This is a genomic window from Clostridium neonatale (assembly GCF_900465025.1).
Classification (GTDB): Bacteria; Bacillota; Clostridia; order Clostridiales; family Clostridiaceae; genus Clostridium; species Clostridium neonatale.
Genome location: NZ_UICR01000002.1, coordinates 865071 through 980413 on the forward strand (window position 1 = coordinate 865071; position 115343 = coordinate 980413).

89 protein-coding genes, 5 pseudogenes, 2 CRISPR repeat arrays and 1 riboswitch (2 of these 97 cut by a window edge) are annotated in these 115343 nt (G+C 27.8%); of the genes and pseudogenes, 18 read left to right on the plus strand and 76 right to left on the minus strand.

The window, feature by feature from the left end:
* Both CNEONATNEC86_RS15565 and CNEONATNEC86_RS15570 read right to left on the minus strand, forming a co-directional pair.
* Window positions 1–98: the 5' portion of a hypothetical protein gene (locus CNEONATNEC86_RS15565; RefSeq protein WP_058296097.1), read on the minus strand. The gene continues 940 nt to the left of window position 1, outside the view; only the first 98 of its 1038 coding nucleotides appear in the window; the start codon lies at window positions 96–98; the stop codon falls past the left edge of the window.
* Between the two features lie 19 nt (window positions 99–117).
* On the minus strand, window positions 118–1155 hold the full coding sequence (locus CNEONATNEC86_RS15570; RefSeq protein WP_058296098.1) for a phosphodiester glycosidase family protein: 1038 nt from the start codon (window positions 1153–1155) through the stop codon (window positions 118–120).
* A 140-nt stretch (window positions 1156–1295) separates the two neighbouring features.
* On the opposite strand from CNEONATNEC86_RS15570, the gene CNEONATNEC86_RS15575 reads away from it, so the two are divergent.
* Window positions 1296–2273, plus strand: a complete 978-nt coding sequence (locus tag CNEONATNEC86_RS15575; RefSeq protein WP_058296099.1) for a biotin--[acetyl-CoA-carboxylase] ligase — start codon at window positions 1296–1298, stop codon at window positions 2271–2273.
* A gap of 64 nt (window positions 2274–2337) precedes the next feature.
* Here CNEONATNEC86_RS15575 and asnA read toward each other — a convergent pair whose 3' ends face one another.
* Both asnA and CNEONATNEC86_RS15585 read right to left on the minus strand, forming a co-directional pair.
* A complete protein-coding gene (gene asnA, locus CNEONATNEC86_RS15580) occupies window positions 2338–3345 on the minus strand; it encodes an aspartate--ammonia ligase (protein WP_276325930.1) in 1008 nt (335 codons plus the stop codon).
* A 232-nt stretch (window positions 3346–3577) separates the two neighbouring features.
* Complete coding sequence (locus CNEONATNEC86_RS15585) at window positions 3578–4534, minus strand: L-lactate dehydrogenase (RefSeq protein ID WP_058296101.1); 957 nt, start codon at window positions 4532–4534, stop codon at window positions 3578–3580.
* Window positions 4535–4780: 246 nt separating this feature from the next.
* Here CNEONATNEC86_RS15585 and CNEONATNEC86_RS15590 point away from each other — a divergent pair, with 246 nt between their 5' ends.
* Window positions 4781–5401, plus strand: coding sequence for a 3'-5' exonuclease (locus CNEONATNEC86_RS15590; RefSeq protein WP_058296102.1), 621 nt, complete (start codon window positions 4781–4783; stop codon window positions 5399–5401).
* Window positions 5402–5601: 200 nt separating this feature from the next.
* Window positions 5602–5763 (plus strand): rubredoxin, encoded by a 162-nt coding sequence (rd, locus tag CNEONATNEC86_RS15595; protein ID WP_058296103.1) that lies wholly within the window; start codon window positions 5602–5604, stop codon window positions 5761–5763.
* A gap of 87 nt (window positions 5764–5850) precedes the next feature.
* Here the strand turns inward: rd and pflA are convergent, their stop codons facing one another.
* Window positions 5851–6570: a pyruvate formate-lyase-activating protein gene (gene pflA, locus CNEONATNEC86_RS15600; protein WP_058296104.1), complete on the minus strand. Its 720-nt coding sequence runs from the start codon at window positions 6568–6570 to the stop codon at window positions 5851–5853.
* 266 nt (window positions 6571–6836) lie between these two features.
* Complete coding sequence (gene pflB / locus CNEONATNEC86_RS15605; protein ID WP_058296105.1) at window positions 6837–9071, minus strand: formate C-acetyltransferase; 2235 nt, start codon at window positions 9069–9071, stop codon at window positions 6837–6839.
* 383 nt (window positions 9072–9454) lie between these two features.
* A riboswitch (ZMP/ZTP riboswitch) is annotated at window positions 9455–9532 on the minus strand.
* A 188-nt stretch (window positions 9533–9720) separates the two neighbouring features.
* Between pflB and CNEONATNEC86_RS15610 the strand changes: the two genes are divergently transcribed.
* On the plus strand, window positions 9721–11094 hold the full coding sequence (locus tag CNEONATNEC86_RS15610; protein WP_058296106.1) for a DUF2334 domain-containing protein: 1374 nt from the start codon (window positions 9721–9723) through the stop codon (window positions 11092–11094).
* A 104-nt stretch (window positions 11095–11198) separates the two neighbouring features.
* Here CNEONATNEC86_RS15610 and pyrE read toward each other — a convergent pair whose 3' ends face one another.
* The 13 genes from pyrE to ychF all read right to left on the minus strand — a co-directional run bounded on the left by pyrE (window position 11199) and on the right by ychF (window position 25775).
* The gene (pyrE, locus tag CNEONATNEC86_RS15615; protein ID WP_125148195.1) at window positions 11199–11873 is read right to left on the minus strand and encodes an orotate phosphoribosyltransferase; all 675 of its coding nucleotides are present in this window, start codon (window positions 11871–11873) and stop codon (window positions 11199–11201) included.
* A 123-nt stretch (window positions 11874–11996) separates the two neighbouring features.
* Window positions 11997–12893, minus strand: a complete 897-nt coding sequence (locus CNEONATNEC86_RS15620) for a dihydroorotate dehydrogenase (protein ID WP_159136346.1) — start codon at window positions 12891–12893, stop codon at window positions 11997–11999.
* Between the two features lie 181 nt (window positions 12894–13074).
* Entirely contained in the window at window positions 13075–13818 is a 744-nt protein-coding gene (locus tag CNEONATNEC86_RS15625; RefSeq protein WP_159136347.1) for a dihydroorotate dehydrogenase electron transfer subunit, read from the minus strand.
* A gap of 144 nt (window positions 13819–13962) precedes the next feature.
* Entirely contained in the window at window positions 13963–14826 is an 864-nt protein-coding gene (gene pyrF / locus CNEONATNEC86_RS15630) for an orotidine-5'-phosphate decarboxylase (RefSeq protein WP_058296110.1), read from the minus strand.
* A gap of 186 nt (window positions 14827–15012) precedes the next feature.
* Window positions 15013–16209 carry a dihydroorotase gene (locus CNEONATNEC86_RS15635; RefSeq protein ID WP_058296111.1) on the minus strand — a complete coding sequence of 399 codons (1197 nt, stop codon included), beginning with the start codon at window positions 16207–16209 and terminating at the stop codon, window positions 15013–15015.
* A 26-nt stretch (window positions 16210–16235) separates the two neighbouring features.
* On the minus strand, window positions 16236–16667 hold the full coding sequence (locus tag CNEONATNEC86_RS15640; protein ID WP_058296112.1) for an aspartate carbamoyltransferase regulatory subunit: 432 nt from the start codon (window positions 16665–16667) through the stop codon (window positions 16236–16238).
* Window positions 16668–17594 carry an aspartate carbamoyltransferase gene (gene pyrB, locus CNEONATNEC86_RS15645; protein ID WP_058296113.1) on the minus strand — a complete coding sequence of 309 codons (927 nt, stop codon included), beginning with the start codon at window positions 17592–17594 and terminating at the stop codon, window positions 16668–16670.
* A gap of 482 nt (window positions 17595–18076) precedes the next feature.
* Window positions 18077–18853 (minus strand): serine hydrolase, encoded by a 777-nt coding sequence (locus CNEONATNEC86_RS15650; RefSeq protein WP_058296114.1) that lies wholly within the window; start codon window positions 18851–18853, stop codon window positions 18077–18079.
* A 53-nt stretch (window positions 18854–18906) separates the two neighbouring features.
* Window positions 18907–20004 carry a 6-phosphofructokinase gene (locus CNEONATNEC86_RS15655; protein WP_058296115.1) on the minus strand — a complete coding sequence of 366 codons (1098 nt, stop codon included), beginning with the start codon at window positions 20002–20004 and terminating at the stop codon, window positions 18907–18909.
* A gap of 367 nt (window positions 20005–20371) precedes the next feature.
* On the minus strand, window positions 20372–21232 hold the full coding sequence (locus CNEONATNEC86_RS15660; RefSeq protein WP_058296116.1) for an undecaprenyl-diphosphate phosphatase: 861 nt from the start codon (window positions 21230–21232) through the stop codon (window positions 20372–20374).
* 45 nt (window positions 21233–21277) lie between these two features.
* Window positions 21278–22384, minus strand: coding sequence for a transglutaminase domain-containing protein (locus CNEONATNEC86_RS15665; protein WP_159136348.1), 1107 nt, complete (start codon window positions 22382–22384; stop codon window positions 21278–21280).
* Between the two features lie 293 nt (window positions 22385–22677).
* The gene (locus tag CNEONATNEC86_RS15670) at window positions 22678–24405 is read right to left on the minus strand and encodes a tetratricopeptide repeat protein (RefSeq protein WP_058296118.1); all 1728 of its coding nucleotides are present in this window, start codon (window positions 24403–24405) and stop codon (window positions 22678–22680) included.
* Window positions 24406–24677: 272 nt separating this feature from the next.
* Complete coding sequence (ychF, locus tag CNEONATNEC86_RS15675; protein WP_058296119.1) at window positions 24678–25775, minus strand: redox-regulated ATPase YchF; 1098 nt, start codon at window positions 25773–25775, stop codon at window positions 24678–24680.
* A 419-nt stretch (window positions 25776–26194) separates the two neighbouring features.
* On the opposite strand from ychF, the gene pdaA reads away from it, so the two are divergent.
* Window positions 26195–27028: a delta-lactam-biosynthetic de-N-acetylase gene (gene pdaA / locus CNEONATNEC86_RS15680; protein WP_230132226.1), complete on the plus strand. Its 834-nt coding sequence runs from the start codon at window positions 26195–26197 to the stop codon at window positions 27026–27028.
* 113 nt (window positions 27029–27141) lie between these two features.
* Here pdaA and CNEONATNEC86_RS15685 read toward each other — a convergent pair whose 3' ends face one another.
* Window positions 27142–27636, minus strand: coding sequence for a hypothetical protein (locus tag CNEONATNEC86_RS15685; RefSeq protein WP_159136350.1), 495 nt, complete (start codon window positions 27634–27636; stop codon window positions 27142–27144).
* Window positions 27637–27800: 164 nt separating this feature from the next.
* Here CNEONATNEC86_RS15685 and CNEONATNEC86_RS21845 point away from each other — a divergent pair, with 164 nt between their 5' ends.
* A complete protein-coding gene (locus CNEONATNEC86_RS21845; protein WP_230143753.1) occupies window positions 27801–27938 on the plus strand; it encodes a clostri-philic family protein in 138 nt (45 codons plus the stop codon).
* A 51-nt stretch (window positions 27939–27989) separates the two neighbouring features.
* On the opposite strand, the gene CNEONATNEC86_RS15690 is transcribed toward CNEONATNEC86_RS21845, so the two are convergent.
* From CNEONATNEC86_RS15690 to CNEONATNEC86_RS15775, 18 genes are all read right to left on the minus strand, one after another.
* Complete coding sequence (locus CNEONATNEC86_RS15690; protein ID WP_125148189.1) at window positions 27990–28637, minus strand: cyclodeaminase/cyclohydrolase family protein; 648 nt, start codon at window positions 28635–28637, stop codon at window positions 27990–27992.
* A 15-nt stretch (window positions 28638–28652) separates the two neighbouring features.
* A complete protein-coding gene (locus CNEONATNEC86_RS15695; RefSeq protein ID WP_159136351.1) occupies window positions 28653–29900 on the minus strand; it encodes an O-antigen ligase family protein in 1248 nt (415 codons plus the stop codon).
* Window positions 29884–31029 carry a glycosyltransferase gene (locus CNEONATNEC86_RS15700; protein ID WP_159136352.1) on the minus strand — a complete coding sequence of 382 codons (1146 nt, stop codon included), beginning with the start codon at window positions 31027–31029 and terminating at the stop codon, window positions 29884–29886. Before CNEONATNEC86_RS15700 ends, CNEONATNEC86_RS15695 begins: the two co-directional genes overlap by 17 nt.
* Window positions 31030–32319, minus strand: coding sequence for a glycosyltransferase family protein (locus CNEONATNEC86_RS15705; RefSeq protein ID WP_125148186.1), 1290 nt, complete (start codon window positions 32317–32319; stop codon window positions 31030–31032). It lies immediately after the preceding gene.
* A 21-nt stretch (window positions 32320–32340) separates the two neighbouring features.
* Window positions 32341–33912 (minus strand): murein biosynthesis integral membrane protein MurJ, encoded by a 1572-nt coding sequence (gene murJ, locus CNEONATNEC86_RS15710; protein ID WP_125148185.1) that lies wholly within the window; start codon window positions 33910–33912, stop codon window positions 32341–32343.
* 148 nt (window positions 33913–34060) lie between these two features.
* Window positions 34061–34780, minus strand: coding sequence for a WecB/TagA/CpsF family glycosyltransferase (locus tag CNEONATNEC86_RS15715; protein ID WP_125148184.1), 720 nt, complete (start codon window positions 34778–34780; stop codon window positions 34061–34063).
* Window positions 34781–35147: 367 nt separating this feature from the next.
* Window positions 35148–36245, minus strand: a complete 1098-nt coding sequence (locus tag CNEONATNEC86_RS15720; protein ID WP_159136353.1) for a tetratricopeptide repeat protein — start codon at window positions 36243–36245, stop codon at window positions 35148–35150.
* A 483-nt stretch (window positions 36246–36728) separates the two neighbouring features.
* Window positions 36729–38453, minus strand: coding sequence for a phospho-sugar mutase (locus tag CNEONATNEC86_RS15725; protein ID WP_159136354.1), 1725 nt, complete (start codon window positions 38451–38453; stop codon window positions 36729–36731).
* A gap of 237 nt (window positions 38454–38690) precedes the next feature.
* Window positions 38691–39272: a 50S ribosomal protein L25 gene (locus tag CNEONATNEC86_RS15730; RefSeq protein WP_159116655.1), complete on the minus strand. Its 582-nt coding sequence runs from the start codon at window positions 39270–39272 to the stop codon at window positions 38691–38693.
* Window positions 39273–39669: 397 nt separating this feature from the next.
* A complete protein-coding gene (locus tag CNEONATNEC86_RS15735; protein ID WP_159136355.1) occupies window positions 39670–42330 on the minus strand; it encodes a sigma 54-interacting transcriptional regulator in 2661 nt (886 codons plus the stop codon).
* A 54-nt stretch (window positions 42331–42384) separates the two neighbouring features.
* Window positions 42385–44064, minus strand: a complete 1680-nt coding sequence (locus CNEONATNEC86_RS15740; protein WP_159136356.1) for a glycoside hydrolase family 13 protein — start codon at window positions 44062–44064, stop codon at window positions 42385–42387.
* A gap of 27 nt (window positions 44065–44091) precedes the next feature.
* Entirely contained in the window at window positions 44092–44919 is an 828-nt protein-coding gene (locus CNEONATNEC86_RS15745; protein WP_125148178.1) for a PTS system mannose/fructose/sorbose family transporter subunit IID, read from the minus strand.
* Complete coding sequence (locus CNEONATNEC86_RS15750) at window positions 44912–45745, minus strand: PTS mannose/fructose/sorbose/N-acetylgalactosamine transporter subunit IIC (protein ID WP_159136357.1); 834 nt, start codon at window positions 45743–45745, stop codon at window positions 44912–44914. The genes CNEONATNEC86_RS15745 and CNEONATNEC86_RS15750 overlap by 8 nt, the downstream gene beginning before the upstream one ends.
* A 145-nt stretch (window positions 45746–45890) precedes the next feature.
* A complete protein-coding gene (locus tag CNEONATNEC86_RS15755) occupies window positions 45891–46379 on the minus strand; it encodes a PTS sugar transporter subunit IIB (protein ID WP_125148176.1) in 489 nt (162 codons plus the stop codon).
* Between the two features lie 62 nt (window positions 46380–46441).
* Window positions 46442–46858 (minus strand): PTS sugar transporter subunit IIA, encoded by a 417-nt coding sequence (locus CNEONATNEC86_RS15760; protein WP_159116659.1) that lies wholly within the window; start codon window positions 46856–46858, stop codon window positions 46442–46444.
* Between the two features lie 40 nt (window positions 46859–46898).
* Entirely contained in the window at window positions 46899–48947 is a 2049-nt protein-coding gene (locus tag CNEONATNEC86_RS15765) for a glycoside hydrolase family 31 protein (protein ID WP_159136358.1), read from the minus strand.
* A gap of 649 nt (window positions 48948–49596) precedes the next feature.
* The gene (locus CNEONATNEC86_RS15770) at window positions 49597–53082 is read right to left on the minus strand and encodes an SbcC/MukB-like Walker B domain-containing protein (protein ID WP_159136359.1); all 3486 of its coding nucleotides are present in this window, start codon (window positions 53080–53082) and stop codon (window positions 49597–49599) included.
* Window positions 53069–54292: an exonuclease SbcCD subunit D gene (locus CNEONATNEC86_RS15775; protein ID WP_058296131.1), complete on the minus strand. Its 1224-nt coding sequence runs from the start codon at window positions 54290–54292 to the stop codon at window positions 53069–53071. Before CNEONATNEC86_RS15775 ends, CNEONATNEC86_RS15770 begins: the two co-directional genes overlap by 14 nt.
* 368 nt (window positions 54293–54660) lie before the next feature.
* Here CNEONATNEC86_RS15775 and CNEONATNEC86_RS15780 point away from each other — a divergent pair, with 368 nt between their 5' ends.
* Complete coding sequence (locus tag CNEONATNEC86_RS15780; protein ID WP_159136360.1) at window positions 54661–56670, plus strand: ArnT family glycosyltransferase; 2010 nt, start codon at window positions 54661–54663, stop codon at window positions 56668–56670.
* An 85-nt stretch (window positions 56671–56755) separates the two neighbouring features.
* Here CNEONATNEC86_RS15780 and CNEONATNEC86_RS15785 read toward each other — a convergent pair whose 3' ends face one another.
* The 18 genes and pseudogenes from CNEONATNEC86_RS15785 to CNEONATNEC86_RS15870 all read right to left on the minus strand — a co-directional run bounded on the left by CNEONATNEC86_RS15785 (window position 56756) and on the right by CNEONATNEC86_RS15870 (window position 77068).
* Window positions 56756–57514, minus strand: coding sequence for a phage replisome organizer N-terminal domain-containing protein (locus CNEONATNEC86_RS15785; protein WP_159136361.1), 759 nt, complete (start codon window positions 57512–57514; stop codon window positions 56756–56758).
* Window positions 57515–57691: 177 nt separating this feature from the next.
* Entirely contained in the window at window positions 57692–58099 is a 408-nt protein-coding gene (locus CNEONATNEC86_RS15790; RefSeq protein WP_159136362.1) for a PTS sugar transporter subunit IIB, read from the minus strand.
* A 194-nt stretch (window positions 58100–58293) separates the two neighbouring features.
* Entirely contained in the window at window positions 58294–59355 is a 1062-nt protein-coding gene (locus CNEONATNEC86_RS15795; RefSeq protein WP_159136363.1) for an iron-containing alcohol dehydrogenase family protein, read from the minus strand.
* A 70-nt stretch (window positions 59356–59425) separates the two neighbouring features.
* Window positions 59426–60316, minus strand: a complete 891-nt coding sequence (locus CNEONATNEC86_RS15800; RefSeq protein WP_159136364.1) for a phage replisome organizer N-terminal domain-containing protein — start codon at window positions 60314–60316, stop codon at window positions 59426–59428.
* 212 nt (window positions 60317–60528) lie between these two features.
* Window positions 60529–61656 (minus strand): DUF6985 domain-containing protein, encoded by a 1128-nt coding sequence (locus tag CNEONATNEC86_RS21630; protein WP_243123007.1) that lies wholly within the window; start codon window positions 61654–61656, stop codon window positions 60529–60531.
* A gap of 70 nt (window positions 61657–61726) precedes the next feature.
* Entirely contained in the window at window positions 61727–62206 is a 480-nt protein-coding gene (locus CNEONATNEC86_RS15810) for a cysteine hydrolase family protein (RefSeq protein WP_159116666.1), read from the minus strand.
* Window positions 62207–62422: 216 nt separating this feature from the next.
* Window positions 62423–62717: a CRISPR direct-repeat array (repeat unit 30 nt; unit sequence ATTTAAATACATCTCATGTTAATCTTAATC).
* Between the two features lie 174 nt (window positions 62718–62891).
* Window positions 62892–63182, minus strand: a complete 291-nt coding sequence (gene cas2, locus CNEONATNEC86_RS15815) for a CRISPR-associated endonuclease Cas2 (RefSeq protein ID WP_058296137.1) — start codon at window positions 63180–63182, stop codon at window positions 62892–62894.
* A pseudogene (gene cas1b, locus CNEONATNEC86_RS15820) lies at window positions 63182–64179 on the minus strand (type I-B CRISPR-associated endonuclease Cas1b). The gene cas2 and the pseudogene cas1b overlap by 1 nt, the downstream one beginning before the upstream one ends.
* 17 nt (window positions 64180–64196) lie before the next feature.
* Window positions 64197–64690: pseudogene (gene cas4, locus CNEONATNEC86_RS15825) on the minus strand (CRISPR-associated protein Cas4).
* Window positions 64691–64788: 98 nt separating this feature from the next.
* Window positions 64789–67410 (minus strand): CRISPR-associated helicase Cas3', encoded by a 2622-nt coding sequence (gene cas3, locus CNEONATNEC86_RS15830; protein ID WP_159136365.1) that lies wholly within the window; start codon window positions 67408–67410, stop codon window positions 64789–64791.
* Between the two features lie 107 nt (window positions 67411–67517).
* Window positions 67518–68309, minus strand: a complete 792-nt coding sequence (cas5b, locus tag CNEONATNEC86_RS15835; protein WP_058296141.1) for a type I-B CRISPR-associated protein Cas5b — start codon at window positions 68307–68309, stop codon at window positions 67518–67520.
* A gap of 3 nt (window positions 68310–68312) precedes the next feature.
* Window positions 68313–69263 carry a type I CRISPR-associated protein Cas7 gene (locus CNEONATNEC86_RS15840; protein WP_159116672.1) on the minus strand — a complete coding sequence of 317 codons (951 nt, stop codon included), beginning with the start codon at window positions 69261–69263 and terminating at the stop codon, window positions 68313–68315.
* A gap of 1 nt (window position 69264) precedes the next feature.
* Window positions 69265–71013, minus strand: coding sequence for a type I-B CRISPR-associated protein Cas8b/Csh1 (locus CNEONATNEC86_RS15845; protein ID WP_159136366.1), 1749 nt, complete (start codon window positions 71011–71013; stop codon window positions 69265–69267).
* Between the two features lie 14 nt (window positions 71014–71027).
* The gene (cas6, locus tag CNEONATNEC86_RS15850) at window positions 71028–71720 is read right to left on the minus strand and encodes a CRISPR-associated endoribonuclease Cas6 (RefSeq protein WP_159136367.1); all 693 of its coding nucleotides are present in this window, start codon (window positions 71718–71720) and stop codon (window positions 71028–71030) included.
* 480 nt (window positions 71721–72200) lie between these two features.
* Window positions 72201–73331: an MBL fold metallo-hydrolase gene (locus CNEONATNEC86_RS15855; RefSeq protein WP_159136368.1), complete on the minus strand. Its 1131-nt coding sequence runs from the start codon at window positions 73329–73331 to the stop codon at window positions 72201–72203.
* Between the two features lie 21 nt (window positions 73332–73352).
* Window positions 73353–75026 (minus strand): ABC transporter permease, encoded by a 1674-nt coding sequence (locus tag CNEONATNEC86_RS15860; protein ID WP_159136369.1) that lies wholly within the window; start codon window positions 75024–75026, stop codon window positions 73353–73355.
* Between the two features lie 32 nt (window positions 75027–75058).
* A complete protein-coding gene (locus CNEONATNEC86_RS15865) occupies window positions 75059–76090 on the minus strand; it encodes an ABC transporter substrate-binding protein (protein WP_058296147.1) in 1032 nt (343 codons plus the stop codon).
* An 18-nt stretch (window positions 76091–76108) separates the two neighbouring features.
* Window positions 76109–77068 carry an ABC transporter ATP-binding protein gene (locus CNEONATNEC86_RS15870; protein ID WP_058296148.1) on the minus strand — a complete coding sequence of 320 codons (960 nt, stop codon included), beginning with the start codon at window positions 77066–77068 and terminating at the stop codon, window positions 76109–76111.
* Window positions 77069–77220: 152 nt separating this feature from the next.
* On the opposite strand from CNEONATNEC86_RS15870, the gene CNEONATNEC86_RS15875 reads away from it, so the two are divergent.
* Window positions 77221–78120: a LysR family transcriptional regulator gene (locus CNEONATNEC86_RS15875; protein ID WP_058296149.1), complete on the plus strand. Its 900-nt coding sequence runs from the start codon at window positions 77221–77223 to the stop codon at window positions 78118–78120.
* Window positions 78121–78214: 94 nt separating this feature from the next.
* On the opposite strand, the gene CNEONATNEC86_RS15880 is transcribed toward CNEONATNEC86_RS15875, so the two are convergent.
* Window positions 78215–81301 carry an efflux RND transporter permease subunit gene (locus CNEONATNEC86_RS15880; protein WP_159136370.1) on the minus strand — a complete coding sequence of 1029 codons (3087 nt, stop codon included), beginning with the start codon at window positions 81299–81301 and terminating at the stop codon, window positions 78215–78217.
* Window positions 81302–81312: 11 nt separating this feature from the next.
* Window positions 81313–82587, minus strand: coding sequence for an efflux RND transporter periplasmic adaptor subunit (locus CNEONATNEC86_RS15885; RefSeq protein WP_125148469.1), 1275 nt, complete (start codon window positions 82585–82587; stop codon window positions 81313–81315).
* 508 nt (window positions 82588–83095) lie between these two features.
* On the opposite strand from CNEONATNEC86_RS15885, the gene CNEONATNEC86_RS15890 reads away from it, so the two are divergent.
* Window positions 83096–84148: a sensor histidine kinase gene (locus tag CNEONATNEC86_RS15890; protein ID WP_230132225.1), complete on the plus strand. Its 1053-nt coding sequence runs from the start codon at window positions 83096–83098 to the stop codon at window positions 84146–84148.
* Between the two features lie 22 nt (window positions 84149–84170).
* A complete protein-coding gene (locus tag CNEONATNEC86_RS15895) occupies window positions 84171–84833 on the plus strand; it encodes a response regulator transcription factor (protein WP_058296153.1) in 663 nt (220 codons plus the stop codon).
* A gap of 385 nt (window positions 84834–85218) precedes the next feature.
* On the opposite strand, the gene CNEONATNEC86_RS15900 is transcribed toward CNEONATNEC86_RS15895, so the two are convergent.
* Window positions 85219–86640: an MFS transporter gene (locus tag CNEONATNEC86_RS15900; RefSeq protein WP_125148511.1), complete on the minus strand. Its 1422-nt coding sequence runs from the start codon at window positions 86638–86640 to the stop codon at window positions 85219–85221.
* Window positions 86641–86678: 38 nt separating this feature from the next.
* Window positions 86679–87098, minus strand: coding sequence for a MarR family winged helix-turn-helix transcriptional regulator (locus CNEONATNEC86_RS15905; RefSeq protein ID WP_058296155.1), 420 nt, complete (start codon window positions 87096–87098; stop codon window positions 86679–86681).
* 364 nt (window positions 87099–87462) lie between these two features.
* Here CNEONATNEC86_RS15905 and CNEONATNEC86_RS15910 point away from each other — a divergent pair.
* Window positions 87463–88666, plus strand: a pseudogene (locus tag CNEONATNEC86_RS15910) (IS701 family transposase).
* A gap of 68 nt (window positions 88667–88734) precedes the next feature.
* Window positions 88735–89177, plus strand: a pseudogene (locus tag CNEONATNEC86_RS15915) (GNAT family N-acetyltransferase).
* 111 nt (window positions 89178–89288) lie between these two features.
* Here CNEONATNEC86_RS15915 and CNEONATNEC86_RS15920 read toward each other — a convergent pair.
* From CNEONATNEC86_RS15920 to CNEONATNEC86_RS15960, 9 genes are all read right to left on the minus strand, one after another.
* Complete coding sequence (locus tag CNEONATNEC86_RS15920) at window positions 89289–90068, minus strand: HD domain-containing protein (protein ID WP_125148472.1); 780 nt, start codon at window positions 90066–90068, stop codon at window positions 89289–89291.
* Window positions 90069–90171: 103 nt separating this feature from the next.
* A CRISPR array of direct repeats spans window positions 90172–90523; the repeat unit is 30 nt; unit sequence ATTTAAATACATCTCATGTTAATCTTAATC.
* A 227-nt stretch (window positions 90524–90750) separates the two neighbouring features.
* Entirely contained in the window at window positions 90751–91230 is a 480-nt protein-coding gene (locus tag CNEONATNEC86_RS15925) for a cell wall-binding protein (RefSeq protein ID WP_125148473.1), read from the minus strand.
* Window positions 91231–91402: 172 nt separating this feature from the next.
* Entirely contained in the window at window positions 91403–92203 is an 801-nt protein-coding gene (locus tag CNEONATNEC86_RS15930; RefSeq protein WP_125148474.1) for a RelA/SpoT domain-containing protein, read from the minus strand.
* Between the two features lie 176 nt (window positions 92204–92379).
* Complete coding sequence (locus tag CNEONATNEC86_RS15935; RefSeq protein ID WP_058296160.1) at window positions 92380–92919, minus strand: GNAT family N-acetyltransferase; 540 nt, start codon at window positions 92917–92919, stop codon at window positions 92380–92382.
* Window positions 92920–93124: 205 nt separating this feature from the next.
* Window positions 93125–94444: an APC family permease gene (locus CNEONATNEC86_RS15940; RefSeq protein ID WP_125148475.1), complete on the minus strand. Its 1320-nt coding sequence runs from the start codon at window positions 94442–94444 to the stop codon at window positions 93125–93127.
* A gap of 81 nt (window positions 94445–94525) precedes the next feature.
* Window positions 94526–94780, minus strand: a complete 255-nt coding sequence (locus CNEONATNEC86_RS15945; RefSeq protein ID WP_125148476.1) for a hypothetical protein — start codon at window positions 94778–94780, stop codon at window positions 94526–94528.
* 19 nt (window positions 94781–94799) lie between these two features.
* On the minus strand, window positions 94800–95546 hold the full coding sequence (locus tag CNEONATNEC86_RS15950; protein ID WP_058296163.1) for a 2-thiouracil desulfurase family protein: 747 nt from the start codon (window positions 95544–95546) through the stop codon (window positions 94800–94802).
* A 167-nt stretch (window positions 95547–95713) separates the two neighbouring features.
* Window positions 95714–96991 carry a DUF4026 domain-containing protein gene (locus CNEONATNEC86_RS15955; protein WP_058296164.1) on the minus strand — a complete coding sequence of 426 codons (1278 nt, stop codon included), beginning with the start codon at window positions 96989–96991 and terminating at the stop codon, window positions 95714–95716.
* A gap of 228 nt (window positions 96992–97219) precedes the next feature.
* A complete protein-coding gene (locus tag CNEONATNEC86_RS15960) occupies window positions 97220–99580 on the minus strand; it encodes an endonuclease MutS2 (protein ID WP_058296165.1) in 2361 nt (786 codons plus the stop codon).
* Between the two features lie 1019 nt (window positions 99581–100599).
* Here CNEONATNEC86_RS15960 and CNEONATNEC86_RS15965 point away from each other — a divergent pair.
* Window positions 100600–101190, plus strand: coding sequence for a maltose acetyltransferase domain-containing protein (locus tag CNEONATNEC86_RS15965; RefSeq protein ID WP_058296166.1), 591 nt, complete (start codon window positions 100600–100602; stop codon window positions 101188–101190).
* Window positions 101191–101518: 328 nt separating this feature from the next.
* Complete coding sequence (locus tag CNEONATNEC86_RS15970) at window positions 101519–102109, plus strand: DUF1062 domain-containing protein (RefSeq protein WP_159136371.1); 591 nt, start codon at window positions 101519–101521, stop codon at window positions 102107–102109.
* 123 nt (window positions 102110–102232) lie between these two features.
* On the opposite strand, the pseudogene CNEONATNEC86_RS15975 reads toward CNEONATNEC86_RS15970, so the two are convergent.
* The 3 genes and pseudogenes from CNEONATNEC86_RS15975 to zapA all read right to left on the minus strand — a co-directional run.
* Window positions 102233–102494, minus strand: a pseudogene (locus CNEONATNEC86_RS15975) (ABC transporter permease); the annotation flags it as partial.
* Between the two features lie 3 nt (window positions 102495–102497).
* On the minus strand, window positions 102498–104846 hold the full coding sequence (locus CNEONATNEC86_RS15980) for a U32 family peptidase (protein ID WP_159136372.1): 2349 nt from the start codon (window positions 104844–104846) through the stop codon (window positions 102498–102500).
* Window positions 104847–105029: 183 nt separating this feature from the next.
* Window positions 105030–107033, minus strand: a complete 2004-nt coding sequence (gene zapA / locus CNEONATNEC86_RS15985; protein ID WP_159116684.1) for a cell division protein ZapA — start codon at window positions 107031–107033, stop codon at window positions 105030–105032.
* 361 nt (window positions 107034–107394) lie between these two features.
* On the opposite strand from zapA, the gene CNEONATNEC86_RS15990 reads away from it, so the two are divergent.
* The 4 genes from CNEONATNEC86_RS15990 (at window position 107395) to CNEONATNEC86_RS16005 (ending at window position 111683) form a co-directional block, all read left to right on the plus strand.
* A complete protein-coding gene (locus tag CNEONATNEC86_RS15990) occupies window positions 107395–108753 on the plus strand; it encodes a Mur ligase family protein (protein ID WP_058296171.1) in 1359 nt (452 codons plus the stop codon).
* 18 nt (window positions 108754–108771) lie between these two features.
* A complete protein-coding gene (locus tag CNEONATNEC86_RS15995; protein WP_058296172.1) occupies window positions 108772–109503 on the plus strand; it encodes a type 1 glutamine amidotransferase in 732 nt (243 codons plus the stop codon).
* 216 nt (window positions 109504–109719) lie between these two features.
* Window positions 109720–111012 carry a D-alanyl-D-alanine carboxypeptidase family protein gene (locus CNEONATNEC86_RS16000; protein WP_125148482.1) on the plus strand — a complete coding sequence of 431 codons (1293 nt, stop codon included), beginning with the start codon at window positions 109720–109722 and terminating at the stop codon, window positions 111010–111012.
* Window positions 111013–111014: 2 nt separating this feature from the next.
* Window positions 111015–111683: a flavin reductase family protein gene (locus tag CNEONATNEC86_RS16005; RefSeq protein WP_125148483.1), complete on the plus strand. Its 669-nt coding sequence runs from the start codon at window positions 111015–111017 to the stop codon at window positions 111681–111683.
* Between the two features lie 70 nt (window positions 111684–111753).
* On the opposite strand, the gene CNEONATNEC86_RS16010 is transcribed toward CNEONATNEC86_RS16005, so the two are convergent.
* The 4 genes from CNEONATNEC86_RS16010 to CNEONATNEC86_RS16025 form a co-directional block, all read right to left on the minus strand.
* On the minus strand, window positions 111754–112596 hold the full coding sequence (locus CNEONATNEC86_RS16010; RefSeq protein ID WP_058296175.1) for a YitT family protein: 843 nt from the start codon (window positions 112594–112596) through the stop codon (window positions 111754–111756).
* Between the two features lie 476 nt (window positions 112597–113072).
* Entirely contained in the window at window positions 113073–113462 is a 390-nt protein-coding gene (locus CNEONATNEC86_RS16015; RefSeq protein ID WP_125148484.1) for a CidA/LrgA family protein, read from the minus strand.
* A gap of 438 nt (window positions 113463–113900) precedes the next feature.
* Complete coding sequence (locus tag CNEONATNEC86_RS16020; RefSeq protein ID WP_185738698.1) at window positions 113901–114728, minus strand: ABC transporter permease; 828 nt, start codon at window positions 114726–114728, stop codon at window positions 113901–113903.
* A protein-coding gene (locus tag CNEONATNEC86_RS16025) for an ABC transporter ATP-binding protein (RefSeq protein ID WP_125148485.1) crosses the window boundary here: on the minus strand, window positions 114712–115343 show its 3' portion. 136 nt of this gene lie beyond the right edge of the window; only the last 632 of its 768 coding nucleotides appear in the window; its start codon lies beyond the right edge, outside the window; the stop codon is at window positions 114712–114714. The genes CNEONATNEC86_RS16020 and CNEONATNEC86_RS16025 overlap by 17 nt, the downstream gene beginning before the upstream one ends.

The window sequence follows — 115343 nt, forward strand, 5'->3', positions numbered from 1 at the left end:
GTGTGTTTAAATATAGTATTCTCTAATACATACAGTCCAGAAAATTGTAACATTACTGATAATATTCCCCAAACAATGAACTTTTTAAACATCTTCATTATCTTCTCTCCTTAAAGTTTACTTAACAATAATCGCTGATGGAATAGGTCTTTCTCCCATACTATTTGACGGATTATTTATTATTTCACCATCATAGTACATTGTAGTTGATTTTCCACCATCTAAATTTATTGCATTATATGCACCTAATTTGTACATAACTTCTTGAAGTTCTGTTAATGAAGCACCCTTACTTCCAACAAGTGATCTTCCATCTATAACCAAAAGAATTACTGCACCATCTAGTCTTTGACCTATGGCAGTTCTTGGTGCTATTCCCCATTCTACTCCAATCTTCGTCATTTTTCCATTAGATATTAAAACCGGGCCAAAACTTAAAGCTTCTTGCGCTCCAAATTCTCTTAATTCTTTTATAGAATAGTTTCCAACTATCATTTTTCCTTCTTTGGTGAAAGCTAGTAAATCAGTTTTACCCGTTTCTCCACCTATATCACTAAATACAATTCCTCCACCACTCATAATAAGTCCACTAGGTAACCCACCATTTCCTGTCCATTGTGCTGATGAAGATGAGTCTGTAAATGCGCCTCCATTAATAGCAGCAACTGCATCATTATTTTGTGCAATTTGTGAAGTGGTTTCTCCTTCTGTTTTAAGTTTAGAACTATAGCCTACTTTTATTCTAGTTGGATCTTTTACTATAAGATAGTATCCAGTATACTTCCCGTTATCACTATTAAATACCTTTGCTTCAATTGTATCATCTTTAATCGTTGGTATTTGTATATCCGAAACATTTGTAACTTCATTTACTTCAGTAGTAGTACCTTGTATTTCTGATATCTTTTCATCTGATAAAAAAGCTGTAGCCAGCCATTGATGACTCATGCTTGTCATAGCTGCACCTACCCATACTCTTTTTGCCTCTTCAAAGGGACCATAAAGTAGTATGAACGGAAATGTACAAGCAGTAAACACTGCTTCAAATATAAGAAAAGAAACAATTATCGAAAATAAATTCTTCTTATTTTTCTTTTTAACTTTTTTTATCTTCTTTTTTCCTTTTCTATTTACATTCTTTCCATTTGTATTCATATTAATATCCTCTCTAAATTGTCTAATAAAAATATATTTCCGTATTTATTTATAACAAAATTAATTATATAATACTTCATTATAAAACGCTAGAGTATATTTTTTATTATGATATAATTCCATATAGGAGGATATTTATTATGGAATATGAAATTTTAACTTTACTAAAAAATGCTGAAGATTATATATCAGGTGAATATATAAGTACTAATTTGAATGTCTCACGAACTGCTATATGGAAACATATTAATAATCTAAAGAAAAAAGGCTATATAATAGAAGGAATTTCAAATAAAGGGTATAAATTAATTTCAGAGCCAGATTTATTAACATCAAATTCTATTATTCCAAATTTAAAAACTAAAACAATAGGTAGAAATATAATTCACTTTGATTCTATAAATTCTACAAATATAAAAGCAAAAGAACTAGCTTCTAATGATCTTACTGATGGGAGCCTTATAATATCTGAGGAGCAGAATGGAGGAAGTGGACGTTTAGGCCGTAAATGGATTTCTCCTAAAGGTGGAATATGGTGCAGCTTAGTATTAAGACCTAATATTCCTCCAATTGAAGCACCAAAAGTGACTCAAATTGCAGCTGCTGCTGTATTTAAATCCTTAGAAGACTTAGGAATAAAATCCACTATAAAATGGCCTAATGATATACATATAGATGGAAAAAAACTTTGTGGAATTCTTGTTGAAATGAAAGGTGACATGGATGCCGTAGATTATTTAGTAGTTGGTACAGGCATAAATGTAAATATAGATTCTGATTTCTTTGATGATAATATTAGGAATATTGCTACTTCTTTAAAATCAAAATTTAATAGAGATTTTGATAGGAGTAAAATTATAGCTGGATATTTAAATCATTTTGAAGAATTATATTTAGATTTTTTGAATAATTTAGATTTGAAGAAAACTATAGATATTTGTAGAGCTAATTCTATCATATTCGGTAAAAAAGCTAAATTGATAACTTATAATAGTGAAGAAATTGTTACTTGCTTGTCTTTATCTGACAGTGGCAATCTTATTGTTAAAGATAGTAATGGTAATGAAAAAACTGTTTTATCTGGTGAAATAACTTTTAACGGATTAAACAACAATTAAATTAAAAGGAATTGAATGTTCATAAGAACTCAATTCCTTTTAATCTCAAAAAATCAAATATGATTTACAATAAAGTTATTCCATGCTCTTCACATATATGCATATTCTTATCATCCCAAACAGAAGCTTGAACTTCTCCTATATGAGCTTTTCTTAAGAAATACATACATATTCTTGACTGACCAATTCCGCCACCAATTGTATAAGGAAGTTCTCCATTTAGAAGCATCTTATGGAATGGAAGTTCACGTCTATCGTTACAGCCTGAAATATTTAACTGTCTATCTAGCGATTCTTCATCAACTCTTATACCCATAGAAGAAACTTCAAAAGCTCTTTCTAGTAAAGGATAATAGAATATTATATCTCCATTTAAATTCCAGTCATCATAGTCTGGTGAACGTCCATCATGTTTTTTACCAGACTTCAATACTCCACCTATTTGCATTATAAATACAGCACCTTTTTCTTTTGCAATAAGATCTTCTCTTTCTTTTGGTGTCTTATCTGGATACATATCCTCAAGTTCTTGAGTTGTAATAAAGAAAATTTCTTCTGGTAAGAATTTATCTTCATTAATTAAATTTTTGCATACAAAATCTTCAGTAGACTTAAATACTTCATAAATTTTTTTCACAGTTTCTTTTAAAGTGTTAATATTTCTATCACTTTTATTTATTATCTTTTCCCAGTCCCATTGATCTACATAAATTGAATGTAAATTATCTAACTCTTCGTCTCTTCTTATTGCATTCATATCTGTATAAAGACCTTGGCCACATTCAAAGTTATATCTATGAAGACTGTATCTTTTCCACTTTGCTAGTGAATGCACTATTTGAACATCTTTTTTAGCTTCTAATAAATCAAAGCTTACCGGTCTTTCTACACCATTTAAATTATCATTGATTCCTGTATTAGGTTCAACAAATAATGGTGCTGATACTCTAGTTAAGCATAATTTTTCCGCCAAAGCTTGTTCAAAAAAATCTTTTATTTTTTTTATGTGCACTTCTGTTTCTATTAAAGAATTTTTAGATTTATAATGTTTAGGTATTATTACTCCTTCAATATTCATTTTAGCCTCCTAAAATATTTATTAGCTTAATGCTAAATTTCTTTATCTTTATAAGTAGTAATTTATATACTCTTATACTCTAAATCTTAAATATTTATTATTTATAAAATTATATATGTTTAAATTTATATATTAAAAGGTTAAGAATGTACACATTCTTAACCTTTTAAATGCTATATTTATTATATTAAATTTTTTTCTTTACGTCAAATGAAATTAAAATTTATTATTTATTGTCAATAACTTTATGAATATTTTCTTTTAATACTGCTGCTGAATCTCTTAATTTCTTTAATTCTTCTTCATCAGTTATTTCAGGATTTACTATTCTTACCGCACCATCTGCATTAACAACTGTTGGTACTGCTAAGTAAACATCATCAATTCCATATTCACCTTGCATTAATGTTGAAACTGTTAAGATTGTATTTTCATCTCTTAATATAGCTTCTACTATTCTAGTTGTTGCAAGACCTATTGCAAAGTAAGTTGCACCTTTTCTATTTATTATTTCATAAGCCGCTCTCTTAACGTCATTTTCAAGAACTGCCTCTACTTCTTTGTTCCATTCTAAGTTAAATTTCTTAGCATATTGAGCAAAAGTTTCACCAGCTATGCTTCCTGTACTAAAACTTGCTACTTCGCTATCACCATGTTCTCCTAATATATATGCGTGAACGTTGTTGTTATTAACATTAAAGTACTTACCGATAACGTGCTTTAATCTTGATGTATCAAGAACTGTACCTGATGCTATAACTCTTTCCTTAGGGAATCCTGATAATTTGTAAGTGATGTAAGCTAATACGTCACATGGATTTGAAACTACTAATAAAATTGCATTTGGACTTGCTGCTGCAATTTGTGGTATAAAGCTTTTAAATATATTATAATTCTTTTCAATTAGGTCTAATCTAGTTTCGCCTGGCTTTTGAGCCGCTCCTGCTGTAATTATTACTATATCAGAATCTTTAGTTTCACTAATGTCACCTGCATATATTCTTACTGGCTTAACAAAAGATGTTCCATGAACTAAGTCCATAGCTTCTCCCATTGCTTTGTCTGCATTGATATCAGATATACAGATTTCAGTAGCTACACCACTGTTCATTAAAGCATATGCAGTTGTTGCTCCAACAAAACCTGCTCCGATTATTGATACTTTACGTACTGTTTTTGCCATATTAAAGCCTCCTAATACTTGATAATCATATTATTAGCACTAATATAATTATTTATTAATTGTTATTTTTTCCTTAATAGGTAACAATATATTTCAATAGTTAATCATTCCCTATTAATAATAATTATTATTATAAAATCCGTATACATTATATATCATTTGAAATTTCTCGTAAATACTATATAATTAAATTTAACAAGTTGATAATAAATATACAAACTTATGTACAAATTGGAGGTACAAATAATGAAATTATTATTTTTTGATACTGAAACTACAAGCGTAAAGCCCGGTAGTATATGTCAATTAAGTTATATAACTGTAGATGCAAGTGCAAAACCTCAAATTACAACTGGTAAGAACTTCTTTTTTACCGTTGATGAGATGGAGCCATCTGCAGAAGAAATACATGGATTTTCTCTTGAAAAACTTTATGAACTATCAAATGGTCAATATTTTGAAGATTTAGTTCCAGAATTTATAGATGATTTTAAAGAATCTGACTTCTTAATTGGACATAATGTAAACTTTGATGTTAGATTTTTGAAACATGAACTACTTACTCTTGGAGAATTCTTTGAGCCAAAAAATATTTTCTGCACAATGGCATACTATAGAGATATCTGTAAAATTCCAAAGGCTAATGGAGAAATTAAAAATCCAAAATTATCTGAAGTAATTGATTGGCTTAATATTTCAGAAAAACAAATTTCAGATACATCTGAAAAATTATTTGAAGGCAGTGGAAATTATCATGATGCTAGGTTTGATACTGCCGCAACATATCTGACAGTTATAGAAGGTTTAAAAAAGGGTCACTTTCCAAAAGGATACTTTTCAAATATATTAAATAACCAAATGAAATAACAAGTTTATAAATAAAATACTCTCTCCACATATTTTTTTATTATAAAATTTATATGTGGAGTATTTTTATGGATTTTTAATAAATTATTAAGTATTAACCAATTATAATATAAATCATATATTATAATATATTTACCTAAGAATTTTTAATTTCTAAATTCTTAGCTTTAGTTTTTAAGAATTCTAAGTGAGGTGATAATATGCAAAAATACGTTTGTGAAGTGTGTGGATATATTTATGATCCTAAAATCGGAGATCCTAATAATGGAATTAAACCCGGTGTAGAATTTTCTGATTTGCCTGATTATTGGGTATGCCCGATTTGCTTATTTAATAAAGATAATTTTTCTCCAATTAAATAACCATTACTAATTCACTTTCAAAGACTATATGATATCTATTTAGTTGCCTTAATTTGAATGCTCATATAGTCTCTTTTTATTCTTTAGTTAATTATTTTTTAATTGGTTAAATATTTCTTCCTGATACTTTTTAGTAAGATCCTTATCCATGGCCTTTACCCCTTCAAGAGGATATTTAACCTTCATTACTTCATATTTATTTGCTCCTAATAAGTGATAAGGTAATAATTCTACCTTTTCTACATTAGGTATATTATCAATGAACTTTTTTACATTTTTCAAGTGTTCTATATCGTCTGTTATTCCTGGTATTACCACATGTCTTATCCACATTTTAGTGTTATTTCTTTTCATAGCTTCTAAAAAATTTAGCGATTCATCTATTTCCATCAAAGTAACATCTTTATAACCATCTCTACTTATATGTTTTACATCAAATAAAACTAAATCTGTATACTTTAATATTTCATCGTAACCTCCAAGACCATATCCAGCTGTATCAATGCATGTATGTATGCCTTTGGCTTTACAGAGCTTTAATACTTCTAGTAAAAATTCTGGTTGTCTTAATGGCTCTCCACCCGAAAAAGTTACACCACCGCCACTGCTTACAAAATAAGTCTTGAACCTTTCAATTTTTTTCACCAATTCGTCTGGAGTATACTCATTTCCTCCATTATACGCCCAAGTATCTGGATTATGACAAAATTTACATCTTAAGCTGCACCCTTGAAAAAAAATCACTGTTCTTATTCCTGGTCCATCCACTAGTCCCATTGATTCAATTGAATGAATCTTTCCTTTCATATTCTTCACCTCTTTTCACTGCTTTAAAGATATAATATTTTACATTGATTAACTTTCATTTTTCAATACTAAAATATCATTTTTATTAAATTTCCCAAAAACTTCTTAAAATTCATATTCAAAATTTTTATATAAATATCTTTTAGTAATAATTAATAATCTAACATCAAGAATTATCAAGTTTCTTAATTTAAAAAGGGAAAGGAATTTATATCCCCCTCCCCCTTATAAAATATATGATATATTTTAATGTAACGTAGCTATATTTAAATACTTTCGTGGAATGTTCTCTTTATAACTTCTTCTTGTTGTTCTCTTGATAATCTGCTGAAGTTAACAGCATATCCAGATACCCTAATTGTTAGTGTTGGATATTGTTCTGGATTATTCATTGCATCAATTAATGTTTGTCTGTTAAGAACATTAACATTTAAGTGGAATGCACCTTGAGTGAAATATCCATCTAAGATGTTAACTAAGTTTACACTTCTTTGTTCTAAATCTTTTCCAAGTGCGTCTGGTACAATTGAGAATGTATTTGATACACCATCTTGACATACATTCATCCATGGAATTTTTGCAACTGAGTTAAGTGATGCTAAAGCTCCATTTTCATCTCTTCCATGCATTGGGTTAGCACCTGGTGCTAAAGCTTCTCCTGCTTTTCTTCCATCCGGAGTTGTTCCTGTTTTCTTACCATACATAACATTAGAAGTTATTGTTAACGCTGATAATGTATGCTTAGCATTTCTGTATAATGGATGTTTCTTAAGTTCACTTGAGAATTTATTAACTAATTCTACTCCTAAATCATCTGCTCTATCATCATCGTTACCGTATTTAGGGAAATCTCCTTCAACTTCGAAATCAACAGCAATTCCGTTTTCATTTCTTATCGGTTTAACTTTTGCATATTTAATAGCTGATAATGAGTCAATTGCAACTGAAAGACCAGCTATACCAAATGCCATTAATCTGCCTACTTCAGTATCATGCAATGCCATTTGTACTGCTTCATAAGCATATTTATCATGCATATTGTGAATTATATTCATTGTATCAACGTAGATCTTAGCAACATATTCTAAAACTTTGAAGTAGTTTTCTTTTACTTTAGCAAAGTCAAGTACCTCATCAGTAATTGGTTCAATTCCTGGTACTACTTTGATTCCCTTTAATTCATCCACTCCACCATTAATAGCATATAATAATGATTTAGCAATGTTACATCTTGCTCCGAAGAATTGCATTTGCTTACCAACAGTCATTGAAGATACACAACAAGCTATTGCATAATCATCTCCATGAACTGGTCTCATTAATTCATCATTTTCATATTGAATAGCATCTGTCTTTATTGATATTTCAGCACAGAACTTTTTGAAGTTTTCTGGTAATTTATCTGACCATAAAACTGTTAAGTTTGGTTCAGCTGAAGTTCCAAGGTTTATTAATGTATGAAGATATCTAAATGAGTTCTTTGTTACAAGCGGTCTTCCGTTTATACCCATACCACCTATTGATTCAGTTACCCAAGTTGGATCTCCACCGAATAATTCGTTATATTCTGGAGTTCTTAAGTGTCTAACTAATCTTAACTTGATGATAAGTTGATCTATAATTTCTTGAGCACCTTTTTCATCTATTAATCCTGCTTCTAAATCTCTTTCTATATAAATGTCAAGGAATGTTGAAGTTCTACCAAATGAAGTAGCAGCTCCATTGTTTTCCTTAATTCCTGCTAAATATCCAAAGTATAGGCTTTGAGCAGCTTCTACTGCATTACTAGCTGGCTTAGAAATATCTATTCCATATTTAGCAGCCATAGATTTAAGTTCACCTAAAGCTCTAATTTGCATAGAAACTTCTTCTCTTTTTCTTACTAATTCATCGAGCATATCCCCGTGTAAGCTTTCGCTATCTAAATCTGCCTTCTTTTGTTCAATTAAATAATCTACTCCATATAATGCAACTCTTCTGTAGTCACCAATGATTCTTCCTCTACCATAAGCATCTGGAAGTCCAGTTAAAAGTCCTGCTGTTCTAGCAGTTCTTATTTCTTTTGTATAAGCATCGAAAACTCCTTCATTATGAGTCTTTCTATATTTAGAGAAATGTTCTGTAATAGCTGGGTCAAGTTCATATCCATATTCTTTTAATGAACTTTGAACCATTCTCATTCCACCAAAAGGATTAACAATTCTCTTAAGTGGAGCATCTGTTTGAAGTCCTACTATAACTTCATTATCTTTATCTATATATCCAGCATCGTAATTATCAACACCTGATACTCTATCAGTTGCAACATCGATAATTCCTTTTTTAACTTCTTCTACTATTAATGCGTATGCCTTATCCCATACTTTCTTTGTCTTTTCACTTGGTCCTTCTAAAAAGCTGCCATCACCTTCATATAATTTATAATTCTTTTGTATAAAGTTTCTTACGTCAATTCCTTCTTGCCAAGTACCTTCTTTAAAGCCTTCCCATTGTTTAAACATAGTCACCCTCCTCCAAATTTTATAACTTCAAAATTAAAGTTTATAATTATTTTATATACAATCCCAAGAGTTTGTTAAATTTTTCTCAAACTCTACACTTATATTGTAACCAATTGCATTAAGCTTGTCAATGAAAATTTTTCTCAATTAAAATCCATTTTCGTTAATTTATTCTTTAAATACACTAATAATGAATTAATTGATTATTATTCATCTACTTGATTATTAAGTATTATCAATAAATATATTGGTTCTAATGATGTTTTTATATTTTTAGTAATAATGTTCATGTAATTACATATAATTCTATAAAAATATTTTTTATATTTATGCAATATTGTAGTGGGATTTTTATATAAATAAAAAAATAGCCTACTATCTGTGCTTATTGCCCAGACGGTCGGCTATTTTTTGTCATACTCCACGTGGTTATCCCACTTCCGTCAGTCATATGACTAATATAATATAAAAATACTATATTATTATATTATTGTCAATATTTTTATTATATTTCTTTATTATATAAAATACGTTTTTATTAATATGTTTTTTGAATTTTAACACACTTTTGACACATTTTACATTTATAATTGATTTTATTTACAAATATTGTCCATAGAAATAAACATTAAAGGAATGTGATGCATTTATGAAAAAGAAATTAAAGGTATATACTTTGGTACTTATATCTTTCAGTATACTAGCTCTCTTTTTTTATTTTAACTGTATAAATGATATCCCAATATTAATTAATAATAATTTATATTCTTCAAAACTACCAAGTAATACTTTTAAAAGTTCATATAATCCCAAAATATTATTCGAAAATATGCCTACAACAAAAGTACGTGGAGTTTCATTAGATATTTTAAGCGAAAAAAATATCACGAATATTCCAATGATACTTAAAGCCCAACGATATTATATTCCTTTACCTTATATTTGCAAAAAGCTAGATTATTCTATTACACCATATAAAAATTCTTTTAAGTTAATTAAGAATAATAGTAACGATGTAATAATTCTAAGTAGAAATTCTTTTACTACAAATTCAAAAGAGAAAAAACTTCGCGGCAATTTATTGAAATATAATAATGAAAACTATATTTCTATATCTGACATAGAAGAAATTTTTAATTTAGAAGCAATTTTTAATTTTGAGAATCAAAATATACAATTGCTAAATTCAACAATAAAAAAAATACAACCTAATCCAATCTATAATAAATTTAACCGCCCCATTGCAATGATACGTTTTGAAGATTTTACTTGTGGAGATTCAAATTTCTCTGATAAAAATCAAGCCAAAGTAAAATTTATGGCTGATTATTTATATGAAAATAATATCAAATTCCATGTTGGATGGATACCTAGATTTAAAGCACCTTCTGATAATATAGATAATGATTTACTATCTAAAAATAATATGGTTAATGTTGGATTTGTAAATTTACTAGATTATTTAATAAATAAAAATGCCGAAATAGGTTTGCATGGCTATACTCATCAGCATGGTAATTCAAGAAGTGCTGTAGGTGAAGAATTATCAAAAGACATAAATAATAACGTTTCTGATACTAAAAAAGTTGTTGAAAACGGAATCGATACCGCTTCTGCATTAAATATTCCTATCACTTTTTTTGAATCACCTCATTATAGTGCCACAGAATTACAAGAAAATGTTATAAATAATTATTTTCAATTGCTTTACGAGCCATATAATGATTCTATAAATCATTTATATAAAACAAAGACTAATAATTTATACGTTCCAACACCTCTTGGATACATTGATAAACCTAAAGATACAAAAAAATTAATTAATGCATTGAATAATACTAATCCAGAAATTTTTCATAGTTTCTTTTATCATCCATCAATTGAAATTCGATATATAGATTTTGATACAAATAACAATTCCATAAACATTCGATATGATGAAAACTCACCATTAAAACAAATTGTACAATCATTAAAAGAAAACAACTATGCAACAATACACATTAGCCAATTAACAAAATAGTAATTATAAAAAACATAGAGCAACTTGTTATTCACAAATTATCTCTATGTTTTTATAATAATATTATTTAATATACTATTAAAATTTATTTATTTCTAAAATAATTATTTAGCTCCATATTGTGCATAATATTCATCAATTCTAGCTTTTATTTCATCATCTATAAGTATTTTACCATCAATTTCTTTATTATATAAATATTCTATAACTTCTGACATAGTAACAATTGCACAAGTTTTGAAGCCAAACTTTTCCCTTATTTCACATAAAGCTGATTGTTCTCCTTGACCTTTTTCCATTCTGTCAACTGAGATTATAAGGCCTTTAACATCAACATCTGCTTGACTTTTTAAAATTGGCATTGTTTCATAAATTGAAGTTCCTGCTGTTGTAACATCTTCAACTATTAAAACCTTGTCACCATCTTTTAATTTACTTCCAAGAAGTATTCCTGTATCACCATGATCTTTAACTTCTTTTCTGTTAGAGCAGTATTTAACTTCTATATCATAATTATTAGATAAAGCTATAGCTGTTGTAACACCTAGCGGAATTCCCTTATAAGCTGGTCCAAATAATATATCATAATTGTCGCCGAAGTTTTCTTTTATAGCTTCTGCATAAAATTCTCCTAGTCTAGCTAGCTGGCTTCCTGTTTGATAATTCCCAGTATTAACAAAGAACGGAGTCTTTCTTCCACTCTTAGTAACAAAATCCCCAAATGTTAACACCCCACATTCTATCATAAAATCAATAAACTCTTTTTTATAAGCTTTCATATTTTCATCCTCCATTTTTTAATTCACAGTTTTCACTTAATAATTGCCAGGTATTATACACAATCTATTTAGAAAAACCAAAAGTTTTTTCTCTTAAACTGTTAACTTTCAATTTCCTGCTTATTAAATTATTCCTACTATTTCATTTATATCTTTAATCCCTTGTGATTTTAAGAAATTTTCCATTTCTTCGATTATTTCTTTACCTGCCATTGGATTAAAGAAGTTAACTGTTCCTATTTGTATTGCACTTGCACCAGCCATCATGAACTCAATTGCATCTAATCCATTTGATATACCACCAAGACCTATCACTGGAATATCAACTGCTTTTGAAACTTCATAAACCATTCTAAGTGCTATAGGTTTTACAGCTGGTCCTGAAAGTCCTGCACTTACATTATTAAATACTGGCTTTCTCTTATATGGATCTATTGCCATACCTTTTAGTGTATTTATTAACGATATAGAATCAGCTCCTGCTTCTTGACATTTTACAGCCATGTCAACTATATCTTCTGCATTAGGAGATAATTTAACCATAAGAGGTTTAGTAGTAAGGCTTCTTACTTCCTTTACAACATCATACGCCACATCCGACTTAATTCCAAATGCCATACCTCCATGCTTTACGTTTGGACAAGATATGTTAAGTTCAATTATATCCACATCAGTTTTATCTATTTTACTTATAGCAGCTCCATACTCTTCTAAACAGCCACCACCAACATTAGCTAATATATTTGTACCTAATTTCTTCATTTTAGGTAATTCTTTTTCTATAAATGCATCTATTCCTGGATTATTTAATCCTACTGAATTCATCATTCCAGATGGTGTTTCAAAAACTCTTAATCCATCATTTCCTTCTTTAGGGTTTATAGTAAGTCCCTTAGATGATATCCCACCTAGAATTCCTACGTCATAAAAATTATTATATTCTGCACCAAAACCAAATGTTCCTGATGCAGCAATTACAGGGTTTTTAAATTCTACTCCATTTATATTAACCTTTAACATATATCCACCGCCTTTTGCAATTCATAATTCACAATTCCCGATTCACAATTATTAGATCGCAATTTATATATTTTTTGCTAAAAATACATACTATCAAATCTTTTTTGATTTTTTCTTAATTTCACTCTATACATTCTAAAGATCATAAATTGTACATTGTGCTTTATAAATTTTTAATTGATTAAAGTTCTACATAATATCCATCAAATACTGGACCGTCTTTACATGTTCTTTTATTTCCGTCTTTAGTCTTACATGTACATACTAAACATGCTCCTACTCCACATGCCATATGTTTTTCCATAGAAACATATACTTTTATATTCTTTTCTTTACACATTTCAACTACAGCTTTCATCATTACTTCCGGTCCACAACATAATACAGTATCATATTCTTCTACATTTAGAATTTCTGTAACAAATCCCTTATGACCATGCTTACCACTGTTAGTAGATATTTTTATATCATTTACATATTCTTTAAAATCATCCACTAAGTAAATTTCATCTCTAAAGCCTGCATATAAATCTATCTTTTCATCTCTATTTTTAGATCTTAATTGCTTTGATAATTCAAGCAGTGGTGCAATTCCTATTCCCCCACCAACTAAGGCTACTTTTCCATACTCTTTATTTAAATCAAATCCATTTCCAAGTGGACCTGTTAAAGATATAGTATCACCTTCTTTAAGATCTACATATTCTTTAGTTCCTGTTCCAACTACTGCATATAGAAATGTTAATTTATCATCATTTTTTTCACATATACTTATAGGCCTTGGAAGAAGTGTTTGCCCCTTATGCTTTAGCATATAAAATTGTCCTGCATTTATTTCATTTGTATCTTCTACACTCATCTTAAATATTCCTGTAGCAATTTCTTCATTTGATATTATTTTCGCATCTTTGTATGTAATTGACATAATAACCTCCATATCAATTGTCAATTATCAATTGTCAATTATCAATTAAACTTAGAAATGCTATCTGCATTCCTTTAAATTTTATGTACTACATATTATTGTTTCATCATTAATTGATAATTGAGCATTGATTATTGATCATTATTATCTTTTTACTGCTTCTCTTATAGCATCTCTCATTTTTATTGCTTCTTCTCTTGCACAAGCTGCAAACTCTTCTGGCTTACCAACTTTTTTATACGCAAGTAATATTCCTCTTGAAGAATTTACAACTCCACCATTTCCATCTTTAAGGTATAAGGCAACATCTTCTGCTGTTCCACCTTGTGCTCCATATCCAGGTATTAAGAAGAACATATTATTATAGCTTTCTCTTATTTTCTTACCTTCTTCAACATGTGTACATCCTATTACTCCGCCTACTGGTGCATATCCACATTCACCTATACACTCTTTTGACATTTCTGATAACTTATCTGCTACCACTTCAAATACTTTCTTTCCTGTAGTCACATCTAAACATTCAATATCATCTGCTCCAGGATTTGAAGTTCTAACTAAAACAAATGCTCCTTTTTTACCATTTTCAAAGTATGGCATATATGGTTCTATACTATCCATTCCCATATAAGGGCTTAATGTAACAAAGTCTGCTTCAAAATCCCCTTCTAAATGTGCCTTTGCATACATTTTAGCAGTTGCTGCTATATCTCCTCTTTTAATATCAGCAATTATTATTTCATCCTTGCTTCTTAGGTAATCCAATGTCTTCTTATATGCATTCAACCCTTCTAATCCTAATGCTTCATAATAAGCAATTTGAACCTTAAAGCATGCAGAAACATCATATGTAGCATCTATTATTTGTTTATTAAATTCAAATATAGCTTCACTTATACTTCTACCTTCTTTTATGTGATCCGGTACATAATCTATTGCTGTATCTAGTCCTACACAAACAACGCCTCTTTTTTCAACTCTATCATATAATTTATCAATTATGTTCATTAATTAACCCCTCCATTTTCAGTTGACAGTTGACAATTGACAGTTGACAGTTTTATTATTCTTCTTTTCTATCAAATGTAAAATATCGGTTATCAATCTACTTTTCATTTTTTAACATTTCTTAATTATCAGCTAAAACTACAAGCCTTTACCATAAATTCAAACTTGATTACTATAGTTTAATAATTATTTTTTATACTTAATTACTCCACCTTTTACAGTTGCAAGTATATCTCCATAGAATTCCATTCCCTCAAATGGAGTATTTTTACCCTTTGATGCAAATTCACTGCTACTTACTTTAATTTTAGTATCTGTATCTACTAGTACTAAGTCACCTTCTACTCCAACACTTATTTTACCTTTATTCATTCCAAGAAGGTTAGCTGGATTGTATGACATAAGTTTACTTAATGTATTTAAGCTTATATTATTTTTCTTAACTAAATTTGTGTAGCAAATTGCAAATGCAGTTTCAAGTCCTACCATTCCTGGTGATCCTTTTTTCTTTTCTTCTAGCGTATGAGGTGCATGATCTGTTCCTATTGTATCTACCATCCCAAGCTTTATTGCATTTATAATTGCTTCCACATCTTCTTTTTCTCTTATTGGTGGATTAACTCTATAGTCATTTACATCTCTTGTTAAACCTATATGATGAGGTGTAACTTCAAGTGTAACATTTGCACCACTCATTTTTGCATCTATTATATACTTAATAGCTTCCTTTGTACTTACATGACACATATGTAATCTTGCACCACTTAATTTGGCAAGTTCCACATCTCTCATTGTCATCATGTTTTCTGCTATTCTCATATCTACTTTTGAAAATTCCGGACTTTCTGCATGAGACATTATTATCCAGTTATTTTCCTTAGCTATCTTCATAGCTTCAAGCATTGTATTTGAATTTGATACTCCAACTCCATCATCTGATAGGGCTTTAACTCCTTTATCATCTTTTAATTCTTCTAAATGACTTAATGTTACTCCATCAAAGTTCTTTGTAACTGATGGACATTGATGTATATCTATTAAATCTAATTCTTTAGATTTATTTCTAACATAATCTAATGTTTCTTTTGTAGAACATATTGGGTTAGTATTTGCCATAGTACATACGCCAGTATACCCACCTCTTAATGCTGCTCTAGAACCTGTTTCAATGTCTTCCTTCCATGTAAGCCCTGGGTCTCTAAAATGTGTATGTGTATCAATAAATGATGGCATTATTGTTTTGCCATGACAATCCAATATTTCTACTCCATCCTTTTCTATTTTAGAAGCAATTTCTTTTATTAATCCGTTCTCAATATATATATCACCATGAAAATCTTGAGTTACATCTATTATTCTTGCATTTTTAATTAATAATCCCATAACATCTAGCTCCTATTAATTTATTATTAGTTTTCGCTTAACTTTGTTATTACATCACAGTATTCACATCTATATCTTCCATTTTCCTCATCCACTAATATAAATGAATGTGGAACATATTCTTCTACCTTAGTTATACAGCTTGGATTTTTACATTTTATTATATTGTGTACTTTATTAGGAAGACTTGGTTTTACTTTTCTAACAATCTGTTCATTTTTTACTTCACATATTGTTATTTTAGGTGAAAGTAATGCTAACGTTGTATAATCTATTTCACCACAGTTTTCTATTTTGATTATGTCTTTCTTACCTAATTTTTTACTATCTGCATTTATTATTAATGCTACACTATAATCACTTTTATCTAACTCTAAATAGTTAAATATCTTTATTCCAAGACCTGCTTCAATATGATCTATTACTATACCATTTTTTATACTAGTTATTTCTAACATCTACATCACCCCTAATAGTTTAATCATAAGCGCCATTCTTACATACATTCCATATTCAGCTTGCTTAAAATAAGAAGCTCTTTCATCTTCATCTACTTCATATGCAATTTCATTAACTCTTGGAAGTGGGTGCATAACTATCATCTCTTTTTTAGCTAAATCCATTTTTGCTTTATCTAATATATAACTGTCTTTTAATCTTAAATATTCTTCTTCATTAAAGAATCTTTCTTTTTGAACTCTTGTCATATATAAAATATCTAAATCTTGTATAACATCTTCAAGTTTTTCAACTTCAACATATTCTATATTATTTTTTTCTAATACTTCTTCTCTTATATATTGTGGGATTGCAAGTTCTTTAGGTGATATTAAGACAAACTTGTTTCCTGAATATCTTGACATTGCTTTTATTAAGGAATGAACAGTTCTACCAAACTTTAAGTCTCCACAAATTCCTATAGTATGATTCTTAAGGCCTTGCTTTAAGCTTGTTATTGTTAGTAAATCTGCTAATGTTTGAGTTGGATGCTGATGTCCACCATCTCCTGCATTTATAATAGGTACACTAGAATAAAGGCTTGCAACTTTTGCTGATCCTTCTTTTGGATGCCTCATTGCAATTATATCTGAATATATTGATACCATTTTTATAGTATCAGCTAATGTTTCTCCTTTAGATATTGACGTAGAACTTGGTTCTGAAAATCCTAAAATCTTTCCTCCAAGTCTCATCATAGCTGCTTCAAAACTTAATCTTGTTCTTGTACTTGGTTCATAAAATAATGTTCCTAAGATTTTTCCATCACATATATGTGCAAAATCTTCTGGACTTTTCATTATTTTGTTTGCTAAACTAAATAATTCGTCTAGCTCTTCAACAGTAAAATCTCTTGGCTCTATTAAATGTCTAATTTCTCTTGTCATTTTAATCACTCCTTCGTAACCTCTCTGTGTTAATTTAAAGGGAATATTTCAATTATCATTTATCAATTGTCAATGATCAATTTAAGCTGAAATTCCAATAGAATTTCTTAAATTATATTTTTTATTTTGCTTAGGCAAAATCATCTTCAATTGATAATTGAGTATTTAAAATTGATTATAAATATGTAAAAAACCTTCCTTATTAATAAAGGAAGGCATAATAATCCTGTGTTTTTGGCATTACATTACTTCCTTATTGATCTCTCAGTATCAAATTAAAGGTTTTTCTTTGTGTAAGGATACCACTTCTTTTATTGCCTGTCAATATGCAATTAGATTAATATATTAATAATTTATAATATTTACATATTATAAAAAAACAACAGATAAACTAATTAAATTTATCTGTTGTTTTTTGGGCAAAATCAATAAATATCTTTTTAAATAAATATCTATTTAATATTTTAATTCAAATATATTACCTAAAAATTATTAGTTACGTTATCCCACATCATCTTTCCACATTTAGCAAGTGTAACTGTACCGTAAACACTATTTGGTATTCCCATTGATAAAACAGTGAAAGTATATGTTCCCTTTTGGAGATGAATTAAAGCTGTATCATTTTCAACTCCAGATTTATCACCAGTTTTGCTTGATATGTCATATTTCAAATCATCTGGAATATAAAGAGCTAATTTATTTTTCATTTGTTGTCTTTGTAAAATATCTGCAAGCATTATGCTATCTTTTTCATTCAAAAAAGTAGAATTATATAGATGCTTCCATACTTTAGATAAATCTAACGCACTTGTGATATTTTCAATTCCACTACTTGCGGCTCTTTCATCTGAAGTCTTCCTATTTAATTTTGTATTTTTTAATCCCATGGCATCTATATCTTCATTAATATTATCTATTCCAACTATATCGATTAATTTATTAGCTGCTGTATTATCACTTTGTATAAGCATTGCGACTAATAATTCAAATATTGTATATTCTCTATTATCAAATTCATGTAGTATTCCTGTACCATAAACTTTATCTTCTTCTTCTATCTTTATTTTATCTAAAAAGGATGCTTTTCCTTTTTCAACATATTTAATAACTGACATTGCTATTGGGAGCTTCATACATCCAGCACTTGTCATTTGCACATTTTCATTATATCCAAAACTATATCCACTTTCTAAATCCTCAAAAAAGAATGCATATGTTCCAATTCTAGTTTCTAAATATCTTTTTATTTCTTTCATAAAAGTCACCACTTTCTAAATAGTCTTAATTATCACTTGGCTTATTATTTCAATTAATCTGCAAAGCAAATGCCTATCTTTTTAGCAACTGTAACAAGTTCTCCATTTGGATCTACCTTTTTATTGTTTCCTATTACATTTTCTAAGCTATCATAAGTTACTTCATTACCTTTTAAACATACCATACTGCCAAACTTGCCTTGTTCTATAAGTTCTACAGCTGCCACACCATATCTTGTTGATAATATTCTATCAAATGTACATGTAGTTCCACCTCTTTGAATATGCCCAAGAACTGTACATCTAACTTCTCTTCCATTAACTAATTTCTCCAAATCTTCTGCTAGTTTATTTCCAATTCCACCAAGTCTAATTGGATCAGGACTATCTTCTACAATTTTAGCTACTATAACATCTCCATCTTTTGATTTAGCACCTTCAGCAACTACTATTATTGTAAATAACTTTCCTTGACTTTTTCTCTCCTCTACCTTCTCTACAATTTTGTTAATATCATATGGAATTTCAGGTAATAAAATCACATCTGCTGAACCAGCTATTCCTGATTCTAAAGCTATAAATCCTGCATTTCTTCCCATTACTTCAAGTATCATTATTCTATGATGCGATTCTGCTGTTGTATGGAGTCTGTCTAAAGCTTCAGTCGCAATATCTATTGATGTATTAAATCCAAATGTAATATCAGTTGAACCCAAGTCATTATCTATAGTTTTGGGAACTCCTATGACTTTAATACCTTTTCTTGCAAAATCTCTTGCAGATGTTAATGTTCCATCTCCGCCAATAACTATTAAGACGTCAACACCTTCTTTTTTCATATTATCAACTGCTACATCCGATACATCTTTTTTTACCATATTGCCATCTTCTTCTACAAGGTAGTCAAATAAATTATCTTTATTTGAGCTATATAGTATAGTTCCTCCCCTAGGAAGAAGGCCTGATACTGTTTTCAAATCTAGTTTTATGAAATCATTATTATATAATCCTCTATACCCAAATTTATATCCTATAACTTCATATCCATAATTTAAAATTGCTGACCTTGTAACTGCTCTTATAACTGCATTTAATCCGGGGCAATCTCCACCACCAGTGAGTAATGCTATTTTTTTAATACCATTTGCCATATAAACTTCCCCCTATACCACATTTTTTGCTGCAAGAAAATAAAATTTTTATAATATTATTTATTTTCTGACTATTTTTTAAACTTCTTTACCATATCAATAAAACTAACCATACAAATTCTTCCTGGTATACGATTACTTCCATTTATTTTATGATATCACAAACTTTATTATATGAAAAGCATTAATTTACATAATATTCTTTATTTTATTAAAATCTAATTTTCATCCAATATATCCCTTTAAAGATTCTACCTTTTATAATATAATCCTTTAATTCTTTTTAGAACTAAATAAAAAAATAACTGTAAATTCTTATTTTAATAATTTTACAGTTATTTTTTTATTTTTTTATTTTTTTATTAATTTAAACTGAAATAGCTCCAAATGCTAAAAGTATAGTAAATACAATTGCAGCACCTATTCTATAAACAGCAAATACTCTCATAGGTCTCTTCTGTAAGTAAGCTATGAACTTTCTCATAACTACTAATGCAACTATAAATGCAACAATGAAACCAATTATAAGTGCAATAACATTTGTCATATTCATAAGACTATAATCAAACTTTACAAGTTTTAAAGTTGATGATCCAACCATTGCAGGAATAGCTAAGAAAAATGAAAACTCAGCAGCTATAGTAGTTGAAAAACCTGTAATCCACCCACCCATTATAGTTGATGCACTTCTTGACATTCCTGGCCACATAGCTAGGCATTGGAATAACCCTACAATAAATGATTGAGTAGGATTTATTCTATCTATATCCTTAACAGCATGCTTTTTTCTTCTATATTTATTTTCAATAACTATTAATAATATACCTCCAACTAAGAATCCAACAACAACAGCCCATGGAGAAAATAGTTTTTCTTCAATATAATCATCGAAGAGTAAACCAAAAAACATAGCTGGAATAGAACCAACTATAATGTTAATTCCAAATCTAAATCCAACTTTTCCTTCTTGACCTTTAGTAAATATATATTTAAAAAATTCAATAACACTATTCTTTATCTTCTCCCAATATATAACGACAACTGCCAATATAGCTCCTAATTGAATAACTACATTAAACATGTCTACAAACTTCTTAGGTTCTGAAAAACCTATAATACTTGATGTCAAAATCAAATGTCCTGTAGATGATACAGGAATAAATTCAGTTAAACCTTCCACTATTGCTACAATTATAGCTTTAATTATAAATAAAATATCTAATCCCACTATCTAGTTCACTCTCTTTCTCTGCCATATTAAAATTTTACATTATTATTTTTCTCTATTAATTTCAACACTGCTTATTGGTGTTTGACCATCTAAAGATAACTCTATTGAAGTTTTTCCCTTTTTAAGTTCAGTATTTGTATAACTATTTATTTTTTCATATCCTTTTCCATCTATATTTACATAGAATTCTTTAATTACACCACTATCCTTAAATCCAGCAATTATTACTTCTGTCATACTTTCATTACTTTCTTCATTTTTAGAATTTATTAAAGATAAAATTAAATAAGCCTTTTCATCTCTACCTATTCTTCCCTCATACGGACTTTTTTCGAATAATTTAGTTTCTTCAGTAAATATTGTTGGAGGCGCAAATCCATTAATGTATTTAAGTTCTAATGCATCTTTATCTTTTAAATAAGTAACATAACTATTACTCTTATCATAAAGAATAGTATTATCAATTTGTAAAGAATATGAATCTAAATACTTCTTTAATTTATTTTTATAATCCTTTTGGCTTGACTTACCTAAATATGAAACGTCTTTAAAATCATTTGTAAGTACCTCAATTGCAGATAGTTTAGTATCTCCATTTACAAAGTATCCTTGATCTATACAATCCACAGCAATCCACTTACCATACTCTCTACTCCAAAACTCCACAATATAATATTGTGACTTCTCTTTAAATTGAGCATTTTTACTTCTATAAATTCCAACACGACTGTTAATTCCAATAGAGCTTAACATATCTCTTGTTATTATTGCCAGGTCTTTATTAGATACTTTCTTTCCGTCCCCCTTTTCGACTAGTATATCATAAGCACTATTCAAATTTTTACTTTCTATATCATCATATTCTACTATTTTGTTTACTATATTAGTAATCTTTATTGCTTTGTCTAAATCAGTTTTTTCATCTTTTGTAGCTTCTTTTAAATGATATGTATCTTCTAAAAATTTTATCTTATCACTTGAAAAATCTTCATAAAAAAATACTATATTACTTTCATTATAATAATTATCCCATTTTTCAACTTTAATACCTTTATAGCTCATTTGATTAACAATACCAAGTAATGCTCCACCAAAGACCACTACTGTTCCAAGGATAATTTTAAATATATTTGCTTTCATTGTACTCATATAAATTCCATCCCCTAAATATTAATATGTAATAATATCCCCCCTGAAGAACACTATTTAGACAATTAAATAAAATAACAAGCCAAAAATGCACTGTTTTTATTATATAACATAAAGTTATGTGTATTTATAACAAATTTATTAAATAATATAATAAAAATCAAAAATGCATTAATGACATGTTATTTGTATATAGTAATTATTCCAATTACTATTTTTCACCTGTTAATAAAATTTCATTTTCTTCTTTTGAATATTTGCTTAACTCATCAACTATTAATTAACCATGTATTTTAATAAAATAATTTAAAATCTGTTAATGTCAAAGCACTATTACTATTTCCTTCAATAGCTTTTACCCTATTATAATTATCAGTTATTATTTTTCTTTGCTCATCTGTTGTATTTTCATCCATTCCATCATATGCGGCCTTAAGATTTGTTAGAGCTCTAGATACATTTTTTTCAACAATAATATAGTAACATCCTGCATTATTTAAATTTAAAACATCATCTTTATCTTTTGCATATCCTTCCCTTATAGCCTTTATAGCTGAATCATTCTTCTCTTCTGTTAAATATATTGATCCTAATGCTCTGTAATATTGTGATTTTGTACTATCAATTTTTATGGCTTTATTTAATAGTTCTACTGCTTCATCTATTCTTTGTGTATTAACTTTTATAATAGCCATATCATAAAGTATATCGGCATCTTTTGGATTAATTTTTGATGCAAATTCATAATAATACAATGCTTTATTGCTGTCTTTAAGTACACTTGAATAGTAATCTGCCATTTTTAATATTAATCCATAATTATATGGCTCTTTTTCTAATGCTATCCTTAAATATGGTTCTTCAAGCTCATTTTGTTTAAGTGCATCCATTATTTTTGGAAGCATAACACTATAATTGGCTGCATAATCTCTATTCAATAATATACTTTCTTTACATGAATTTAATGCTGATTCATATTCTGACAAGTTATATTCATTTATTGCTTTTGCATAAGAGCCAACATAAGATTCTTTATATTCTTCATATATTCCATTTAATATTGATTTTGATTCCTTTGTTTTACCCAATTCATTATATACATCAGCTTTTATAAAACTAATATTTAAATTTTCAATATTTTTTTCTTCTAATTCTGATATTAATTTATCTGCTTCATTTAAAGTCTTAGAATCTAAAGAATATAACTTTGCTAGCCATACTTTATAAATTGTTTCATCTTTATTTTCTTCAGATAATTTTTTTACTTCGGTTAATATATATTCTTTGTTATTTGAATATATTTGCTCTAGCACATTTAGAATTTCTAAATTATCATTATCCATATTCCATGCTTCTTTTAATAATTCTAATGATTTCTCATAATTATTAGTTAATGCATTCATATCCGCTAATTTAGTTAAGTCACTACTAGTTATTTCATTAGTCGGATATGTACTTAAAATCATTTTAGCATTATTAACTTTATTGTTAAGCATATAAACCATAAACATTGTGTTCATTATATTTTTATCATCTGGATATTCTTCTAAAAATACTTCTCCGTATTCTAAAGCTTTTTCACTGTCTCCATTTATCATTGAGGTAAATAATATATCATTTAATAATTTTTTATCTTCTTCTATATGTTTTTCTTTTCCATCAGCATCTATAATCTTATTTCTTTTTTCATAAACGCTTTGAAGAACATCATTTGACTTTATAAAGTCACCTTGAATGGAGTAAATCTTTGCTATTTCCATTTCATAAGATGGCCATTGTTCTTTTTCTTGTAATATTGTATACTCAGCTATAGCATTATCATATTTTTTCTCATAAACTAAAGCTTCTGCTGAATTATTTGCTATAGATACTGGTTCCTCTTCTTTCATTATAAACTTAGTACATACCGCTATTGCCAGTGCTATACTTATGTAAACTATAATATATATAAACGAATTCATCCATTGTTTCGAGTTTGTATTTATATCCTTCTTCCCTTTATGATTATTTTCTTTTTGCATTATATTAATCACACCTCATTATTTTTATATTTAGATATAACCATCTTTAGTGTAACAAAAATTCAAATAAAAATCTACTTTTTTGCACGATTCATCTCTTTATACTATTTTTTATAAGATTTATTGATTAATATTTTATATGTTTTACTTTATTTTTACTAAATCATCAATAGTTTTTAATAGGTATTTTAAAAAATAAAATAAAGATATATACAATATCATAATATTTAAATTATTTTGACACTGTATATATCTTTAGATATATATTTGTATTAAACATTAAATCTGAAGTTAACTACGTCTCCATCTTGCATTATATAATCTTTACCTTCTAATCTAAATTTACCATGTTCTTTAGCAGCAGCTTCTGAACCACATTCAACTAGATCATCATATCCAATAACTTCAGCTCTTATGAAACCTCTTTCAATATCTGAGTGGATCTTACCAGCTGCTTGTGGTGCTTTAGTTCCTCTTTTTATAGTCCATGCTCTAACTTCTTGAACTCCAGCAGTTAAGAAACTCATAAGTCCAAGTAACTTATAACTTGCTTCTATAAGCTGATCAAGTCCTGATTCTTCAAGTCCATATTCTTTAAGCATTTCTGCTTTTTCATCATCTTCAAGCCCTGACATTTCTTCTTCTATCTTGGCACTTACAACCATTGTTCCTGAATTTTCAGTCTCTGCATATTCTTTTACTTTCTTAACATAATCATTTTCAAAGTTACCTTCCATAACATCATCTTCACTTATGTTACATGCATATAAAACTGGTTTTGAAGTAATTAAGAACAGACTCTTAACAAATACCATTTCATCGTCAGTAAATTCTATTGTTCTAGCTGGTTTATTTGATTCTAGTTGTTCCTTAATTCTCTCCATGATACCATATTCATATTTTGCAGTTTTATCGCCTGATCTTGCAAGCTTAACTGTCTTTTCCATTCTTCTCTCTAGTATTTCCAAATCTGAAAAGATCAATTCTAAGTTTATTGTTTCAATATCTCTTATAGGATCAACAGAACCATCAACATGAACAACATTTCCATCATCAAAACATCTTACAACATGAACGATGGCATTAACTTCTCTTATGTTTGATAAGAATTTATTTCCTAAGCCTTCACCCTTTGAAGCTCCTTTTACTAATCCTGCTATATCATAAAACTCTATTGCTGTGTATACTTTCTTCTTTGTATTATACATTTTTTCTAAAACATCTAATCTTTTATCTGGTACACTTACTACACCAACATTTGGTTCAATTGTACAGAACGGATAGTTTGCAGATTCTGCACCTGCCTTTGTTATTGCATTAAAAAGTGTGCTTTTACCTACGTTTGGTAAACCTACTATACCTAATTTCATTATATGTACATTCCTTTCCAACTTTTAATATACCTTATGAAATTATACTCTAGTGGGCTATTTATTTCAATAACTATACACTAAAATCTCCAAGTTTATGACTTCATAAACTGCAACAATTCTTATAAATATATTATTTATAAAATTTGATTAATGCAAAAGATTTAATTAAGTTTCTCAATCCCACTTTAAAACATTACTTCAATCAGTTTTTAATGATCATTCTAGTTTTTAGGAACATTTGAAAAATTATTTGCCATATTACCCAAGTATTTTCAACAAAATTCTGACTATTTTTAATATTATCTACAAATAATATATGTATATTACATTAGAGAGAGTTATAATATAAATATAACCACTATATATGATTGAGGGTGATAATAATGAAATTATTAAAAAAAACAACTTGTATTACAATGCTTTTTAATTTCTTTATGACTTCAACACTTTTACCAGTATATGCTGCTGACACCAATGAATTAAATTGGTATTACATGGCTAAAGGTAAAGGAAATGTCGCTGAACAGCCTAAAGAATCTGCAGATTTTTTGAAAGACTGTGCTGGTTATTATGTAGGAGATACAACTCAAAAAGTAATATATCTTACATTTGATGAAGGTTATGAAAATGGAAATACTGGAAAAATATTAGATATATTAAAAGAAGTTGAAGTACCTGCTGCATTCTTTGTAACTAAGCCATATATTGATTCACAGCCTGATTTAATTAAAAGAATGGTAAATGAAGGTCATATCGTTGGTAATCATTCAGTTCATCATCCTTCTATGGCTTCAATACATGATAAAGAAAAATTTAAAGCTGAATTTACTGGTGTAGAAGAAGCATATAAAAATCTTATCGGATCTGATATGCCAAAATATTTTAGACCTCCAATGGGAAAATACTCTAATCAATCATTAGAAATGACTAAAGAGCTTGGATACAAAACTATCTTTTGGAGTTTTGCATATAAAGACTGGCTAGTTAATTCACAACCATCTGAAAGTTATGCTATTGAAAAAATAACTAATGGTGGTCATCCTGGCTGCATAATGCTTTTACATGCAGTTTCTATTACTAATACTAATGTTTTAAAAACTGTTATAGAATCTCTAAAAGCAGATGGATATGTATTTAAATCATTAGATTATTTAGATAATTCTAATGAGACTGAAGCTGAAGCACAAGCTAAATTTAACTATGCTCCACAAAAAATACTTGCTCAGCAATATACAACTATTAATCAATAATATAAAACAAGCGTGGCGATGCCACGCTTGTTTTAGTGAAAAAGTAAAAGTGAAAAGTTAAAAGTAAAAAATTAAATCCATTATCTTTTCACCCATCACTGTTCTCTCTTGACTTATTTTGTAATTTCTATTTCTTTAACTTCTTTGCTTACCTTTACACTTTTATTAAACTTCAATATAGTATCTCTTAGTTTTGCTAAATCATTTAATGAATATTCACTTGTGCAAATATCATATTTTTTACTCTTAGAATCCTTTTTCTTGCCTGTAGCACTAAAAGAAATAGTTAAAAACTTTTTGTTTTTCTCCTTATTTTCTTCACCTTTTCTTAGTGAAAGATTACTGATTTCAGAATATTTTATTGATTGTGTTAATTCTTTATTTTTATAGAATTCAACTTTATTTTCCCCTATTTTAATATCCCTACTATATTCAACCCATACTGAAAGTAAAGTTATAATTCCTGTTACTACAAAAATCCACATTGCTAAGCTTTTTATTCCTTCTGGAATTACCCATACTAATCCGAATACGATTTCTGCGATTCCAACCGAGATCATAAAACTATTTTTTTTCTTTATTGTAATAGGATATTTTAATTCTTCCACTATTTTTCCCCCTTATAAGCTATACTATTTAAATGCTATTCCATAATAAAAAGTTTATCATTTTATATTACATAATACAACATTTGTTATTTTTATTTTTTTATAAATAATGAATTATTTTATTTAATATATACAAACTATATTTGAGAGAGGATGTGTTTTTCATGAGTAATAAACCTTACGTTGGTAATCCCATACAAAAAGGCAATAGAAGACGAAAGATTCACGATCATCAAGACAATGTTGGTGATCCCCAAAACAAACCAGAGTACAAAAATTTTGATGGTAAGGAAATAAAGTAATCGTATTTTGCATTAAAATAAGCACCACTAAAATTAGTAGTGCTTATTTTATTATTTATATATTACCGAATCAACATAATCATAAATTTCTTTTTTCTTCTTTTCTGATTTTTCCATTATGCTTCTTATCTCTTTATCAACTTCTTCAAAAAACTCCTCATTTCTTAAAGAATTTAAGTTAACCTTAACATTAACTACAGAACTTTCTATTGCACAGTGGAGTAAAATTGCAGCAATACTTAAATCTGATAAAAGCATTTTATTTCCGTACTTAGCCATAACATCTAAATTATCATAAAAGCTCAAGCTTTCTCGTGCAAGTATTAATGGAGCTTCCATTGCTTTTATTGTATTATATTTAATTGCCTTAGATCTACTTTTCTTATCTTCTTCAGTTTCTTTAGGAAGTTTATAACAGTCCATTAATTTCATAAAATTTTCTCTGTCAGCTTCCATAAGCTCTAAACTTCTATTTGTAAATTCCTTTGATTTTTCTTCAACTTCCCTTATCATTAACTGTTCTTTTTCATCTAATGCTAAATAAGCCTTTTTGTCTACAGTTAATGAGTAAACCATAGAGTTTAATGCTCCAGATATGGCGGAAGCCAACCCTGCAACAGCTCCTCCTCCTGGAGATGGCATATCTGATCCTAATTCCTCCAAAAATTCTTTTATTTTTTCATCACAAAATTTAGTCATTTACATACCCCCAAATTATTTAAAATTCCTATTATCCAATATTGAAATTACATATCCTAAGTAAATCCAGAATATCATAGATATAAAACTTACTATATATATAAGTGTACTTTCAAAAAGATTAGCGGCTAGAATACCAACCAGCATTGATACCAACACTGTCATTCTTAATCTTTCTTTTCTTTTTAGATTATCCACACGTTTTAATACAAATATTAGCATGCCACATAAAAATGCTAAAAATAAAATCAATGATATTACTCCATTTACAGTTATGATTTGAAAGTATATATTATGAAGTCCACCATATTCAAGCCCTGGAAGATCCCACGTTATTCTTGCTTCCATCATATTCTCAACTAATGCAGTCTTTCCTACTCCAATAAAGGGATACCACTTAATTACTGCCCATGCAGTTCTCCAAAGATTACTTCTTCCACTTGTATACAATCTTATTGCAGTATAATTCCAGTCTGTACCTACAATTATTATAACTGAAGCTATCATAAATAGTATTGGCAGAACTATCATACTTATTCTAATATATTTATTTTTAAAATATATGAAAGCTGCTGTATAAATCATTGCGATAACTATTAATATGGCACTACGACCTCTAAACACCATCATAGTTATTAACTGCAATGCAATATTTCCAAGACAATATAATTTTATCTTATTTATTTTTGTTGAATAATTAATATATAAACACATTGCTATTGCTATTGCTGCTGCTATTGAAATTGCATTTTCATTTTCAAATAATCCGCCTCTGCTTCCGGAAAATAAAAGTTCTCCAACCTCTATATTTTGATTAAAAATTCTCATAAGCAAAGATATTATAGAAGCTACTGCCATAAATATAGTATAAAAATAAGTTATGATTTCCATTTCTTTTATTAATTCTTTTTTACTTTTAAAAATATCTATTGTATAAATACTTATAAAAAGTATACTGTTAACGAGCCATATTACTAGATTTTCTCCAGTTCTATAAAAAATCAATGTCAAAATTAATGTCAAAATTAAGAATGCACCTAATGATATATCAAAACCATATATCTTTCTTTTCTTATACCCACTAAAAACCATATAAAATATTATAATTACTCCCCAAAGAAGAGCAATTTTGCTTAGTATATGTATTCCAGGTATTGTTTTTAATGCAGTTACAAATGTTAAACTTACAAATAAATAAAATAATTTAAAATAAAATTTGCTCTTTTCTATATATCCAAATATCTTCTCAATGGTGTCTTTCATAAGCCTCTTTATACACTCCTTTTATGCATTCAACTAATACTTCTTCTGAATACTTATCAACTACTTTTTTTCTAATTAAATTCTTATTATATATATTATAATTTTCTTTTATTTCTATAAGTGCATCTTTTATACTGTCCACATCATTTTTATTAGCTATTATTCCATTATACTCTTCTATTATATCTTCAGCTCCACCATTATTGGCTCCAATCACAGGCTTTCCACAAGCTAATGCTTCTATATAAACCACTCCAAATGTTTCATGTTCTGATGGAAGTGCAAATGCGTCACACTTTCTCATTTCTTCTGAAACCTGCTCTCTTGATAAAGCCCCCAGAAAGTTTACCTGCTCATCTATATTAATCTCTTTAGCCAGTTCTTCTAAGGAATTTTTAGTAGATCCATCTCCTCCAATATTTAAAATAACATCTTGACCTTTAAAAGCCATAGAAAAAGCTTTTATTAAATCTCCCATTCCTTTGCCTTCTTCAAGAAATGCACATGAAAAGAAAGTGAATTTTTTATTTTTGTTATTATCTATATAAAATAAATTTAAATCAACCATATTCGGTATAACCATAATATCTCTATCTACATATTCACTTATTTCTTTTTTTAATCCTGTTCCTACAGATATTAATATATCTGCTTCTTTATAAGCATCAAATATATATTGCTTATATGAATCCTTAGCATATTTCGCATATTTTAATGATGAGTGTTCTGTTATAACTAATGGTATGTTATACTTTTTACTTATATATGCTGCTGCTATGCCACCCCAAAAACATGAATGAGCATGTATTATATCAACCTTCCCTTCCTTTTTCACAATCTCTTTATAAAGTTTATCAATTCTTTTATTAAAACTTCTAAACATCATTGGATTTTTAGGAAAATAATTATAATCTTTATATCTATAAGTTCTTAAATTATCTTCTACTTGGAAATCGATTTTTCTCTTTTCTTTAATCTTTCCAAATTTAGTTATTGGCCATATTTCATTATAAGCCACACTTATTTTTTCTCCATCATTTTGAAGTGCTTTAAACTGTTCTTTAAAAAAGCTTCCATGAACCTTATTTGCCTTACTTGAATACCAAGACGGAATGACCATTATATGCATTTAATCACGTCCCCATAATATTTTATTTAACCTACCAACTATTGAATTCCATTCATAATTATAATCCGGACCAGAACATAAGTTATTATGTTCATACATTTCAATCATATTATAAATATTATTTTTAATATCTTCACTAGAATTATATGAACATATACATTTATCATTATCTTTAGTAATCCTTCCTATAGGATCATTTTTATCACCATATATAACAAATATTCTCCCATTTGCTCCAAAATAATCATATATTTTAGCTGGAATCTGCTTTGAATTTTTATTTCCAAACAAAAGCAATATATCACCATTTAACATGTATTTAAGAGCTTCATTAAAAGGAATTCTTGGTGAAACTTTTGCTACATCTAGCTTTTCTAATTTCTTTCGTCCTTCAACATCATCTATATTTCCAAAGAATAGTATATTCAATTTTCTATATTTTGAATAATCGTCTTTTTTTATGTTCTCAATTGCTTCTATAAAAGGCCTAATATCTCTAAGCTTTGAGAATATTTCTCCAGTATAAATAATATTAATCTTATTCTTATCTATAAATCTAGGTGGCTCTTCTTTGCTTAAATCATCATATAATTTTGAATCAAACCCTCTATTTAATATAAAAGTGTTATCTTTATTTAATTTTTTATAATCCTTTAAATATTCGCTTCTATTATCTTCTGTAACAAATATAAATTTATCTGCACAGCTTATTATATTTTTCTCCATATTCTTTTCTATAAGTTTCTTTAATATAAAGCTCTTTTCACGTGTCGAATCTTTAAGCCAAGGATCACTCCAATATGTTATCCATGGTATATCTTTATATTGCTTCTTTATATAATAAGCACAAAGATGTGAAGATGGTGGTTCATGCATAGAAAATATTACATCAATCTTTTCATCTTCTATAAGCTTTATCCCATATTTTGAAGCATTCTTTGCCCATCCATAATACATATCTGGTATAACCACTGCATTTTTTATCTTTCTTAGTATTTTTTTTATATTTCCTGAGCTTTTATTATTAGAAAAATTGTGAGAATTAGCTGATTTTTTAGGCATTAATTTATTAAATATAGCGCCGCCTTTAACCGCATGAAGTCTTATTTTTTTATTCATCATTGATAAAAGTGTCTCATCATAATAAACTGAGTTTTTGGGAAAATTCACTGTTAAAAGATGTATTTCATTTCCATCAATATCACTTAACTTATTTAAATACTGCAATGTTTCAATAGCTGCAGAATTATTTATTAATGGTGAATAACATGCTATAAATAATAATTTCATAAAGCCTCCTAATCTAACTGCTTATTTATTAAACCTCTTAAGTAATATATCTTTCATTTCAATAAATTCTTCTATTTTAAATATATAACTTAAACTAAAGTATACTATCATTCCAATAATTGTTCCAGTTAATAAAGTTATACTGGAATTTATCATTTTATTCTGTGTAAAGTTTATACTGTCTCCTATTAACATAAGAAATACTACAATAACTATACCCATAATTAATGAGTTAACTACTATAAGCCCTATCTTTTTAATTATATCTCCTACATTAAATTTTCGCTCACTCTTCATAATACTTATAAATAATAATATTGATGTAACCATCATAGCTATTCCAGATGCTAATGCTATTCCTGTTATTCCTATTAATTTTGATAAAGTTATGCTAAGAGTAACATTTATAAAAACACCTATAACACCATTCATAGCAGTTATCTTTGTTTTTCCCATAGAAAAAAGTGTAGAATTTAAAATATCTCTCATGCCAGTGAAGAATATTCCAAAACTATAACCAAATAGTGCTAATGTAGTAAGAGTAACTGCTCGCTCATCAAATAATCCTCTTTCATATACAAGACTTACAATTGTTTTTGAAAATATCATAACGCCAACTGTTATTGGAATTAACAATATTGCTAGATATATTACAGATTTTTTTAATATGTTTATAAACCCAGATCTATCATTTGAATTTATAAGATTAGCCATCATTGGATATGAAACACTTGATATTGCTACTGTTATTGTATTATTTATAAATACTATAAGCTTTTGAGCAAAATTAAGTGCTGATATTGATCCTTCTTTTAAAGAAGCACCTACTTTTATATCAACCATCATATTTAATGAATTTGCGCCTGCACCAACTATTACAGGAAGTATTATAAAAAGCATAGTTTTTAATCTCTTATCTTTAAAATCAATAATGAACTTATATTTATAATTATGAGTCCAAAGTGAAGGAACTTGAACTAAGACTCTGCAGAAATTACCTATAACATTAGCAATAGTCAATCCTACAATATCACTGTTTTTAAATAATATTAAATATAATATCATTGGTAAATTAAAAAATAATCCAAGTATAGACGGAATCACAAAGTCTTCATTAACTTGAAGCATTGCAGTAAAGCATGCATTCACAGACAAAAACAATAAGTTAAGTAAAGTTATTCGCGTTAATTTAATTGCTAAAGCCATACCTTCTGGTGATAGCCCACTTCCCTGGCTTCCTTTTCCTAGCCATCCCACAATTTCTTCTGAAAATATGCTGCTTGCAATAAAGAAGACAATCGATATAGCAAAGAGTATGTTTATAACCTTATTAGCAAAGTTATACATCTCTTCTTGCCCCTTTTCTGCGCGTACTTTGCTAAGCATTGGTAAAAATGCAGTAGATATTGAAAGACCTACCAATGTAAATATAGTTTCTGGTATTGAAACTGCTATATTATAAGCATCAGTGTACATTCCTCCGCCAAAATCTTTTGCAATAAGTATATCACGTAAAAAACCAATTACCCTGCTTATTAAGGAAACTAGCATTATTATAAATGTCGATTTTATTAAACTGCTTTCTTTTTTCATAACACACCTTGAATTTGGTTGACAGTTGACAATTGATAGTTGACAGTTATTTTACCATATCCATCTAATATAAATTATACTAAAAATATCATAGATTTTCTTATAGTAATTTCCATATTTATAACTATTCAATATCAATAATCACTTATCAATTGCATTTCTTTCTATTTTTAACTACTTGTATTAAAAACTTAGGGATAGCTCCCAATCTTTTAATTCTAAATGGCTCCTTTATTGTTCTATATAACCATTCTAAACCTAGTGATATCATCCATTTAGGGGCCCTCTTTACCTTTCCAGCAAAAACGTCAAATACTCCACCTACACCCATGAATATTTTAATATTTGAATCATGTAGTATTTTATCTATAAATATTTCCTGCCTTGGTGAACCCATTGCTACAAATATTGCATATATATCTTTAGATTTAATATCTTCAATTATATCTTTACAATTGTTAAGGTCAAAAAAACCATTATGTGAACCTGCTATATTTAAACTTGGATGCTGTTTTTTTATATTTTCTATGCACTTTACAAGAACTTCTTCCTCAGCACCTAAAAGATATATACTCTTTTTCTCTTTATCTGCCTTCATAAGAATTTCTTTAACAACATCTATTCCTGCTATTTTCTCTTTTACTGGATCTTTAACTATTTTAGATGCAAGTACTGTCCCTATTCCATCTGGAATTATTAATGAAGTTTCTGCATTAAAGCTTTCTTTCAGCTTACTATTCTTCATACCATTCAACAATATTTCTGGGTTTCCAGATACTATATTTATTTTTTCATACTTTTCTATATATTTCATGAGACTATTTTTATCTTCATTAAAAACTTTAAAATCTAGTATTTTTGTAAACATACAATCTCCTTTTATGAATACAACCATTTATATTTAAATTGGGGCTGCTGCACTTAATAATTCATATTTTTTTGTATTTACATTACAAATTGGAATTTGACGAGCAATTCTCAGTTATCAATGATCAATTTTCAATGAAGGATGAAAAACTTTCAGTTTTTCTTAAAATTAAATATTGCATCTATATTTGCCAGAGCAAATATAATCCGCTCAAAGCGGATGTTATGGCATGAGCCATAACTATGCAATATCTATAATTAAAAAGCTGTAAGCTTTTTTTCCTTAATTGATCATTGAGCATTGTCAATTGTTAATTGCCTACAAATTCTAGTTTATACAACACCCTCAATTTAATTATTATATCTATTTACTTAACTGCTCTATTTAACATTTGATCTAATTCAATAACTATTTCATCAGATAAATCTATCTTTTTAGCTTTTTCTAGATATTCCCTAGCTTGTTCTTTATCCCCTAAATTAATATAACACATAACAATATTTGTGCAAATACCCACTTCATTTGATGCTTCAAATGCTTTCTTAAAATACTTAACAGCTTCTTCATAGTTATGAATACATGCATAATTTAATCCTAATTCATTAACCACTTCAAGAATACCTGATTCAATTTCTAAACTCTCCATTAAGTAGTAAATTGCTTTATCATAATTTTCTAATTTTCTATATGCTACAGCTAAGTAATAATATATTAATGGATTTTTTTCAAATTGTTCTTGAAGAGGCAGCAATAAGCTAATAGCTTTTTCTGGTTCGTCATTTACTATCTCTATTGCCTTTTCATAGTTTCCTATATTATTAATGTCATTCATTACGATTTCTATTTCATTTGTTTTTTCTCCGCCCTTATTTACATATTCATTTATTTCAACTTGTGCCTTTTTGTAGTCACCATCATCTCTGCAGATTAATGCTGAGTACAGATATGGCTTAGGATTATGATCGAATTTTTCCTTGCATTCTTCAATGTCTTCTAATAACAATTCTGAAAAGCCTTTATTTTCTTCTCTTATAGCTTCACCAATTGAGAGTACTGCTTCCATAACTTCCTGTTCATTAGTATATCTATATAATCCTTTTGATAAAATATAAGCATCCTCTAATTCATTCTTTTTTACTTTATCTGCAATTATACTTTTTATGCATTGTTCACTATCATCAATGTAAGATAAAATACAGCCATAATCATCATTAAATCTAAGATTTTTATCTGCTCCAAATGCCATAAACATACCTTCTATAAAATAGTATATAGGTAAATTATGTATTTTTATTTCATCAGTCGCATTGTTTGCAACATACTCACCACTTATAGGGATATATAAATCATCATTTTTTAATTTTATATCATCTGGTATATTAATGCTTTTAAAAAATGCTTCCTTATTTATTTCTAAAAACAGCATTTTACTTAATTTATCTTTATACATAGTTTTATAATTCATCTTAGCACCTCATATTAATATTTAGAAATTTATAAGACTACATTTTAGTAAATATGTAATCATTACTTTATTATACTTCATTATTTGTATTTGTAAAATTTACTGTGATTCTTAATAAAATCATCTACTATAGTAATTATAACCTAAACTCTAAATATATAAATTATAGATAATAAAAAAATCGCCAAGGCGACTATGATATAGTCTTCTATAAAATACAATAGCTTTTATAAGACGTAATCCTTTAAGCCGTCGATTTTTTTCAGTGCACTCTGGATTTTCTGAGCAAGCTTGCGAAAAGGCCAGGCCATATAATTTATTTTTTATTCTTTAGGAACTATGCATTAGTCTATTGCAATATTTTTTAAAATAACTTATACCCTCAAGGGTCACCTCGCCACAGATTGTCCATAAATATAATTTTCTAAAGAATAAAAAATTGCTATCACCTATAATGATGATAGCAATTTTTTTATTTATATTCTAGTTTAATTTTTCATTTATTATTTCCATTACTTTTTCTTTAAAGTTAGCTATTTGTGTTTCTGCATCTTCTAAGCTGCTACCTTTTATAGCTAAGTAAATCTTCATTTTTGGTTCAGTTCCTGATGGTCTTACTACAAAATATGAATCATCTTCTAAAATATATTTTAATACATTTGATTTTGGTAAGTTAATAGTCTTTTCAGATCCACCCTTAACATCTTCTTCAATGCTTAATTTATAATCTAATCTAGTTGCTACTTTAACATCTCCAACTGCATTTAATTTTTCAGTTCTTAATGCTTCTATGCAAGTTCCTATCTTTTCTTGGCCTTCTTTACCTTTTAATTCAATAGATACTAAATTTTCCTTAAAGAATCCATATTTTTCGTATAATTCTATTAATGCATCATAAAGGCTCTTGCCTTGTTTCTTATAATATAATGCCATTTCACATGCAAGCATTGAAGCAATTACAGCATCCTTATCACGTACAAAAGTACCTGCTAAGTATCCATAACTTTCTTCAAACCCGAAAAGATAACTCTTATCTCCTGCATCTTCAAATTCTCTGATTTTTTCTCCGATATACTTGAATCCTGTTAATACATCCATTAATTCAACACCGAAGTCTTCTGCAATCTTTCTAGCACCTTCTGTTGTAACTATTGTTTTAATAACAACACCATTTTTAGGTAATTTTCCTGTTTCTTTAAGAGAGCTTAATACATAATGAGTTAAAAGTAAACCAGTTTGGTTTCCTGTTAATACTTTGTATTCTCCACTAGCTTCTTTAACAACAAGACCAATTCTATCACAATCTGGGTCTGTTCCAAAGATCAAGTCTGGTGCTTCTGTTTCTGCCATTTTTAATGCAAGCTTAAATACATCTGGATTTTCTGGATTTGGATATGAAGCCGTTGGGAAGTTTCCATCTGGAGCTTCTTGTTCTTTAACAACATCAACATTATATCCAAGATCTTTTAATACCGCTCTAACTGGAACATTTCCTGAACCATGGATAGGAGTATAAATAACTTTTAGTTCTTTAGCGCTTTCTTTAACTAAATCTTTTCTTATTGTTAAAGCTTCAACTTTTTCATAGTAAACCTTATCTAATGTTTCTCCAACATATTCTAAAAGATTCTTTTCTAAAGCTTCACTTTCTTCTATACTTTTAATCTTAGAAAAATCGTCTACAGCCTTAACACATTGAATTATTATGTTAGCTTTTTCATCAGTTACTTGTCCACCGAACTCATCATATACCTTATATCCATTGTAAATCTTTGGATTATGTGATGCAGTTATTACTATACCACCAGTACATTTTAATTCTCTAACAGCAAATGATAGTACTGGAGTTGGTCTTAAACTTTCATATAAATAAACCTTTATATTATTTGCACATAAAGTAAGTGCAGCAGATTTAGCAAATTCTTTAGACATATTTCTTGAATCATAAGCAATGGCTACACTTGGCTTATCAAAGCTTTTATTTAAATAATCAGCAAATCCTTGAGTTGCTTGAGCTACAGTATATACGTTCATTCTATTACTACCAGCTCCGATTACGCCTCTTAATCCACCTGTACCAAAATCTAAATCTTGATAGAATCTATCCTCTATATCCTTTTCATCAGTTATACTTCTTAATTCATTTTTTGTCTCTTCATTTATTATGTCTGAATTTAACCAAATATTATATTTTTCTTTGTAATTCATTTTAATCGTCCCTCCCCATTTATCTCATTATTTATTATACAATATTTGAATATAATAAAAAATAGTTTTATAGTTTTTTGAATAGCAACTTCTGATCTTTTGACAAAAACTTCGACAGCTTTTAGTAATATTTTATAAATTAATCTTTGATTTTGCCTATAAGTTTAAAAGATATTCAAAATTTTTTATCTAAATTTCATATAGATATTATATATAAATTTTACTTTTTATTATATTCTACTTTTTCTCTACATCATCTTCTGGCTCTATCATGAATTGTTTTCCAGATATTGAAGCTAACACTGTATTTAAGTCATCTACAATAGATATTTCACTACCGACTTCGATATCACTTAATTTAAATACGCTTCCTATTTGAGCATTTTTAATGTCAAACTCTATTGATTTTGGTAAATCTTCTGGCATACAAGATACTTTAACAGTATCTTTTTGAGTTTGTAATACAACACCTTTTTCATTTAAGAAATCTTTTCCTTTAAAGATTATTGGAACTTCAGATTCAATTGTATGATTATTATCAATTTCTTCTAAATCTACATGAATTACATTATGATTAACTGCATCTTTTTGTACTTCTTTTATTACAGCAGTTCCACTATAACCATCTAAATTAAAGTTTACTACTCCATGTTCTCCAGCATCACTTAAATCTCTTAAAAGTTCCATTTGACCTATTTCAAACATTAAACTTCCTAATTTCTTTCCATAAACAATACCTGGAATTACTCCATTTCTTCTTAGTCTTCTTGCATTATGTCCGGTTTCTTCATTTCTTTTATTTAATTTCAATTCTTTCATTAATAATCTCTCCTTAAATTTTCTAAAAAAATACATACGATTCTTTTCTTATACATTTTTTAAGTCTTTCCAATTTAAGAAGAAATTATACTCAGCTATTTTGTACATCTCTTTTCCTTATAATCTCATTTTTATTATTTATAAGAAATAGACGTACTTCTTTTCTATTCAATTATTCTTTATAAAGATAACATAATGCTTGTATTTTTTAGCTTTCTGTATATTATTACATACTATATATAAGTCAAGTTTTTTACTATAAAATCATAATTTAGTATTTTTCATAAAATTAAGCCTCACTATAAATTTAATATCTATAGCGAGGCTGCAAATTTTTCACCTATTGTGAAGTGTTTTTTATTAACTAGCATAACATGCAGAATTTATTAAACTTTTATTATATTACTCTATGAAATAATTCATACAATAATGATAATTCATATTGATTTAAGGAGATATGGTATTTTTTTTCAGTTGAATTAAATATTTCTTTTGATATACTATAAAACTCTTTCTCGTCTTCTGATAATTCTTCTACAATATCTTCTCCATCTTCATCTGATGTCATAAGCCTTTCAATCATACATGCAATATGCATATATAAATTAAGTTTTATACTTCCAAACAACTCCACATTGTATTTTTGTTCATATTTTAAAATTATATCCTCAACTTCATTTATAATAATGTTAGGGTTTAAGAATTGTAATCTACTAACAATTCCCTCCATAGAAAAGAATTTTATAAATTCCAGTTTTAATGATTCAAACTTTTCAGGACTGACAACATCTTTTAAAATCCTCTTCAAATGCTGTTCTCCACTTCCTCCCATTAAGTCATATATATTTATCCATGGTACTGTAATCCCTTCTGAAAGATTAGAAGTTGTTAAGATTAATTTTGTCTTATTAAAATATTCTTCATTATTTTCATCTAATAAAGATTTTAATTTTTTATACTCCATTGTTAATAAATCCATCGTATCCTCATTAATAACCTTAGCTATAATATCTTTTAGCTTATCTGCGATACCAACGCCTGACATACATGAAATTATAATATTTCTACCTTTTGCAATTCCCTCAAAATATTGAATATTAGTAGTATAACTTGTCTTTGCTGTTTCTACAATATCTCTAAATGGTTTATTATTTACCATCTTTAATCCTACATCTAAAGCTATTGATGTTGTTACATTATTTATTATCAATAAATCTCCCGACAAATTATTTTTTATAGAGGAATACATCTGATTCAATGAACCCATATCCACAAGAATAACTACACCTTTGCTTGTATTAACATGTTCAAGATATTGTTTTACTTTTTCAATTACTTCTACACTAGAAGTTTCCATAGGCATATCTATTGATTCAAAAACGTATGTATTACACATTTTGTTAGCTACACATTGAATGCTACTTGCAGTAGAGTTTCCATGTGCTACAATTAACCCATGAAAATCAACATCTTCTTTGATATATTCTGATAAGAAAAGTGCATATATATATATAATACATTTATCTATAGAGATACCTAAATCACCTAATCTAATTTGAAATTTTTCAGCAATATACGTTGATTTTGGCATAACATTATCAAAAAAATTAATAAACTCCTCATGATTTAAATCAATGGTTCCATTATCCATAAATAATTTAAGCATTAGATACATATCATATATAAGTTTTTCATTTTCAGGTACTCCATAGCGTTTCATTAGTTCATGACAAACCTTAGTATGAATTTCTTTTATTAGAGTGCTATCGTTTATAATAAATTCTTGCTCTATCTTTTTTATATTATGTACAATATGTTTAAATTCTAAAAAATATTCTGTTTTAGAAAGATCCATTTTTTGAACAGGGATTTTTAAAATTCTTTCGAGAAATTCAATAACTTCTTTTCTCTTTTTTTCTATGTTTATGCCTTCTAATTGAGAAGGTTTGCTGTTATAATGTATCAAAACTGGAGTTAATTCTTCAAATTTACTAACTGATTGTTCATAAATATTTCTTGGCATCTCATCAATAGTTATTTTAAGATACTCATTTTTCATCTGCTTAGAATAAGCATTAGCACAACTCATTTGAATTAAATTTGATATTTCTCCAATATTCCCCTTACTTTTTAGAAAGCAGAGTTTCATCATAACATCTGCTTCTATATAAATATCTTTATTTATTTTTTTAGCTTCTTTATAATAGAATAGATTAATCATTTCAATTCGCTCAGCAAGAGGTCTTTCTAAAACTGAGCTAAGAGATACCTGCAATGTTATTCTTCTTCTAAATGTTTCTAAAAGTACTTCTTCTGGATTTTCTGTTGTTGCAAATACAAAACGTACTTTTGAAGTTTTCCATCCATTATCACCTATAGGGCGGTATTTCCCAGTATCCATAAACAGAAATAATTTTTCTTGATTTTCATAAGATAATCTATGAATTTCATCTAAAAATATATAGCCTCCATCTGCCTCTTTTAACAAGCCTTCTTTATCAGAATTTGCTCCTGTAAAACTACCTTTTTTATATCCTAAAAGTGTAGCTGAAAGCAATTCTGGATTGTTAGCATAGTCTGCACAATTTAAAACTACAAATGGTGCATTCTCATCAATAACATTTTGATTTACTGCATACTCATAAATAAGTCTAGCCATAAAGCTTTTTCCTACACCACTTTGTCCAGTAATTAGAATTGGTAGTCCATTAGGCGGATAATTTACTGCTGCCTTACACTGCTCGACGACTTTTTTTTGGCTGCCGTTTGCACCAGTCATTTTCATAAATATATCATCATATACCTGTACTTCTTCTAATTTAACATCATCTACAGAAATATTTTTTATTTCATTTCCGTCTTTACCTCCCACTACCTTCCAATATACAGGGCGTGAATTTGTTTTCTCAACTTGTCTAGATTCTAATAAACGATTTAAATAATGGCTTACCACTTGGCGGCTTAAATTTACTTCTGTTGCAAGCTCTGCTGCTGTAACATGTCCTCTTTTATCACATAAATCTTTTAAACTTATATATATTTTATCCTTGGCCTGCATGAGAAATACCTCCTAAAATCCTGTAATTTTATAATATCTAAATAATTAAAATAATCATTTAGTTTTTTCAATAATAAATGCTTCAAATGCTTTTAATTGATTATCTACACATATATTATCATAATTACTTATCATAGTTTTGGAATTATTATATAAATAAGGTTTAAGTGCCTCTAATGATATATTATTTTCTGATAAATTTGCAACTATAAGCCACTCTTTTTCTTTCCATTTTCGCTCATATGCAAAAATATTTTTATCTTCTTCTAACAGTAATTTAAATGTTCCTTCTGTTAATATTTCTTCTTCATGACGAAGTCTAATTAACTTCTTATAATAGTAAAAAATAGAGTTTTTATCTTCTAGTGCTTTTTTTGCATTTATTTCTTTATATCGCGGATTAACTTTAAGCCAAGGTTGTCCCATTGTGAATCCTGCATTCTTGCTATCATCCCATTGCATTGGAGTCCTTGCATTATCTCTTCCAACTTTCCAAACAGCATTTTTGAATGCATCTTCAGTGATTGATTTATTGTTTACTACTAATTCTTCATATGCATTTCTTATTTCAATATCATCATACTCTTCTATTTCATACTGACAATTTACCATGCCAATTTCTTCTCCCTGGTAAATATATGGAGTTCCTTGCATTCCATGAAGAACTGTTGCATAAGCCTTAGCACATTCTACACGATATGTTGTATCATTTCCCCATCTAGAAATAACCCTTGGTCTATCATGATTTTCAAAGTACAGTGCATTCCAGCCATTATCTCTTAATGTTTCTTGCCAATCTGCCATAATTTTTTTTAATTCTGGCAAATGCATATGCCTTAATTCCCATTTACGATTTACAGATCCTGGTACTCTATCAACATTCATGTGCTCAAAAGTAAAAATCATATCCAGTTCTTCTCTTTTAGGATCTGTAAATAATTTTGCAATTTCAGATGTAGAGCCTGGTGCCTCCCCTACTGTCATCCCATCATAATGTGATAATACCTCTTTATTCATTTCATGAATATACTCATGAAGTCTTGGACCATTTGTATGCATAAAACCTGTTATATATTTTTTTCCTTCTTCTGCCTCATAATCTGGAAAGTCCGTATATTTTGAGATGGATGCAATAACATCCATTCTCCATCCATCTACACCTTTATCCATCCAGTATTTTATTAAATCATATATTTCTTTTCTTACTTTTGGATTTTCCCAATTTAAATCTGGTTGTTTTTTACTATAGAAATGTAAGTAATATTGTCCTCTTTCCTCACAATATTCCCATGCACTTCCACAAAAACTTGATCCCCAATTGTTTGGTTCACTTCCATCTTCTTTTGGATCTAGCCAGAAGTAATAGTCACTATATGGATTATTTTTAGATTTTTTACTTTCTTCAAACCAATGGTGTTCATCTGATGTATGATTAGCAACTAAATCCATAACAATTTTTATTGATCTTTTATGTGCTTCTCTAATTAATGCATCCATATCTTCATTTGTTCCAAATTTACTATATATACGCTTATAATCACTAATATCATAACCATTATCATCTTGCGGAGACTCATAAACCGGACTTAACCAAATAACATCAATTCCAAGTTCCTTTAAATAATCTAATCTTTTAATAACTCCATTCAGATCACCAATGCCATCACCATTAGTATCTTGAAAACTCTTTGGATAAATCTGATAAACAACTGAATTTTTCCACCATTTATTCATTTTAATTCTCCTTTTCATCAAGAATTATTAAGCAATTCCCAAAACTGAAAGTGCAATACCCAATATAATAACACCTATTATTAATACGTTAATACTTACTTTTTTCTTTGTCAATAAGTAGAAGCATAGTAGAGTTAATCCTAATGGTACTATTCCTATAAATATTTGATCTAACATATTTTGAAGTGAAAATACTTCTTTTCCTTGAACTGTCATCTTTACTATTGAATTGAATGTTACCATACTGCTAGTCATTCCACCAACCATTATTAATCCAAGAATGTTAGCTGCTTTTGTTAAAATATTAATTAAACCACTTGAATATAATTTTTCAATATAACTAGATCCTAATGTATATCCAAGAAAACCACCATAATAACGAATAATATTTGTTGGTATATTAAATAGTAAGAAGAATACTAATGGGGCTAAAACATTTCCTGCTTGAGCCATACTTATTGCAATACCAGCACAAATAACACGCCATACTCCCCAGAAAATTGAATCTCCAATACCAGCTAATGGTCCCATTAAGCTAGTTTTAATTGAATTTATTGATTCTGAATTAAAGTCTTTTTTCTCACAGTTTTCCTTTTCCATAGCACCACATAACCCCATAACAAAGCTGGAAAATGGTACTGTTGTATTAAAATACGACATATGTCTAACAAGTGCTTTCTTTTTTCCTTCTGGATCATCTTTATAAAAATGATTTATAAATGGTAGCATAGAATAACAGAATCCAGAAGCACCCATTTTTGCTGGTGTTACAGAAGCAAATAAGGTAAAAGACCTTAAGTATACAGAACGTAACATTTTCTTTTCTTCTTTTGAAACATTAGTAAGTTTACTCATTGAAAAAATCCTCCTCTTCCTCATCTAATCCTACTGATCCACCAGTAGATACTGCTGCTTTTAATCTTGATAATTCGTTAATATCTAAATCTCTTTGTCCTACTATTATTGCAACAATTGCACCTAAAGCTGCTAATGCAATTAATGGTAATTTTAAGTATGCAACCAAAACAAATCCTAAGAAGAAATATACACAAATTTTCTTACTCCATAATAATTTTAATAACATAGCCATACCAACTGCTGGTAGCAAGTTACCACATACAGTTAATCCATTCATAATAACACTAGGAATAAGATTTACAAACTTTTCAACAGCCTCTGATCCAACTAAAATTGCGAAGAATGGAATTAATGCATATAATCCCCATTGAGCACACCATAATCCATAATGAAGCTTTGTAATCTTTTTATCTTCTCCTTGTTCTGCATATTTATCAAATATAGGAACAAACCAACCAACAAGAAAAATAAACAATAAATTTTTTACTTGAAGTCCAAGTAATCCTATAGGAAGTGCTAATGGAAGTGCAACTTCTGTACCGCCGCCTATCTTCATTGCAAACGCAGTTCCAACAACACTTGCAATACCACACTCAGCAGATGATGCTCCGCCAACGTTTACAACTCCCATGAATACTGCTTCAAGAGATACGCCTATTAATAACCCTTGTTGAATATCTCCAAATAACCAACCTACAATTGGACATATAAATATCGGACGATCTAACATTGTAAATCCAATCAAATCTCTTACACCAGATGCAAATACTACTAATAGTGCCACAACTATTGCTTGCACTAGTAATGAACTTTCTAATAACATATATTTCCCCCATTTCTATTTTATTAATTGAAAATTTTACACTCTTATTATTAATAAGGAGTTCAAGTGTTTTTGAGAGTCCCCAAAAACATTGATTCCTTAATATTATCAATAAACATAATTAGCAAATATTTAAATACTTTTACTATTTTAATGCTTCTGATACTAGTTTCTTTTCATCTGAAGGCACCATTTGCATTGCAGTATCTGGTGCTAATTCTACCAACTCTTTCAAGCATTCTAATTCTTCATTTGTTAAGCTTACAGATCTGCAAAGTATAGTTCTTTCAGTCCCATCTCCACTTGTAAAACGCCCTGCATTTCCTATATTTACATATTCTATACCTTCTACTTGTTTATATAATGTTAATGCGTCCTTTACTGTTTTTGTTAAAACTAATATTTTCATGTTTGCTGCTTTAGGATTATTTAACAAATTAATTGATTCTTGAACTGATTTTATAATACATTTAATCCCTTCTGGAACTGCCATTTTTAATGTCATTTTTTGCATTTCATTTACTGAAGCTTCATCATTAGCAACTACTATGCCTTGAACTCCTAAATCTCTTGTCCATGCCATTGCCACTTGTCCGTGAATTAATCTTTCATCTACTCTTAATGCTTTTATCATTTTTCATCCCTCACTTCATATTTTAACTAACTCTATTTTTCATATGAAACTTTACACTATTTCTATTCTAGAAAATCATCATCTGACTCTCTCTTCATATCTATTTTTATAAGCTCTAATTGGTTTTTACAAATGTCAATCATTTCTTCCAAATTTTCTACCGTTATCTTTTTATCCATTATAGCTAATTCTAATAATATTGGAAGATTAAATCCTGTAATTAAAAATATATTAGGTTTCATTATATATTGAATAATCTTTTGATTTACACTACCACCTTTTATATCCGTAAATACTATTACTTCATCATCAGCATCAATTTTTGAAAAATAATTTTCTAAAATATCTATTAGATTTTCATCTGGATCAACATATGCATCAATACAAGTTATATCAACTATATTTCCCACTAAAAATTCCAATGTGCTTTTAGCTCCTGATGCTAAATTTCCATGTGTTGCAATTAATATTTTTTTCATATAGAACCTCCTTTCTATAAATTTGTAATTATTGAATATTTTATATATCTAAATCAAAACCAACTTTTGTAAATATTGGAATGTATTCGATTGGTGTAGATACTTTGATAGTTTGTCCACCTTTATATGTTTCTCCTGTTGAAGATAGAACCCAATCAGCTCCCTTTGGAAGATAAACTTCTCTTTCCTTTACGCCAGCATCTAGCACAGGAGCTACTAATATTTCAGATCCAAACATATGTTGATCTTCTACACTCCATGCTTTTTCATCATCTGGATATTCAAAGAACATTGTTCTCATTGGAGGTATTCCATAATTGTGTGCCTCCTCCATTACTTTTGTTATATATGGTTTAAGATTCTCTCTAATTTTAATATATTTTGTCATAATCTCTTGAGCTTTTTCACCATATGACCATACCTCATTAGGAGCTCCACTCTTACATAATCCTCCACCACTTGTTCCTAATGGTTTTGTATGAGGTTCTCTATCGCCATGCATCCTTAATACTGGACTAAATGTAGCATATTGAAACCATCTAATTAAGCATTCTCTAAAATCTTCATTTTCAATATGTCCACCATGGAATCCACCAATATCTGTTGTCCACCATGGAATTCCTGCTAATCCCATACTTAATCCACATTGATATTGAAATCTTAAAGATCTAAAACTTGAATCAATATCTCCTGACCACACTAAAGCACCATATTTTTGGCTTCCAGCCCAAGCACATCTTACTAAGTTAATTATATTTTCTTGTCCGCATTCTTTCATACCATCATAGAATGTTTTAGAAAACATTTTTGGATATATATTTCCCACTTGAACATTTCTTCCTATTTTATAACGATATAAATCAAAGTCATATGGAGAATATTCAGGTTCTGCTTCATCTAACCAAAAAATTCTTATTCCATTATCATAATAATTTTTCTTAGCTTTATCCCATACATATTTACGTGAATCAGGGTTAGTAGCATCAAAGAAAATTGTATTTCCTAAGAATTCCATTGCTATTCTAGCACCTTTATCACTTCTTACTAATAAACCTTTTTCTAGCATTTCATCATAGTTTTCACTCTTCTTGTCAATAGTAGGCCAAACTGATACCATAAGTTCAACGCCCATTGCCTTAAGTTCTTCAACCATCTTTGCTGGATCTGGCCAATAATCATTATCAAATCTAAAATCACCTTGAGTTGGCCAGTGGAAATAGTCCGCTACGATTACTGATAAAGGAATATTTCTTTTCTTATATTCTCTTGCTACTTCTAAAATTTCTTCTTGAGTTTGATATCTTAATTTACTTTGCCATAATCCCATTGCATATTCTGGCATCATTGGTGGTTTACCTGTAACTTCTGCATATCTCTCAACAATTTCCCTTGGAGTTTTTTCTGCACAAATCCAAAAATCAACTTCCTTAGTATCATAAGCAATCCACTCTGTTAGGTTTTTGGCAAATGTTACTTTTCCTATTCCTGGATTATTCCAAAGAAAACCGTATCCATTATTAGATACATAAAATGGAATAGACACTTGAGAATTTCTTTGTGCTAATTCTAAAATACAATTTTTCATGTTTAAATCATTTTGTTGATATTGTCCCATACCAAATATTTTTTCATCAGCATTAGATTCAAATCTAACAGTTAATTTATAGTCTCCATTTGTAACCGGTTTTAACTCACGGCCTTCTAATTTAAGTGCGCTTACATATTCATTAATCATGTTTTCATCAACGAATAATTCATCATTAGGATTCTTTTGTTTTTTACGTCTACGCACTCTCCAATATTCCTCTAAAAGAATTTTATTATCTTCATTATAAAAAACAAGCTTTCCATACTCTGTTACTTCTACTTTTATCTTTCCATTTACTAAAACAGCTTTCTTCTCATCTATTAAAATCTTACTTTCTGAGAATTGATTTTTAATTTCTTCTGTTAATGCCCAATTATTTTCTATAAAATTCTCTTCTTTTGTTTCTCTTATACGAACACTATTCTTTCCCCAAGGAATCACTAAAAGCATCCTATCATCAAATGACCAAGAAAGAATATTATTTTCTACAACTTTAAACATATCATTCACTCCTCTAATATCTTAATTGTTACTTTTATACTAAAGCAATTATTGTGCCAACTTTTTTTTGGACACTTTATTTTCTTTTATAATTTAACTATATAATGATCATTGTATCCTTCTTTATGTGTCATATTTAGGGCCTTTGTGAAATTATTATATTTCTTAAAAATGACTTCTTTTATTTTAAAAAAATATATTTATTCAATGACCTGTTAATATTCTTTACTCTATAAAAACAATTTCATGGTACTCAGTGTTTAAATTTATCATGTGGTTTTATTATTTTGGGACACTTAGTGTCTAAATTCATCATGTAGTTTTTATTATTTTTTTGGACACTATTTTATAAACTCTGAATATTGTGTCCAAAAATATCTTGTATGATCTTTTCTTTTGCTGTCTATAGACAACTTCACTGTCAAATCTACATGAATACCTTTTAAATCTTTCAAGCATTACATTATCCGCACTATACTTATCTAGATATTTATAGAAAATTAATTTTAATAATAGAAACATTTCTCTAAATTATATTCTCCAATTTTAGTAAAGTTGGCATTTACTTATGGTACTGTTTAACGTGTCATAAATAAAAATATGCCCTATTTATAATAAACAATTTTTTATTATAAATAGGGCATGATTACTAACTTCTCTCAATTCTAACCTTACTTCCCCCAACACCACATTCTGCTGGAGTAATAACAAGTTTTACAGGAACTCTGTTTTTTATACTTTCGACATGGCTTATTATACCAACTTTAAGCCTGTCATTATGAATTCTTTCAAGAGAACTCATTACAACTTCAAGTAAATCTTCATCTAATGTACCAAAGCCTTCATCTAAGAAGAATAATTCAAGCGGCGCTGTTCCTTTTAATTGAATTTGTGCTGATAAAGCTAAAGCTAATGATAAAGATGCAAGGAATGTTTCTCCCCCTGATAATGTTGAAGCATCACGTTCCGCTCCTCCATTTTTATAATCTCTCATTATAAATCTTCCATTTTCATCAACTTCAATTCCAAAGTTTCCATGAGTTATTTCTTTTAATCTCTTTGAGGCTTCAATTGTTACATATTTTAATTGATATGCAGCAACAAACTCTACGAACTTTTTGCCTTTAAATAATTTATCTAAATCTGATAACAATGATATTTTGTGATCTAATTCTTTTCTCTTACTTAAAAGTTCTTTTTGTTCATTCATCTTAGTTTCTAAAACTTTTAACTCTTCATCACATTTAATTTTTTCTTCATTTAATTTAGAATATCTTTCATATTCCTGAACCTTTAGTAATTTTATGCTTTCATATTCTTCTTTGCTTATTTCTCTGCCATCTATTTTCTTTAATAAACTTTCTATAGCACCATCTATTTTAGATAAGTTTTCATTATATAAATTCACATTTTCCTTATATGAACTTAATAATTCCTCTTTAATCAAATTCTTTTTAACATCCTCTGAGCTTTCAAACCCTTCATCTTTTATGGCCTTGCTTAAACTTATTTCATCTTCATTTTTCCTTACTGTTAAATCATTATCCTTACTTTGCGCTGAAATAAGCTTTTCATTTATATCTTTATATTCTTTTTCTATTTCATTTTTTCTTTCTTCTGTTTTCTTATATAGCTCACTTATATCTATGATGCTCTTTTTAATAGTTATTAATAGTTTTTTTAACTCTTTTTCTTCACCAACTTTATTTTTTATAGATTGAATCTTTTCCTTTTTACTTTCTTCATATGAATTTAAATTAGTATCTATTTTAGCAGCACTTTCTTTGCTTATAGATAACTCAGCATTTTTATTTTCTTTTAATTTTTTTAGTTTATCTAACTGATTTCTTTTTTCTTTTAATACTTTTTCAAGTGAATTTCTTTTTAATTCAATTTGTGTTATTTCCTCATTCTTTTTCTTAAAATCTTCTACACTTGTATCTTCTTTTAATTTAGATAAAATATTTTCATAAATATTAAATTCTTCCTCTTTATCAGTAATTTCTTTATTTAATAAATTAAGCTGTTTTACATTATTAGCATATACTTCTCTTTTGCTATTAATTTTTCCGTCTTCTTCTGTTATTTCATTTTTTATATTGTTTAATGCTTTTTCAGTACTTTCCTTTTCTTTCTTATAAACATCTAAATCTTTTTCTAATTTACTAAATCTTTTTTGAAGCTCTTCTAATGAAGCTTCTTTTAAAAACTCCTCTATTTTAATGATTTCTTCTTTATTCTTATTATTTTTTTCATTTAGTAATAAGATTCTGCTTTCATATTTTATAATGGCTTCTGAAATTAATTTTATTTCTTTTTCTTTCGCTTTAATCTTTTCTTCTATTACTGTTACATCTTTTAATTCATCATTTTTTATATTTTCTTTAACATGATGCGTTGAACCACATACTGGACAAGTATCACCTTCAATTAAATCTACTCTTAAAGTATGTGCTAAATTTTCTTTTATCGCTTCATTAAGCTCATCTTTAAATTTATCTAATTCTTTTTCAAAAGCTTCTAATTCTTTCTTTTTATCTTCCTTTTCACTGTCTAGTTTTTTTATTTCATTTTCACATGCTTTATTTTCTTCGTTTAATTTATTTAAATTATTAGTTCTTTCTTTTGCTACATTTATAAGATCTCTAAGACCTAGTAATGCATTTTGATCACCAGGGCAATTTTCATCTAAAGATTTAATCTTTTCATTATATTCATTTAATATTTTTTTCTTTTCTTCTAATATACTTCTAAGTTTTTTTCCTTCTTCTAAAACTACAAGATTATCCTTTTCTATATTCTCTTTTTTTTCTTTATCCTTAATAAGTGCATCTTTTATGGAGGACAATCTCTGCTCATCTAAAATCCCTTTTTGTACTTTAACTTTAAATTCTTCATCTATTTTTAACTTGTCATACTCACTTTGATTATTTTCACATTCAGCTGAATATCTTTTTATTTCTTCTTCTAGTTCTAGAAGCTTCTTACTATCTTCTTCAATTTTTATATGTAGTGCTTTCTTCTCATTTAATAATAAAGATATTTTTGCTTCAATACTCTTAAGTGCTTCTTCTTCACTTATTGCATCACTAACCATCTTCTCATTTACTAACAATTTAGGAAGATCATTATCTTTCTTTTCCTTAGCTAAATCATAAGTTTTATCTATTTCTTCTTTTTCAATTTTTATATTTTGAAGTTTACTACTTAATAAAGTAAGCTGAGTTTTATTTTCCTTAAAAGCTGCTATTGTATTTTCATATGCTTTCAAATAAGGTAATACTCTATTACTTGCTTCTCCAAGCTTTATTATAGATTTAAGTTCATTATACTTATCTTCTTTTTCCTTTAACTTAAGTCTCTTTTCTGAATACTCATTTAACTCAATTTGTAAATTCCAAAGATTTTCGCATTCTTTAAACTTTTTATCTAGCTTTTCATTTTCATCTTTTAATGATACTAAGTTATTATTAATCTCATTTAAAGCTTCCTTCTTTGCATTTATATTTTCATCAGTTATATCTTCATACCCCATAAGCTGACCATTTAATATATTTGATTCACTTCTCTGTCTTGTTATTTCCCTTGACAGCTTATTAGATAAATTATCCCCATACTTTTGAAGGTTAAATAACCTTTCAAGCATTTCTCTACGATCTTTTCCTTCAAGTTTTAAGAAGTCACTAAATTTACCTTGTGGCAGTACTACTGTCCTTGTAAAGTCTTCTAAATTAAGCCCAATAATTGACTCAATGGCTTTATTTATTCCCTTCACGCTATCAGCTAAAATCTCATCATTTTCACAATCAATAAGCTTGCATTTTCCTGATAAAATACTTCCATCTTTCTTTCTTCTAAATTCTCTGTCTACAATATATCTTTTTACCTCTGAACTACAAATTTGAAATTCAAAATTAACATTTAATCTATCGCAATTTATATTTATATAATTAGAACTTTTTCTTGCTATGTTTCCATACAGAGCCAAAGTTATTCCATCAAGTATACTTGATTTACCACTACCAGTCGGTCCAAAAATCCCAAAGAAACCTTCACTTGTAAGATCCTCAAAATCAATTGTCTGTTTTTCTATAAAACTATTTAATCCTTCAATCATAAGCTTAATTGGTCTCATCAGCTTCTTCCTCCTCTCCCATTATAGATAATAGTAATTTTAACAATTCATCATCGGGTTCAACATCTCTTTCTTTCTTATAAAACTCCGTAAAGATTTCTTCAAAAGATTTCTCATTAACATTTACAAATTCACTTTCTTCATCCTCAATACCTTTTACTTTAGGTGTGATTTCAAGAATATCTTTCTTTAAATCTTTCATTGATTTTATTTCATCTTCTTTTATATATCTGTCAGTTTCAACTTCTAAATACACCCAACAGTCTCTGTCTTTATTTTCTTCACATTTGCTTATTGCCTCTTCAATGCCTTTGCATCTCCATATTTCTATTGGCTTATAAACCTTAAATTCTACTTCTTCTATTTTGCATTCTTCTTTAGGCTTAACATCTACTATAAAACATTTTTTCTTAAAGCTTATTTCTTTCTTATTATAATGAAGTGGCGATCCACAATATCTTGCTTTCTTATTTGTTCCGGGAACTATTTGTGGCTTATGAACATGACCAAGAGCTATATATTGAGCTTCTTTGGGGAAGCAGCTTCCATCAACAATATAGCTTCCGCCAAGTTGTATACTTCTTTCAGATCCAGACTCTTCACTTCCCATAGCAAAAATATGAGATACCATAAGGTTTATTGTGTCATCTCTGTAGTTATTCTTTAATGTATCAAAAAGAGCTGCAATCCTTTCTCCATATGATTTTGCTTTTTCCTCTTCATCAGACATAAAATCATATATGACTTCATTCAATCTCTTCTCACTTGGATAAGGAACTGTTAATATAACAGCTTTTTCATTATTTACTTCTATTTCAATAAAACCTTCACCAGAATTTACAACTTTATGCTTTCCATACTCTCCAGTTTCTACTATTGTTTTTGGAGTTCCGCACATAATTATTCCATGCTCTCTAGCTAAAGGTCCTGCTGCAACTAACCTTTCTGGATTATCATGATTTCCTGCAATAACTAGTGTAAGTCTTTCCCCATTTCTAGATACCTTCTTTAATGTATCATAAAACATTCTTTCTGCTCTTGCTGGTGGGTTAGCAGTATCATAAACATCTCCTGCTATTATTATTAAATCTATATTATTCTCTTCAACGATCTTTACAAAATCATTTAAAAATTGTTCCTGTTCATCCATTCTACTTTGGCCTTCTAAGTTCTTACCTAAATGCCAATCCCCAGTATGTAATAGTCTCAAAGGTATTCCTCCTCAATACTTTCTTAATTAGATTTTTCTTAAGCTATTAAAATAAAAAATATATATAACTATTCTTTATATTCATTATATCCTAAATGAACATGTGTTTTGCAATTAAATTAAAAAAGAACCTCTATTTCTAAAGCGCTCTTAAAATGTTAGATAAATATATTTCTATGATTTTTGAGAAGACTTAAAGATAACTGATCTTATTTATCATGTTTTAAACCATCCAATATTTCCCTTCACTACTTTCATTTTATCTTTTAAATTGTTTATATTTTTATTTTTTTAGTCTTACTGTTCAGCTTATATTAAGAATATAAATCTATAATTGGAATAACTAACCAGATGGAGGTATGTTTCATATGACTTTATTTAATAAAAAATTTCTATCCAAGCAACAAATTATAAATTCACTAAAAGAAAACTACCATATTGTTCTATTATTTTTAATTATGCTAGTCTCTTTATTCTTTAATTTATTTAATATTTCGCAATATGGATATGGAAATGAATATTATGCTGCTGCAATAAAAAGCATGAGTGAGAACTTCAAAAATTTCTTTTTTGTATCATTTGACCCTGCTGGCATGTTGTCCATAGATAAACCCCCTTTAGGTTTCTGGATTCAAACATTATCTGTATTGATTTTTGGCTATAATGGATTTGCTATGTTATTGCCTCAAGCTTTAGCAAGTACAGCTTCATGTTTGATGATGTATATTCTTGTTTCAAAACACTTTGGCAAAATCTCTGGTCTTATATCTGCATTTGTATTTTCAATTACACCTGCTGTTGTTGTGGCATCTAGAAACAATACAGTAGATATGCAGCTTGTTTTTGTACTATTAATATCTATTTATTTTTTATTTAAGTCCATTGAAAAAGACTCACCTAAATATTTATATATTGCAGGTATTTTTATTGGACTTGGATTTAATATAAAAATGTTACAAGCTTATATGTATATACCTGCACTTTGCATAACTTATTTAATATTTGCTAAAGGAAGATTTATGAAAAAGCTTTTCAATGGAATAATTGCCTCCATAATAATGCTTTGTATTTCTTTTTCGTGGGCTATATTGGTAGATTTATATCCATCTGAAAATAGACCTTACGTTGGAAGTTCCACTTCTAATAGTGTTATGGAGCTTATTATAGATCATAATGGTGTTGAAAGAATTTCTGGAACAAGCACTAAAATTAATTCATCTAAGCCTAATAATAAAAATATCAACTCAGATGACAATAATCCAAATTTTAATTCTGGTGGACATGCTCCCAAAGATAAACATAATCTTGCTAACAGTAATAATAACATAAGCACTAATAACAGCATTAATCCTCAGCCTAATAATGCTCCTCCAAATTCTTTAGAGGTGAATTCTTCTAATAAAAATTCTAGTGGTGGACGTGATAGCATCAGTACTCCATCCATTTTAAGACTTTGGTCAAATGAACTTTATGGGCAGATTTCATGGCTAATTATTTTCTGCATATTTACTATGCTTTCATTTATTAAAAAATTTAGGAAAAATGATTTATCCATTGAAAATTCCACGTTAACATTTTGGATTTTAAATTTCTTTACAATGTTTATATTCTTCAGCTTTGCTGGATATTTTCATAGATATTACCTTTGTATGTTTGCGCCTAGCATTAGTGCCTTATTTGGAATCGGATTTGTAAAAATGCTTAATGACTTTAAACTTAATAATTCCTTAAAGTCATTCTTGCTACCTTTAGCTTTCTTTTGTACAAATATGATTCAGCTTAGATATATTGACAATTATTCAATATTAACAGAAATATTATTTCTTTTTTGTTTAGCATTATCATTAATAGCCTTAATTCCCATTTGTATAAATTACCTTAATTCAAATAAATATTGCATATTTTTTGGAGCACTATTTTTAATGTCAGCTTTAATTGTATGTCCATTATACTGGGCATTAACCCCTGTTAAATATGTTCCTTCAAACTTTGTAAAACCATATGCTGGACCTGAGCTTGCTTCAGATAACTCAAATAAAAAAAATAGTTCTTCTAATAATTCATTACAAGATTACCTTGTAAAAAATTATAAGGAAGGAAGTTTTTTAGTCACTTCACAAAGTACTTCTGATGTTGATTCATTCATAATTAATACTGGACTTCCTGCTTATGCTTATGGTGGTTTTTCTGGTTCTGATAAATCACTTACCTTAGATAAACTAAAAAAATATATCTCTGACGGTAAAATTACTTATTTCTTAGTTTCAAATAGAAGTAATAATTCTGATATTATAAATTATGTTAAAGAAAATGCTACTTTGATAGATCCATCTGAATATGAATCTAACTCATCAAACAAATCATTATATCTTTTTTAATAAATTTTAATGGAAGATGTTTATATAACGTAATCTTATATTGACATCTTTCTTTATTATTAATAAGCTAGCTTCAAAAAATGCCTTATGAAAAATTCCAAGACTGTATTACCCACTCTCCTTCAGCAAGTTCTGGTTCTTTATCATAAAATTTAACTAAATATTTATCATCATCTTCCTCCTCCATATTTAATGATGAACTTTTACTTTTATGTGGAGATTTTTTCTTTTCAGTGCATTTCTTATTATTTTCTTTCTTTATAATATCATTACTTAAATTATGCTTTTTATTTTCCTCAATATAAAGCTTCTTTAAAATTGTATTATTGTTTTCTATATTTCTATTATTTTTATCATCTAATCCATTTATAGATTTGCTAATACTATTTATGTTAATATTGTCAATTTCATTTTCTATACTTATATCTTCATTATTGCTTGTATCATTATCTAAATTTAAAATTTCAGATTTATTTCTATTTTTAGTATCTTGTTTAACCTCTGTATCCTTTTGCTTTGTCTTTATATTTTGATGCTTAACAAAATTTTCAACTACATATACGCTCTCTTCATTTACTTCGACCATTTCTAATTCAACAAAGACATCTAAAGCTAATTTTATCTTTTCTGTACTTCTATTAAACTCTAAGGCTAATGTCTTCACTGTATATGGAATATTACTTGACATATAAAGCTCGCCTTCTCTATTTACCTTGCCCGCAAGTGTTATAATTCTAATCCATGCATAATGAATAAGATCTCTTTCTTCCATAGTATCTATTATTTTAAATTTTGTATCCTCATGCATGTTTGTTTTAATTTTTACAATTCTTCTTTCTTTCATTACTATTTCCTCCTAAACTTCCATTAGCATTAATTAATTTTCTATAATGAATATATGCTTTAAAAGGGAAGATTTCGGAAAATCTTTAAACTTTATTCAAACTTTCGTACAACAAAATTCTACATAAAAAATAACCATGTAGGTATAAAACCTTCATGGTCAATAAATATATCTATCTTATTTTATGAATTTTCTATAACTACAACACCTTTGTACAACCATAATATTATCTTCTCCTGGAAAATTCCAAGGATTCATTTTGGTCTCTTTATATCCTTCAATTATATCTAAAGCATCTTCATAAATATCCTCTGCCTTCATATTCCCATACATCTTAGGTGGGAATATATAAATTGGAACATCAATATCCTTATGACTTTTCATGAACATTGGAAGTTCGTATTTTATATGAGGGCAAACCATTACTACATCATAATTGTTCATAATTTTATATGAACTTGCAAATGGTCCAAATTCTACAGATATTTTATCCTGAAGCTCTTTTTCTTCTATTTCATTTTTAACCTTCTTCGTCATAGCACTAGATGAAAAGCCACCTAAACAGCAAATTAATATTTTCATCATAATTAAAATCCCCACTTTTCTTAATTTATAATATAATTATATAACTTTTAACTTATTTATGTAAACGCTTTTATAAAAAATAAAAATAGCATTGTTTTAAAAGTATCTTTATATAAAAACTTAAAAACAACGCTATATAAATTCTAGTATTATTCACTATTATAAATTGATAACATCTGATAAATCTAAATTACTTATATTAGTATATAATTTAAAATTTCATCTGTATCAACAATATTTTTTGCAATATCTTGATTTTTATTGATATGAATATATGTATATCTATTAGGTTTTATTGAAGGTGCCATATCTATTGCCTTTTTAAAATCTACCTTTTTCATTTTTAAGGTTTTAACATAATCCAAAAAGCCAGTTTCTTTTAATATCTTTGTTATTCTTTCTGATCTGTGATTCTGAACTTTAGCCATAATATAAGTTGCAATTCCAACCTGTACGCCATGAAGTTCTGGTTTTTCAAGAAATTTATCTAAAGCATGAGATATTAAATGTTCAGCTCCTGAAGCTGGAGAACTGTCTCCTGCTATCTCCATAGAAATACCATTTAACGTTAAAGAATCAACTAATTCTTTTAAGAATAAATCATCTTTAATACCTTTAAATTCTGTTCTTACAAAGCTATTTACGGCTTTTTTTGAAATCATAGTTGCAAAATCATCAATAATTGTTTTTCCATTTTCCTCTTCAAACTTCCAGTCATATAAAGCAGTAATGTTTGATACTAAATCTCCAATACCAGAATAAATAAATTTTTCAGGCGCTCCCTTAATCACATCAATATCAACAATTATTCCATAAGGTGTTTTAGCTGGCAGTGACATACGTCTTCCATTAAGTAAAAGCGATGCTCCTGAACTTGCAAAACCATCATTAGAAGTTGAAGTTGGTATGCTGATAAAGGGCATTTTTTTTAAAAAGCTCATGTATTTTACTGCATCTATAGCTTTTCCTCCACCAACTCCAATTAACGCATCAACATCATTTGGAAGTTCAAAAGCTTTTGTACTTATCTCATCAAAATTTATATTAAAAATAGTTTCTATGTTTGCTATCTCAATATCTTCTTCCCTTAATGATTTTTCTATTGTTTCTCCAAAAAGTTCTTTTATCCCATCGCCAAAACATATTGAAACCTTTTTGAACATACTCTTTTTAATTAATGCACCTACATTATTAATATTTCCTTTGCCAACTTCTAAGATAGAAGGAATAGCTATTCTGTGAGTTGAAACATTCACAGTGAATCACCCCTTAATTTTCATATATTTTCCATGCCTATTATAACTTTATCATTAAATTATAATTAAATCAAAATTTCCATGACTCTCTTATCTTCTCACCTTCTTTAATTTCATATTCATCACTAAAGACAACTAAATATTTATCATTATCTTTTTCAGTATTACTAATCTCGTACCCCTTTTTACTATTTGAATTAGATATATTTTTAGGACCATTTCTTTTATTTTGTTTATTGGCTCCAGTACTATTCTTTTTCTTATTCCCATGTATTCCTGCCTTACTATCATCCACAATATTTTTTAATACAATATCTTTTGCCAGTTCGAAACCTTCTATTTTGAAATCTTCTAATAATACATCCTTATCCTTAGATTTTTCCGATACAATCTCTAGATTATGATTATTATCTTTTTCTTCACTATTATAAGATTTAACAGCTTTATTTGTCTCAACCATCTTACCTTCTAATTCATCTTTTTTCACCTCTATTTCATGTAATTCAATTGAATTACTTGATACATTATCTGATTCTAAGGTATGATTACTTTTAGTATTTTCTATACTTAAAGTTTCTTCTTTAATTTTTTCTTCATCTCCTTTATCTTTTGATTCTTCTATATTTTTTGCTCTAGATTTTATATTTTGATGCTTCATAAAGTTTTTTACTTTATACACATTATGTTCATCAACTTCAATCATTTCAAGCTCTATTAATACTTCTAATGCCATCTTAATAACTTCTGAATCTCTATTAAATTCAATTGATAATGTCTCTATATCATAAGGTATGTTTCTTGACAGATATAACTCACCATCTCTATTTACAAATCCAGCCAAAGTTAAGAGTCTCATCCATACATAATGAATTGAATCTCTTAATGGTTTAGTATCAATAATTTTAAATTTAGTATCATAATACATATCACTTCTTACTTTGATATTTTTTATTTCTTTCATTTTCACTTCACTCCTTAAAATATTATTGTTATAAAAATACTTCTCATATAATATATATGGCTGAGAAGAGAAAAATACAGGATTTTTCCAAAAGTTTTTTCTATCAAATTAATACAAAATATTTGCATTCTCTCTTTTTCCCAAAAATAAAAGCAAATTAGAGTGTTTAAATTACTATTTAAACCTTCTAATTTGCAAAACTTATATTAACTCTATTCTACTGGATATCCAATTTCCTTTAATTGATCAAAAATTTCTTCACATTCTCTATCCTTATTAATACCTTTAATTATTTCTTTTGTCATGGGCTTAAAATTAAAAATATCTTCAATTAATTCAACAGGAATATTATCTTCTAAATCATCATAATAATCTTTTGCCCATTCTAAATACTCTTCTGCATCATTATAAATTCTTCCAAGCATGTAGGAAGAACCATCATCATAGCCTTTTGGAATTTCAACCTTTCCTTTTTTCCATTCATAGGCCTCACTTTCTCTCCAAATACAAAAAGTAACATCTTCCTTTTCAATAGCTTCATCTTCAAGCAATTCTAGTAAATTCTTTGGAACATCTTCATATATACCTTTCCAAACTTTAAATTCCTCCTGCGCATGAGGTGATAATTCAGATTCATGATCAAAGCCTTTAATTATGCATCCATCCTCTGAAAATAATATATGCATATTATCTCCACCTCCATTATCAATTTCACCAAGTGAAGCTTTATTATCCCAGTTAGGATTATAATTATATGTCCTTAACCATTCTTCTTCATTAAGGATAATATCTAATGCAGACATAGCTATTAAGCTCTTTTTAAGTATATCTATACATGGTATATTCTTTAAAACACAGTAAGTTTCATTAAACACATAGTTCCAATTTAAATCTTTATAATAAGAAATATCACTCCAGCCATCTTCAGATTCAAATGCTCCAACATAAAGAATCTCTCCATTATTTATTGTCCATTCTAATCCATGTTCTATTTCCCATTCACAATTTAATTCTAAATGAATAACTATCTTATCCTTTTCCTTAGGAACATTAATAATTAATAAACTTGGATTTATATAATCTAAAACATCCCTTACTGAATTAAAATCTGGTGCCTCTTCATCTCCAACTTCATTACAAAAATCTATACAATAATTTATAGAATATTGACATAAATTATCTATAGTTTTTTCATCCAAATTATTTAAAGCCTTAGCACAAAGATTTGCATAGTCTAAATCAATTTCCTCATCCATTAAAACATCAATTGTTTTATTAAATAACTCAAAATTCACCTTTCCCTCTAAACCATATTTGGTTTTTTCTATGTTAGTAATCATCTTACTCCTCCCCAATCCCCCATAATTTATAAATATTATAACATGTTTTGATAAACGCTTTTGTTTATTTCTATTCCACTATCTCAACATTAGCTTTGATTAATTTTTCTTTTGTTTTTATAAAACGCTGCTTATCCTTAATACCAATATACTCTAAAGGAAAAATAACTGAAAAGCCTAATTTCATTGCATCTAAGGCAGAAGAAGCAACGCAACAATTTCCATCAATTCCTATTGTCTCTATTTTGCATATATCTTTATTTTTTAACAATTCAAAGAAAATATCATCATCAAACATACTTGCTTTGCCTTTTTCTATAATAAAGTTTGAAGCAATAGATAATCCTTTCACAAAATCAGATATATATATTTCCTTTTTTCGCTTCCCCTTGTTCTTAACATATATAATCATTTGTCCATTATTATTTGCTATGGCAATTCTTTCATTAACCTTATCTATAAGTGTATTAGGATAGTAATTATGTCTGCTTTCTTCTCCAATATAATCCTTCTGCATATCTATAACAATCAACGCAATTTTATTTAGCATGGCCAGTTTTTCCTTTCTGTTAATAGGTTTAAAATTTGATTTTATCAAGAATATTATGCTCTTTATCTCTGCTTATTTATTACCATTTTTCATACTTTATAATTTCATCTAATGTTAATTTTAATCTTTTGTTCTGATAAAAATATCAGATCTAATGGATTATTTATGTTAATCTTAATCCCATTCTATAGCCATTTCTCTTGTAATCGCTACACTATTTAAATACATCTCATGTTAATCTTAATCAGGGGTTATATTCTTTGTGCATTCTTGCATGTATATTATTTAAATACATCTCATGTTAATCTTAATCAGAAACAATATTGAGTATGGCAAAGAAATTATATGGATTTAAATACATCTCATGTTAATCTTAATCATGGATGTTTTATACCCATCTCAAATTGTTTCCATTATTTAAATACATCTCATGTTAATCTTAATCTTGTTCTAAAAGCTTAGAAAATTTAATTACAAACTTATTTAAATACATCTCATGTTAATCTTAATCCAACGCGATTTAGGCATTCTTAAACTTCAAAAATTCCTCTATACTAGTAATAATACCACATCACAAAAAATTTACCAAGGAATGAAGTTTTTCTGATAAAAATATGTTAAAACTATCAAATATCCTATCATTTCTAGCTTTAACAAAGATAGCTGAAATTTCTACCTGGTAAATTTATATTATTAAATCTTCTCCTGTATTATTGGCTGAACATCCAAGTACTTCTTCACCAAATACATTATCATTCATAAGCTTTATTATACAAACAAAATCTTCATTTTTATCTATTACTTTATTTAATTCTGTTTTGAATCTAATTAATTTTGACGGTGACATTTCTCCTCTAAAGACTGATTTTTGAAAATGTGATAAATATTTTTTGCAGACCTTAAACACTCTTTGAACTCTTTTTTCATTAACATCATAAAACACAAATGCATAGTTATAATTAGTTACTTTTCCCACTACATCCCCTCCTTTAAACTGAAGGGAATAAATTCTTTATCTTCCATTATGTATTTTATTAATTTATAGCAATCAAGTTTTATTGCTGTTCTATAGCTGACTTTTCTTTTTAATTTTGGATGATTAAAAACACTTTCAAGTCTTTCTTCAAATGCTGAAATAAAAATATTTCTTCCTTCTTCATTCAATAAACAATAATTCACTTTCTTGTCAAAATGCTTATCCACCTTTAGTTTTTTATTATTAACTAAATCAAATATTGTTCTATAAACTATTACTGGCTTAAAGACTTCACTTATATCAAGACTTAATGAAAATCTGCCTTCTGAGGGTTCATGCAAAAAGCTTATCCTCTGATCAAGATGGGTTCTATAAATAGCTGAAATGGTTTTTGTATATAAAAGTGTATTTCCAAAAGAAATAAGTGCATTTATAGGATTATCTGGTGGTCTTTTTACTCTCTTATTCATTATAAAGTCTTCCGGCAAAAAGTTTTTAAACTCTCCATAAAATCTTTGCCATACTTCTCCCTCTGCTGCCATTAGCTCTTTAACATCTTTTGATAAATCTACTCTTTCAAAAAATTCCTCCTTAATCCAGTCTAAAGTTCCTTTAACTTCTTTCTTATCATGTTTATAATAATGATACAAGACTTCTCTTATGTTTATTCCTATCCCCTTAACTATAGCTTTTGCTATTACCATTCTAGTTGTAGTATACTTTTCTACCTGTTTTACAATAAGTTTTCCACTATTATACTGAGCCTTTGGATAAAATGTTCCACTATAACCTTCAAAATAATTAAAAAAGTGAACAACAACATTATTTTGAGATAAGAAATCTAACAACTTAGTATTAATACTTATCTCATTTAAACAATATATTTCTTTTGTGTTTTCAATTGGTATATAGACGTTTTTTCCATCTTTTCTAAAACAAAGTGAATTATCTTTCCTTGTTAATTCCCCATTGATGATATATATCTTGTACTTCCCATATTTTCATCCCCTTCTTTTATATATAGCAGAATTCATAATATGCACATTTTTTACAGGTAGGTTTATTTAATACCTCTGGAATTTCATTCTTTAAAATTAATTTTTCTATTTCTTCTACATATTTATCAAGCTCTTTTTCACTTTCTTCATCTAAATCAACATAAGTCACCTTTTTATCAGATTTATTCTTTTCAATGCATTCAAGTTTACCTTTTCTTACGATGCCTTTGCTTTTTAAAATCTTTAGGTAATATAAAAGTTGCCATTTTCCTGCTTCCATATCTGCATCTGATTTTTTTATTTCTGTAAGATATTCGGCTGTTAACTTATCTAGTTTTATGTTATCAATTTCAATTTCTGAATTATTACTTTTAGCCGCTTTATCTTCATGAATCGCTTTTCCAATCTTAACAATTTCACTATTATCTTCTAAGTTTAATCTATTTCCATGAAGATAACATGTCTTTTGCAATGAAAATAATAATTTATTAATGTACCATTTACTCTCATAATTTCTCCTCTCATATTAACTTTTCATTTATTTTCATACTTTGAAATTCAACCTCTTCTAACTTTATAAATTTATTAAACAACTTATCCACAAGTTTCTATACATCTATAAACATTCCAACTTCATTCTTGAATTTTTCTTTATCTAGTTTCCCATTTTCAAAATATTTTTCACCATTTTCTATATAATAAAGCTCTCCAATCTTATCATTGTATGGCAAGTCCATATTTTTACTTATTTCATAAATAAAATAGTTCATCTTACTTCTTACATTTGATAATTTCACCTGTTTCTCTGAAAAATTCATTTTATTATCCTGTAATAACCATTTATAATCATTCCAAATTTTTTCACCATCTAAATTTACTTCACTCTCATGTATATTTCTTGCTAAATATACAGACATGCTCCAGTTATCATCTTCTATAAGTTTCATTCGCTCTGAAATTTTATTAAAATTAAGCATCCATACATTTTCCTTAAAAAACTTCTCTATATTTCCATCATTTAATGCACTATTAGATTCTTTAAGCAACTTTAAAACTTTATCATAATACTCATAAAAATTCTTATTTTTTAGGATTTTTCTCATTTCATTATCTAAAAGACTAAATTCTTTATTTACTCTGAAATCATCTTTATATATTTTATCTACTCTGTCTAAATTAAAGAAATATACTTCTCCACTTTTCTTACATGACCTGTTTATTCTCCCCATAAACTGTTCATCACTATCAAGTTTTGAAATATCTTTATACCCTATATCCATATCTATATCAACACCAGCTTCAATAACCTGGGTTGCAATTAAAATAACACCATTTTCCTCACACTCTTTACTTGATATTGCATTAATAATTTTATTTCTTTCAATTGAATTATCATCACCAGTCATGAGAAGTATATTAATATTTAAATCATCTTCATTGAGTCTTTTAAAGAAATCATATGCGCTCTGTTTCTTTATAAATTCAATTAATATTTTCTTATTTCTTTTAGAGTTCTTTAAAACATGCTCATATAATGATTCAAATGGTGCTTCTGAATATATCAAATCATAATTAACAATAACCCTATCTTTAAATTTTAGATTACTGAAATATTTTTCTCTATTCTTTATTAAATTGCACACATTACTTTTATTAACTGCAAGCATATTTAAATCTGGCAAAGTTGCTGACATAATAATTACCTTGATATTTAAGATCTTTGCAAATCCCTTTAAAAATGAAATTATCTCTGTCCATATAGTATTTTTATAGCTTTGTATTTCATCAAGAACGATCACACTATTAGCAAGCTGATGAAATGAAAAAGTATCTTCTTTTTTATCTCCAAACATAATATTAAATAAACTTACATGAGTAGTTAAAATTACTGGATAATTTAAAAACTGCCTATTTAATAAAGCTCTTTCATAATACTCATGGCCATAGTCTTTTTCATTTTTACCGTTATTTATATTTTCTTTACTATCATATTCTATATATTTTTTATCTTCTTTTATTGGATAAATAGAATTTATTACTGCAATCTTATCTGCTACAGTTTTATTATTTTCAAATGTCTTATTTAAAATATTTAAATTCTGCTCTACCAAAGTGTTAAAAGGATATACGTAATATATCTTTTTTAGATTTTTATCTCCTTCAAATAATTTAAAACTCAAATTAAATGCTGTATTAGACTTTCCACTGCCAGTTGGAGCTTCTAGAAAAAATATATTTTCTTCAATATTTCTTAAAAGTTCTCCTTCAGCATCTAAAAACATCTCAGTTCTTAAAACATTAATATCTTCTTCCTTGATTAAATCCTTGTTCTTTCCATATTTACTATCTTCATATTCCCTTATTTTTTTATAAACATCTGTATTCTTGTAAATTTCATAAAACTCACTTATATCTGAAATTTCTCCAAATGCATCTATAACAGTTTTATTCATAAATTCACCTGTAGCGTAAAAATCACTTGTTACAAGTAATGAGTATATAAGTCTTTCATATGTATATAAATATATTGATTTTTCATTCTCTGCTTCAGCAGAATATTTATTTTTAATATACTTACATACTTTGGCAATTCTATTTTTACTTAAGGAAAATCCTTTTTTATAGATATCAACATACTCATCTTTAAAAATATCAATAATATCCATACATTTTTCATCTTCATTAAATTTATATAAAAACTCATGAAAATCCCCTAAATCACTATGATGTCTGCATATTGCATATGCATTAAACATCATAATAGTTAGTAATATTAATTTTCCATCTTCTTTGGATAAATTTAATATGTCATCTATAAAATAATCAATATATAATACTGCTGATAATATTGAATGTTCAGAATCTATACATGAAAAAGCTTTTATGTTTTCACCTAGTGGATTTTTCATTTTAATGTTTTGAAATCTAGGATTTATTTTACCTATATCATGAAATGCTATAGTATTGATTAATAATTTTCTAAAGACCTTTTTCCCATTATTACTCATACTATCAAAAAAATTATTTTCAAAGTTCAAAAATATATTTTCTAGGTTTTTATTATTAAATACTTTATAAAAATACTTTACACATAAATCTGTATGCTCTTTTAAAGTTTCTTTTCTTATAATTTCATTAAAATTACTATCTTCTTTTAAATGTGCATAAAATTTATGTTTATCACTTATAATCTCATTTACATTTATACATATATTCTTTTCAAAATACATTTCAAACCTCCCCTTATACTTAAAATTTAAGGAGGGTTTCCCCTCCTAATTAATAAAATATTCTTTCTCTGTATATGAATTTTGTATAATAGCTTATTTAATGAAAATCAGTAAAACACAATATTCTTTTCATTTACATTATATATTTCTGTATCAGTACATTTTTTTATATTAATATTTGTATACACAAAACTTTTCACAATATACATATTTGTATTTTTCTCCAACTCATAAGGTAGTTTTTCTTCATATTTAAACTTTTCTTCAATATCATCATCAGAAAAATCATCAAAGTCATCTTCCTCAATATTTAATCTAAAGTCATTCTTTAAATATAAGCAATCTAATTTTTCTGTTTCATTTAATATCTTAATTTGTTCTTCTTTAAAAATTTCAATACTACCTATATCTGCTATATGATCATTCTTTCCTAAATACGGAGTATATACACACTTATGTTCAACTATAGACTTTGCAATCTTTTCACTTTCTTCATTATCCATAATTAAATAAATATCCCATGAAGGATTTTCAAGCCATTGTTCTTTAACAATAAGATTTCCACCTTGTTCTTTTGATGCATATCCAACAGAATTATTGAAAACTTGAACCTTTTTAGATATAAATCCTTTTTCACCATTTGGAGTTATTGATATTTTTAGGTTCCTAAGCTTTTCATAAAACTCTGGAAATTCTCCTTTATCTTTTTCAGTGCTTTTTTTATTAAATATTCTTTTTATATTCATTGAATTATATCCACCATAGCCTAGTATTGCACCAAAAATACCTGTTAATGCTATCTTATGAACATTTCCATAGGTAAAATATAAATTTGAATTTACATCAGGCTTTTTAAAAAAAGCACTTTTCCCACTCAAAGTAAATTTTAAAATCTTCATAGCTTACACCTCTGCTTGTGTAAATATATTAAACATTTTTGCTCCTTTTATATTAGATTCAATATTAATTTTATATGGGTTAAAATATATTTCTACTGCTATAACTTTATCTAATACATCTTTAATTAGCTTATCACACTTTATTTTTATTGTATTTTTCTCTTCATCTTTACTGAATTCAATATATTCAGAAAGATTTGGAAGATATAGATCTTTTTCTGTTTCTACAAATAAAGCAAATTCATTTTCGCAGCCAATTTTAGAATTAGTTGCAAAGGAAGTTGCTGAAGCTAAAGCTGCTTTTTTAAATTTCATGTAGTCTTCTTCTGTATATCCGTCAGTAACACCTAATTCTTTAAATTCTTTATACGCTGCTGGATTTATTGTAAATGGATAAAAGTAATGTGCTTCATTACTTACTATTTTTGTTCCTAAAGTAGAGTTTTTAGCTTCTTCTGAATCAGGTTTTGCATTATCTTTTGAACCATCTCTAAATGGTGAAAGAATCTGTTGTTCTTCTGGATTTGTATCTTCATATTTATTAAACCCTTGTCCAATTTGAACTGCACCTGTTATAGAAATGTTAGTTCCTTCTTCAGCAAATGTAGCTCCAAAGTTTTTAACATCTATTGCATTAAAAAGATTAGTTAATACTTCTTTTGCATCTTTACAATCTTTTAAATTTTTAACGTCAAATATTTGTTCATATCTTTCCTTTAAAGCTCTTGGAACTAACTGAACTTCTCCCTTTTTTCCTTCTGAAAGTTTCATTGATTTTATATATAATACTTTTTCTCCTTCATTCTCCCACATTTTCTTCATTGGATACTTTAAAGCTTTATCACTTCCAAATGTAGTTCCATCAGATGTTGTCTTTGGATATCCTGTAAAATCCGCATTCCAGTTTGCCATAATAGATGAAATTCCTAATACTCCATACACTCTTTTATCCATACTAATTTTCCCCCTCATTTTTCTCATAAATTAAATTGCTATTTAAATATCCTGCTATCATCAAGTCATTATCAACTTTACCTTCTGATACATAACCAACTATCATTGCATATAAATTGTTGAATCTTTTTCCATTAATATCTGGATCATAACTATACTTTACATATAATTTTCTAAGTTTCTCTTTAATATCTTCATTATTTTTTGAATTAACAAATTGGTTTGCCAATGAATGTGGCTTTTTCTTTCCTTTACTTTTTGACAACAAATAGCTTACAAGCTGACCTATTGCAAAGTAATATTCTTTATCATTATCTATTTTATCCGTATCCTTATTATTAATCTTGCCTCTCAAAGCTGATTTTATATCTTGAATTATATCTGCCATATTATCTCCTCCTTCAAAATACTCTTTTAGTGACCATCTTAAGTTAAACTGATATGCTGCCTTTGATATAAATCCATTGTTTATTGAATTTTTAATTATATTTAACGAAACTTTATCAAGTACAGCTGCAATACCATTTCCTGAACCTTTTTCAATTCCTTTATATATCCAGTTAAAAATAGCATATCTTGAAATTAATATATTATTTTTTAATACACTATCCTTAATTGACATATCACCTGAATCTGTAAAATAATTATTAATAAGATACTTGCTAAAAAACACTTCATCTAATATACTCTGAACATCCCTTTTATTTTTTAATATAGGATACTTTTGATAAGAATTCTTTTCTAAATCTAAATTCAAAATATTCTTCACATTTAAATTCTTTTTTAAATTGCTTTTATATGCTGTAATAGTATCAAAATCATGTATTTCGACTTCTTTACCTTTTTTTATTCGCAAAAATAACCCACTAAAATTATCTTCCGGTAATTCACTGTTTTCTTTTATATCCATTTTTTTCTTCTCTGTATCTATAAATACATTGACTCTACCAATAGAAGCTTCATTTATAAGGTAATCAAAAAATTCTTTTTGCAATTGAACTTCTTCAGCATCAATTAAATATGGAGATGTATTTTTTCTTGTTTTATTTTCTAAATAAGGTTTTTTAGCATTAAGTCCCATATTATTATTAGGAAGTCCATATATTTTCTCACTTAATTCAATATTGCAATCATTATTATTGTATATGTTAGGAATTAAATATCTTTTTCCTTCATTGATATAATCACCTATTGGATATTCAAAAAATATCTTTAAATAATCTTTTCCGCTTATTTCTATATTAAGATTAAAAATATTTTCTTTAATCCAAGTTCTAATTTTTTTTATTGTTTCTGTATCTACTTTACCTATTTCATCTTCAACTGACTTATATAGTGTAACTGCCCTTTTATTCTTTTCATACTTTTTAATTGGATCTTCCAATGTTGCATAATAATTATCTATTATTTCTTGTGTTAACTTTCCATTTTCTAAACTTTCTTTCTTTATGAAAAAAGATAAATAATTATTGCTGTGTATTATTTTCTTACCATCAATTGGTTTGTTCATATCTATAAGCTTACTGTTGTAATCAAATTCACATATATTACGGAAATTTGCATTAGTTATCCAAATAAGCTTCTTTTCCTTTTTATCTATTTTTATATCAAAATAATCTTTAATCTCAAATGACTCTCCTTTAGGAGATACGATTACATAAGTTCCATCTGCTGGAACATATCCATGAATTATTCTTTTTCTGTTATTCTCTAAATCACTTTTAAATACTTCAATACATTCCTTAAGCAATAAAATCTACCTCCTTAAAGCCATCGATAGTTACAGAATCCATAACCTCGTGCATTCATTTCTAATAATCCTGTTCCTAAACACATATAAGCTAAATCTTGTGCCATTTTATTTTCACAGATATTTAATGAAATTTTATCTCCTAAGAGCTTTATTCCTTTATACTCATTAGGTATAGGTCTTTTGTTTTTAAATTCTAATGTCGTATAAAATTCAAAATCTTCATCTATTTTCTCTTTCTGTGTGCTGTTATATTTTTTTATAAGATTTTCTTTTAATCTTCGTTCAAAATCTTTAAGTGAAATTACATTTTTCCAATACCCTTCATTATTTTTTAATATTACTGGAGTTAAGGAGTAAATTTTATCAATGTGCTTTTTAGGTAATATTCTAATTTCACTCGTCAACCCTTTAATGTAACTGTTATACTCATTTACTAACTTATTATTAAAGAATTCTCCTATATTTCTATTTATGGTTCTTAATGTTAAAGTATATATATTACCATTTTTATACACTTTTTCTTTTTCTATTGGATAAAATCCGTCAAAACAATATCCTTTAAATTTATTTTCATTATGCATCTTTAATAATTCATCATCTTTCGCCAAAGATGTATCTATAAAGTCACTTATGATTGACTGCATTTCATTTATTAATACATCTTTCAATATAAATACCTTTAATTTTATCTCATATACCTTCATTTTACACCTCCCACTTACAATTTTACCCTTTTATCGCTTTATTGTAAATATATGAAAAACAATTATTATTTTCCAAAATTATTTATTATAATTTAAATTTTAAAAAACATTAACACAAATCCTTATTGTATTGTGTTAATGTTTAAAAGTTCATGTAATTTTTAATTACAAATTTTTTAGAGCTTGCTTTGTATCTTCATTTAAATACATCTCATGTTAATCTTAATCTTAATACAACGAAAATTAGCCATTCTTAAAATCAAAAAATCCTTCTATACTAGAAATAATAGCACATTAACAAAAATTTACCAAGTAACTGTTATATTTATCTTTATAAAAAATAAATAAGCTTAATCCTTCTCTAATCAAGGTATTAAACCAATTTCTTTATAAAACCACTTGGTAAAATTTTATTCTGAAATTTTACCAAGTGGTTCTTGCAAAATTTATCATTCAAAATCTAATAATTAAAATATCTTTTTATTTCCTATCATAATGAAAATATATACACTCCTTAATTCCCATATCCTGTGCCATATTTGCTGCTTCTTTCTTTGATTGATGAGCCTTTATATTTATATATTTAATATTGGCATTGAAATTTTCTTTATTGTTTATCAAATGTATTCCTATACTATTTTTAGGCTGCTTACTTGTAAATACAATCATATTTTCTTTATATAGCTGCATTTCATTAAGAAGATCATATTCTAATTCCATTTGAACAGTTACATTTTCGCAAAAATAAACTTTACTATTATCTTTAAGATTTTTTACATCAAATGATTCATCTATTATTTCTACATTCCTTTTAAGGCTTTCAAACTCTTTAATATCTATATTAGGTGATATTTTTACTAGCTCATCTACGCCTTTAAAGAACTCTTTTGTAACTACAAACTTTACATTTCTTAGTTCTTTAAGTAGTAATATGAACATCTCCGTTCCTTTTCCATATATGTGTGACAAGAATAATATATTTCCCTTTTTTATCAAAGTATCTTTTATATCTATTTTCACTCTTTCTAGAATATCAAAATAAGTTTCATTTAAACAGCCACTTCCAATATCTATTATTCCTTTATTAATAATGCTCCCTCTTAAAGCTTCAACAGGATTATCATGTGGCAGAAGCTGTGCTTCTTTATTAAAATCACCAGAATAAAACAATATTTCTTTTCCAAGCTTTATAGCTATCCAAAGTGCACCTTGCACATGACCATTTCTTCCCCATAATATTGACATGTAATCATCAAATTTATGCCATACTAATGGTTCACATACTTCTTCTATAATTTCTGTTTGTATGCTTTTATTATTTTCTAAGTAATCTTTTACTTGTTTTTTAGTATCTTTAGTCATGAACACTTTATTTTTATATCCTAAATTATACAGTTCATGAATTGCTCCATAATGATCTATATGGCTATGACTTAAAAATACGTAATCTAATAATTGTACTTTTTCTTTTTTTAAATCTGGAAGTTTTTTTGTACCTTTATGTATACCACAATCTAGCAAAATTCTTTTATCACCACATTTTATATAAAAGCAGTTTCTTCCATACTCATTTACTCCACCCCAAGGCTCCACTGTCATTAAACCACTCATATTTTAATTTCTCCATATTTATTAACTAAATTTTTCTTTTTTATTTTTATCTGAAAATACATTAACTAAAATAAGTATTACAGTTGTAATTATTACTGAAATTAAAGCCATTGCCATTCCTTGACCTGCATCCCCTTGCTCAAATTGAGAATAAATATATGTAGATATAACCTTCATAGATGGCGGCATAACCATAAGTGCTCCTACTAATTCACGAAAAGCTATAGTAAATGTCATTGCCCATCCTGCCACTATTCCTGGTGCTATAAGAGGTACTATTATTTTCATATAAACCTCAAATTTACTTGCTCCACAAACCTGTCCTGCACTTAATAAATTATTATCAATTTGACCTAAGCTTGATTTAACATATTGAACTGAATAAGGTATAAAAAATACAATATATGTTATTATTATCATCCAAATTGTATTGTATACATGTAGCTTATTCCATGATGCATTCCAAAATAATATTAATCCAATTACCAATACTATTGCCGGAACATTGTTTGGCATTAAACTTATTACATCTATTACTTTAGATATTTTCCCTTTTTGCTTAACTACAATAATTGCTACTATTGTTCCAATTAGTGAACATATTGTTGCTGTTAAAAGTGCTATAATTAAGCTATTTGTAAATGCACTCATTCCAGTAGAGCCTAAAGAAAGCACTGCTTTAAAATGATCTAATGTAAAGTTTCCTTTTTGAAGTCCATTTCCTCTTATTTTAATAAATGATGTTGCTATTATTGAAAAGTATGGTATTCCTACTGATATAAGAAGAACTATCACCATGTATGAATAACTAAAAATTCCTTTTACCATTCCATTTTTTTTATGATTGCTTCTTATTCCTTTTCCGCCAACTGTAGCATAAGTATATTTACTGCTAACTACATTTTGAAGATACCAAAAGGCTAAACAAGTTATTAATAGTAATGAGGCAATTGATGTTGCACTTCCAAAATCTATAGGCCACATGGAAACATATTTATGAATATCTGTTGTAACTACCCTAAATCCTATTCTGCTTCCAAATGTGGCAGGCGCTCCAAACTCTGATATAGCTTTAACAAAAACAAGCATGGCCCCCATAACATAAGCTGATATTATAAGCGGAAATGTTATTTTCATTAGTATTCTGCCACTTTGGGCCCCACTAATGGCTGCTGCTTCATTTAAGCTTTCACTTACATTTAATAAAGCATTTTTTATCATTAGATATAAGAATGGGAAAATATTAAATCCCATTACCATAACTAATCCAAATAAACTAAATAATATTTTTTCTAATTCCTGTGATACAGGCAATAATTGATATAAAAAACCATTTGGCTGCAAAAACATTATCCATCCCATTGAACCTATATAAGGTGGTGTCATAAATGGAATAAGCAGCGCAATATCAATCCATTTATGTCTTCTTAAGCTTGTTTTTGCCATTATATAGGCAGCAGGAAAAGCAATAATACTTGCAAATATTACAATATAAAAACCTAAAGTAATTGTATTTATATATGTCTTACCTAGATTGTTTTCCTTAATTACCTTTATTGGTGATAATATATCAAATCCTCCAGCTGGAAAGACACTATATAAAAACACCTGTAATATTGGCACTATTATTAAAATTGATAATGCTATGAGCATTATAATCTGTATAATCTTCTTTCCTTTAAGACACTCTTTCATAATCTGCTCTTACCTATTCCTCTCTTGTTTTATTAATTAAATATTTGTTGGAACTTAGAAATCTTATCTTTTTCGTTTTCTCCCATAGTATTTAGATCATAGTTCAATAATTTAATATCTTCTAAATTTGCACGAGTTTCACTTTTAATATCACTTCTACCTGGAATTATATAGGCTTCATCAACTAACTTTTGTGCTGTATCTGATAAGAAGAAATCTACTGCCTTTTTAGCATTTTCCATGTTTGGTGCATCTTTTAATATAGAAACCGTTCTTGGATTAACAACTGTACCGCTCTTAGGATAAATTATGTCAATAGGCTCTCCCTTTGCTTTTGATGAATATGCCATATAGTCAACTCCACCTATTACAGCTTTTTTAGCTCCAGTGATTACTGGTTCTAATGCTTCTTTATTAGCTCCTGCAACTACTGCTCCATTCCCCTTTAATCCCTCAAAGTACTTCCAACCATCTTCACCGAAGCTTTCCATATATCCTGATATTAAATCCATAGCTGAACCTGATGATGATGGATCTGGTAAGTTTAATGAATCTTTATAATCTGCGCTTAAGTAATCATTCCAATCCTGCCCTGGATTCTTAACTAAGTTAGTATTATAAACTATACCTACTGCTGAACCTGAATATCCAAAAATATGTTTGTCTGCATCCACCCAGCCATCATAAAGTTTATCTGCATTTTTAGCATCTTCATAAGCTAATGTCCATCCATCATTTTTCATTCCTACTGCTGCTGGCCATGATGCAAGAACTACTACATCTGCAATTGGATTTGATTTTTCTGCTTCTAATTTAGCTAATATTTTACCAGTTGTTCCTTGGAATATTTCCATTTCAATTCCTGTTTCTTCTTTAAAGGCATCTGCTATATTTTGTGCAAGTCCATCTGGTCCTGCTGTGTAAACTACAACTTTTCCTGAGTTTTTAGCTTCTTGTGCTGTACCCGCATTATCACTGCTATTATTACTGCTTCCACCGCAGCCAATTAAGGTTCCCCCAATACTTAATGTTAATAATAAAGCTCCTATACGTTTAAATTTCATTTCACTAATTCTCCTTTATTAATTACTTATTTTTACTATAGAATCACTGTTAAAATATAGATTTATCTTGTTTCCTATGTCTAATCTCTTATTATGATAAATTAACCATTCAGCTCCACTTTCCAGCTTTGCAGTAATTTCATATCTTTCTCCTAAGAATGCAACATTTTTAACTATTGCTTTTAAATTCATATCTTGACCTTCATTTTTAATTGATATATTTTCTGGTCTTATTGCACTGTCTTCGAGCCAATTTGATTTTCCTATAAACTCCATTACTGTTTTGTTTTTTGGCTTGTTGTAAATTTCCTCTGGCGTTCCTACTTGTTGTATTTCTCCTTTGCTCATAACAATTATTCTGTCTGACATTGACATTGCCTCAAGCTGATCATGAGTTACATAAAGGCTTGTTAGCTTCATCTGTGTAGTTAATGCACAAATTTCAATTCTCATTTTATCTCTAAGAATTGCATCTAATGCGCTTAAAGGTTCATCAAAAAGTACAATGTCTGGAGTACCTGCAATAGCTCTTGCAAAAGCAACCCTTTGTTGCTGTCCTCCTGACATTTGGCTTGGAAATCTTTCTCCCATTCCATCTAAACTTACAATACTTAATAATTTTTCTATTTCTTCATTTATGTTATTTGTTTTCTTCCTTGTTTTAAGTGGAAATCCTATATTCTTATTTACATTCATATGTGGCCATAATGCAAAGTCTTGAAAAACCATTCCTAAATTTCTATCTTGAGTCTGTACATTTATTTTCTTCTCACTGCTGAATATACATTTATCTCCAAAATAAATCTCACCACTATCTGCATTTTCAAGTCCAGATATGATTCTTAAAAGAGTTGTTTTTCCACATCCTGATGGGCCTAATATTGTGGTAAATTCTCCACTATTCATTTCCACATTAATATTTTTCAATACTACAGTATCTCCAAATCTCTTATTTAAATTTTTTATTACAATTTTCAAAAAGCTCACTCTCTTCTTAAAGTTTTCTTGCTAACAATTCACATTATATTTTATTTATTTTAATTTAATATTTACTTTAAGTTAACTCACTGTTAAAGAAAATATTATAAAATATAGTTATTCATAGATTTTATCTATAGCGAGGTGTGAAAATGAACTTTAAGCAAGCTGAAATACTAATATGTATAAATAAATATCAAAATATAACCAAATGCGGTGAATACCTAGGAATCAAACAACCTACAGTTACTTTTCATATGAAGAATCTTGAAAATGAAATGGGAGTTGTATTATTTGAGCACAATATTGGAAAAGTTCTTTTAACAGATGCAGGCGAGGCTCTTCTTCATTATGCTGAAAAAATAGTCCTGCTTACTAAAGATGCTGAAAAATTAATGAAATCATTCAGTTTAAATGAAATGCGTACTTTTAAATTAGGTGGAAGTATGATACCTAGTAAATACATATTACCAAAATTTTTAAGTGGTTTTAAAAATAAATACCCTAACCTTCGTATTTCTTTAACCACATTGTCTGCTCCTATAATTTGTGAAATGGTCTCTAAATTTGAATTAGATTTAGGTATCGTATCAATAACAGAAGAAAAAAACTTTGATAATTTAGGATTTCATTACATAGATACCGATGAAATGGTGCTTGTTTATTCTCCTAAAAGCAATCTTGCACAATATTATGGTGAAATAAATTCAGAAATAATAAGCAAACAACCTTTTATTCTTCATGATAAAAATTCAACAACAGGAACTCTTACAAATAGATGGGCTAAAGAAAATAATATTATCTTAAATCCTTATTTAGAAGCAAGTTCTACTGAAATAATTAAAAGTATGGTTGTTAATAATGTTGGAATATCTGTACTCCCATTAATTTGCGTTGAAGAAGAAATTAAAAATAAAAAACTGCTTTATATGAACCTTTTTAATAACAGTTTTCAAAGAAATATCTATTTAGTTTATAATAAGGAACGAGTTATGCTTCCTGTCGTTAAAGAGTTTATTGATTACTTTAAATCTTCTTTTGAGTTGCCTTGATTTCGCTATTAAACCATAAAAATAGCACCCATTAAATTTAAAAGAGACTATCTAAAATTAAATTTAGTATAGTCTCTTTACAATTTTATAATATCTATAAAGTTAATTTTGACTCTTCATCAACCTCAACCTTTGAAGATTTCCTATGAAAAATTTTATGAATTTTTCTTTTTAAATCATCAAGTATGGTGTACATAATTGGTACTACAAATAATGTTAAAAGTGTAGATGTAATCAATCCTCCAATTACTGCTTGACCCATTGGTGCACGCATTTCTGTACCTGCTCCTGTAGCTACTGCTGTAGGAACCATACCTAATATCATTGCTAAAGTAGTCATAACTATTGGTCTAATTCTTACAAGCCCTGCTTCTTTTATCGCTTCATTTCTAGGCATACCTGCTTCTATTCTCTCTTTGGCGGCATCTACAAGCAAGATACCATTTTTTGCAACGAGTCCAAAAAGCATTATTAGTCCTACCATAGCCATCATACTTAGTTGGCTTCCGAAGGCCATTAATCCTAGTACGGCTCCAATAAATGCAAGTGGCAAAGTGAACATTATTGATATAGGATCAATAAAGCTTTCAAATTGTGCTGCCATAACCAAATATAATAATATAACTGAAAGAGCCATTGCTGTTATTAAACTTCTTAAACCATCTTGCAACATTCCATTAGTTCCTCCAAGAGATAATGCGACACCATCTGGTGCTTTACTTTGAATCATAGCCATATACTTACTTTGTGCATCACCTACAACACTACCGTTAACATTAAAAGAAAGCTGAACTTGTGCTTGCTTATTATATCTGTTCAATGATGATGAAGTTGTTCCAATGACCTTTTTAGTAACTTGGCTTAGTGGAATCTGTTGATTATTTGAACCTGAAACATAAATTTCATCGAGATTATCAAGATTGTTACGTTCATCATCTTCTAATGATATTCTCACATCATATCTATCTTCTCCACTGTCATATTTGCTTACATCTGAACCATTAAATAATATACTTAACGTACTTGCAACATCTGAACTACTAACACCTAAATCTGCTGCTTTATCACGATCTACTACAATTTGTGCTTGTGGTGTACCTGCATTACTATTAGTAGTTACATCTCTTACGCTTGGATCTTTAGATATTTCGGCTTTCATTTCGTCTGCAAATTCTTTAAGCTTTTCTCTATCATCACTAACAATATTAAAGGAGACATCACTTGATCCACTACCAACAGATGATGCTGCTGATACTACAACTTCAGTTCCCGGAACAGCTTTCAAATCTGTACTAAGGGTTTCAGCTAATTCTCTTGAACTGTATTCACGCTCATTTTTATCAACTAATTCAACTTTAATTGATGTGCTACTCTTAGTTACTGTAGAATAAGTAGATACTACTTCAGGGTGCTTTTTAATTATTTCTTCAAGTTGTTTAGTCTTTTTTGATGCAACATCTAATGTTATACCAGAATCAAAATCAGCACTAACAGTTATCTGTCCTTGATCTGTTGCAGGCATCATATTAAAACCTAATAAGGCAGTAAGGCCAACGCTAGCTACAAACAGAACTACAGCACCAATTAAAACTATCAATCTATGATGAAGTGTAAAAACTAACAAATGTGAATATTTCTCAGCAAAAGTATCAAATTTATTATTAAACCATCCAAAAAACTTACCAATAAATGTTTTATTCTCTTTTTTCTCTGACTTAAGCATCTTAGATGCCATCATAGGTACAAGAGTAAATGATACAAACAATGAAACTGCCATACTAATTACAATTGTCAAAGAAAACTCAATAATAAATTTTCCCATTATTCCTTCTACCAAACCGATAGGTAAAAAAACTGCAATAACGGCTAAAGTCGTTGCTATTACTGCAAATCCAATTTCAGAAGTAGCTTCTGCTGCTGCCTCAAGTGGAGACTTACCCATGTGTAGATACCTTACAATATTTTCTATAACAACTATAGCATCATCTACTAAAAGTCCTACTGCCAGTGATAATGCCATTAATGACATTGAATTTAATGAAAAGTTCATTAATTTAAGACCAATAAAAGTAGTTATAATTGAAATTGGAAGAGACATTGCACTTATAACTGTACTTTCCCATTCATTTAAGAATATGAATACAATAATAACAGCTAATATACATCCTTCTACAATAGTCTTCATAACATCATTTACTGTATCTTCTATTGTTGTTGAGTTATCACTAACAATATCAACATGTAAGCCTTCAGGTAAAGAAGTTTTGATTTCCTCTAATGCCTTTTTAACACCTTGAGCTACTTCAACAGTATTTGCACCTGATTGCTTAACTATATCAATACCAATTGCTGCATTACCTTGATAAAATGCATTATTACTTCTTTCTTCAAATCCATCTTCAACCTTTGCAACATCTTTTAATCTAATTTCTGTACCATTCTTTTTAGTTACTAAAATATTTTTAAAGTCTTCTATTTTTTTTATTTTACTAGTTGTTGTAATAGTAACTTCATTATTCCCATCAATAACCTTTCCGGTTGATTGATCTATATTATCAGTTTTAATGCTATTTACAACCTGACCTGATGTAAGACCATAAGCTACTAATTTATCATTATCTAACTTTATGTGAATTTCTCTTGTATCCTCACCTGATACATCTATTGATCCAACACCAGAAACTGTATATAATTTAGGCTTTATCACATCTTCTACTAAGTCTGATATTTCCTTATTGTCATCTGAGCCATAAACAGCAATAGATACAATTGATGCTGCTGACATATCAATCTTTGAAATAATCGGATCATTAATATCAGTAGGTAGATTTCCACGAATAGTCGAAACCTTATCTCTAACTTCTTGTGCTGCCACTTCACCATCTTTACTTAAATCAAATTCTATGATGGTTTGTGACATTCCTTCACTTACAGTAGAAGTTATATTCTGAACTCCAGAAATCTTTTGTACTGCATCTTCTACGTTTTTTGTTACTTTTGTTTCGATTGTTTCCGGTGTTGCTCCTGGTTCTGTAACTACAACTGTAACATAAGGTAGATCAGTGTCAGGCATATCATTAAGTTCTAGTGAGCCGTAAGAGATAAAGCCTAGAATAGCGAGAACCATCATTATAACTGTGATAAAGACAGGTTTTTTAATACTAATATTTGCTATATTCATGTTTTATCCTCCTACTCAGAAACTTCTTTTGTATTATCACCATTTTGCTTAGAGCTATCACCATTTTTAGCAGAAGTTTCTTCTGCTAGATTACTATCTTCATTAGAAACCGCCTCCACTTTATTGCCATCGTGCAATGTACTAGTATTTGTGCATATTATTTGATCTCCTTCTTGAATACCAGATGTTATTTCTACATTATTTTCATCAGTTTCTCCAATTGTGACCTTTTGTTTTTTTGCAGTCCCATTATCATTTATGAATACAGAATAGTCACCTTCACTTCCAACTAAAACATTTATTGGCACATTGATAATCTTAGTTTTTTCATCAGTAATAAGATCTACCTTTGCAAAGACACCTGGATATAATGATTTATCACTATTATCTATTGCTATTTTGCAATTAAATACTCTTGTACTAGTATCTGCTGCTAAATCTATATTTTTTACAGTACCATTAATTGTTTTGTTACTTCCTTCTACTGTTATTTCAGCTGATTGTCCTATTTTTATGCTATTTATTTTTTCTTGTGGCACTTGTATTGTTGCATATACAGATGATATATCATTAATCTTTGCAAGTGCTGAACCTTGAGCTACCATTTGCCCTATATTTAAACTTTTTTCACTTATAACACCACTTATAGGTGCCTTAATAATTGTATTTTTTAAATTATCTTGTAAATTTTCTATATTTACTTTTTGTGCTTCTATACTTGCTTTAGCTGTTTCAATGTTTGCAAGGCCTGAATTAAAATCAGCTTGAGCACTATTTAAAGTTTTCTCGGCTGTCTCAAAATCTTTTTGCGATATAGCATCGGCATCAAAAAGAGCTTTTTGTCTATCATAATTAACCTTAGCATCATCCAAATTAATTTGAAGTTTTTCTAAAGCCACTTGAGATGAATTTAATTGTTGTTCAGATATTTGTAGTTGACTTTGTGCGGATTTTATATTATTTTGTATATCTTGATCATCTAGTGTAGCTATTGTATCTCCTGCATTTACATATTGCCCGTTTTCAACAGATACTGAAATAACTTTTGCTGCCATCTTACTTGTTATGATACCTTGTTGATAAGCTTCTAAAGTAGCTTTATATGTATCACCAGAATTTTTTTCTTCTGCCTTTGCAGTTTGTACTTCAACTGATATTTTATTAACTGCAGCTGAAGTAGTTACTTCTTTTTTATCTGAAAATAACTTATCTTTGGCTACTGTTCCGCAACCTATAACAGCTATAACAATAACAGCATATATAACTATTTTTTTTACTTTTTTCATTGTTCACACTCCTAATATATTTAAGCCATTTTTTACTTCATTAATCTTATAATTACAAGTTACCATTATTACTTTATAAATAATCCTTCAAGGCTTAGCTTTATAAAACAATAAGAAACTTATACTATATAAAATTCATCACAACTTACTACTTCATTTACTCCTTTACTTTATATTTAAGAAGCAGTTAATTACTACTTATAGTAATTAACTGCTTATAGCTCCCACCAATATCTGAACTCCATATGCTTTGACAATTCATCTACAATTAAATTTTATCTTTAAATCACACTTAATTATAGTTACTTTAGTTATGAAATAATATATGACTTTAGTCACATATTCCCAAATAAAAAGGATGATATAATATTAAAAGAATATCTATAATGAAGTGAGTGATGTTAACCAAATGTTTAATTTTTTAAAGCCTGTTTTGTTTTTAAAGTTTTTACTGCTAGTATCCATTTTTATCAATATTTATTTAAAATATAATAGTGATCCTTTGATAATGATTTTACTATTTACTTTAACTACTATAATTATTATTAATAATCTCATAAGAAATAAAAAATTAAAAGGTAACCCTAAATATGAATATATCTCACTATTATTTAGTATTTGTGCGGCTACATTACTACAATATTTAATAGGAAGTTTGACTACTACTTTTTATATGTACTCTTACTTATATGATATTTTTCAGCTTGAAAAGAATATATTAAAATTTTTTATTTCAATACATTTACTTTTATATATCTTAGTTATTGGTTTAGATTCTGATTTTTCAGATATTTTCCATATAATCTCGATTGCAGGGGTTAAAATATTTGCTTATTTAGCCACAACTGGCATGTTATACTATCAAAAAAATCTTGAAGTTGAAAAAGAAGAAATCAAACAACTAAATGAAAAATTAAAATTAGCCAACATAAAACTTCAAAAATATGCACTAGAAGTAGAAGAAATGACCATTTCTAGAGAGAGAACAAAAGTTGCACAAGAGCTTCATGATTCATTAGGTCATTCTCTAATGGCCCTTAATATGCACCTAGAATTTGCTAAGAATATATGCTCTACTAAACCTAAAAAAGCAGAAGAAGTATTAGCAAAATCTGAAAAAATAGCTAAAGGAAGTATTAATGATCTTAGAAAGGCAGTTAGTCTTCTTAGTTCAGAACTACAAATAACAGAGTTTAATACTTCACTAGAAAAACTTATTAGTACTTTTGACTTATTTAACGACATAAAAATCACTTTCAATATGAATGAGAGTATTGATGACTTAAGTCCACTTATTAAAACTTCAATATATAAAACCATACAAGAAGCCATTACTAATAGTTTAAGTCATGGTAACTCAACTGAAATTACTATAAAAATTACAAGAAATAGCGAAAACATAAAACTTGTTGTTGCTGATAATGGAATAGGCTGTAACAACATCAGTAAATCAAATGGATTGAATGGAATTGAGCATAGAATAAAATTGTTAAGAGGTACAACGCAATACTTTAGTCATAATAACTTAGGATTTAGTATAAAAGTATTCATTCCAATATAAATGAATGAGGTGATTATAGAGTATGATAAATATTATATTAGTCGATGATCAAAAAATCGTAAGAGAAGGGATAAAAATGATTTTAAGCTTAGAGGAAGAAATAAATATCATGGATGAAGCAGAGAATGGTAGGCAACTACTAGAAATCCTAAATGATGATAAGCTTCCTGATGTAATTCTCATGGATGTTAGAATGCCAATAATGGATGGAGTTGAAGCCACTAAGATTATTAAGAAAAATTATAAAAACATAAAAGTAATAATATTAACTACATTTAATGAAGATGAGTACATATTTGATGGAATAAAAAATGGTGCTGATGGATATATCCTAAAAGATGCAGGATCTGATTATATAATTAATGCTATAAAAACAGTTTATAGCGGAAATATACTTCTTGATCCTGAGGTAGCAACGAAAGTAGTTAAAGCCTATAAAGTCCTTTCTACTGACAAGCAAACTCCAAGTGCACTCAATAAATATAAAGAAAAATTAGACCTGCTTACCCAAAGAGAAATGGATGTAGCAAAACTAGTTGCCCAAGGTAAAAGTAATAAAGATATTTGTAATATCCTATTTCTAACAGAAGGTACAGTAAAAAATTATTTAACAAAAATATTCGGGAAGTTAGAATTAAATAGCAGAACTGAATTGGCTTTATTTATTAATCATGCGGATTTATAATGTAACTTTTTGCATATAAATACTATTTTAAAGTAATTAAAGGAGTACTATACATGAGATTCTTATAAAAATGTAATTGTTGGAATGACAACAAGCTATTCTAAGAAAACATGTCCATTGAATAATGCTTGTATAGAGTCATTCCATTTATTAATAAAAAGATAATTTATTAATTGCTATAAAATATTTTATATAATCACGCCTATAGGCTTACTCCCCCAAAATATATAGACATCCTATAATACAGTACGAATTCATATCGATTTGACTATATACAATCAAATCAATATGAAGATAACTTTTTTACATATAATAAAAATACTTTGAAAGACGTAAGTTAATAAAGTTTTTTCGAATTTAACTTATACTTTTTATTGACATAATATCATTTTTTAAGTTTGTACTTTCTATTATACATTCTAAAAAATGTCAATGCAGCACCTATAAGACTTATTACTCCTGCTGCTATATACACCCACTTCATTCCATATATAAAAGCATCATTTCTTCCTGGTACATAGCTTGTAACTCTATATCCAATTTTATGACTCATTTGAGTATATAAAAGAGTTGTTGCTAAAGCAATTCCACTTACCATACCAACATTTCTTATAAGTGCATTTATACTTCCTGCAATCCCCAGTTTATCCATTGGCACTGTAGACATAATAAGAGAATTATTAGGAGATTGGAATAATCCCATTCCAGCAGACATAATTCCAATGAATATTACCATGCTTACTATTGATGAGTTCTCATTTAAAGATGCCATTAAAAATAATCCTAAACTTCCAAACATCAATCCTATAAATGTTAAAACTTCAGATCCTATTTGATCTGATAAACTTCCACTAATAGGCGCTACTACCATTAATACTAAAGGATATATCATGAGAATTATACCAGCTTTTTGTGGTGAATATGACATTACATCTTGAAGATAAAATGGCAATATAATATTATGGCAGAATATTGCTACAAAACTTACAAATCCGCAGAATATACTTAAAGAAAATAATTTATTTTGGAATATTTGTAACTGCATTAAAGGAGCTTCTAATTTCCTTTCTGCAATAATAAACGCAATAAAAGAAATAATTGCTACAATAAAACCACCTATAATTAATGGTGACGTAAATCCAAGATTTATACCTTCATTTAAAGACACAAATAAAGGCACTATTGTAACTATAAATAAAACTGCTCCAATAATATCTATTTTTTCATCACTCTTTTTATTAGATTTAGGTAACAATTTAAATGCATAAAATAATGCAACTATACCAATAGGAACATTTATTAAAAAGATATATTCCCAGCTAGTTGCCCCTACTATAAATCCACCTAATCCTGGTCCTACTAAAGATCCTAACGCAACTGCTGTACCTACTAAGCCAAGTGCCTTTCCTCTTTCATTTTTAGGAAATATCTCAGTAATAATACCTTGATTATTAGCCATAGTTCCAGCTGCACCAACAGCTTGTACTACCCTAGCCAAAATTAATACTGGAAAAGATCTAGTTATTCCACATAATAATGATCCTAAAGTAAATAGTATTAAACCAACTTTAAACATTTTAGTCTTTCCAAACATATCTCCAAGTCTTCCGAAAATTAATATTACTCCTGAAATAACAATTAAATAACTTGTTACTACATATTGGATTTGAGATGTTGTTACACCTAAAGCTTTTGCCATATTAGGTAAAGCTACATTTACAATACTACCATCTAAAGTTGACATAAATGTTGCTGATATTATTATAATAAATATAGTCCATTTTTTAATATTTTTTGCTTTCTCCATTATAATTTCTTCATTTGCATTAGCATTTGATTGATCCATTATAATTCCTCCATTTTTCTTAAACTCTGTGTTCTTTCAAAGATCTTTTTTAAAGACTCCATAGTAGCACTCTTTTCTTCTTCTGATAAATCTTCTGTTATTAAATTAATTACAAATTGAATTTCTTCATGAATTTCAGGTATTATTTCTTTTGCTTTTGGTGTTAAGTATAGTTTATATGCTCTACAGTCCTTTTCATCTTGCTTTCTATATACAAAATCACCTTCTATTAACTTATTAATAGTTCTTGCTGACATGGCTTTATCATTACCAATTTCCTTACTTATTTGTATCTGGCTAATACCTTCATTTTTTTCTAATATAAATAAATAGGGATATGTACCGCTACTTAAATCATAGGCTTTTAAAACTTTCTCTAAATAGCTTTGTGTATTTCTAAATATTTTATTATTAAACATAATAAATTTTTCTATGATTATCACCCCTTTAAATTTAATTGACTAGTCAACAATTTAAGCATTATAATTCTAATACTTTTTAGTTGACTAGTCAATCTTTTATTTAGATTATAACTTCATAAAAATATCATAGTATATATAAATACCTTTTTTTACTTTATTACATTATGCACAATTGACAGGCTTTTAATTTATTGACTTAATTAATATTTATTTATATTACTTGACTTGTGCATTAATTTAAGAAAATTTACCATTGGATTTTTATTGATATTTTACCAGTATAATTTTAAATAAAAAAGTAGCATATAAACCTCAAACATGCTAGATTTATTGTTGCGAAACCAAATCTAAGGAGATTTATATGCTGACAACAATATTAAACCAAAATGAAACAATTATCAACTATATTTCAGAGTTAAATCTGCCATATTCTTCTGCGATAAAGAATCATATGGTAAATATAGTATCTGGAATTATTGTAACAGAAGGAAGCAAAACTATTTCATCTGTTCATAATAAAATTACATGCAATAGAGATCGAAGTACTGGTTCAAGGTTCCTAAGTTCATATTCATGGAATCATGAATATGTTACGCAAGAACGCATATTTCATGCAATATCTGAAATTTCCAACACTTGTGAAGATAGTGATGTTGGATTCCTAATCATTGATGATACCTTAACTAAGAAAAATACTTCAACTAAAAAAATTGAAGGCTTAGATTTTCACAATTCACATGCTGATGGCAATAAACCTAAATGGTCACACTGCTTAGTTACATCGCATTATAAGATTAATGATTATTCTATACCTTTAGATTTTAGACAATATCACCGAAAGGAATCGAGTAAAAAACTATCTAAAAAATTTCTAGATAAAAATGAACTTGCGATGGAACTGATTAATGAATTCACTCCTGTAACTAAAAACAATTATTTACTAGTTGATTCATGGTATACTTCAGCAAAAATTTTGCTTCACGGTTTAATAAATGGTTGTCACACTATAGGGAGAATAAAATCTAACAGAGTAATATATCCGGCTGGCATTAAAACAAATGTCAAAAAGTTTTCTTCATACATTAGGACTAATGAGACTAGCTTAGTTACCGCTAGTAATAACAAGTACTATGTTTATAGATATGAAGGAAAACTTAATGATATTGAGAATGTAGTTGTACTTATAAGCTGGACTAAAAACGATTTATCTGATAATCCAGCATTCATTATAAGTACGGATGTTTCACTCGATAATAAAACCATAATTTCATATTACGAAAAGCGTTGGGATATTGAAGTAAGTTATAGATATCATAAAACAGCTCTTGGTTTTGATGAATTTTAAAATCAATACATAGATATTGGAGCATGATATTTTTAACGTATACTTTTCTTGAGATTTTCAGAGTCAAATGTGGAAAATTATATAAATTTAAAAATATTGGAGATGTAATATTACACTTCCGAAACAACTATTTGGTAAAATAGTTTCTTTTGCACATGAATGTGCAGATAACGGGATTGATTTACAGTCTACTATTGCCAAATTAGGACTAGTAGCTTAAATTTTTCCTATTTACTGCACAAGTCTAGTATATTATTATACTAGTCATCTAAGGAGGTTATAATAGGTGTGATTAATGTAGAAATTTTAGATAATATCAGTAAAGATGATATTAATGATATATTAGAGGTATGGGAATCATCAGTAAGAGCACTCATGATTTTTTAAATGAAGATGACATACTATCACTAAAGCCTTATGTTAAAGAAGGCACATATTATGTTAGCAAACTCGCATGTGTAAGAAACGAAAAAGGTACTATACAAGCATTTATGGGGGTGCATGATAGTAAGATAGAAATGTTATTTGTAAGTGATAATTGTAGAGGTAAAGGTATTGGTAAAAAACTTATAGAGTATGCAATAGATGTCTTAAACATAAAATTTGTAGATGTAAATGAACAAAATATCCAAGGTGTAGGATTTTATAAACACATGGGATTTGAAATATTTAAAAGATCAGATCTGGATGAGCAAGGAAATCCATTTCCTATACTTCATATGAAATTTTAAAAAATATGATCTATCCATTATAATTGATAATGCACTTTATAAAATAAAAAGCATAAACACAAAATTTCATACTTTGTGTTTATGCTTATTTTACATAATAAATTTAATTTTCTATTTATAACTTGCTCGCTCTTTTATATATAAATGTACAAATGTGCGTATTTCTTCAAACTGCTTATTTGTAATGTCATTATATGATTTAAAATTCATTAATTCTTCTAAATATCCATGTTCTACTGCAAGCTTAATACTTTCATCATATACAAGACCAAAGACAAGTGAAATATGTCCAACTATATTATCCACAGCACTCTTCTTTAATTTTCTAAGCACTGTATCTTTTCTTTTTAAATTATCTAATACTTCCTGTGTAACAACAGAATTATATATTTCTTTCCTTGTAACATTATAGATTTCTTCAATTGGAACAATAATATTTACTTTAAATATATCGATTTTATCTGCATCTCTTAAAATATTGCTAAATGTTGTTGTACGCTTTGAATAATATTCAGGTATCTTATACGAATTGTGACACTCAATAACATTTTTAATTAACTCATCTTCACTTGTATCTTCAATGAATTCTCTTATTTTACCCTCTTCAAATAAAATCTCTACCCCAAGCCTAGCATGATCAATTGACTTAGAATCATTAAATGTTCCATATCTTCTTACCTGTTCAAATCTTCCTATATCATGTAACAGTCCAGTAAACCATGCAATATCAATTTCTTCATTTGTCATCTCTAAGCTTGGTGCTATTTTTTCACATAGTTCACTTACACGATATGTATGATCTATTTTTAATTTTATTTTTTCATTGCTGGTATCATACTTCTCAACATAATCATTAAATACTTTTTTAGATTTAATTTTGTCTATATACATCTTGCAGACTCCTTTATTTTTATAAAAAATCCTTTTGTATTATAAAACCATTAGTTTTATATTTTTAATATTTTACATAATAATTAGAAAGCTATTTAATCATATTTAAATACATCTCATGTTAATCTTAATCTTGGAGAACAGCGTTAAATTTAACGCAAGATGAAGTATTTAAATACATCTCATGTTAATCTTAATCCCATCCAATTTGATGTAGCTCCTGCTAATATTTGATTTAAATACATCTCATGTTAATCTTAATCGTCTCCAGTCTTTATTAGGTATATTAACAAGTGTATTTAAATACATCTCATGTTAATCTTAATTATAGTGAGGATAGTGATAACTCTAGTGGTGGTATATTTAAATACATCTCATGTTAATCTTAATTGAGCCTATAGAGAAAGATGAACTTAAAGAATTAAATTTAAATACATCTCATGTTAATCTTAATTCTTAGAAAAATAGCCATTCTAAAAATAAAAGAATTCTTCTATCCAAGAAATAACGCTATTCTTCAAAAAATTTACCAAGTGTTTTCTATTTTTTCATTTTTATTATAATGAACTCAGATAAAGTCACTATTGTTGCAGTGTTTTACCTAATTATAAATTAAAATCGCTTGGTAAATACAATGTATACTTTAATAAAACATCAATGATTATTTCACAAGCTTTTATTTTTATGGGCAATGTTTTGCTTCACATGCTTTATATCCTGCTGCTTGTGCTTTTGATCTGCTCATAGCTGTTGAATTTTTCATTCCATGAGCATTTGCTGTATTATGATATATTCCTTTGCTAGATACATAAACTGTATCTGATGCATTCTTTACAACTCCACTTGAAACATCATTATTATCAATAGTTGAGGGTGTATTTACACTAGTATTTTGTATTTGAGCTGGAACACTTGTTGTCCATGCACCATTACTATTTAAATAATATCCTTCAATCCAGCAATCATGTGCCATATATCCATCTGAATAAAAATAATACCAGTTTCCATCAATGCTATGCCATCCTGTTAAATATATACTTCCGCTAGTATACCAATAACCTGTAGAATCAGATTTCCACTCTGCATTGGCTTGAACAGATGTTGATGCAAATAATGTTAATACCGTTATTAAGCTCGCAAGTAATTTAGTTGTTTTTCTCATAATTAATCCTCCCCTAAATTTCAGTTTCATTTTCAATTTTATATTTTTATACTTCTATACATATATTGTACATTAATGCATCTTATTGTCAATAAGTGCCATTTCCTTTATTATTTTTTAATTATTTACTAATTGCAAAAAATTATTATTTTATTATGTTATTTATAAAAAATTATCTTTCCAATTGCTTAAGTCTAGAAATTTCTTGCTTCTGCTCATCAATTATCTTCCTATAATTAACTTCCTTCTCATTCCAATCCTTACTTAATGCATTAATAAGAGATGCCATTTCATCAGCACTACCTATTATTCTATTAAATAGAAGTATATTAGACTTTAATATTTCAGGTATCTCATTATTTGAATATCTTAAAGTATGATCTATTTCACCATAACCTTCTTCAAATATGGTTCTTACCTGTATTTCTGCTATAACTTTTTCATTTGTTGGATAGAATTCTACAAGATAATGGACAGATCTATATCCTGAGGCTCTTGATTTCACTTGAATATTCAAATCTTCAAAATCCTTTATGTTATCTCCTTCTCTTACATTGGCAGTTATTTCAACAACATTCCATGTTTTCATTATAAATTCATGTATATCTCTCCATTGCTCTTTAAAAATATGTATTACCCTTATTCCTATTAAATCAGTTATTTCTTCTTTATAATTTTCTACTGTAAACTGAAAGTCCTTTCCATACTTATTCTGTCTGTCTTCTGTTTTTCTTATTATTTTTTCAATAAGCCTTTCTTCATCTTTTATTCTTGTTTTTACTGTATGTACTTTTTCCTGTGCTCTTAAAATATTTGCTATGAAGTTAGCTCTACTTTCATATGAAAATTTACACTCTAAATAATCTTCGTAGATTTCTATAAGATTTTTTTCTTCTATGTTTCTTTCATCTATTATGCTTTTTGCATGTGGATATTTTAATAAAAATTTCTCTATATCAAATTTTCTATTCATATATAATTTCTCCATATTCTCATAATAAGTTTTATAAATATTATAAATACCTATATTTTTATTATATACATTTTACTATATTTATAAATCCCACCTTAACAAAAAACAAGCACTGTTACTAAAAATTAATCTTTAACAGTGCTTGTTTTATCTTTCCTTTAATATATCCACAAAAATTAATTATCTTCAATACATTTATATACATGTTTATATACATTATTCCTAAATCTATTTAATTGTTTATTATCAGATTCCTTAGGATAGCTCATTATCTTAAGTGGTAATAATTCATTTCCTTTTTCTAGTGGAGGTTGTACATATTCATAATCATTTAATGAAAATCCAAGTCTTTTGTAGAATTCAATTCTTCTCTTAGAATAATTATCTTCAGGATATTCTACTTCTAAAAATACTGGCTTATTCTTGTACTTATTTAGATATTGCTTTAATATCTTGCTTCCAATTCCATTTCCTCTGTAAGAATTATCAACAGCAAAATGTTCAATAAAGTTGAAGTTTTCAAATTCCCATGAAGCTATAAATGCAATTACTCTATCATTTTCTTTATATCCAACTATATTATAAAAATCATTTTCTAAAAGTTTTTTCTGATTTTCTAACTTTCTTCTTTCAATTGGTGGAAATGCTTCACTCATTAATTCATAAAAACTATTAAAATCTTCATGATTTATATTTGTCAAATTATAACTATTCATCTTTTCCTCCTAAAATATTAAATTTAAATATACAATACTTTAAAAGTTTAGTATGCTAGTATATCTATATTTACAACATTATATATAATTTAAGAATGTATATTCTAAAATGCTAGAATGTACATTCTTAAACTTCATTATATCATATATTCGATTTATTTTCAGATCGTCATATTCTGTAGTATTCTACCCTTATAGATAAATCCTACACATGTGTATTTTTATGATGATTATAAACATAAAATGGTATTCCTATTAACATTAGAATAAATCCCCACATTACAGTTTCAGCACCTGATCCATAGATAGTCCATAATGTATATGTAAATGCTAATAGTGCTAAGCTAGATTTCTTTAAAAATATTTTTAAATTAAATTCCTCTTCACCTTTAAACATAAGCATTATTTCTGCACCTATTGATAATAAATAAACTGGTAAAAATGATAGTGTTGCAAGCAGAGTTATAAATGTAAATGTTGATACCATGCTTTTTTGAAAATTCATTATAAGTAATATATTAACCAAAACTGAACCTATAACTAATGAATTTACAGGTGTTTGATATTTAGGATGAATCTTGCCAAAAAACTTTGGAAAAACTCCATCAATTCCAGCTGCATAAGAAACCCTTGCTGTTGATAAAATCCATCCTATAGTTGTTCCTAAAATACATACTGCAACTGCAATTGTAAGTATTTTCCCCACTCCACTTCCAAGTGCTATTGTTAATATATCTGTAAGTGGTGCTGAACTTAATGATAATTCTGAATTTGACATGGCGCCCATACTTCCAAGACTTATTAGGATATAAATAACAGATGCTATTATCATTCCATATATTGTACTCTTTTTAACATTTCTTTCTGGATCTTTCATCTCTCCTGCAGTCACTGTTGCACTTTCTAATCCGACAAATGCCCAAAGTGTTGATGTAGCAGCTATAGAAATAGTAGATAATCCTTTATCTGCTGGTACAAGTGGCATTAAGTTTGACACATCAAAATTAACAAACGCTACTATTATAAATATTGCAAAAAATCCTATCTTGAATACTGTTGCAAAACTTTGAAGTTTTCCAGCTTTTTTCACACCAAAAATGTTTATTAATGTTATCGCCCAAAGAACACCACTTGTAAATAGTATTGATACGATTGGATTATTTAAAGCTGGTATAATTGATGACATGTAGCTTGCAAGTGCTACAACTATTGCTGCATTACCTATCCATGATCCATTCCAATAAAGCCATGCACTTAAAAATCCAGTAAACTCTCCAAATGCAGTTTTAGTATATTGATATGCACCACCTGTGCTTGGATATTTTGATCCTAAATTAGCAAATGATATTGCTATAAGTATTGATCCTGCTGTTGTTAATATCCATGCAATAAGTGTTGGAAGTGGCCCTGATACTTGTGCTAAGGTTGATGGCAGCATAAATACACCAGATCCTATCATGTTACCACATACAAGCATAGTAGCCATAAACAAGCTTATCTCTTTTTTTAAATTTCTATTTTCCATTTTTTCTCCTTAGTAACTTATATCTTTTATCTTTAGTATTAATATATAAAAATATTAAATTATTTAATAACCTTAATTATTCTAAACTTCTTTTTTATCATAATATTCTAATATATCGTCAGCATTTTCAAACTCTAAGCCACCAGCACTATAACAATCAATCAGTGCAGTTTCCAGTTCATTTATTGGTATTTCTTCAAAAGTAGTGCATTTGAAATCTGCGTCAATATACGTTTGAAGAATAGCCTCTTTTAATTCTTCTTCAGAAACTCCCTCTTCCATAAAAACCTTTAAAAACAGCTCTCTTATTCTATCATCTCTATTTAATTCACTCATTTTTCTCCTCCCTTGTTTTTTATTCATCATCATCTGTGTCTTCAAGCATTTTCTTTACATCTTCAACGTCAATTCCTGTTGCCTCAGATATCTCTTCTAAATTATCAAATCCCATTAAATCTTTAGCAAGAGAGACCATAAGCCTTTTTACATTTTTTTCAACTGACGATGGCAATTCTCCTGATTCTGAAAGACCCTCTGTTAAATCATAATATTCTTCCTCAACATATTCTTCTTCCTCTTCAATTTGTTTAAAAAGCTTTCTTTTTTTAGCCTTTTCTCTATCAAATTTATCTAAATATACAAGTTTGTCATGATTATCTTCAATATCTTCATCTGAAAATACTGTCATGCCCTCTTTTTCTAAAAGATAAGCAGTTATTCCTTTTCCTTTAATTTTATTTCCAGAAAATGTTCCATCATATACAAAATTACATCCACAAGAAGGACTTCCTTCTTTTAAGATTGCTTTATCAATACCAATTGTCTGCGCTATTTTTAATGTTTCGTATGCACCTTTTATAAATTGATTTGTACAATCTTCTCCAGTACTGCTTATAGCTTTTCCTTCTCTATTTCCTATAATTTTATCAGATGTTCCTTGAAGCTCTACTGGATTTCTAGGCGTTGGTAATCCTCCTAGTTGCTCTGGGCATACTAAAATTGCTCTTCCTTCTTTAAATAATTTTAAACATTTTTCATTTAAATTATTTTTTCCATTATATTTACAATCAACACCGCATAAACATGCACTTACTATATACATAAGATCACCTCGCCTTTCCATAATACATTTTAATCCATAATCTAATAATTATTAATAACTTTATATATTAATAATATAAATAATTACAATATATTATTATATAAGATTAAATAAAAAATAGCCACCCTTTTAGATGGCTATAATTTTTTTAATTTATTTAATAACTTCTACACTTCTTCTAATAAGTAAACACTATCTGGTGCTATTTCCCCATTTGGAGTATACAATATCCAATCTGTTAAATTATTCAAATCAATTTCCATTTCTGTTTCTGCATGTAAATCTTTTATGTAGTATGGTTCTTGAGTCAAAATTGCTTGTGCCTTTAAACCATCTATTTCTTTAATATGAAACCAAATGTGTTCTCTAAAAGTATCATCGTCATTTTTATATTCTTCATCTACTTCAAGTCCGATTTTCACAAGACCTTCAATTTGTTCATTCTTTATGGCCTCAATAAAATATTCTATTCTCTCCATAGCTAGTACACTCATTCTTAAAGTCTCTTCATTTGTGTACATCATAAGCATATTATCTGAAATATATTCATTTACCTCTGATACATGTCTATATTTTTTATTCTTAAAATCTTCTTCACTTAAATACAAATAAACTATACCTGTATTTTCATTATGACCTTCTTTTCTATCATTAAATCCACCAACCATATCTCTTTTATACATTTTTAATGCTTCATTATAATCTATCCAAGTTGCTACTATATCATCACCATTATTCATACGTCCAATCCAAAATGCATCTTCTTCATCAATAAATGTATTATCAGATATAATCCTTTTTCCTAGAGTTTGCAATATATAAAAATGATTTTTGTAATTTTCAGTGTCTGAATTTACTACCTCAACTTCAATTGCCCCACATCTATTTAGTCCATGTGTATGAAGCCATACATCATTATTTTTTCCACTTACAGCTTGAACAGTATAAATATAATCTGGTGATGGTGGGACAGATGCTTCAACTGCAAGTTTTACCCATATACTTGATAATACTCTTTCAACACAAAAATCTATAACACCAGCCATATTGGGTACTATTGTATATAATATTTTTAATTGTAAATGATATGATTTAAGAATATCCTCTCCAAAAGTCATTGCAACAGTTAATCCTGAGTCTGATTGTGTGATAATATTGTAATTTTCTTCACTTAAATGATGGTTTATTGTATACATTGGACCAAGTTCATATGTTTCTGGAATTATTTCTACTTTATATGCTTCTTCTTCATATTCTATAATAGCTTCTATGTTTTGTCTAAACTCTACATTTTGTACAACAAATAAACTGCTATTTTTCAATCTTTCTATTACTTCATTAGGATTTTTAATAATTTCTATATTTCTTGGTACTGCCATCATATATGATGTTGTTTTTTCAATTACTCCATTTCTCAATTCTCTCTTTTTCTTAAATCCAAACATTATTTCTACTCCTCTTTATAAGTTTTTATCCCTTATTATCTCACATATTGAAACTCTCACTATTTTTGTAAAAATTATACCATACAATCTATATGGCATAATATACTTCTTTTATAAATAAATATTAAAATCACTTTTTATTTATAATATTTCTATGTATAAATAATTAAATAAAGAGTATGAGTATTAATAAAATTATTATAATACTCATACTCTTTAATATTTAACTTAAGCTTTTAATTCAACCATAGTAACACCATCTCCACCTTCACCGTAAACACCAAGTCTATATGATTTTACATGTGGATGTCTCTTAAGCATATCATTTATAGCCTTTCTAAGTATGCCTGTTCCTTTACCATGAACTATGGTTACTTCTCCAAGATTTGCTCTATAAGCATCATCTAAATATTTATCTGCCTTATAACATGCTTCTTCAGCATCTAAACCTCTTAAGTCAACTCTTGATTCAACTTTTGCTAAATTTAATTTTACTTCTCTTTTTCTTCTAACTTTTTCAACTTTAGTTTCTTTTGTCTTTCTCAAGTCTTTAGCTTTAACATTAATTTTCATAATACCAGCCTCGACCTGCACTTCACCTTTATTATCAGGCATAGAAACTACAATTACCTTTTGATTAAGTGATGGAAGGAACGCTTCCATTCCCGGAGTTATTTTATCTATTGGCTCCCCTTCATTTTCTTTCATATGGCCAATATGTTTTTCTTTAGCTTCAAGGCTTTCTTTAAGTTTCTTACGCTCTTCTTCAAGTCTTGCTCTTCCGCCACCTGAGATTCCAAGCTTTTCAAGTTCTCTCATGGCTTTTAATATCTCATCGGCTTCATCTTTAGCATTTGATATTATTTCTTTGGCTTCACGTCTTGCATCCATATATGCCTTATCTCGTGTTTCTTCCAATCTTTCAAGCTTTTCTTCATATTTCTTTTTAAGCTCTTCTGCTTCTTTTCTAATAAGCTGTGCATCACGTGCTTCTTTCTTTGCAATAATGCTTTTTTCTTGAAGCTCTCTTATAAGCCCTTCAAACTGAAGATTTTCTTCTGACATGTATTCCTTAGCTTTACTTATTATATCATCATTAAGACCTAATCTCCTTGAAATCTCAAAGGCATTAGATTTACCTGGAACACCTATAAGAAGCCTATATGTTGGTCTTAAAGTTTTTATATCAAATTCAACTGATGCATTTTCAACACCTTCTGTTCTTAATGCATAAGCTTTCAAATCACTATAGTGAGTAGTTGCAATAATTTTGCTTCCTCTGCTTCTTAATGTCTCAATTATTGACATTGCTAATGCTGAACCTTCACTTGGATCTGTTCCTGAACCAATTTCATCAAATATAACAAGTGAATCTTTATCCGCCTTTTCCATAACACGTATTATATTTGTCATATGAGATGAGAAAGTAGAAAGACTTTGTTCTATGCTTTGTTCATCCCCAATTTCAGCAAATACTTCTTTGAAAAATGCAACCTCAGAGTTATCCTTTGCAGGTATTAAAAGTCCACTTAGTGCCATTACATGTAAAAGCCCTACTGTTTTTATTGTAACAGTCTTACCACCAGTATTAGGACCTGTTATCATAAGTACTTGAAATTCATCACCTAAATGAACATCAGAAGGAACTACTTTGTCAGCTTCAATAAGAGGATGTCTTGCAGCCAATATATTAAATATACCATCTTCTCTTATTACTGGTTTTATTGCATTAAGCTGTGATGCATATCTTCCTTTTGCAAATATAAAATCAAATTCAATGAGTGTATCTATATTACTTTTGCAAACTGATGCATTTTCTTTAACCTTTAATGAAAGTTCTGAAAGTATTCTTTCTATTTCAGCTTTTTCTTTTAATTTAAGCTCTCTTATTTCATTATTTAAATTTACAAGGCTCATAGGCTCAATATAAAGCGTTGCACCTGTTGAACTCTGGTCATGTACAAGTCCAGGCACTGCGCCCTTATACTCAGCTTTTACAGGGAGAACGTATCTGTCTCCTCTCATTGTATATAAGGTATCTTGTAAATACTTTGAGTTACTTTTCATTATAGAATTTACTTTTTCTCTGACAGATGAGTTCTTCTCTTTAATACTTCTTCTTATTCCATATAATGTTTGGCTAGCTTTATCACTTATTTCTTCTTCAGAAACAATACATCTTTCAATATCACTTTCTAAATTTTTAACTGGCTCTAGAATATAAGCTAAATCTTCAAGTCTTGGAAATGCTCTTTCTTCTTCTTCTCTCTTAAAAAATTCTTTCATAAGCCTTGCACTTCTAAGCATATTCCCAATTTTAAGAAGAGATTCTGGAAGAAGAGTTCCTCCTTTTTTAGCTCTTTCTATTGCTTCATTTATATCATAAAGGCCTTCAAGAGGTGGATTTCCCTTTGTTATTAATACCTCTAATGCCTCATTAGTTTCCTCTAATTTATTGTTAATTTCATATAAGGTTTCATAAGGTACAAGGCTATCAACCTTTTCTTTTCCACCTGATGTACGTGTATATTTCTTTATTAATTCTTTTACTTTATCAAATTCTAAAACTTTTAGACTTCTCTCATTCATAAAAAACCTCATCATACTCGTTAAAATATTTATCATTTTTAATAATATACTAATTTCAAAAAATTGCAATAATTTAATCATTTGGTCAATGTCTAATTCTTATTTCAGAAATAAGTTTGTTATTATATTAACTTCTTAATTTAATACAATAACAATCAAAAATACATTCTATATATATTATAAATAACTAGAAAAAATAATAGCTGATTATGATTTTTCCTTTTCATAATCAGCCATTATAATATCTTATTATTAAATTTTTTAATAATTGTTACACACCTCTTTTTACTATTCACGCTCTACTTCACATCACCTCTTAACCTAATAAGTCAAAGCTTAATTTCATTTATAAACTGAATCTTAACCATCTCCTTTATAAATTTATTTCTAAAATTTCTTTTCAACCTTAATGCAAATGCTTTTTCACTTAAACTTTATAGATCACTCAAATATCTCTTTCAAACTCTATAATCGTTGCATCAATTATGGTAATTCATGCTTTATTGTTTAAGCTTAAATAAACATTGGTTTCACCTCCTTACTATGTTCTAAATCTTAATTTCAACTAACCTTTGCATTGGAATCATCTCCTTATATTTTATCACCTAATCAAAATCATGTTCTTAAATAAATTTTGCTCTCACTCCTTACTACGTTTTAAATCTTAGTTTCAACTAACCTTTGCATTGGAATCATCTCCCTATATTTTGTCACCTAATCAAAATTATGTTCTTAAATAAATTTTGCTCTCACTCCTTACCATGTTTTAAATCTTAGTTTCAACTAACCTTTGCATTGGAATCATCTCCTAAATTAATTCTGAAAATTTTGAATATTGTTTTTATTGATTAAATTATATCTCTATCTTGTGGGAAAATATAGTCTATTTTTCAATTTTTATTTATGATATAATAAAAGAGTTGGGGTATATTTACTTTTATAAATTATGTTAACGTTTAATAAAATTTGCTGTATAATGTAATTAAAACTAATTACTATATTATACAGGAGATTATATTATGAATATTAGAGAAAAAATGAGAAAAGGAATGCTTTATACAGATATGTATGAGGGGTTACCAGATGAACGTTTAAGAGGAAAAGAACTTATATATGATTATAATAACACACGCCCTAGCGAGCAAAAGAAACGTGGTGAAATATTAAAAAAACTTTTTGGAAGTGTTGGAAAGGAGCCTTTTATTGAGACACCATTGCATGTTGCATATGGCAGTAATATACATATTGGTGACTACTTCTATGCTAATTTTAATTTAGTTATTGTTGATGATATAGAAGTCTATATAGGAAATAATGTTATGATAGCTCCAAATGTAACTATCTCTGTAACTGGACATCCTATACATCCTTCTCAAAGAAAAGACGGAGCACAATTTTCTATACCAGTTAAAATTGAAGATAATGTATGGATTGGTTCAGGTGTTATCATTCTTCCTGGAGTAACAATTGGAAAGAATTCTGTTGTTGGTGCTGGAAGTATAGTTACAAAAAGCATCCCTGAAAATGTAGTTGCAGTTGGCAATCCCTGCAGAGTTTTAAGAGAAATAACTGAAAAAGATAAAGAAACCTTTTCTGATATAGATAATTAATGGTTGTTTAAAAATTAGTACACTCCTTACTGAACATATCTTTATCATATATAAATTTAGTATTTAATTTTATTTTATATAACAAAAGAGTGTCTACTAATTGGACACTCTTTTGTTATATAAAAATATTATTCTTATTTCATAAATAACTTCGAGGTTTAATCTTTATTCATTAAATAATAAAATATCAATATATTATTTATGATTGGAGGATTTATTTATGAAACTACCTTTTATGAATGCATAGCAAAAGCTATTGCATTATCATAAATTTAATACAATAGCCTTTGCTTATCCTAAAAATTTAGATTTAATTTCGAGGAGCAAAATGAGCTATTTAAAAGAATATGAATGGGAGTTAATTCCCAAAACTCTGCCAACTATAAGAAGAATATGCCCTAAATGTGGCAAAAAAACAAACTATATAAACACAAAAAAATTCAGAGTAAATGCAAACAAAAGCAATCTCGATGTTTGGCTTATTTACCAATGCGATAAATGTAAGTCAACTTATAATATGACCATATACAAACGAATTAAGCCAATTGATATTTCTAGATATGAGTATGAGAAATTTCTTTCCAACGATGAAGATTTAGCAAAGGAATACAGCTTTAATCTCGATTTTTATAGTAAAAATAAAGCTGAAGCAATCTTTGATGACATAACATATTCTGTTGAAAAAAAAGAAATTGAAACAAATTATTGTGATTCAGACGAAATTATTATAAATATTATTTCCAAGTTTCCAACAAATCTTAGAGTTGATAAACTTCTCAGTGATAATTTAGATCTTACAAGAAGTACTGTAAAAAAACTATATGAAACTAACTATATTTATAGTAATGAAAATAATGATTTGTTAAAATTAAAAGTTAAAGACAATATGCAAATACGTATTAAAAATTTTGAAGCTTAATTAAAATACTATGCTTGTATAGTTATTAATTAAAAATGAGTTCTCCTAATTAGGAGAACTCATTTTATAAATTATAAAAATACTAGTTAATTTTTTTATTTACCACATGAGAAATTCTATATTTTATTCCCATCTAAAAAAACTAATATAAATAGTGATACAAATAACTTGCAATTACCGCCATTACTGTAATTGGAAATATAACATCATTAACTGGTAATCCTAAAGATGTAGCTTTTAACAACTTTATACCTTGGGTTAAAGGCAAAATATCAGCAGCTTTTTGTAATAATTTTGGCATTACTTCATAAGGGAGAGTTACACCCGAAAATATCAACATAGGAAAATATAATATACTTGCTATTATGCTTGCAGTTTTCATGTCATATTATTCTACTCCACGTTTATAATGTCCTTTAGTATAAACTCTATCTTCATTTTTCTTACCAAATTCAATTTGGTTTAACACCTCTCTAACTTCTTCATAAGATTCATCTTTAAAATCAACTCCAAAGTTATTTATTCCAAAGCTCTTTAATTCGGGAGCTTCTTCAATTAAATTAATAGGAAGTGAATTTAATATATGTGTTCTACATGTATTTTCACAAAGAACCCTAAATCTTTCATTCATTCTATCGATTAATGTAAAGTTATCTTTCATACATGGACCGCTACATGCTTTTTTTTCTGTCTTATTACCAAATGTACTTCCAATTGGACAATACTCACTTACCATAAGTTCTGTTTTTCCATATATGTTTACTCCAACATTAACATTTAAATCCTTCATTGTTTCTTTTAATTCTTTTCTGTTTAATTCAATACTTAAGAATGGAATATCAATATCTTCGCTATAAAATTCAGCACCTTCTTTATTATATATATTAAGTTTATAATCCCCTATAATAAATAGCTTATCTTTATACTTTCTTATTATTCCAGCGTTACATGTAATAATTCCCTCTATGTATGGAAAAAGTTCATCTATAACCTTAACAACACTATTAAAATCCTGCTTTATAATACTAGGTACTTTTATATAAATGTTTTTGTTCGTGATTGTAATTATATCATCCTTCCTTAAAGCATCTTTTTGTCTGCTGAAAGATAAGTTAACTGCTATATTTTCTACTTTTTCATCTTCTACTAATGCTTTTAGTTGATCTTTAGTAATACAGCTGAAGATATATCCTAAATCTTTATTATTTTTTCTTGAATTTACTGTATATTCTTTTTGAACTCTTTTTCTTCTATATTTTGTTGTGTTATCTTTTAATATTTGTTCAAATAATTCTCTTCTTAAGTTATTTAATGATGCAATTCTTATAAACCCATCATCAAATTCATCAAACATTATTTTATTAAACTTATAAGGTATTTCACCAGATTTTTTAAGTGATTCTTCTATTCTTTCACGCGTTAATGGTTTATTTTCTGCAATTTCAACTATATCACCATAAACCTTATATTCCTTGTTATTAAACTTTGTTTTTAAAATAAGAGGTGCATTTACTTTAAATTCGACCTCTCCATTTAACAAAATCTTTCTTAAATATGGTTTTGTATAATCTTTTAACTCGTCAAATAATTTCTTATCTGACATTTTAAATAATCTATATCCTTTTTTATAACCATTGTTTGGGAATAACTTAACTTTATCTCCTACATTTGCTTCCTTAACTTCTTTTCCATTAAGAAGAATTTTGCTTAAAGTAAATCCATCATCATTAAATCTTATTCCATCACCAAGTGCAACATCTTCTTCTAATATAACTTCACCTTTATCTAAAACCTTACCTATAAATACTCCAGTATTTTTAGCATATTCAAAACTCATCATATCTTTTCCTGTGTTTTTATATAAATATGCCTTTGCAAATCCCTGCCTGTTAAATAATTTTGCTAATTCTTTTTTACCGTTAGCCAAATTAAAATCAGTATGATTTAACACCTTATCTATAGCTTTTCTATAATTTCTAGTAACGCCAGCTACATATTCTGGCTTTTTCATACGTCCTTCAACCTTTAAAGATGATGTTCCGCTTTTGACAATTCCATCAATGTCTTCAATCAAACATGTATCTTTAGGACTTAAAAGATATCCCTTTCTTTCTCCTGATGTCTCACCTTGAAGTGTATACTGCATTCTACAGCTTTGAGCACACCTTCCTCTATTTCCACTTCTTCCACCAATCATTGAACTCATAAGACATTGACCAGAGTAACATACACATAATGCACCATGTACAAATATTTCTGTTTCAATTCCAAGATCCTTTGAAATATATTTAATTTCATCTAAAGAAAGCTCTCTTGATAATACTATTCTGTGAAGGCCTTTTTCATTAAAATATAACGCCCCTTCACCATTATGTATTGTCATCTGAGTTGATGCATGTAATTCAAGGTCTGGATAAATCTTTTTACATGAATTTATAAGCCCAGTATCTTGAATTATAAGTGCATCAACACCTATTTCATAAAGATATCCAACATATTTAATAGCTTCCTTTAATTCATTCTGCTTTAAAAGAGTATTCATTGTAACATATATTTTTACATTATAGCTATGAGCATAATCCACAGCTTTAACCATTTGTTCATTATCAAAATTTGAAGCATATGCTCTTGCAGAAAATTTGCTTCCACCTAAATAAATTGCATCTGCTCCATTATTTATTGCAGCAACTAAACTCTCCATGCTTCCTGCTGGAGCAAGTAATTCTATTTTTTCCATATTAAACTTCATTTCCTCCACAATATGCTTTTACAAACTTATTCTTAAGTTTATCATCCTTAATAATATACTAAATTCAAAAAAATGCAAATAACAATTATTATTTATTCAAATTCTATGTAGCATAATTTTTATAAAAGAAAAAAGTCGGCAGAATTTTTCTACCGGCTCTCTTCTTTTATATTATCTCTTTTTAGCTATTGGCCCTATTTGCTCTTTTTTAACTTTTGCAACTTCAATTTGTGCATCAATTACTTTTGCTTGAAGTTCAAAATATTTACTTTCATAATGCTTTGACTCTTCATGCATTTTTTGATTTTCCTTTGATATCTTTTCCATCTCAATTTCTATAGAATTGATTTTAGTTCTTTTTTCATCTAATTCTTCTTTAAGATTTTTTAATTGAGCTTCTTTTGTATCAATTGTATTTGATAGTCTTAAGAATATATCTTCTTTATCGCTCATTTCTTTTTCATATCTTGTTATTGCACGTTCTTTACTTGCAAGCTCCTCTTTTAACCTTCTAAAATCATATTCCTTAGTTTTTATTTCTTCTTCAATTTGAACTAAACTATTATTCTTTTCTTCAAGCTCAGTCTCTAATCGTAATATTTCATTATCTTTGGCTTTTACTTTATCATTTAATTCTTGAGTTATTTTTTCATTTTCTCTCAAAGAATCATTTAATTCTGTTTTTAAATTAGAATTACTATTTTTAGTAAGTTCTAATTCTTCTTGAAGAACTTCAATATCTCTATCACTTTTTTCTATTTCTTTTGATAACTCATCGTTTGTATCTCTCATATTATCAAGCTCAATATTTAAAGTATTCTTATCATCTTCTAATTTAGATATTTCTTCTTTTAATTCTTCAGTAATTAATAAAGTTTCTTCCAACTTATTATTTAATTCATTTTTCTCATTATTTAATTTTTGTATTAAACTTTCAAGTTCAATTTTCTCTTCATTGGCTTTATTTAATTTACCGTTTACTTCATTATTTATATTTTTTTCATTTTCTAATTGCTTCTTATAATCTAAAAGCTCATTATCGCACTCATTAAATAATTCATTTAGTTCATCTATTTTCTCATTTAAATCAGATATTTCAACCTTATTATTTTCTAATTTTTCTATTAGTTTTGCTGCCTTTTCTTTTTCTGATTTCAAATCATTATTTAAATTGCTTTCTGTAATTTTTAATTGATCAATTTCTTTAGATAATTTATTGTTTAATTCCTTTTCTGAATCAAGCATTTTTATTGTTTCAATTTTTTCATTTATTTCTGCTTTTATATTATTATTAGCTTGTGTAAGCTTATTTGAAGTTTCCGCATGTAATCCTTTAATATGATCTAAATTCTTGTTACATTCTTCGAAATCTTTAGATAATTTTTCTTTAGAAATAATTTCTTCTTCCAAAGTCACTTTCAATTTTTCTAAAGAATTTATAGCTTCTTCTTTTTCTGAAGTTAAATTTGTTAAACTATTAATTAAATTCTTTATTTTTTCATTAGCATTATTTAAATCATTAGTTAGCTTTTCTTCTTTTTCTTTATATCCATTTTTAATATTTTCTTCTGATTCTTTATATTTATCAAATTCTTCTTTTACACTACTAAGCTCATTATTTAATGATTGATTAATATAGCTATGATTAGACTTAAGTTTTTCTATTTCTTCTAATAAATCTGCATTTGTATTTAGCGCTTGTTCTTTTTCAACAGTTGCTTCTGATAATTTTTTATCTAAATCTTCTATTTGTTTCTTTGCTGCTTCTAAATCATTTTCTAATGCAGTATAGTAAGATTCTTCATTCTTATATCTTTCTTTTAATTCCTTTTCCTTATTGGAAAATTCAATTTCTATATCACTTTTTTCCTTTGAAAGTTGTTCAAAACTTTCTTTAAGTTTGTCTAATTTACTTTTTAATATTGAATTTTCTTCTGAAACATTTTTTTGATTTTTCTCAATGTTTTCTAATTCATACCCACATTCAAAAAGTTCATCTGTTATATTTACGGCTGCCAAAACTGTTGAATCAAGTAAACTTAATCCTGTTTTTTTATTTGCTATTTCTTTTATTTTATTATCTACAAAATTTGCAACTCCAAATAAATACTTTTCATCTTTATCCCCTTTTAGATTATAAGTCATCCCATTTATATCAACCGATATTTTATACATCAATAACACCTCGTAAAATTCTTTATCACTTTTAATTATAGGACATATTTCCTAATAAGACAATTGCGTAAAGCCTGTCTATAAGTAGATTTTTCATATAAATTTATATTTTGCTTAAAATAATTACATTTATTTCCTTTATATTATATCTCAGTTTTATTAATATTCAAAATACTTTTTTAAATTTCATTTTCTATGCTATACTTATTTTAATTATTTATATAAAAACTTTATTTTATTATTATTGAAGATAAGATATTTTTATATTGATTTAATATACCTTATTGTAATAAAATATCTTAGTGTTATTGATTAATAATATATTCATTGGTTAATAATCTAAAATAAAGTTAATTGGGTGGTGAGTACAATTAATATAAAATCTATATTAAGTATAATTCTAGCAAAAACTGCTGCATACCTTTCAAAGCATCTTTTTAAAGGCGGAACTAATTTCCCGGGAAAAATTGCTTTAAAAATTGATAAAAATGTATTAAAAACTGTTTGCAAAGGATATAAAGTTATCTTAGTTACTGGAACTAATGGTAAAACAACAACTACTAGCATGATTTATAATATATTAAATGAAAATAAATTTGATGTTATTACAAATAATACTGGTGCTAATTTATATACAGGCATAGTAGCTTGTTTCATTTCAAATTTCTCTTTTTTTAAGAAAAGAGAAAATGCTTATGCTGTAATTGAAGTTGATGAAGCAAATGTTAAATTCATTACTGAGCATATAACACCTGAAATAATAACTGTAACTAACCTTTTTAGGGATCAATTAGATAGATATGGTGAAGTTTACACAACTCTAAATAAAATTCTAGAAGGTGTTCGTAATGCTCCATCTTCTAAATTAATTTTAAATGGTGATGAATCTTTACTTGGAAAATTGAATTTAAATAATCCTTCTATGTATTATGGATTTAATGTTCCAATAAACGAAAATACTACTCTTGAGATTAATGCTGATGCAAAGTTCTGTAAATTCTGTAAAGCACCATACAAATATAATTTTGTAACTTATAATCATTTAGGTGATTTTTACTGTCCAGAATGTGATTATAAAAGACCAAATTTAAATTATGCTGTAAATAAAATATTTGATTTAAATCCAGACAATTCCTCTGTTTTAATTAATAATACTGAGGTCTTCATAAGTCAATCTGGAGCTTATAATATTTATAATGCTTTAACTGCTTTTTCAGTAGCTAAAGAACTTAATATTGATGATTCTGTAATAAAAACTTCTCTTCAAAGTCAAGAGTCAAGCTTTGGTAGACAAGAAGAGATAAAAATAGATAATAAAGATTTAAAAATAATTTTAGTTAAAAATCCAGCTGGGTATAATCAAGCTTTAGATACTTTATCACTTAATAAAGATCCATTCTCTGCAGTATTTATGCTTAATGATAATTATGCAGATGGACGTGATGTTTCTTGGATATGGGATGTTGATTTCGAAAAAATCTCTACTCTCCCAATAGAAGATATTTTTGTTTCTGGGCTTAGAATGTACGATATGGCTGTTAGATTAAAAGTTTGTGGATTAGATCCTGACAAATTTATTTTACAAGAAGATTATGAAGCCTTAACTGAAAAAATTAAAACTTCTTCTTCAAATAAAATATATATCCTTGCAACTTATACGGCCATGATAAACTATCGAAAATACCTACATTCAAAAGGTTATATTAAAAAGTTGTGGTAAACGAAGGAGGCATATAAAATGGAATTAACAATTTGTCATTTATACCCTGATTTACTAAATGTATACGGCGATGTAGGAAATGTACTTATTTTAAAACATAGAGCATCACTTCGTGGCATAGATGTTAATATAGTAAACTCTTCTTTAAATGATACTTTAGATAAAGACAATATAGACATTATTTTCTTTGGTGGTGGCCAAGATTATGAGCAGTCTATTGTTTCAAATGATTTAAATACAATAAAAAAAGATGATATTAAAGAATATATAGAAGATGGTAAAGTATTTCTTGCAATTTGCGGTGGATATCAACTACTTGGAAAATACTACACAGCTCCAAATGGTGAAAAAATAAACGGACTTGGTATATTAAATATTTATACTGAGGGGGGAGATACTAGATTTATTGGTAATACAGAAATATACAATGAATCTTTTGATGAAACTTATGTTGGGTTTGAAAATCATTCTGGAAGAACATATATAAATGATCATACTCCTCTTGGAAAATGCATTCATGGCTATGGAAATAATGGTCAAGATGGATATGAAGGATGTATATACAAAAATACTTTTGGTTCATATTTTCATGGTTCTTTCTTATCAAAAAATCCCGAATTTGCTGATAGATTATTATTATTAGCTCTTCAAAATAAATATGGTACTGATGTAAAATTAGATCTTTTAGATGATGAACTTGAATTAAAAGCAAAATCTGTTATAAAGGAAAGACTTAAAACTGATAAATAAAAATATTATTTATATTTTTATTTATGTAAAAGTTATACATGGTAATTATCAATTATGCTTTTTCAGTTTTTAATTAAATGTAAAGATTATTCTGCATTTCTTTAAACTGGGTGTTTTAAACTTTTTCTATAATAAATCATACTTCATCGTTCATTGACAATTCAAATATGTTATACTAAAAATACTTAATTTATAAATAGAAGTGGAGAGATTGACTTGAAAAAAAACTTTATTTTAAAAACCCTTGTATTAACTCTTTCAGTTTCATTATTTAGTTCTTTTGGCACTTTTAACCTTAACACTAGCGCTTCTGCTGCCGAAGCTGAACCCAGTATAGTAGCACAATCAGCTATAACTATGGACTTAGAAACTGGAGAAATAATTTATTCTAAAGAGGCTGATGCTCAGCATTATCCAGCAAGTACAACTAAATTATTAACCGGCTTACTATTAGCTGAAAATAAACAAAAGAGCGATCAGTTAGTTTATACAGAAGCTGCAAAAGCTCAACCTGCATATTCTTTAGATGACAGTTTTATGGGTGGATCAATAAAAGTTGGTGATAAGATTTCAGCTGACGATATAATGAAAGGTTTATTACTCTTCTCTGGAAATGATACTGCTTATGTTATATCTGATAACGTTGCTGGAGATTCAACAAAGTTTGCAGAAATGATGAATGCCAAAGCTAAAGAACTTGGTGCACACAACAGTAATTTCGTAACACCTAATGGATTACATGATGATAATCACTATACTACTGCATATGATCTTTCTTTAATAACAAAAGCAGCCTTTGGTAATGAATGGGAAAGAAGCGTTATGGAATTACCAGAAGCATCTATATATATTAATGGTTCTAAAGTTATGCTTGAAAATAGAAATTTAACTCTAGGCAAAAATGGTAATATAGGTGGAAAAACTGGATACACTAGCCTTGCTGGTGGATGCTTAGCTACTGTTTATGAAAGAGATGGAAGAAAAATCGTTGGTGTAGTTTTAAAAAGTACTCAAGTTGATAATGAAGATCCAACTAAATTCAATGATATGGATGCTATTATGAATTATAGCTATGATGTTCAAAAAGAAGTTTATAAATCAAGTGGTGAAGAAGTTGGAACTGCTTCTGTTGAATATAAATCATTTGGATTCTTTGGTCCAAAGAAAACTGTTAATGTTCCTATCAAATTAGCACAAGATGTTACATATTATAAAAATGCTATAAATGATGCTGAATCAAAAATAAATTATTCTAGCAGTAACGCTAGCGCTTGGAATCTTATATTTAATAAAGATGTTCAATTAACTTATACTACAAGAAATCATAGTGAAAATGTTGCTGGTACTGTTGAAATTTCATTAGGAACTATTCTTAAAGATAATTTATTATTATATATTGGAACACTTGTTGGAATAATAATAATAATTTCATTAATATTTATGCTTAAAAGCTTATCTTTTAATAGAAGAAATAGAAGATCTAGCTATAGAAGAGGAAGAAGAAGATAATAATGAGTAAAACGGAACTTAAAGGAAGTGTAATCTTAAATCCAGTCCCAGTTGTTTTAGTTACATCAAGAAATAAAGAAGGTAAAAATAATGTTTTTACCGTTGGATGGACTGGTACAATTAATACAAAACCTCCTATGCTTTATATTTCAATAAGACCTGAAAGATTATCATACGAATATATAAAAGAGTCTATGGACTTTGTAATTAATATGCCTAGTTCTGATTTAGTAAAAGCTGTTGATTACTGTGGTGTAAAGCCCGGAAGAAAATTTGATAAAATAGATGACATGAATTTTACACTAAGTGAAAGTACATTTGTTTCAGCACCTTATATTAATGAATGTCCTGTAAATATTGAATGTAAAGTAAAAAATATAATACCTCTTGGTACGCATGATATGTTTATAGCTGAAGTTGTATCATCTCATGTTAATGAAGATTTATTTGATGAAAATGGTAAAATTCACTTTGAAAATGCTAACCTGATATCTTATTGCCATGGTGAATACTTTCCATTAAGTAAAAAGGCTATTGGTTCTTTTGGTTTTTCAGTAATGAAGAAAAAAACTTTAAAACGTAAAAGCTTAGAAGAAAAGAATAAAAAATCAAAAATCAGCAATAAATCTTCTTCTGGAAAGAAAAAAACATCTAATAAAAAAAGAAAATAATATAAAAATCACTAGAAATTAATCATCTTTCTAGTGATTTTTTAACTTTAATCTTATTAAATATTATTTTTTAACCTTTTAAGCTCTTAAATCCTTCTCCAAGCACTTCACTTGTCTCGCTTACAGTAATGAATGCACTGCTATCATTTTCTTTTATAAACTGTTTTAATTTTATAAATTGACTTCTTGTCAATATAGTTAATATAACGCAGTTATCCTGTCCTGTATATCCACCCTTTCCATGAAAGACTGTACATCCTCTATGTATTTCCTTTATTATATAATCCGAAACCACTTTTTCTTTTTTAGTAAATACCATTACCTGTTTAGATACATTAATACCATCTATAAACTTATCAATTAAAGTACTTGTTAAATAAACACTTAATAATCCAAATAATGCAAGCTCTGTTCCAAAAGTAAACATAGCTAAAATAATTACAATAGAATCTGATATTAAAAGACCTTTTCCAAAATCTATATTAAAATACTTGCTAATAAGTTTAGCTGTTATACTTGTTCCACCTGTAGTTGCATTCTGGGTAAGCATAATTGCTGTTCCTAAGGCTAATAATGCACTTCCAAATATAGATGCAAGTATTAAATTATCTGTAAATGGTACTACATCAAAATTTCTTTCAATTACTGATAATGATATTGATAATCCAAAAGCTGCATATAAACTTTTTATACCAAAGCTTTTACCAAGAAACATAAATGCTAATGCAAATAGCACAACATTACATATGTTCATTACTATTCCTGTCTTAATTCCAAGTAATTTATTTATTACAAGAGCTAATCCAGATATTCCTCCAGACGCTATTTCATTTGGGAAAAAGAAAAATTGTAATGATATTACTACTATTGCTATACCTAATGTTATAATTGCGTATTCTTTTAACTTTTTCATTATTTCCTCCTATATATTCTAAAATTAATGTTATCATTATTCATAGATGATATATTATCACAGATTTCAAATATTAATCTTCTATAGTTTGCATCAAATATCAATATTTTATATAAAATTTTTTAAAATAAACACTTATAAGTACGTGAAATTACAAATGTTAAAATCACAATATAAAAAAAATAAGATACTCTAAAATAATATTCTAGAATATCTTAACTGATTTATAATTGATTTATATTTTAATAAACTATATAGTTTTATATGTATATCATTTCTAATCAAAATATATCATTAAATAAATTCAATAATAATAGAGTAAGTACCACATTCATAATTCCAGCAATTCCAATAGAAAGTATGCTTATTCCACCTTGAACTTTTCCAAGTTATAAGACTTTAATTGAGTTTAGTTTTTCTCTCCCTATATACTCCTATTTCATAAGAAGCTAGTGAAGACTAATGAAAATAGTAAATTACCTGGTATTACTTCCGATATCTTCACCTTCATTCATTTCTATTTTTTTCTTGCTTGATATAAATCGAATAATTGTACCAATCCCACCTATTATTACCATTGTTGTTATAACATATACAATAAATATTTGAATCCATGTAGATTTTATTATATCCATTGAAGGCATAAGTCCAACTCCTACTGGAATAAAAAATAGCAATAAATGACTTAATAAACACTCTGATTCAATTTCAATATTTTCAATCTTCAAAATTTTTCTACATAGCAATATGAATAATATAAGCATTCCTAATATATTCCCCGGTACAGGTAAATTTAATATTGATGATATAAATTCACCTATTAAGTAAATTCCAAGAATAATCAATGTTTCTCTAAAAAGCTCCATCTTTCTGCCCCTTTCAATTATTCCTCAAGATTCCTTTATCCCAATTACCAAGTTATATACTATACAATTTAACACTATTTAATTAATAAGTAAATTATTGATTTAGCTTATATGTAGATAAAATCATATATAATATATTAATAACTTGTATTTATAGTAATTAAATGCAATTTTTAAACGTTTTTCCTATGATTTAAATATAAACCTAATCTGATCTTAAATAAATTAATATTTATATACATAAAACTTCATTTATTTAAGATAATATTTCTCAAAACTAATATGCTTAGTATTTCTCAATAATCTATACAATAAATTTAATATCCTTAGTATAATGTATACATACACTAAATCGTGCTCTTAGTGTCTTAACTCGATTGAAATAGTAATGTATAAAAAGATGCTTCAAGATATTGTTTCTTGAAGCATCTTTTTATATCAATTATTCTTTTCATTAACTAATTTTTTCTGTACCACAGCTACTATTTCATACATTAAAAAAGCAACAATTGATAAAATAACAATACTCATCATTACCATGTCAAGCTGTGCGACCTGTCCTCCATATATTATTAAGAATCCTAAGCCTTCTTTAGCAACTAAGAATTCTCCCATAATTACACCAACCCAAGATAATCCCACATTTATTTTTAATGCAGATATAAAAACAGGAATTGAATATGGAAAAACTAAAAACTTAAGCATTTGGATTTTTGATGCGCCAAAGGTCTTCATCAGCATGATTTTTTCATCCTCTATTTCATTAAATCCTGTTAATATGCTGATTATTGTAGTTACAATGGAAATCAATAATGTTATTACAATTATTGCTGGTTTTCCATTACCTATCCAAAATATTATAATTGGAGCTAATGCTACTTTAGGAAGCGCATTTAATACTACTAAATATGGATCTAATATTTTTGATACAAATGGACACCACCATAATATAACTGCAATTATTCCACCTAATACAGTTCCTAGCGTAAATCCTATTATTGTCTCATAACATGTTACCAATATATGATTTAATAAGTTTCCATCTTCATATAACGATATGAACGATTTTATAACTCTGCTAGGACTAGATGTTAAAAATGGATCTATCCATTTTAAATCAGCTGCAATTTGCCACAAGCCTATAAAGATCACAAGAATAAGAATTCTGCTTATTATTATTTTTCTCTTACTAGCTTTAACGCTTTTTAGATATATCTCATGCTCTTTACTAATATTCTTTTCTTCTGCCTTATTCATTGCACTCATCTAACTCCTTCCATAACTTATTGAAATACTCTCTAAATTCTGGCTCCTTACGTCTTTCAAAAGGAGTTAAATTATCCTTTAAAAATTCTATATCTTCTTCTATTTTTACACTTGATGGCCTCTTAGTTAAAACAACTACCTTGTCTGAAATTGAAATAGCTTCACTTATATCATGAGTAACCATAATTGCTGTTTTATTTTCATTTTTAATTATCTTGTATACATCATCACATACTAAAAGTCTTGATTGATAATCTAATGCTGAGAATGGTTCATCTAAAAACAATATCTCTGGATTAAGAGCTAAAGTTCTAATAAGTGCAACCCTTTGACGCATTCCCCCTGATAATTGACTTGGATGATGATTTTTAAACTTACTAAGTCCATAAGTCTCTAAAAGTTTATTTACTCTATCAATAGATTCATCATTAAGCTTATTTTTTATTTTTAATCCTAGAATTACGTTATTCCAAACTGTATTCCATTCGAATAAGTGATCTTTTTGAAACATATACCCAATCTTATCCAGATGTTTTTTTATATCTTCTCCTTTATATAAAGCTCCACCACTTGTTGGATTTAAAAGACCACTTATTATATTAAGAAGTGTGGACT

Excerpts from the sequence above, each read along its gene's own strand:
- CNEONATNEC86_RS15945 (WP_125148476.1), bottom strand. The coding sequence starts at position 94,780 with ATGAGTGAATTAAATAGAGATGATAGAATAAGAGAGCTGTTTTTAAAG.
- CNEONATNEC86_RS15920 (WP_125148472.1), bottom strand. The coding sequence starts at position 90,068 with ATGTATATAGACAAAATTAAATCTAAAAAAGTATTTAATGATTATGTT.
- CNEONATNEC86_RS15855 (WP_159136368.1), bottom strand. The coding sequence starts at position 73,331 with ATGAGTGGTTTAATGACAGTGGAGCCTTGGGGTGGAGTAAATGAGTAT.
- CNEONATNEC86_RS15700 (WP_159136352.1), bottom strand. The coding sequence starts at position 31,029 with ATGCATATAATGGTCATTCCGTCTTGGTATTCAAGTAAGGCAAATAAG.
- CNEONATNEC86_RS15575 (WP_058296099.1), top strand. The coding sequence starts at position 1,296 with ATGGAATATGAAATTTTAACTTTACTAAAAAATGCTGAAGATTATATA.
- CNEONATNEC86_RS15695 (WP_159136351.1), bottom strand. The coding sequence starts at position 29,900 with ATGAAAGACACCATTGAGAAGATATTTGGATATATAGAAAAGAGCAAA.
- murJ (WP_125148185.1), bottom strand. The coding sequence starts at position 33,912 with ATGAAAAAAGAAAGCAGTTTAATAAAATCGACATTTATAATAATGCTA.
- CNEONATNEC86_RS15665 (WP_159136348.1), bottom strand. The coding sequence starts at position 22,384 with ATGAGTACAATGAAAGCAAATATATTTAAAATTATCCTTGGAACAGTA.
- pflB (WP_058296105.1), bottom strand. The coding sequence starts at position 9,071 with ATGTTTAAACAATGGGAAGGCTTTAAAGAAGGTACTTGGCAAGAAGGA.
- CNEONATNEC86_RS15965 (WP_058296166.1), top strand. The coding sequence starts at position 100,600 with ATGAATATTAGAGAAAAAATGAGAAAAGGAATGCTTTATACAGATATG.
- CNEONATNEC86_RS15905 (WP_058296155.1), bottom strand. The coding sequence starts at position 87,098 with ATGTTTAATAATAAAATATTTAGAAATACACAAAGCTATTTAGAGAAA.
- CNEONATNEC86_RS15860 (WP_159136369.1), bottom strand. The coding sequence starts at position 75,026 with ATGAAAGAGTGTCTTAAAGGAAAGAAGATTATACAGATTATAATGCTC.
- CNEONATNEC86_RS15765 (WP_159136358.1), bottom strand. The coding sequence starts at position 48,947 with ATGTTTAAAGTTGTAGAAAATAATATTCTTTCTTGGTCATTTGATGAT.
- CNEONATNEC86_RS15900 (WP_125148511.1), bottom strand. The coding sequence starts at position 86,640 with ATGGAGAAAGCAAAAAATATTAAAAAATGGACTATATTTATTATAATA.
- pdaA (WP_230132226.1), top strand. The coding sequence starts at position 26,195 with ATGCTTTTTAATTTCTTTATGACTTCAACACTTTTACCAGTATATGCT.
- CNEONATNEC86_RS15720 (WP_159136353.1), bottom strand. The coding sequence starts at position 36,245 with ATGAATTATAAAACTATGTATAAAGATAAATTAAGTAAAATGCTGTTT.
- CNEONATNEC86_RS15880 (WP_159136370.1), bottom strand. The coding sequence starts at position 81,301 with ATGAATATAGCAAATATTAGTATTAAAAAACCTGTCTTTATCACAGTT.
- cas3 (WP_159136365.1), bottom strand. The coding sequence starts at position 67,410 with ATGTATTTTGAAAAGAATATATGTATAAATGTAAATGAGATTATAAGT.
- CNEONATNEC86_RS15950 (WP_058296163.1), bottom strand. The coding sequence starts at position 95,546 with ATGTATATAGTAAGTGCATGTTTATGCGGTGTTGATTGTAAATATAAT.
- CNEONATNEC86_RS15875 (WP_058296149.1), top strand. The coding sequence starts at position 77,221 with ATGAACTTTAAGCAAGCTGAAATACTAATATGTATAAATAAATATCAA.
- cas5b (WP_058296141.1), bottom strand. The coding sequence starts at position 68,309 with ATGAAGATTTTAAAATTTACTTTGAGTGGGAAAAGTGCTTTTTTTAAA.
- CNEONATNEC86_RS15895 (WP_058296153.1), top strand. The coding sequence starts at position 84,171 with ATGATAAATATTATATTAGTCGATGATCAAAAAATCGTAAGAGAAGGG.
- CNEONATNEC86_RS15725 (WP_159136354.1), bottom strand. The coding sequence starts at position 38,453 with ATGAATTACAAAGAAAAATATAATATTTGGTTAAATTCAGACATAATA.
- cas6 (WP_159136367.1), bottom strand. The coding sequence starts at position 71,720 with ATGAAGGTATATGAGATAAAATTAAAGGTATTTATATTGAAAGATGTA.
- CNEONATNEC86_RS15740 (WP_159136356.1), bottom strand. The coding sequence starts at position 44,064 with ATGAATAAATGGTGGAAAAATTCAGTTGTTTATCAGATTTATCCAAAG.
- pyrB (WP_058296113.1), bottom strand. The coding sequence starts at position 17,594 with ATGACAAGAGAAATTAGACATTTAATAGAGCCAAGAGATTTTACTGTT.
- CNEONATNEC86_RS15755 (WP_125148176.1), bottom strand. The coding sequence starts at position 46,379 with ATGATAAAAGCATTAAGAGTAGATGAAAGATTAATTCACGGACAAGTG.
- pflA (WP_058296104.1), bottom strand. The coding sequence starts at position 6,570 with ATGAAAGGAAAGATTCATTCAATTGAATCAATGGGACTAGTGGATGGA.
- CNEONATNEC86_RS15705 (WP_125148186.1), bottom strand. The coding sequence starts at position 32,319 with ATGAAATTATTATTTATAGCATGTTATTCACCATTAATAAATAATTCT.
- CNEONATNEC86_RS15610 (WP_058296106.1), top strand. The coding sequence starts at position 9,721 with ATGAAAAAGAAATTAAAGGTATATACTTTGGTACTTATATCTTTCAGT.
- CNEONATNEC86_RS15640 (WP_058296112.1), bottom strand. The coding sequence starts at position 16,667 with ATGTTAGAAATAACTAGTATAAAAAATGGTATAGTAATAGATCATATT.
- CNEONATNEC86_RS15655 (WP_058296115.1), bottom strand. The coding sequence starts at position 20,004 with ATGGCAAATGGTATTAAAAAAATAGCATTACTCACTGGTGGTGGAGAT.
- CNEONATNEC86_RS15730 (WP_159116655.1), bottom strand. The coding sequence starts at position 39,272 with ATGAAAGAATTGAAATTAAATAAAAGAAATGAAGAAACCGGACATAAT.
- CNEONATNEC86_RS15785 (WP_159136361.1), bottom strand. The coding sequence starts at position 57,514 with ATGAAAGAAAGAAGAATTGTAAAAATTAAAACAAACATGCATGAGGAT.
- CNEONATNEC86_RS16010 (WP_058296175.1), bottom strand. The coding sequence starts at position 112,596 with ATGAAAAAGTTAAAAGAATACGCAATTATAACATTAGGTATAGCAATA.
- ychF (WP_058296119.1), bottom strand. The coding sequence starts at position 25,775 with ATGAAATTAGGTATAGTAGGTTTACCAAACGTAGGTAAAAGCACACTT.
- CNEONATNEC86_RS15570 (WP_058296098.1), bottom strand. The coding sequence starts at position 1,155 with ATGAATACAAATGGAAAGAATGTAAATAGAAAAGGAAAAAAGAAGATA.
- CNEONATNEC86_RS15885 (WP_125148469.1), bottom strand. The coding sequence starts at position 82,587 with ATGAAAAAAGTAAAAAAAATAGTTATATATGCTGTTATTGTTATAGCT.
- CNEONATNEC86_RS16020 (WP_185738698.1), bottom strand. The coding sequence starts at position 114,728 with ATGAGTGCAATGAATAAGGCAGAAGAAAAGAATATTAGTAAAGAGCAT.
- CNEONATNEC86_RS15940 (WP_125148475.1), bottom strand. The coding sequence starts at position 94,444 with ATGGAAAATAGAAATTTAAAAAAAGAGATAAGCTTGTTTATGGCTACT.
- zapA (WP_159116684.1), bottom strand. The coding sequence starts at position 107,033 with ATGTATAAAATATCGGTTGATATAAATGGGATGACTTATAATCTAAAA.
- CNEONATNEC86_RS15980 (WP_159136372.1), bottom strand. The coding sequence starts at position 104,846 with ATGGAAAAAATAGAATTACTTGCTCCAGCAGGAAGCATGGAGAGTTTA.
- CNEONATNEC86_RS15590 (WP_058296102.1), top strand. The coding sequence starts at position 4,781 with ATGAAATTATTATTTTTTGATACTGAAACTACAAGCGTAAAGCCCGGT.
- CNEONATNEC86_RS21845 (WP_230143753.1), top strand. The coding sequence starts at position 27,801 with ATGAGTAATAAACCTTACGTTGGTAATCCCATACAAAAAGGCAATAGA.
- CNEONATNEC86_RS15840 (WP_159116672.1), bottom strand. The coding sequence starts at position 69,263 with ATGGATAAAAGAGTGTATGGAGTATTAGGAATTTCATCTATTATGGCA.
- rd (WP_058296103.1), top strand. The coding sequence starts at position 5,602 with ATGCAAAAATACGTTTGTGAAGTGTGTGGATATATTTATGATCCTAAA.
- CNEONATNEC86_RS15715 (WP_125148184.1), bottom strand. The coding sequence starts at position 34,780 with ATGTTTACAAAAATACTAGATTTTAAAGTTTTTAATGAAGATAAAAAT.
- CNEONATNEC86_RS15735 (WP_159136355.1), bottom strand. The coding sequence starts at position 42,330 with ATGCAGGCCAAGGATAAAATATATATAAGTTTAAAAGATTTATGTGAT.
- CNEONATNEC86_RS15620 (WP_159136346.1), bottom strand. The coding sequence starts at position 12,893 with ATGTTAAAGGTTAATATAAATGGAGTAGAATTTAAAAACCCTGTAATT.
- CNEONATNEC86_RS15750 (WP_159136357.1), bottom strand. The coding sequence starts at position 45,745 with ATGTTATTAGAAAGTTCATTACTAGTGCAAGCAATAGTTGTGGCACTA.
- CNEONATNEC86_RS15970 (WP_159136371.1), top strand. The coding sequence starts at position 101,519 with ATGAGCTATTTAAAAGAATATGAATGGGAGTTAATTCCCAAAACTCTG.
- CNEONATNEC86_RS15635 (WP_058296111.1), bottom strand. The coding sequence starts at position 16,209 with ATGGGATTATTAATTAAAAATGCAAGAATAATAGATGTAACTCAAGAT.
- CNEONATNEC86_RS15780 (WP_159136360.1), top strand. The coding sequence starts at position 54,661 with ATGACTTTATTTAATAAAAAATTTCTATCCAAGCAACAAATTATAAAT.
- CNEONATNEC86_RS15760 (WP_159116659.1), bottom strand. The coding sequence starts at position 46,858 with ATGAAAAAAATATTAATTGCAACACATGGAAATTTAGCATCAGGAGCT.
- CNEONATNEC86_RS15800 (WP_159136364.1), bottom strand. The coding sequence starts at position 60,316 with ATGAAAGAAATAAAAAATATCAAAGTAAGAAGTGATATGTATTATGAT.
- CNEONATNEC86_RS15890 (WP_230132225.1), top strand. The coding sequence starts at position 83,096 with ATGATTTTACTATTTACTTTAACTACTATAATTATTATTAATAATCTC.
- CNEONATNEC86_RS15670 (WP_058296118.1), bottom strand. The coding sequence starts at position 24,405 with ATGCAAAAAGAAAATAATCATAAAGGGAAGAAGGATATAAATACAAAC.
- CNEONATNEC86_RS15625 (WP_159136347.1), bottom strand. The coding sequence starts at position 13,818 with ATGTCAATTACATACAAAGATGCGAAAATAATATCAAATGAAGAAATT.
- CNEONATNEC86_RS15745 (WP_125148178.1), bottom strand. The coding sequence starts at position 44,919 with ATGAGTAAACTTACTAATGTTTCAAAAGAAGAAAAGAAAATGTTACGT.
- CNEONATNEC86_RS21630 (WP_243123007.1), bottom strand. The coding sequence starts at position 61,656 with ATGATTACTAACATAGAAAAAACCAAATATGGTTTAGAGGGAAAGGTG.
- CNEONATNEC86_RS15995 (WP_058296172.1), top strand. The coding sequence starts at position 108,772 with ATGGAATTAACAATTTGTCATTTATACCCTGATTTACTAAATGTATAC.
- pyrE (WP_125148195.1), bottom strand. The coding sequence starts at position 11,873 with ATGAAAGCTTATAAAAAAGAGTTTATTGATTTTATGATAGAATGTGGG.
- CNEONATNEC86_RS16015 (WP_125148484.1), bottom strand. The coding sequence starts at position 113,462 with ATGGAGCTTTTTAGAGAAACATTGATTATTCTTGGAATTTACTTAATA.
- CNEONATNEC86_RS15955 (WP_058296164.1), bottom strand. The coding sequence starts at position 96,991 with ATGTTTGGATTTAAGAAAAAGAGAGAATTGAGAAATGGAGTAATTGAA.
- CNEONATNEC86_RS15935 (WP_058296160.1), bottom strand. The coding sequence starts at position 92,919 with ATGAATAGTTATAATTTGACAAATATAAATCATGAAGATTTTAATAGT.
- CNEONATNEC86_RS15690 (WP_125148189.1), bottom strand. The coding sequence starts at position 28,637 with ATGACTAAATTTTGTGATGAAAAAATAAAAGAATTTTTGGAGGAATTA.
- CNEONATNEC86_RS16005 (WP_125148483.1), top strand. The coding sequence starts at position 111,015 with ATGAGTAAAACGGAACTTAAAGGAAGTGTAATCTTAAATCCAGTCCCA.
- CNEONATNEC86_RS15650 (WP_058296114.1), bottom strand. The coding sequence starts at position 18,853 with ATGAAAGAAATAAAAAGATATTTAGAAACTAGAATTGGAACATATGCA.
- pyrF (WP_058296110.1), bottom strand. The coding sequence starts at position 14,826 with ATGAACATAATTGATAAATTATATGATAGAGTTGAAAAAAGAGGCGTT.
- CNEONATNEC86_RS15865 (WP_058296147.1), bottom strand. The coding sequence starts at position 76,090 with ATGAAATTTAAACGTATAGGAGCTTTATTATTAACATTAAGTATTGGG.
- CNEONATNEC86_RS15585 (WP_058296101.1), bottom strand. The coding sequence starts at position 4,534 with ATGGCAAAAACAGTACGTAAAGTATCAATAATCGGAGCAGGTTTTGTT.
- CNEONATNEC86_RS15930 (WP_125148474.1), bottom strand. The coding sequence starts at position 92,203 with ATGAATAGAAAATTTGATATAGAGAAATTTTTATTAAAATATCCACAT.
- CNEONATNEC86_RS15810 (WP_159116666.1), bottom strand. The coding sequence starts at position 62,206 with ATGCTAAATAAAATTGCGTTGATTGTTATAGATATGCAGAAGGATTAT.
- CNEONATNEC86_RS15960 (WP_058296165.1), bottom strand. The coding sequence starts at position 99,580 with ATGAATGAGAGAAGTCTAAAAGTTTTAGAATTTGATAAAGTAAAAGAA.
- CNEONATNEC86_RS15925 (WP_125148473.1), bottom strand. The coding sequence starts at position 91,230 with ATGAGAAAAACAACTAAATTACTTGCGAGCTTAATAACGGTATTAACA.
- CNEONATNEC86_RS15770 (WP_159136359.1), bottom strand. The coding sequence starts at position 53,082 with ATGAGACCAATTAAGCTTATGATTGAAGGATTAAATAGTTTTATAGAA.
- CNEONATNEC86_RS15790 (WP_159136362.1), bottom strand. The coding sequence starts at position 58,099 with ATGATGAAAATATTAATTTGCTGTTTAGGTGGCTTTTCATCTAGTGCT.